General features: G+C 68.0%; 84 protein-coding genes, 1 pseudogene and 2 riboswitches (1 of these 87 running past the window's edge). Of the genes and pseudogenes, 47 read left to right on the forward strand and 38 right to left on the reverse strand.

From position 1 onward, the window contains the following. The first annotated feature begins 237 nt into the window (after positions 1–237). Together aceK and G4G00_RS14955 are read left to right on the forward strand one after the other, a co-directional pair. Positions 238–1968, forward strand: a complete 1731-nt coding sequence (gene aceK / locus G4G00_RS14950; protein ID WP_164274692.1) for a bifunctional isocitrate dehydrogenase kinase/phosphatase — start codon at positions 238–240, stop codon at positions 1966–1968. 62 nt (positions 1969–2030) lie between these two features. Further along, entirely contained in the window at positions 2031–2903 is an 873-nt protein-coding gene (locus G4G00_RS14955; RefSeq protein WP_240336167.1) for an energy transducer TonB, read from the forward strand. 24 nt (positions 2904–2927) lie between these two features. On the opposite strand, the gene G4G00_RS14960 is transcribed toward G4G00_RS14955, so the two are convergent. The 4 genes from G4G00_RS14960 to G4G00_RS14975 all read right to left on the reverse strand — a co-directional run bounded on the left by G4G00_RS14960 (position 2928) and on the right by G4G00_RS14975 (position 10251). Further along, positions 2928–4502: a sensor domain-containing diguanylate cyclase gene (locus tag G4G00_RS14960; RefSeq protein WP_108754363.1), complete on the reverse strand. Its 1575-nt coding sequence runs from the start codon at positions 4500–4502 to the stop codon at positions 2928–2930. A 106-nt stretch (positions 4503–4608) separates the two neighbouring features. Continuing rightward, positions 4609–5625 carry a cupin-like domain-containing protein gene (locus G4G00_RS14965; protein WP_164274698.1) on the reverse strand — a complete coding sequence of 339 codons (1017 nt, stop codon included), beginning with the start codon at positions 5623–5625 and terminating at the stop codon, positions 4609–4611. Positions 5626–5686: 61 nt separating this feature from the next. Continuing rightward, complete coding sequence (locus tag G4G00_RS14970) at positions 5687–8674, reverse strand: TonB-dependent receptor (RefSeq protein ID WP_164274701.1); 2988 nt, start codon at positions 8672–8674, stop codon at positions 5687–5689. Positions 8675–9243: 569 nt separating this feature from the next. Further along, complete coding sequence (locus tag G4G00_RS14975; protein WP_164274704.1) at positions 9244–10251, reverse strand: LacI family DNA-binding transcriptional regulator; 1008 nt, start codon at positions 10249–10251, stop codon at positions 9244–9246. Between the two features lie 341 nt (positions 10252–10592). Here G4G00_RS14975 and G4G00_RS14980 point away from each other — a divergent pair, with 341 nt between their 5' ends. Next, entirely contained in the window at positions 10593–13124 is a 2532-nt protein-coding gene (locus tag G4G00_RS14980) for a glycoside hydrolase family 3 protein (RefSeq protein WP_164274707.1), read from the forward strand. 138 nt (positions 13125–13262) lie between these two features. Continuing rightward, positions 13263–14330, forward strand: a complete 1068-nt coding sequence (locus G4G00_RS14985) for a hypothetical protein (protein ID WP_108754358.1) — start codon at positions 13263–13265, stop codon at positions 14328–14330. A gap of 104 nt (positions 14331–14434) precedes the next feature. Here G4G00_RS14985 and rho read toward each other — a convergent pair whose 3' ends face one another. Continuing rightward, positions 14435–16186, reverse strand: a complete 1752-nt coding sequence (rho, locus tag G4G00_RS14990) for a transcription termination factor Rho (RefSeq protein WP_164274710.1) — start codon at positions 16184–16186, stop codon at positions 14435–14437. Between the two features lie 227 nt (positions 16187–16413). Then, entirely contained in the window at positions 16414–16743 is a 330-nt protein-coding gene (gene trxA / locus G4G00_RS14995; protein WP_025878607.1) for a thioredoxin, read from the reverse strand. A 523-nt stretch (positions 16744–17266) separates the two neighbouring features. On the opposite strand from trxA, the gene rhlB reads away from it, so the two are divergent. The 5 genes from rhlB (at position 17267) to ung (ending at position 22342) form a co-directional block, all read left to right on the forward strand. Further along, positions 17267–18988, forward strand: a complete 1722-nt coding sequence (gene rhlB / locus G4G00_RS15000; RefSeq protein WP_108763058.1) for an ATP-dependent RNA helicase RhlB — start codon at positions 17267–17269, stop codon at positions 18986–18988. A 156-nt stretch (positions 18989–19144) separates the two neighbouring features. Then, complete coding sequence (gene ftsE / locus G4G00_RS15005; protein ID WP_108751049.1) at positions 19145–19831, forward strand: cell division ATP-binding protein FtsE; 687 nt, start codon at positions 19145–19147, stop codon at positions 19829–19831. Positions 19832–19834: 3 nt separating this feature from the next. Then, positions 19835–20782, forward strand: a complete 948-nt coding sequence (gene ftsX, locus G4G00_RS15010) for a permease-like cell division protein FtsX (protein WP_164274713.1) — start codon at positions 19835–19837, stop codon at positions 20780–20782. A gap of 7 nt (positions 20783–20789) precedes the next feature. Continuing rightward, entirely contained in the window at positions 20790–21632 is an 843-nt protein-coding gene (locus tag G4G00_RS15015; protein WP_108757344.1) for a response regulator, read from the forward strand. Further along, entirely contained in the window at positions 21629–22342 is a 714-nt protein-coding gene (gene ung, locus G4G00_RS15020; RefSeq protein WP_164274716.1) for a uracil-DNA glycosylase, read from the forward strand. Before G4G00_RS15015 ends, ung begins: the two co-directional genes overlap by 4 nt. A 21-nt stretch (positions 22343–22363) precedes the next feature. On the opposite strand, the gene G4G00_RS15025 is transcribed toward ung, so the two are convergent. After that, positions 22364–22714: a helix-turn-helix transcriptional regulator gene (locus G4G00_RS15025; RefSeq protein ID WP_240336168.1), complete on the reverse strand. Its 351-nt coding sequence runs from the start codon at positions 22712–22714 to the stop codon at positions 22364–22366. A 434-nt stretch (positions 22715–23148) separates the two neighbouring features. Here G4G00_RS15025 and G4G00_RS15030 point away from each other — a divergent pair, with 434 nt between their 5' ends. The 4 genes from G4G00_RS15030 (at position 23149) to rpoH (ending at position 41133) form a co-directional block, all read left to right on the forward strand. Further along, positions 23149–25233 (forward strand): DUF11 domain-containing protein, encoded by a 2085-nt coding sequence (locus G4G00_RS15030; RefSeq protein ID WP_205515563.1) that lies wholly within the window; start codon positions 23149–23151, stop codon positions 25231–25233. A 104-nt stretch (positions 25234–25337) separates the two neighbouring features. Next, positions 25338–36320 (forward strand): Ig-like domain-containing protein, encoded by a 10983-nt coding sequence (locus tag G4G00_RS15035; protein WP_164274726.1) that lies wholly within the window; start codon positions 25338–25340, stop codon positions 36318–36320. 10 nt (positions 36321–36330) lie between these two features. Further along, a complete protein-coding gene (locus G4G00_RS15040) occupies positions 36331–39939 on the forward strand; it encodes a hypothetical protein (RefSeq protein ID WP_164274728.1) in 3609 nt (1202 codons plus the stop codon). A 318-nt stretch (positions 39940–40257) separates the two neighbouring features. Further along, positions 40258–41133, forward strand: coding sequence for an RNA polymerase sigma factor RpoH (gene rpoH, locus G4G00_RS15045; protein ID WP_108751041.1), 876 nt, complete (start codon positions 40258–40260; stop codon positions 41131–41133). Positions 41134–41260: 127 nt separating this feature from the next. Here the strand turns inward: rpoH and purD are convergent, their stop codons facing one another. The 4 genes from purD to purH are packed head-to-tail and all read right to left on the reverse strand — an operon-like array spanning position 41261 to position 46110. Continuing rightward, the gene (gene purD, locus G4G00_RS15050) at positions 41261–42544 is read right to left on the reverse strand and encodes a phosphoribosylamine--glycine ligase (protein ID WP_164274731.1); all 1284 of its coding nucleotides are present in this window, start codon (positions 42542–42544) and stop codon (positions 41261–41263) included. Between the two features lie 47 nt (positions 42545–42591). Beyond that, positions 42592–43626 (reverse strand): virulence RhuM family protein, encoded by a 1035-nt coding sequence (locus G4G00_RS15055; protein ID WP_108754344.1) that lies wholly within the window; start codon positions 43624–43626, stop codon positions 42592–42594. A gap of 16 nt (positions 43627–43642) precedes the next feature. Further along, complete coding sequence (locus G4G00_RS15060) at positions 43643–44509, reverse strand: hypothetical protein (protein ID WP_108754343.1); 867 nt, start codon at positions 44507–44509, stop codon at positions 43643–43645. A gap of 17 nt (positions 44510–44526) precedes the next feature. Continuing rightward, positions 44527–46110, reverse strand: coding sequence for a bifunctional phosphoribosylaminoimidazolecarboxamide formyltransferase/IMP cyclohydrolase (purH, locus tag G4G00_RS15065; protein ID WP_108754342.1), 1584 nt, complete (start codon positions 46108–46110; stop codon positions 44527–44529). A gap of 181 nt (positions 46111–46291) precedes the next feature. Here purH and G4G00_RS15070 point away from each other — a divergent pair, with 181 nt between their 5' ends. The 6 genes from G4G00_RS15070 to G4G00_RS15095 are packed head-to-tail and all read left to right on the forward strand — an operon-like array spanning position 46292 to position 52082. Further along, positions 46292–46909 (forward strand): CDP-alcohol phosphatidyltransferase family protein, encoded by a 618-nt coding sequence (locus G4G00_RS15070; RefSeq protein ID WP_164274733.1) that lies wholly within the window; start codon positions 46292–46294, stop codon positions 46907–46909. A 24-nt stretch (positions 46910–46933) separates the two neighbouring features. Further along, positions 46934–48685 (forward strand): bifunctional alpha/beta hydrolase/class I SAM-dependent methyltransferase, encoded by a 1752-nt coding sequence (locus G4G00_RS15075; RefSeq protein WP_164274736.1) that lies wholly within the window; start codon positions 46934–46936, stop codon positions 48683–48685. 23 nt (positions 48686–48708) lie between these two features. After that, on the forward strand, positions 48709–50019 hold the full coding sequence (locus G4G00_RS15080) for a phosphatase PAP2/dual specificity phosphatase family protein (RefSeq protein ID WP_199911455.1): 1311 nt from the start codon (positions 48709–48711) through the stop codon (positions 50017–50019). After that, positions 50016–50453 (forward strand): hypothetical protein, encoded by a 438-nt coding sequence (locus tag G4G00_RS15085; protein WP_108754338.1) that lies wholly within the window; start codon positions 50016–50018, stop codon positions 50451–50453. The genes G4G00_RS15080 and G4G00_RS15085 overlap by 4 nt, the downstream gene beginning before the upstream one ends. A gap of 10 nt (positions 50454–50463) precedes the next feature. Then, positions 50464–51093, forward strand: coding sequence for a lysophospholipid acyltransferase family protein (locus G4G00_RS15090; RefSeq protein ID WP_108754337.1), 630 nt, complete (start codon positions 50464–50466; stop codon positions 51091–51093). Further along, on the forward strand, positions 51090–52082 hold the full coding sequence (locus tag G4G00_RS15095; RefSeq protein ID WP_164274739.1) for a phosphatidate cytidylyltransferase: 993 nt from the start codon (positions 51090–51092) through the stop codon (positions 52080–52082). Before G4G00_RS15090 ends, G4G00_RS15095 begins: the two co-directional genes overlap by 4 nt. A 120-nt stretch (positions 52083–52202) precedes the next feature. Here G4G00_RS15095 and fis read toward each other — a convergent pair whose 3' ends face one another. From fis to prmA, 3 genes are all read right to left on the reverse strand, one after another. Continuing rightward, positions 52203–52478, reverse strand: a complete 276-nt coding sequence (fis, locus tag G4G00_RS15100; RefSeq protein ID WP_108751030.1) for a DNA-binding transcriptional regulator Fis — start codon at positions 52476–52478, stop codon at positions 52203–52205. Between the two features lie 114 nt (positions 52479–52592). Beyond that, the gene (locus G4G00_RS15105) at positions 52593–53342 is read right to left on the reverse strand and encodes a DUF3426 domain-containing protein (protein ID WP_164274743.1); all 750 of its coding nucleotides are present in this window, start codon (positions 53340–53342) and stop codon (positions 52593–52595) included. Between the two features lie 42 nt (positions 53343–53384). Beyond that, positions 53385–54305, reverse strand: a complete 921-nt coding sequence (gene prmA / locus G4G00_RS15110; RefSeq protein WP_164274868.1) for a 50S ribosomal protein L11 methyltransferase — start codon at positions 54303–54305, stop codon at positions 53385–53387. A 150-nt stretch (positions 54306–54455) separates the two neighbouring features. On the opposite strand from prmA, the gene G4G00_RS15115 reads away from it, so the two are divergent. Both G4G00_RS15115 and G4G00_RS15120 read left to right on the forward strand, forming a co-directional pair. Continuing rightward, a complete protein-coding gene (locus G4G00_RS15115) occupies positions 54456–55421 on the forward strand; it encodes a hypothetical protein (protein ID WP_164274746.1) in 966 nt (321 codons plus the stop codon). Beyond that, positions 55418–55792 carry a hypothetical protein gene (locus G4G00_RS15120; protein ID WP_108754332.1) on the forward strand — a complete coding sequence of 125 codons (375 nt, stop codon included), beginning with the start codon at positions 55418–55420 and terminating at the stop codon, positions 55790–55792. Before G4G00_RS15115 ends, G4G00_RS15120 begins: the two co-directional genes overlap by 4 nt. 113 nt (positions 55793–55905) lie before the next feature. Here the strand turns inward: G4G00_RS15120 and accC are convergent, their stop codons facing one another. The 5 genes from accC to G4G00_RS15145 all read right to left on the reverse strand — a co-directional run bounded on the left by accC (position 55906) and on the right by G4G00_RS15145 (position 59226). Further along, entirely contained in the window at positions 55906–57273 is a 1368-nt protein-coding gene (gene accC / locus G4G00_RS15125; protein WP_010481079.1) for an acetyl-CoA carboxylase biotin carboxylase subunit, read from the reverse strand. 10 nt (positions 57274–57283) lie between these two features. Next, entirely contained in the window at positions 57284–57763 is a 480-nt protein-coding gene (gene accB / locus G4G00_RS15130; protein WP_108754331.1) for an acetyl-CoA carboxylase biotin carboxyl carrier protein, read from the reverse strand. Positions 57764–57822: 59 nt separating this feature from the next. Beyond that, complete coding sequence (aroQ, locus tag G4G00_RS15135) at positions 57823–58266, reverse strand: type II 3-dehydroquinate dehydratase (protein ID WP_108763040.1); 444 nt, start codon at positions 58264–58266, stop codon at positions 57823–57825. A gap of 78 nt (positions 58267–58344) precedes the next feature. After that, positions 58345–58482: a hypothetical protein gene (locus tag G4G00_RS15140; RefSeq protein ID WP_164274749.1), complete on the reverse strand. Its 138-nt coding sequence runs from the start codon at positions 58480–58482 to the stop codon at positions 58345–58347. A gap of 21 nt (positions 58483–58503) precedes the next feature. Beyond that, a complete protein-coding gene (locus G4G00_RS15145; protein WP_108754329.1) occupies positions 58504–59226 on the reverse strand; it encodes a DOPA 4,5-dioxygenase family protein in 723 nt (240 codons plus the stop codon). Between the two features lie 156 nt (positions 59227–59382). Here G4G00_RS15145 and G4G00_RS15150 point away from each other — a divergent pair, with 156 nt between their 5' ends. Beyond that, positions 59383–60213 (forward strand): isocitrate lyase/phosphoenolpyruvate mutase family protein, encoded by an 831-nt coding sequence (locus tag G4G00_RS15150; protein WP_108754328.1) that lies wholly within the window; start codon positions 59383–59385, stop codon positions 60211–60213. A gap of 143 nt (positions 60214–60356) precedes the next feature. Here the strand turns inward: G4G00_RS15150 and G4G00_RS15155 are convergent, their stop codons facing one another. Continuing rightward, positions 60357–62408, reverse strand: a complete 2052-nt coding sequence (locus G4G00_RS15155) for a TonB-dependent receptor (protein ID WP_164274752.1) — start codon at positions 62406–62408, stop codon at positions 60357–60359. A 241-nt stretch (positions 62409–62649) separates the two neighbouring features. Between G4G00_RS15155 and G4G00_RS15160 the strand changes: the two genes are divergently transcribed. From G4G00_RS15160 to G4G00_RS15170, 3 genes are all read left to right on the forward strand, one after another. After that, the gene (locus tag G4G00_RS15160) at positions 62650–63246 is read left to right on the forward strand and encodes an NAD(P)H-dependent oxidoreductase (RefSeq protein WP_164274755.1); all 597 of its coding nucleotides are present in this window, start codon (positions 62650–62652) and stop codon (positions 63244–63246) included. A gap of 47 nt (positions 63247–63293) precedes the next feature. Next, positions 63294–63857: a TetR/AcrR family transcriptional regulator gene (locus G4G00_RS15165; RefSeq protein ID WP_164274871.1), complete on the forward strand. Its 564-nt coding sequence runs from the start codon at positions 63294–63296 to the stop codon at positions 63855–63857. A 190-nt stretch (positions 63858–64047) separates the two neighbouring features. Further along, positions 64048–65595, forward strand: a complete 1548-nt coding sequence (locus tag G4G00_RS15170; RefSeq protein ID WP_164274758.1) for an alkaline phosphatase — start codon at positions 64048–64050, stop codon at positions 65593–65595. A gap of 238 nt (positions 65596–65833) precedes the next feature. Here G4G00_RS15170 and G4G00_RS15175 read toward each other — a convergent pair whose 3' ends face one another. Next, a complete protein-coding gene (locus G4G00_RS15175) occupies positions 65834–66769 on the reverse strand; it encodes an AEC family transporter (RefSeq protein ID WP_108754323.1) in 936 nt (311 codons plus the stop codon). Between the two features lie 92 nt (positions 66770–66861). Here G4G00_RS15175 and G4G00_RS15180 point away from each other — a divergent pair, with 92 nt between their 5' ends. Next, positions 66862–67737 carry a LysR substrate-binding domain-containing protein gene (locus tag G4G00_RS15180; RefSeq protein ID WP_108754322.1) on the forward strand — a complete coding sequence of 292 codons (876 nt, stop codon included), beginning with the start codon at positions 66862–66864 and terminating at the stop codon, positions 67735–67737. A gap of 153 nt (positions 67738–67890) precedes the next feature. On the opposite strand, the gene G4G00_RS15185 is transcribed toward G4G00_RS15180, so the two are convergent. Genes G4G00_RS15185 through G4G00_RS15195 form a run of 3 tightly spaced genes read right to left on the reverse strand, consistent with a single transcriptional unit; the run spans position 67891 to position 70633 of the window. Further along, positions 67891–68607: a transporter substrate-binding domain-containing protein gene (locus G4G00_RS15185; protein WP_108754887.1), complete on the reverse strand. Its 717-nt coding sequence runs from the start codon at positions 68605–68607 to the stop codon at positions 67891–67893. Between the two features lie 60 nt (positions 68608–68667). Further along, complete coding sequence (locus G4G00_RS15190; RefSeq protein WP_164274761.1) at positions 68668–70191, reverse strand: carotenoid oxygenase family protein; 1524 nt, start codon at positions 70189–70191, stop codon at positions 68668–68670. A gap of 19 nt (positions 70192–70210) precedes the next feature. Continuing rightward, a complete protein-coding gene (locus G4G00_RS15195) occupies positions 70211–70633 on the reverse strand; it encodes a DUF2141 domain-containing protein (protein WP_164274764.1) in 423 nt (140 codons plus the stop codon). Between the two features lie 149 nt (positions 70634–70782). On the opposite strand from G4G00_RS15195, the gene G4G00_RS15200 reads away from it, so the two are divergent. The 3 genes from G4G00_RS15200 to G4G00_RS15210 are packed head-to-tail and all read left to right on the forward strand — an operon-like array spanning position 70783 to position 72904. Then, positions 70783–71883, forward strand: coding sequence for a histidine kinase (locus G4G00_RS15200; protein WP_164274767.1), 1101 nt, complete (start codon positions 70783–70785; stop codon positions 71881–71883). Then, positions 71880–72518, forward strand: a complete 639-nt coding sequence (locus tag G4G00_RS15205; protein ID WP_108754318.1) for a response regulator transcription factor — start codon at positions 71880–71882, stop codon at positions 72516–72518. The genes G4G00_RS15200 and G4G00_RS15205 overlap by 4 nt, the downstream gene beginning before the upstream one ends. A gap of 17 nt (positions 72519–72535) precedes the next feature. Continuing rightward, complete coding sequence (locus G4G00_RS15210) at positions 72536–72904, forward strand: VOC family protein (RefSeq protein WP_164274770.1); 369 nt, start codon at positions 72536–72538, stop codon at positions 72902–72904. Positions 72905–72911: 7 nt separating this feature from the next. Here G4G00_RS15210 and G4G00_RS15215 read toward each other — a convergent pair whose 3' ends face one another. Then, positions 72912–73748 carry an arylamine N-acetyltransferase gene (locus tag G4G00_RS15215; protein ID WP_164274773.1) on the reverse strand — a complete coding sequence of 279 codons (837 nt, stop codon included), beginning with the start codon at positions 73746–73748 and terminating at the stop codon, positions 72912–72914. 201 nt (positions 73749–73949) lie between these two features. Here G4G00_RS15215 and G4G00_RS15220 point away from each other — a divergent pair, with 201 nt between their 5' ends. After that, positions 73950–76487: a methyl-accepting chemotaxis protein gene (locus tag G4G00_RS15220; protein ID WP_164274776.1), complete on the forward strand. Its 2538-nt coding sequence runs from the start codon at positions 73950–73952 to the stop codon at positions 76485–76487. A 63-nt stretch (positions 76488–76550) separates the two neighbouring features. On the opposite strand, the gene G4G00_RS15225 is transcribed toward G4G00_RS15220, so the two are convergent. The 5 genes from G4G00_RS15225 to G4G00_RS15245 all read right to left on the reverse strand — a co-directional run bounded on the left by G4G00_RS15225 (position 76551) and on the right by G4G00_RS15245 (position 84876). After that, entirely contained in the window at positions 76551–79082 is a 2532-nt protein-coding gene (locus tag G4G00_RS15225) for a sulfite reductase flavoprotein subunit alpha (RefSeq protein ID WP_108754314.1), read from the reverse strand. Positions 79083–79734: 652 nt separating this feature from the next. Next, positions 79735–80292, reverse strand: coding sequence for a TlpA disulfide reductase family protein (locus G4G00_RS15230; protein ID WP_164274779.1), 558 nt, complete (start codon positions 80290–80292; stop codon positions 79735–79737). Beyond that, a complete protein-coding gene (locus G4G00_RS15235) occupies positions 80289–82664 on the reverse strand; it encodes a protein-disulfide reductase DsbD domain-containing protein (protein ID WP_164274782.1) in 2376 nt (791 codons plus the stop codon). The genes G4G00_RS15230 and G4G00_RS15235 overlap by 4 nt, the downstream gene beginning before the upstream one ends. Continuing rightward, positions 82661–82999, reverse strand: coding sequence for a divalent-cation tolerance protein CutA (cutA, locus tag G4G00_RS15240; RefSeq protein ID WP_108754311.1), 339 nt, complete (start codon positions 82997–82999; stop codon positions 82661–82663). Before cutA ends, G4G00_RS15235 begins: the two co-directional genes overlap by 4 nt. A gap of 74 nt (positions 83000–83073) precedes the next feature. Beyond that, complete coding sequence (locus G4G00_RS15245) at positions 83074–84876, reverse strand: endonuclease (RefSeq protein WP_108757308.1); 1803 nt, start codon at positions 84874–84876, stop codon at positions 83074–83076. Between the two features lie 311 nt (positions 84877–85187). Here G4G00_RS15245 and G4G00_RS15250 point away from each other — a divergent pair, with 311 nt between their 5' ends. The 3 genes from G4G00_RS15250 (at position 85188) to G4G00_RS15260 (ending at position 87981) form a co-directional block, all read left to right on the forward strand. Beyond that, positions 85188–85475 carry a co-chaperone GroES gene (locus G4G00_RS15250; protein ID WP_005411227.1) on the forward strand — a complete coding sequence of 96 codons (288 nt, stop codon included), beginning with the start codon at positions 85188–85190 and terminating at the stop codon, positions 85473–85475. Between the two features lie 83 nt (positions 85476–85558). Then, the gene (gene groL, locus G4G00_RS15255) at positions 85559–87208 is read left to right on the forward strand and encodes a chaperonin GroEL (RefSeq protein ID WP_108750286.1); all 1650 of its coding nucleotides are present in this window, start codon (positions 85559–85561) and stop codon (positions 87206–87208) included. Positions 87209–87369: 161 nt separating this feature from the next. Beyond that, the gene (locus G4G00_RS15260) at positions 87370–87981 is read left to right on the forward strand and encodes a DUF6445 family protein (RefSeq protein WP_164274785.1); all 612 of its coding nucleotides are present in this window, start codon (positions 87370–87372) and stop codon (positions 87979–87981) included. A 16-nt stretch (positions 87982–87997) separates the two neighbouring features. Here the strand turns inward: G4G00_RS15260 and G4G00_RS15265 are convergent, their stop codons facing one another. Then, positions 87998–89164 (reverse strand): serine hydrolase domain-containing protein, encoded by a 1167-nt coding sequence (locus G4G00_RS15265; protein WP_164274788.1) that lies wholly within the window; start codon positions 89162–89164, stop codon positions 87998–88000. Between the two features lie 65 nt (positions 89165–89229). Further along, complete coding sequence (locus tag G4G00_RS15270; protein ID WP_164274791.1) at positions 89230–90159, reverse strand: pepsin/retropepsin-like aspartic protease family protein; 930 nt, start codon at positions 90157–90159, stop codon at positions 89230–89232. 103 nt (positions 90160–90262) lie between these two features. Between G4G00_RS15270 and G4G00_RS15275 the strand changes: the two genes are divergently transcribed. The 6 genes from G4G00_RS15275 (at position 90263) to G4G00_RS15300 (ending at position 95514) form a co-directional block, all read left to right on the forward strand. After that, a complete protein-coding gene (locus G4G00_RS15275; RefSeq protein WP_108754307.1) occupies positions 90263–90970 on the forward strand; it encodes a response regulator transcription factor in 708 nt (235 codons plus the stop codon). Between the two features lie 32 nt (positions 90971–91002). Then, positions 91003–92295 (forward strand): HAMP domain-containing sensor histidine kinase, encoded by a 1293-nt coding sequence (locus G4G00_RS15280; protein WP_108754886.1) that lies wholly within the window; start codon positions 91003–91005, stop codon positions 92293–92295. 192 nt (positions 92296–92487) lie between these two features. Continuing rightward, the gene (locus G4G00_RS15285) at positions 92488–92988 is read left to right on the forward strand and encodes a MarR family transcriptional regulator (RefSeq protein WP_164274794.1); all 501 of its coding nucleotides are present in this window, start codon (positions 92488–92490) and stop codon (positions 92986–92988) included. Then, entirely contained in the window at positions 92985–93728 is a 744-nt protein-coding gene (locus G4G00_RS15290) for a DNA alkylation repair protein (RefSeq protein ID WP_164274797.1), read from the forward strand. Before G4G00_RS15285 ends, G4G00_RS15290 begins: the two co-directional genes overlap by 4 nt. 192 nt (positions 93729–93920) lie before the next feature. Then, positions 93921–94181 (forward strand): hypothetical protein, encoded by a 261-nt coding sequence (locus tag G4G00_RS15295; protein WP_108754304.1) that lies wholly within the window; start codon positions 93921–93923, stop codon positions 94179–94181. 259 nt (positions 94182–94440) lie between these two features. Continuing rightward, entirely contained in the window at positions 94441–95514 is a 1074-nt protein-coding gene (locus tag G4G00_RS15300; protein WP_108754303.1) for a 3-deoxy-7-phosphoheptulonate synthase, read from the forward strand. A gap of 287 nt (positions 95515–95801) precedes the next feature. Here the strand turns inward: G4G00_RS15300 and G4G00_RS15305 are convergent, their stop codons facing one another. The 4 genes from G4G00_RS15305 to G4G00_RS15320 all read right to left on the reverse strand — a co-directional run bounded on the left by G4G00_RS15305 (position 95802) and on the right by G4G00_RS15320 (position 104327). Then, positions 95802–98861, reverse strand: a complete 3060-nt coding sequence (locus tag G4G00_RS15305) for an efflux RND transporter permease subunit (RefSeq protein ID WP_164274799.1) — start codon at positions 98859–98861, stop codon at positions 95802–95804. Beyond that, entirely contained in the window at positions 98858–102004 is a 3147-nt protein-coding gene (locus tag G4G00_RS15310) for a multidrug efflux RND transporter permease subunit (RefSeq protein ID WP_164274802.1), read from the reverse strand. The genes G4G00_RS15305 and G4G00_RS15310 overlap by 4 nt, the downstream gene beginning before the upstream one ends. Then, a complete protein-coding gene (locus G4G00_RS15315; RefSeq protein WP_164274805.1) occupies positions 102001–103188 on the reverse strand; it encodes an MdtA/MuxA family multidrug efflux RND transporter periplasmic adaptor subunit in 1188 nt (395 codons plus the stop codon). Before G4G00_RS15315 ends, G4G00_RS15310 begins: the two co-directional genes overlap by 4 nt. A 521-nt stretch (positions 103189–103709) precedes the next feature. Beyond that, on the reverse strand, positions 103710–104327 hold the full coding sequence (locus G4G00_RS15320) for a trimeric intracellular cation channel family protein (protein WP_108750299.1): 618 nt from the start codon (positions 104325–104327) through the stop codon (positions 103710–103712). A gap of 84 nt (positions 104328–104411) precedes the next feature. Next, positions 104412–104515: riboswitch (glycine riboswitch) on the reverse strand. A 13-nt stretch (positions 104516–104528) separates the two neighbouring features. Beyond that, positions 104529–104618: riboswitch (glycine riboswitch) on the reverse strand. Between the two features lie 41 nt (positions 104619–104659). On the opposite strand from G4G00_RS15320, the gene G4G00_RS15325 reads away from it, so the two are divergent. Together G4G00_RS15325 and G4G00_RS15330 are read left to right on the forward strand one after the other, a co-directional pair. Beyond that, entirely contained in the window at positions 104660–104926 is a 267-nt protein-coding gene (locus G4G00_RS15325) for a GIY-YIG nuclease family protein (RefSeq protein ID WP_108754298.1), read from the forward strand. A 71-nt stretch (positions 104927–104997) separates the two neighbouring features. Beyond that, positions 104998–105428: pseudogene (locus tag G4G00_RS15330) on the forward strand (nuclear transport factor 2 family protein). A gap of 71 nt (positions 105429–105499) precedes the next feature. Here G4G00_RS15330 and G4G00_RS15335 read toward each other — a convergent pair. Further along, a complete protein-coding gene (locus tag G4G00_RS15335; RefSeq protein WP_108754296.1) occupies positions 105500–106777 on the reverse strand; it encodes an NAD(P)/FAD-dependent oxidoreductase in 1278 nt (425 codons plus the stop codon). Positions 106778–106888: 111 nt separating this feature from the next. Between G4G00_RS15335 and G4G00_RS15340 the strand changes: the two genes are divergently transcribed. Further along, positions 106889–107668 (forward strand): NYN domain-containing protein, encoded by a 780-nt coding sequence (locus G4G00_RS15340; RefSeq protein WP_164274808.1) that lies wholly within the window; start codon positions 106889–106891, stop codon positions 107666–107668. Positions 107669–107748: 80 nt separating this feature from the next. After that, positions 107749–108369 carry a glutathione S-transferase gene (locus G4G00_RS15345; protein WP_108750303.1) on the forward strand — a complete coding sequence of 207 codons (621 nt, stop codon included), beginning with the start codon at positions 107749–107751 and terminating at the stop codon, positions 108367–108369. A gap of 227 nt (positions 108370–108596) precedes the next feature. Here the strand turns inward: G4G00_RS15345 and G4G00_RS15350 are convergent, their stop codons facing one another. Beyond that, on the reverse strand, positions 108597–110774 hold the full coding sequence (locus tag G4G00_RS15350) for a primosomal protein N' (protein ID WP_164274811.1): 2178 nt from the start codon (positions 110772–110774) through the stop codon (positions 108597–108599). A gap of 413 nt (positions 110775–111187) precedes the next feature. Between G4G00_RS15350 and G4G00_RS15355 the strand changes: the two genes are divergently transcribed. The 4 genes from G4G00_RS15355 to sppA all read left to right on the forward strand — a co-directional run. Continuing rightward, positions 111188–112189, forward strand: a complete 1002-nt coding sequence (locus tag G4G00_RS15355) for a hypothetical protein (protein ID WP_164274814.1) — start codon at positions 111188–111190, stop codon at positions 112187–112189. Then, positions 112182–112745: a DUF3106 domain-containing protein gene (locus G4G00_RS15360; RefSeq protein WP_108757287.1), complete on the forward strand. Its 564-nt coding sequence runs from the start codon at positions 112182–112184 to the stop codon at positions 112743–112745. Before G4G00_RS15355 ends, G4G00_RS15360 begins: the two co-directional genes overlap by 8 nt. A gap of 237 nt (positions 112746–112982) precedes the next feature. Then, a complete protein-coding gene (locus G4G00_RS15365) occupies positions 112983–114347 on the forward strand; it encodes an MATE family efflux transporter (protein WP_164274817.1) in 1365 nt (454 codons plus the stop codon). Between the two features lie 115 nt (positions 114348–114462). Further along, positions 114463–115343 carry the 5' end (the start) of a signal peptide peptidase SppA gene (sppA, locus tag G4G00_RS15370; protein ID WP_164274820.1) on the forward strand. The gene runs 1042 nt beyond the window's last position, so only the first 881 of its 1923 coding nucleotides appear in the window; it begins with the start codon at positions 114463–114465; its stop codon lies beyond the right edge, outside the window.

A 115343-nucleotide genomic window follows, 5' to 3' on the forward strand; every position in this document is an offset into this window, starting at 1 on the left:
CCTTCGTAGAGTCGAGCTTGCTCGACTGCTTTGCTCTGGCCCTTCGTAGAGTCGAGCTTGCTCGACTGCTTTGCTCTGGCCCTTCGTAGAGTCGAGCTTGCTCGACTGCTTCTACCCAAGGCAGTCGAGCAAGCTCGACTCTACGGAAAGGCAGTCGAGCAAGCTCGACTCTACGGAAAGGTAGTCGAGCAAGCTCGACTCTACACAAGCCACCCCACGGCGGCGTATGGTTTACCCATGGCCGCCCTCGACTTCCCGCCGGAACTGCCCCTGCGCCTTGCCCAGGCCATCGCGGCCGGTTTCGAGGATTACCACGCACGTTTCGCTGCCATCACGGCCCGTGCGCGTGGCCGCTTCGAGCAGCGCGACTGGGCCGGCGCACGCCAGGACGCGGTCGAGCGCATCGCCCTGTACGACCTGTGCATTGCCGAACGCATGGATGCCCTGCGGAGGTTGGCCGGCGACGCCGTAGGCGAGCGCGCGCTGTGGCTGCAGGTGCATGCGCACTTCACCACCCTGCTGCAGGGGCTGATCGACGCCGAGCTGTACAAGACCTTCTACAACACGCTGTCACGGCGTTTGTTCGGCACCCGCGGCGTGGATCCGGCGGTGGAATTCATCGCCTTCGACATCGAACCCTCCGATGCGATCACCCACCCGGTGGCCCGCCACACCTACTCGGTCTCGGCCACCCGGCCAGTGGAGGCCCTGCAGCGGGTGCTGGCCGACTATCGCTTCGATGTGCCGTATGCCCACCAGTTGCGCTGCGCTGCGGCCATCGCGGTGCGCCTGCAGGACGATCTTGCCCACTGGGGCGATACGCCGGTACGCAGCATCGAACTGCTCGATACGGTGTTCTACCGCGAGCGCCGCGCGTACCTGGTGGGGCGTGTATTTGGCGAACACCGTTTCTCGCCCTGCGTGATTGCCCTGGTGAACGATGCCGGCGGCCTGCGTGCCGACGCCGTGCTGACCCGCCGGCGCGATGTCGCCCACCTGTTCGGTGTATCGCGCAGCTACTTCCAGGCCGACCTGGCCACGGTGGGCGATGCGGTGGTGTTCCTGCGCAGCCTGCTGCCGGGCAAGCCCATCGATGAGCTGTACACCGTGCTGGGCCGCGCCAAGCAGGGCAAGACCGAGCGTTATCGCACGTTCTTCCGCCATTTCGGCGACCATCCCAACGAGCAACTGGTGCATGCCGAAGGCACGCCGGGCATGGTCATGGCGGTGTTCACCCTGCCCAGCTATCCGCTGGTGTTCAAGCTGATACGTGACCGTTTCGCCTGGCCCAAGGCCATGTCGCGGCAGCAGGTGGAAGAGAAATACGCGCTGGTGTTCAACCTGGACCGGGTGGGGCGCCTGCTGGACGCGCAGCCGTATCGGCACCTGCGATTCCCGCGCGCGCGCTTCGCCCCGGCGCTGCTGGACGAGCTGCTGCAGCAGTGCGCGCAGAGCGTGCGCGAAGATGGCGATGAGATCGAGATCGCGCTGTGCTACGTGCAGCGCCGTTTCCGGCCGTTGAATCTGTACCTGCGCGAACAGAGCGGCGACGCCGTGCGTGCAGCGGTGCTGGACTACGCGCAGGCGATCACCGACATGGCGCGCAACAACATCTTTCCGGGCGACATGCTGCCGAAGAACTTCGGTGTATCGCGGCACGGGCGCGCGGTGTTCTACGACTATGACGAACTGTGCCTGGTCAGCGAGTGCGTGTTCCGCGCCTGGCCGCAGCCGCGCTCACCGGAAGAGGCCATGGCCGACGAACCCTGGTTCCATGTCGGCCCGCGTGACGTTTTCCCCGAGCGCTTCGGCCCATTCATGGGGCTGCCCGCGCAGGAACTGGCGGCGGTGCGCGAGCACTATCGCCATCTGTTCGATCCGCTGTGGTGGCAGGGGCTGCAGGCCCGTTTCGCCGCCGGCGACTACCCCGATACGCCGCCTTACGCAGGGGCGCACCGGCTGGCCTGAGCCTTGGATGCCCTGGCCGTGATGGGGTAGCCTGTGGCCTTCATGCACAAGGAGTGGCTGTGATGCGTACATCTCTTTTCCTGGCCGTGGCCCTGGCAGTGGGTGCCGGCGCAGTGACCTTCGACAGCGCGCAGGCGCAGACCGCGCGGGAAGTGCGCAAGCAGGCCGAGGCCAGCCTGACCCTCACGGGCGTCATCGATATCGGCCGCGAAGGACAGGTGGAAGGCTTCCGTCTGGACAAGCGCGACAAGGTAGGCGAGGGCGTTGCCGCACTGGTGGAAAGCACCGTGGGCCAGTGGCGTTTTGAACCGGTGAAGGTGGACGGCACTGCCGTGCCGGCAAGCACGGCGGTGCGGCTGCGCCTGCTGGCTGACAACATGTCCGAGGAAAGCATGCAGGTGCGGGTGGCCGACGCCAACTTTGGCCCGGCCAATGCCAGCAAGGGGGCCAGTACCGATGAGGTGAAGGGCCTGCGCCTGACACGACCGGAATACCCGCAGCGTGCGTGGGCCATGCGCGGGCAGGGCATGGTGCTGCTGCTGGTGAAGGTCGCCCGGGACGGTACCGTGGCCGATGTCGTGGCCGAGCAGACCAACCTGACATCGGTGGGCCCGGCGCGCACCATGGACCTGCTGCGCAAGACCCTGGCAGATGCCAGCGTCAGGACCGCAAAGGGCTGGACCTTCACCCCGCCCACCACCGGCAAGTACAAGGACAGCGAGTTCTGGACCGTGCGCGTGCCCGTGCACTATGACATCGACAACCGCGACGAACGCTACGGCCGCTGGTCGGCCTATATTCCGGGCCCGCGCCAGAAGGCGCCGTGGATTACCGGTGAGGATGCGCAGGCCACCGGCACCGATCTGCTGCCCGCAGGTGGCGTGTACATGGTCGGCACGCAGGACGGCCCGCGCCTGTTGACCCCACTGGGCTGAGGCGGCGCTGCCATGCCCGCACGCTCAATCGGCGTGCGGGTACACCACCACCTGGTTGCGGCCCTGTTCCTTGGCCAGGTACAGGGCCTTGTCGGCCAGCCGCAGCGCCTGCTCCACGTCGGCATGGAAGCTGGGGAAGTGGGCGACGCCCAGCGACACGGTGATCGTGCCGACCGGGGCGAAGGCTTCGTCGGCGATGTGCCGGCGCAGCCGTTCGGCGGCCTGGCGTGCGGCATCGGTGCCGACGCCCGGCAACAGCAGCAGGAATTCCTCGCCGCCCGCGCGGCACAGCACGTCGGTTTCGCGCGAATGCCGGCGCATCTGCTCGGCAATATGCACGATGGCGGCATCGCCCACGTCATGGCCATGGGTGTCGTTGATCGACTTGAAGCGGTCGATGTCCAGCGCCACGATCGCGAACGGTACGCCCTGCGCCTGCAGCAGCTCCAGTGCGTGCTGCAGGCCACGGCGGTTCAGCAGCCCGGTCAGCGGGTCGGTGCGGCTGGCCCGGTTCAGCGAGCCGATGCGGTCCTGCAGGGCATTGAAGCTGTACAGCACTGCCTGCTTCAACTGCGCCACTTCGAAATACCAGGCGCGGATGCCGGTCACGTGGTTGATGGCGTTGCCGGTGTCTTCGCCTTCCTGCACGTTGCGCGCCAGCTGCCACAGCGGCAGCGAGATGCGCCGTGCGAACCACCAGGTGATCAGCAGCGACAGCACGCCCAGCGGAATGGCATTCCAGATGACCGAGCTCATCAGGCGCGACAGCGGCTGCAGGGTCGCTTCGGTGGGGCGCTGGGCGATGATGCCCCAGCCGGTGGCCGGCACCGGCGCGTAGCCGGACAGCTGGGCCACGCCATGGTTGTTGACCAGCTGCTGGCTGCCGGAACGGCCGCGCATCAGCGCCTTCACCGCCGGGTTGTCCAGCGCGTAGGTGCCCACTTCCTTCGCATCGTTGTGGTAGATGATGCGACCGTTGTGGTCCACCACGTACAGGTACGAGCCATCGCGGTAGTAGTGCTTGCCCAGCAGGGTGTGCAGGGCGCTGCGCTGGCGCAGGTACAGGGTGCCGCTGACGTAGCCCAGGTAGTTGCCCTGGCGGTCGAAGATGGGGTGCGACAGCGAGATCAGCAGTTTGCCGGTGGCCGACTGGTAGGGATCGCTGATCAATGGCTGGCGCCGTGCCAGGGCCAGCTGGCTGCCCACGCTCTTCAGCACTTCACCCTGCAGCTGCAGGGTCTGCGGTGAGGTCGCGATGACCAGGCCATCCACGTTCACCACCAGCGAGGAATTGAAGCTGCTGGACTGCAGCTGCAGGCGGCTGGCCTCGCGCTGCGCCTGTTCCGGTTCCAGGCCGGTTTCACCCAGCCGGGTCGCGGCGTAGGCCAGCTGCTGCTGCGCCGACAACAGGAAGTTCTGCGTGGTCTCGGCCAGTTTGCTGGCGTAGACCCGGTTGGCCTCCAGGGTATTGCCCACCAGCTGGTCGCGCTGCACGCGGTAGCTGGCCAGCAGGGTGTTGGCCAACGCAATGAGCGTACTCAGCAGGGCCAGCGCAAGAATCAGCTTGCCCAGGTTCAAGCGGTTGGAGATCGGTGGCATGCGGCAGCGGAGCGCGGCGCGAACAATCGCAGCCGGCGCAGACGGTGGGGGAACCGCCATTATGGGCACATTCGCGCGCGGCGGGGTTAACTCCGGTGCCCCGGTGTCATCGTTGCAGGCGGCGCCGCAGCGTATCGCGCACGCGTTCGGCACCGGCCGCCTCCAGCGGAGCAAGCACGCCACGCGCGTCCTGCGGCACATGCGCGGCCGTATGTTCGCCCGCCTCGAACACATAGTGGTCGAGCATCGTGCGCCAGTGTGCGCGTTGTTCCGGCGGCAGGTCGCGCAGTGCAAGGATGGCCAGCATCAGCGCGTTCATCGGTGAATCCATCCACGCCGGCACCGGTCGCCACCAGCTGTTGACCAGCACGTTGAACGCTTCCAGCCCTTCCATGTGGTGCCACCACAGCGACGGAATGAACACCGCATCGCCGGGCGCCAGCTCGGCCACCTGGGCCTGCGCCCACGCCTGCGCGAAGCGCGGGAAGCGCTGCAGGTCCGGGGCATGGAAATCGACCAGGCTGATTGCCTGCCCGGCCGGGGTGAAATCCAGCGGCCCCACGTACAGGTTGTCGATCTGCTCCGGTGCGAACAGGGTGACGCGGCGGCGGCCGGCCGCCACGCAGGCCAGGTTGTCCGGCACGTCCTGGTGGGCAGCGATGCGCGAGCGGTTGCCGATCCAGATGCTGGCCAGCGGGTCGGCCACGCCGAGGTGCAGCGGATTGGCCTGGCTGAAACCGGGCAGGAAGCTGTCCAGCGTGGTCGACGCCACATAGATGGACGGCGGCGCGGGATCACTGGCGTACTTCAGCAACGTGGCCAGCACCACCTTCAGCGGAATCTGTTCGCGGCGGAAATTGAAGCCGCTCATGTCTTCGTTGTAGAACAACCGGCCGCGGGTCTCGGGCGCGGCGGTGGTCGTCGTTACCGGCATCTGCCCATGGTCGAAGCCGGCCAGGTGGGCCACCGCTTCGGCCGCGGAGTGGCGCGCTGCAGCCACCAGTGGCCAGTGCGCCACCAGCCCACGGATCACCTTCGGCGTCGTCCAGGTGGGCAGCTGCACGTGCAGCTGTGCCGGGTCCAGGCCGTGGATCTCTTCGATGGGGCGGGGCTGGGGCAGCATGCGCGGGTATCCGGGGCAGTGTGGAGCCGGGCCGGGCTCGGCTCCACACTACTGCAGCCGATCAGAACTTGTAACGCACGCCGAACATGTAGCGCGGGCCGGTCTGGGTGGCGTAGCGCAGCATGTTGGTGTGGCGCGAGTAGGTGCGCATGGTCTCGTCGGTCAGGTTGATCGCTTCCAGGCTCAGGCTCAGCTGCTCGCTTACCGCGTAGCTGATGTTCAGATCGAGCTGGCCGTAGGCGGCAGTGTAGTTCGGGTTCGGGCCCTGGCCGCCGATGCCGTTGAGGAACTTGTCGCGCCAGTTGTAGGCCGCACGGATCTGCCACGAATTCTTGTCGTAGAACGCAACCAGGTTGGCCGAGTCGCTCAGGCCGATCATCGGGTACTGGTCACCCAGGCTGAGGTTGTTGAAGGTTAGCCCGGACTTCACCTTGGTGTAGTTGGCGGCCACGCCAAAACCGGACTGGCCGAACAGGTGCTGCACCGCCACTTCCCAGCCATCGAGGTGGTCCGAATGCTGGTTGGCCGGCACGGTGATGTCGAAGCCGGCAATCGGGTCGGTCGGCAGGCCTTCGATGGTGCCGGTCAGCTGGCCGGCCGAATTGACCCCGGTGAAGTTCACGCCCGGGTCGCCGGCGTGGTTGGTGAAGATGTAATCGCGGATGCACGGCATGTCGGTGCCGCCGCACGAGGCCAGCGCCTCGTTCCAGTACGCACCACCGACCGGCGTGTGCAGGCTGCCGGCGTTCTCGCGCACCACGGTGTCGCTGATGAAGTTCTTGATGTTCTTGCGGAAGAAACCGGCCGAGGCGTAGCTGCCTTCGCCGTAGTACCACTCCAGCGACAGATCGAAGTTGTCCGAGATCAGCGGCTCCAGCCCCGGGTTGCCGCGGCTGCCGCTGCCGCCCTGGGTGCGCACGATGTCGGCCAGTGACTGGCCGCTCTGGATCTGCGTCCAGCTCGGCCGGCCCAGCGTGCGGCTGTAGCTGCCGCGCAGTGCCAGCGTCTCGCTCAGATCCAGCTTCAGGTCGACATTGGGCAGCACATAGTCGTACTTGCCGCGGCCACCGACGAAGCTGCTTTCCGGTGCGTACACGATGTTCAGTTCATTGGCCGAGCCCCAGCTGATGCCCGTGGGCACGCGCACCATCGCGCTGGATTCCACTTCGGTCTGCTCGTAACGCACGCCGGCCGCCACGTGCAGCGGCATCGACCAGTCGAAGGTGGTGCGGTACTGCAGGAAGGCGCTGCGGGTCTTTTCGGTGGTGCGGATGTCTTCGGAGTACTCGGTGGGCGCGTAGTAGCAGGTCGGGCAGGCCGGATCGGCGTCGGTGCCGACCTGCGCGGCGCGGTCGATCAGGCGGTCGAAATCGAACACCAGGAACTGGCCGGTCAGGCGCGGATCGCTGTGCCCGGAGAAGGCCTTGAAGTACTTGGCCATGTTGTCCGCATACCAGATGTCATCGGCATAGTCGGACGGCGAACCCAGGCCGCCCCAGGTATTGCGCTGCATGATGGCCGAGGCCGAGCGGTTTTCCACCTGGGTGTGGCCGATGCCGAAATCCAGTGCCGAGTAGTCGGCGAAGCGGAACGTGCCGCGGCCCTGGTACTGCTGCACCTTGGATTTGTTGTAGCTGTTCTGGAACACCGAGCCGGTGACCAGTGCATCGGACGCCTGTACGCCCCCCGGCGGCAGGGCGATGTTGATGATCGGCAGGTCACCGCTGTAGTCGACGGTGGTCTTGCCGCGTACGAAGGCGGCCACGCCGAGCACGCCGGCCGAGCCGTAGGGGCTGTCCGGCTGCGATTCGGCCTGGGAACTGTGTGCGTCGAACGACAGGTCCAGCGCGTCGTTCACTTCCCAGTCCACGTTGAAGCCGAGCGAGTGCATGTCGGTCTTGGTCGCCAGGCGCGCACCGCCCATCGACACGTCCGAGTTGGTCATGTCCTCGCTGTAGATGATCGGCGCCGCCACCGGGCCATTGGTCCAGGTGCTGTCGCCCGGGCCGTAGTTGAACCACACCGACAGCTCGCTGCGCTGCTGCTGCACCTTGTTCTCGACATAGGTGTAGTCCAGCGTGGTCGTGACATTGTCGGCCGGCTTCCACTGGAAGGTGGCCTGCGCGTTGGTGCGCTGGCGCTGCACGCCGTTGACGTTGTACGCGGTGTTCTGCGGCCGCCCATACACATCGTTCGGGCCCGGCCGGTTGGTGATGCGGTCCGAGTAGCCCTGGCCCGGCTGCGGCAGGGCACGCCAGTCGGTGGTGTTGTTGCCGTAGAGCGTGGCCCAACCCTCGGCCACGGTGGCCTGGTTGAAGCCGGAATCACGCTCCTGGTGGCTGGCACTGAACGACACGCCGAAGCGGTCGTCGGCATAGCGCTGGCTGAAGATGCCCGACAGTTCGCCGGTCACGTTGGAACCCTGCAGCGTGCGCGGCAGGTTGTCGTTGGACGAATCGTTGACCGCCTTCAGGCCGAGGCTGATCACTGGTTCCGATTCGAGCGGGCGCAGCGTCTTGATGTTGATGGTGGCACCGATGCCGCCGGCCGGATTGTCGGCGCGGCTGGTCTTGTAGACCTCCACCGCCGAAATCGATTCCGAGGCGAGATTGGCGAAGTCGAACGAGCGCGACCCGTTCAGGCCACCACCGCCGTTGCCGAGATTGGACGCCGGCATCTGCCGGCCGTTCAACAGCACCAGGTTGTAGTCGGGGCCGATGCCGCGCACGGTCACCTTCGAGCCTTCGCCACTGGACGTGCGGTCGATCGATACACCGCTGATGCGCTGCAGTGATTCGGCCAGGTTGGTATCGGGGAACTTGCCGATGTCCTCGGCAACGATGCCATCAACCACACCCTGGCTGTCGCGCTTGAGGTTCATGGAAGACTGCAGGCTGCCGCGGATACCGGTGACCTGCACCGTATCGAGCGTGGCCGGGTCGGGAGCTTCGCCGGCAGGTGCGTCCTGCGCCCAGGCCGGTGCAGCGAGCGCTGCCAGCAGCGCGGAAGTGAGCATCGTCTTGCGAGGTACTGCCTTGTACGTCTTCATGGAAGCTCCCTCCCCAGGGAATTCGGTGGTGTCGTTGCGGCGTCTTCTCGATGGCGGGTTACTGCACGTGGCCGGATTGGAGCGACGGTTGACAGCGTTGTCAACAAACTGCCATCAAGTGCGCCTCGGCAACGTGCGCGCAGGCCGCGATGTAACCGTTGCCATGAACGCGCTCATGCTGATGAATTGCCTTTGGTTGCAGCATTTGCAGCGGTTTTCCAGCCATGACAGCGCTGCCAATGGATCGGTGGAATCGTGTTGTGCGGTGCAGAACGGAACTGCGCGGATGCAGGTGCAGCGAGCTGGGGGCGAGGTGTTGGTGCGATTGACAGCGCTGGACAAACGCAATGCCCGGAGAATGTCGTGCATGTCCTCTGGATGGCTTGAATCGATGGCCGATAGGACAGGTTCTGGACACGACAACGACAACGACGACAGACGGACAACGCCTGCAGCTCAGTGTGCGCGTGCAGGCTTGTCATCGCGCACGGCAAAGCCGCCGTCGCTCGCGTGCATGCGCATGCGTGGGAACCGGCAACGGACGCGCAGGTCCGCTGCGGCAGGGGGCGTCAGCGCCGGCGCGGTGCGGCGGTCGATTCGCGATCGAGCACCGCGTGTTCGACCGTGATCATGCGTCCGGCCGTCTCGGTGCGGATGTGCTCGATCAGCTGCTCGGTGGCCAGCCGGCCCATATGCGCGGTCGGCTGGCGCACCGTGGTCAACGCCGGGTAGATGTGGCCCGCGATGGGCGTGTCGTCGAAGCCGCACACCGACAGGTCGCGCGGCACGCGCAGGCCACGTTCGCCCGCCACGCGGTACACCGCGGCGGCCATGTCGTCGTTGGCGGCGAAGATCGCCGTCGGCGGATCATCCAGGTCAAGCAGGAGGTTGGCCGCGTCCACGCCGGACTCGAAAGAGAACTGGCCGCTGACCACCAGTGCCGGGTCGTAGGCGATGCCTGCCTCGCGCAGCGCTTGGCGGTAACCGGCGTGGCGCCACTGGCAGGCACCGTGCGCGCGCGGGCCCTTGATGTGGCCGATGCGGCGATGGCCCTGCGCGACCAGGTGGCCGATCAGTTCAACCACGGCGGTGGTTTCATCCATGCGCACGCCGATGCGGCCTTCCGGGTGGCGTGGCGCGATGCAGGCGAAGGGGATGTCCTGCTCTTCCAGGTAGGCCAGCACCACCTCATCGTCGGTCAGGGGCGGGATCAGCACCACGCCATCCGGGCGCGAGTTCTCGAACAGCGCGGCCAGGTCGGGCAGGGTGCGGCGGCCGATGCCGACCGGGCCCAGGATCAGGTTGTAGTGCTGGGCATGACACGCTTCCAGCATGCCGCTCTGGATTTCCATCAGGTAGTTGCGCGACGGATTGTTGTAGACCAGCGCCAGTGCATACGAGCGCTGGCCGGCCAGGCTGCGCGCCGACAGGTTCGGCTTGTAGCCCAGCCGCGCCACCGCCGCCAGCACGCGTTCGCGGGTCTGCTCGCGCACGTTCGGCTCATGGTTGAGCACGCGGGACACGGTCTTGATCGACACTCCGGCAACGGCGGCGACATCCTCGATTCGACTGCGCATGGTGCGATGGTTCCTCCTGGAAGGCGGCGGGCACGCGGCGATGGTAGTGCGTGCCGGCCCGGTCGATGTTGCCGAAGCAGGCGGATGTTGCCACGACACGAGGGGCGCTGGCACCTCCCGATTTCGTGTCGCGATGCAGCACCCGCGCAGGCCGCCAGCTTGCGATGGGCGCGGCGGAGCCCGCTGTTGCGGGACACGCGCCCGGTTGCACACGAACAACGATTGACAGCAGCGGGGACGCCTTATATGACAGCGCTGTCAGGAGCGGTGCGCAAGCGCCCATGCCGACGTGTTGCCGCAGCCGAACACGCCAGGAACTTCATCCACGGAGGTAGAGCCCAGTGAATCGCCCCACCCAGACCCTTCTTGCCAGCTGCCTGCTGGCTGCCCTTGCCGCGCCCGTGGGTGCCGCACCGGCCAGCGGCGAACGCCTGCAGGACTGGCCGCGCGTGCATAGCGCGATCGCCACCGATGCGCAGATCGAAAGCCGCGTGCAGCAGATCCTTTCGCAGATGACGCTGGCGCAGAAGATCGGGCAGATGACCCAGGCCGAGATCAAGACGATCACGCCTGAGCAGGTGCGCCGCTACTACATCGGTTCGGTGCTCAACGGCGGCGGCTCGTGGCCGGGCATGGACAAGCACGCCAGCGTGCAGGACTGGCTGAAACTGGCTGATGCCTACCACGCTGCCTCGCTGGCCACCGATGCGAAGACGCCGGTGCCGGTGATCTGGGGCACCGACGCAGTGCATGGCCACAACAACGTGCTGGGTGCCACCCTGTTCCCGCACAACATCGGCCTGGGCGCGGCCGGCGATCCGGAACTGATCGAGCGTATCGGCGAGGCAACCGCGCGGTCGGTGCGCGCCACCGGCATCGGCTGGGTGTTCGCGCCCACCCTGGCGGTGGCCCACGACCCGCGCTGGGGCCGCACCTACGAAAGCTATTCGTCCGACCCGGCGGTGATCCGCAGTTTCGCCCATGCCTACGTCAAGGGCGCGCAGGGCGCGTTCAAGGATGACGGCAACGTGGTCACCACCGCCAAGCACTACCTTGGCGATGGCGCCACCGACAGCGGCCGCGACCAGGGCGAGGCGCTGGTCGACAAGGCGACGATGATCAACGTGCATGCGCAGGGCTACTACGGCGCGCTGGCCGAAGGCGCGCAGACGGTGATGGCCTCGTTCAACAGCTGGAATGATCGTGCCGCCGGCGTCGACTACGGCAAGATGCACGGCAGCAAGGCGCTGCTGACCGACGCGCTGAAGGACAAGATGGGCTTCGACGGCTTCGTCGTCTCCGACTGGAACGGCATCGCCCAGGTGCCGGGCTGCCGCAACGACAGCTGCGCGCAGGCGATCAACGCTGGCATCGACATGGTGATGGTGCCCGACGACTGGAAGGCTTTCATCGACAACACCACCGCGCAGGTGCAGAAGGGCGAGATCCCGATGGCGCGCATCGACGATGCGGTGACGCGCATCCTGCGGGTGAAGCTGCGCGCAGGCCTGTTCGAGCACAAGCCGTCCGACAGCCGCTATGCCGGTGATGCCAGCGCCGTGCAGCACCGCGAGCTGGCGCGCCGTGCGGTGCGCGAATCGCTGGTGCTGCTGAAGAACGACGACAAGGTGCTGCCGTTGCGCCGCGATGCGCGCGTGCTGGTGGTCGGCAAGGGCGCCGACAACATCGGTGACCAGTCCGGTGGCTGGTCGCTGACCTGGCAGGGTGCCGAGAACAAGAACGCCGATTTCCCCAACGCCGATTCGGTGCTGGGCGCGCTGCGCGCCGAACTTGGCGCGGACAAGGTCAGCTTCAGTGCCGATGGCCAGGGCGTCGACCCGAAGGCCTTCGACGTGGTGCTGGCGGTGATCGGGGAGACGCCGTATGCGGAAACCAACGGCGACATCCTCGGCTCCGACACCGTGAGCCACAGCCGTGCCTACCCGCAGGACCTGGCCGCGCTGAAGGCCGCGGCTGCAACCGGCAAGCCGGTGGTGACGGTCTACCTGTCCGGTCGCCCGATGTACACCAATGACCTGCTCAACCTGTCCAGCGCCTTCGTCGCGGCCTGGCTGCCGGGCACCGAAGGCAAGGGCGTGACCGACGTGCTGGTGGCCGGCAAGGGCGGCAAGCCCGCGCACGACTTCCGCGGCCGCCTCAGCTTCCCGTGGCCGGGCGTGCCCTGCCCGGCACCGATCGACCAGCCCGATGCGAAGAAGCCGTCGCTGTTCGCGCTCGGCTATGGCCTCACCTACGCCAAGGGCGGCAGGGTTGCCCGGCTCGACGAAGCCGACCCGGACAGCTGCGGCGAAGTGACGGTGCTGCCGATCTTCAACCGCGCCGACACGCCGCCGTTCGCGCTGCACGTGGCGGCCGCAGGCGCGACCCAGCCGCTGGGCAATGATCTCAATGCCACCCTGCGCTGGCCGACCGCCACGCCGGTGGTGCAGGTGCGCACCGTGCAGGTGAACACCCAGCAGGATGCCAAGGAAGTGACCTGGTTGGCCCCCGCGCAGCTGATCGCACGCAGCACCTCGCGGCGCAACCTGGGCGCCCTGGCGCGCAGCAACGGCGCGTTGCAGTTCGACGTGCAGCTGGTGAAGCGCCCGGCCTCGCCGGTGAAGGTGACCATGCAGTGCGGCAGTGGCTGCGAGGGCGGGGTGGATATCGCCCCGCTGCTGGGCAGACTCTCGCCGGGCCAGAAGCAGACGGTGACCGTGCCGCTGGCGTGCTTCGCCAAGCAGGGTGTGGCACTGGGCGCGGTGGAGGCTCCTTTCGTGGTGACCGCGGACAAGCCGTTTGCGGCGGCATTCACCCAGGTCAAGCTTACCGCCAACACGGCAAACGCCGAGGGCGCGGTGGCCTGCCCGTAAGCCGCGCGCCCGTGCGGGCGCACGCCGGTCCGCGCGGCAAAACGGGATGCTGTTCCGTCCGTTGATCCTGGTGCGCCGTTACACTGGCGCGCCAGGAAACGATCCGCGCATGGCGTGGATTCACACACAAGGACGATCATGCGGCGTTTGTTCCAGAGCGTGCGGCTGCTGCCGTACGCCTCCACCGTGAATGTCAGGCTTGTCGGCGAAGCGCAGGCCCTGCTGCAGCAGGTGCGCGAGGGCGCCTACGCGTCTGCCTCGGCCACCATGGCCGGGGTACATGAAGGCGACCAGGTGAACTTCTATGCCTGTCTGGGTGAGCTGAAGGACGCCATGGCGATTGCTGCGCAGTGGCTCGCCGCCGAACCCGACTCCGCCGATGCTGCGTTGCTGCTGGCCTTCGCCGAACTGGGGGAAGCGTGGCGCGTACGCGGCGAGGACTACTATGACGACATTCCCGCTGCGCGCAGGCGCGCGTATCCGCTGAAGTTCCAGGCCGCGCAGACGCGGTTCAAGGAACTGGCCGCGCGCATCAATCCGCCGCCGTTGGCGTTCTATGGGCTGCTGCATTGCGATGTGGTGTGTGACATCGAACGTGATGCGCGCAGCCAGCGCTTCGCACAGGTAATGGCGATGGTCCCCTTCCACGCGCCGTCGGTGCACATGCTGGCCAAGGCCAGCATGGGCAAATGGGACGGCAGCGATGAGCAGATGTGGGCGTACCTGCGCTGGATCAGCGAGCACGCACCGCGTGGCCGCGATGCGCATGCGGTGATCGCCTGGCACGTGGTGGAATGGGCCGAGACGTGGGTGGACGAGTGCAATGCACCGCTGGAAATCGTCGGCGTGGTGCGCGCGGGCAGGGTGTCCGGGCTGGCGGATCTGGTGCGCAAGGCGCTGCTGGACTGGCTGGATGTGCAACCCGCCGGGCTGGCACACGCACTGGCCGGGCGTACGTCCCTGCGCGAACGCCGTCACCTGAGCCAGTTCGCATTGGCGCTGTACTTCAGCGGTGCGTGGGAAGAAGCGCGCGTGGTGATGCAGGCGCAGGGCGGCAAGGTGCCGGTGGAGCCGTGGTGCTATCTGGCCTACCGCGGCAGCAGCATCCTCAGTGAAATGCTGGGCGGCACCCTGCGCTGCGCCGGCCTGGCCCATGACCGCATCTGCCGTGACCTCGGCCTGGACCCGCGCGAGGTCTGCGCGTAAACCCATGCCGCCGGGCATGGCCCGGCGCTACCGGTAGATCCACGCCATGCGTGGATGCGGCGTTCCCAAGGCAAAAAAAAGCCCCGCAATGCGGGGCTTTCTTCTTATCGCTTCATGGAACCGAAGAACTCGTCGTTGGACTTGGTGTTCTTCATCTTGTCCAGCAGGAATTCCATCGCGGCCATTTCATCCATCGGATGCAGCAGCTTGCGCAGGATCCAGATCTTCTGCAGCAGTTCCGGTTCGATCAGCAGGTCTTCGCGGCGGGTGCCCGAACGGTTGATGTCGATGGCCGGGAACACACGCTTTTCAGCGATGCGACGGCTCAGGTGCACTTCGCTGTTGCCGGTGCCCTTGAACTCTTCGTAGATCACCTCGTCCATCTTCGAGCCGGTGTCGACCAGCGCGGTGGCGATGATGGTCAGGCTGCCGCCTTCTTCCACGTTGCGCGCAGCACCGAAGAAGCGCTTCGGGCGGTGCAGGGCGTTGGCGTCCACACCACCGGTCAGCACCTTGCCCGAGCTCGGCACCACGTTGTTGTAGGCGCGTGCCAGGCGGGTGATCGAGTCCAGCAGGATCACCACGTCCTTCTTGTGTTCGACCAGGCGCTTGGCGCGCTCGATCACCATTTCGGCCACCTGCACGTGGCGCGCGGCCGGTTCGTCGAAGGTCGAGCTGATGACTTCGCCGCGCACGGTGCGCTGCATTTCGGTCACTTCTTCCGGGCGCTCGTCGATCAGCAGCACGATCAGGTGCACGTCCGGGTGGTTGGTGGTGATGGCCGTGGCCACCTGCTGCATCATCATCGTCTTACCGGCCTTCGGCTGGGAAACGATGAGCGAGCGCTGGCCCTTGCCCTGCGGCGCCATCAGGTCGAGGATGCGGCCGGTGATGTCTTCCGACGAGCCGTTGCCGCGCTCCAGGGTGAAGCGGCGACGCGGGAACAGCGGGGTCAGGTTCTCGAACAGCACCTTGTTCTTCGACGCTTCGATCGGCTCACCATTGATGGTGTCGACGATGTTCAGTGCGAAGTAGCGCTCGCCGTCCTTCGGGAAGCGGATGCGGCCGGAGATGTGGTCGCCGGTGCGCAGGTTGAAGCGGCGGATCTGGCTGGGCGAGATGTAGGTGTCGTCCGGGCCGGCCAGGTAGCTGGCTTCGGCCGCGCGCAGGAAGCCGAAGCCGTCCGGCAGGATTTCCAGCACGCCGTCGGCGGCGACGCCGTCACCGTGGCGGGTCAGCACCTTCAGCAGGGCGAAGATCACGTCCTGCTTGCGGGCGCGGGCGACGCCTTCGGAGATCTGCAGCTGCTCGGCGATTTCCAGCAGCTTCTGCGCCGGCATGCGCTTGAGGTCGCTCAGCGAATAGACCGGGAAACCTTCCGGCACGTTGGCGTGCGGGCGCGGCACGAAGGGCTGCTGCTCGCCGCCGTCCTGCGGCATGCCGTCATCGCGGCCACCGCGGTTGCGGTCACGGTCGCGACGGTTGCGGAAGCGGTCGCGGCGGTTGCCCTGGCCCTGTTGGCCGTTCTGGTTGTACGGGTTGTTGTTCTGGCCCTGGTTCTGGCCGCCACCCTGACCACCCTGGTGGTTCTGCTGGCGCGGCTGGCCGGATTCGCGGCCTTCGCCGGCATCACCGCCGCCGGAGGCGGGGGCTTCAGCGGCGGGCGCGCTCGGCGCGGGGGCGGCTGCGGCCGGTGCCGGCGCTTCGGACGCGGCTGCCAGCGGCAGGGTCGGCTGCGCGGGGGCAGCGCTGGTTTCGGCGGCTGCCGGAGCGGCGGCCTTGCTCACGCGGGGCTTGCGCACGCGCTTTTCGGCGGGCGCATCGGCGCTGCCGGTTTCGGAAGTGTGATCGGACAAGAGCGTTATTCCTCGCTTGAAGGTGCGAGCGCCCGGCTGGGGCGGCGAACGTTGGGAATGGGTCTGGAAGAAACTGCGTCCAGAGGGTGCGGCACGCGAACGCGGCCGGATATGCCGACACTATCATCGGCCCGCGGCGCCTTGCAAGGGTCACCGGGAATGGCATTCATGCGGGCGCGGGGCGCCCAGCGGCAGCCGCGGTCAGCGGCTGCCGTGGAACAGCAGGATCAGGCCAGGGCCTTGTCCAGCAGGCCGGCCAGCTGGGCCTTGCCCACCGCACCGATCTGCTCGCCCACCTTTTCGCCGTCCTTGAAGACGACCAGGTAGGGAATGGAACGCACGTGGTACTTGGCGGCCAGCGCACGGTTGTTGTCGACATTGACCTTGGCGATCTTGGCGCGGCCCTGGTAGGCGTCGGCCAGTTCGTCCAGCGCCGGGGCGATCATCTTGCACGGGCCACACCACTCGGCCCAGAAATCGACCAGCACCGGTTCCTTGGAATTCAGCACTGCGCTATCGAAGTCGGCATCGCCGACGTGTACAACCTTGTCGCTCATCTTGGTTTCTCGTCTTGGATTGCACCCGGCCAGGCCGGAGGTGGGTGAACTGGGCCATGCCCGGTGGCGCGACCCTCGTCGTTGCCTCGCGGCGGTGTGCCACGGTGCGTTCGGCGGGATGCCTGGACGCTCACGGCCGGCAGTGTACCCCTATCGCAGCGCGGGGACAGAGGCTGGCTGGAACCCAGCGTATCGTGACCGTGTCCGACGACGGTATGTGTCGGATTTCACTGTCTTCCCCGGATATGGGGGCAAGCGGCGGCCGGCCCAGCCCCTGTCGGCGGGGGGCGTTCAAGTGCGGTGTGGCTGGGTGAAGAGGGGGTCGCAGGGCGCGTCTCCCAGTCGACTGAGACGGGTGCGCGGGATTGCCGGCCCGGTTGCGGTAAACTGAGGCATTGTGCGGCGTGCGGACCGGGTGGTCCCAGCCTGCCAACCCGCCGCAGGGGCCGCAGTTTGCGACGGTGCCCCTAGACGATGAAGTGCCAGCCGCCCCACGGGCCGGCGGCCATACCAAGACGGACTCATGAGCGACAAACCGCTGACCGATTTGACCTTCTCCTCCTTCGAGCTGCACCCGGCCCTGCAGGCGGGCCTTGAAGGAGCCGGATTCACCCGTTGCACCCCCATCCAGGCGCTGACCCTGCCGGTCGCGCTGCCCGGTGGCGATGTTGCCGGCCAGGCCCAGACCGGCACCGGCAAGACGCTGGCCTTCCTGGTAGCTGTCGTAAACCGCCTGCTGACGCGTCCGGCACTGGCCGACCGCAAGCCGGAAGATCCGCGCGCACTGATCCTGGCGCCGACCCGCGAACTGGCCATCCAGATCCACAAGGATGCGGTGAAGTTCGGTTCCGACCTGGGCCTGCGTTTCGCCCTGGTCTACGGCGGCGTGGATTACGACAAGCAGCGCGAGCTGCTGCAGCAGGGCGTGGACGTGATCATCGCCACCCCGGGCCGCCTGATCGACTACGTGAAGCAGCACAAGGTGGTTTCGCTGCACGCCTGCGAAATCTGCGTGCTGGACGAAGCCGACCGCATGTTCGACCTGGGCTTCATCAAGGACATCCGCTTCCTGCTGCGCCGCATGCCCGAGCGCACCACCCGGCAGACCCTGCTGTTCAGCGCCACCCTCAGCCACCGCGTGCTGGAGTTGGCCTACGAACACATGAACGAGCCGCAGAAGCTGGTGGTCGAAGCCGAGACCATTACCGCTGCGCGCGTGCGCCAGCGCATCTACTTCCCGGCCGACGACGAGAAGATCCCGCTGCTGCTGGGCCTGCTGTCGCGCAGCGAAGGCGCGCGCACCATGGTCTTCGTCAACACCAAGGTGTTCGTCGAGCGCGTGGCGCGTTCGCTGGAAAAGGCCGGCTACCGCGTGGGCGTGCTGTCCGGTGACGTGCCGCAGAAGAAGCGTGAGAGCCTGCTCAACCGCTTCCAGAAGGGCCAGCTGGAAATCCTGGTGGCCACCGACGTGGCCGCCCGCGGCCTGCACATCGACGGCATCAAGTACGTCTACAACTACGATCTGCCGTTCGATGCCGAAGACTACGTGCACCGCATCGGCCGTACCGCGCGCCTGGGCGAAGAGGGTGATGCGATCAGCTTCGCCTGCGAGCGCTACGCGATGGGCCTGCCGGACATCGAGGCCTACATCGAGCAGAAGATTCCGTCCGAGCCGGTCACCAAGGAACTGCTGACCCCGCTGCCGCGCCCGGAACGTCCGGCCCCGGCTGCGGGCGAGGAAGGCGAGGAGAACGAGAGCGTCGGCCAGATCTTCCGTGAAGCGCGCGAAGCCCGCGCTGCCGAGGAAGAGCGTCGTGGCGGTGGCCGCAGTGGTGGCCGCTCCGGCGGTGGCCGTGGCGAGCGCCGTGACGGTGAGCGCAGTGGCGAGCGTCGCCCGCGTGGCCCGCGCAAGCCGCGCGTGGAAGGCGAGCAGACGGCCGCCGCGCCGGTCGAGGGTGCCGAGGCCGCCGTGGCCCAGGCCCCGCGTCCGCCGCGCCCGCCGCGCGCCGAAGGTGCAGTGGAAGGCGCCGCCGAGGGCGAGCGCAAGCCGCGCAAGCGCCGTCGTCGTCGCCACGGCCGCCCGGTGGAAGGCGCCGAAGGCGTGCAGACCGCGTCGGGCAACGGCGCCAACCCGGTCACCCCGGTGCAGGTGGTGGCCAAGCCGGTGCGTACCGCCGCCGATACCGGTGATTCGTTCCTGACCCGCATCGGCCGCAAGATCCGCCGGATGCTGTCGGGCAGCTGATCGGCGCCCACCCAGCAGGACCGGTAGCACCCGACCGTTGGTCGGGTGGCTTTAGCGGCGTGCCGACCCACGGTCGGCACCCACCACCCACGGTCGGCACCCACAGGCATGGCCTGGCGCTACCAAGGCGTCGCGTCGGTCCTGCATAATCGGGGCATGAGTGTCCTGCGCTTTGACAATGTCAGCAAACAGTACGCCGGTGGCCATGAGGCGCTGATCGATGTCAGCTTCGAAGTGGCCCCCGGCGAAATGCTGTTCGTCACCGGCCATTCCGGGGCGGGCAAGAGCACCCTGCTGCGGCTTATCCACCTGGACGAACGACCGAGCCGCGGCGCGGTGGTGTTCGACGATCGCAACCTGCTGAAGGTGCGCGGTGGCGATGTGCCGCGCCACCGTCGCGCGGTCGGCGCGGTCTACCAGGACCATCGCCTGCTGATGGACCGGTCCATCGCCGAGAACGTGGCCCTGCCGCTGATCCTGCGCGGCACGCGCCGGGCCGATATCGGCAAGCGCGTGCGCTCGGTGCTGGAACGCATGGGCCTGGGCCACCGCGAAAAGGCACTGCCGTCGCAGCTGTCGGCCGGTGAGCAGCAGCGCGTCGGCATTGCCCGCGCCATCGTCGGCGAACCCAAGCTGCTGGTGGCCGACGAGCCGACCGGCAACCTCGACCCGACCCTGGCCGCCGAGATCATGGCCCTGTTCGCCGAACTGCCTTCGCGCGGCACCAGCGTGCTGGTGGTCAGCCACGACCTGCCGCTGCTGCGGCGCATGCGCAAGCGCGTATTGATCCTGGACCACGGCCGGCTGGTGGATGACATCTCGCCGCAGGATCTGGCGGAGTAACCGATGGCCAAGAACGAAAGCGCCGAAGCCGCCGCACCCTCGCGCCTGGGCGTGTGGATCCAGCACCACGTGCACAGCGTGGTGTTCAGCCTGGGCCGCGCCTGCCGCAAGCCGTGGGCCACCCTGCTGACCGTGATGGTCATGGCGCTGGCCCTGGCGCTGCCGCTGGGGCTGTCCATTGCGCTGGACAACCTGAAGCAGTTCGCCGGCAGCGTGCAGCAGTCGCGCGACATCAACGTGTTCCTGAAGGCCGATGTGGACGGTCCCGGCGCGCTGCGCCTGGCCGGCGAACTGCGCGACCGCCAGGACGTGGCCAACGTGGCCGTGCGCACGCCCGAACAGGGCCTGGAGGAACTGCGCCAGGCCGGCCTGGGCGAGGCCATCGACGCCCTCAACGACAACCCGCTGCCCTCGCTGCTGGTGGTGACCCCGGCGCAGGGCCAGGATGACGCGCGTCTGGCGCGCGCGCTGGAAAGCCTGACCGGTGCCGACCTGGTGCAGCACGATGCCTTGTGGCGCAAGCGACTGGATGCCTGGCTGGCGTTCGGCGCGCGGCTGGTGCAGGTGCTGTCGGCGCTGCTGGGCGTGGGCGCGGCGCTGGTGGTAGGCAACACCGTGCGCCTGGATATCCAGGCCCGCCGCGAGGAAATCGGCGTGCTGCAGCTGCTGGGCGCCAGCGATGGCTTCATCCGCCGCCCGTTCCTGTACCTGGGCGCGTGGTATGGCCTGGGCGCCGGTGCCGTGGCGCTCGCGCTGATCGGCGTGGCCGGTGCCGCGTTGCGCGCACCGCTGGCCGACCTTTCGCGCAGCTACGGCAGCCCGTTCGTACTGCACGGGCTGGACCTGCTGCACGGCAGCCTGGTGCTGCTGGGCACGCTGCTGCTGGGCTGGCTGGGGGCGTGGCTGGTCACCGGCCACTTCCTGCGCCAGACCCGCCCCACCGACACCTGAGACCTGCATGCAACCGCAAGCGCTGAAGCATATTGAAGGGCCCGCGACGCGGGTGATGGTGGTCGACGGTTCCAAGCTGGTCCGCAAGTTGATTGCCGACGTGCTGCAGCGCGACCTGCCCGGCGTGGAGGTGATCGGCTGCGACAGCATTGAAGAGGCGCAGCAGGTGCTGGCGCAGGGGCCGGTGGATCTGGTCACCACCTCGCTCACCCTGCGCGATGGCGACGGCCTGGACCTGGCCCGCAAGGTGCGCGAGGCCGCCGGCCAGGCCTACGTGCCGGTGATCGTGGTGTCTGGCGACGCGCAGCAGCACTTGGAGCAGCGCCGCTTCACCGAATTCGTTACCGACTATTTCGACAAGTCGCTGGGCCACGAAGCCCTGGCGACGTTCATCCGTGGCTACGTGCAGCCGCAGACCATTCCTGGCGCCACCATTCTGTACGTGGAAGACAGCCGGGTGGTGGCCGAGGCCACCAAGCGCATGCTGGAACGGCAGCAGTTGAACGTGCTGCACGTGGTCAGTGCCGAAGAAGCCTTCACCCTGCTCACCGCCGAATCGCTGGGCCGCAGCCGCCACCGCATCGACCTGGTGCTGACCGACGTGACCCTGAAGGGGGAACTGAGCGGGCGTGACGTGGTGCAGCGCGTGCGCGTGGATTTCGGTTACGGCAAGCGCCGCCTGCCGGTGCTGGTGATGACCGGCGACGGCAATCCGCACAACCAGACCGGCCTGCTGCAGGCCGGTGCCAACGATCTGGTGCTCAAGCCGATCGAAGAACGCCTGCTGGTGACCAAGGTGCTGTTCCAGTTGCGCCTGGCCCGCTTGAACGATGGACCCGTATTGAAATGATCGACGAAGTAGTGGAAACCCCGGCGATCCAGCTGGAGCCGAGCTGGAAGCGGCGCGTGGGCGATTACCTGCTGCAGCCGCAGATGCGCGAGCTGTCCGCGTTCCTGCGCCAGCGCAAGGCCAGCGGCGCGGCGGTGTTCCCGCCGGGGCCGCAGATCTTCGCCGCGTTCGACGCCACCCCGTTCGAGCAGGTGAAGGTGGTGGTGCTGGGGCAGGACCCCTACCACGGCCAGGGTCAGGCACATGGCCTGAGCTTCTCGGTGCCGCCCGGCGTGCCGGTGCCGCCTTCGCTGCTGAACATCTACAAAGAGATCGAAGGCGACCTGGGCATTGCCCGGCCCGACCACGGCTGCCTGCTGCCGTGGGCGCAGCGTGGCGTGCTGCTGTTGAACGCGGTGCTGACGGTGGAGGAGGGCAGTGCCGGCGCCCACCAGGGCCGCGGCTGGGAAGGCTTCACCGACCACGTGGTGGACGTGCTGAACCGCGAGCGCGACGGCCTGGTGTTCATGCTCTGGGGCGCGTACGCGCAGAAGAAGGGCAAGGTGATCGACACCGGCCGCCACCGCGTGCTGAAAGCGCCGCATCCCTCACCGTTGTCGGCACATCGCGGTTTCCTGGGCTGCCGCCATTTCTCGATGGCCAACGACTACCTGCAGCGCCAGGGCCAGGCGCCGATCGACTGGTCGCTGCCGCCGCGCGCCCGCCTGTAATCCGGCAGGCACGCCGCAGCGTCACACGCCCAGCATCTCGATGATGTCGTGCGCCACCTGGCGCTTGCGCGGCGGCAGCCGCCGTACCAGCGACAGGATGTTGCCCTCCAGGTCATTGCGCGCGTAGTCCGCGCTGGGCGGCGCCGCCCCCAGTTCCTCATCGCCCGGCTTGCCGCAGCCGCGGCCAGTGGCCAGCCATTCGAAACGGACCTGGGTCACCACCGCGATCCGGGCCAGATGCGACACGCTGGGATGGGTGCCGCCGCGCCGCTCCCATTGCGCGACCGCACTGCGCTTCACCCCGGTTTCCTCCGCCAGCTGTGTCTGTGAAAGTCCAGCCGCCGTGCGTGCACCGCGGATTCGATCAGCCATCGACAACATCGGTATTCCCCCTTTCCCTGTCCCTAGTTGATGGGTGGTTATCGATACTTACCGGGCAGCGATTCTTTTACGTGCCTGTACAGAATGACTGTCTGCCCTTGCCACACCTGGGTTTCCCATCGTCTCCTCCCTGGCGACAGTGCTGCTTACTACGGTCTTCACGCCGTCTTGTTTGACCCCTGCGCGCGCAAACGTAATTAATCGCTCAACCGGCCACGCAGCGCCGGAAAACATCAGAAACATCGAAGCCAGTGTGCGTCACATGCCTCATCACCGGCAATGTCCGGGCGGTGCTGGGCGCGTGCAGCCGCGGCGCAGGGGATGGGGCGATGGATAAGGCTTCAGTCGTGAAGCGGGTGTCAGTGTTACTCACCAAAGTAAATGTCCTGCTATTTAGTGTGATCCTGTGCACATTAATAATGGTCGTGCCGACGGCCCGCGCCCAGGATGCCTGTACCGCCAATGGCGCCTGTGTTTCGGCTGGGCCCCGCCTGGTGTCGGTCGATTCCACCCAGAGCCCGGTGTTGAATCTGTTGTTCAGCACGCTGCTGCCCGGCACCAGCGTCCAGCTCACCGCGTTGGACTGGAACAATCTGGCCGGCGCCGACATCAATCTCAACGCACTGCTGACCCAGCTCAACGGCGGCGTGGTGGTCAGTGATCCCAGCCAGGTGTTGAACGCCAACATCACCCTCGCCCAGCTGCAGGCGGCGATGGTGTCGGTGCTGCAGGCCGACGGCAAGACCGCCGCGGCCAGCGCGCTGGGTCTGCTCAGCCCGTCCATCGGCGGGCTGACCGGCAACATCCGCCTGGCCGATCTGCTGCAGGTCAGCCTGCCGCCGGGTTCGCTGGCCACGGTGAACCTGGACGTGCTGGACCTGATCACCGGCGGCGTGCAGCTGTACAACTTCCGCAACGTAGTCACCACGCCCACGCCGATCACCCTGACCACCGCCCAGTTGGCGCCGTTGGGTCTGGGCGGGCTGGCCAATGTGCGCGTGTGGGCGCAGGTGGTCGAACCGCCGGTGTTCAACTGCGGCCCGGTGGGTACCAGCTTCCACAGCGCGGCGATCCGCCTCAAGCTGGATTTCGACGTCGTGCAGGGCCTGAACGTGGCGCCGCTGATTTCGGCGGTGAACGGACTGAACGTGGGCGGGCTGGTCTCGCTGTCGGGCACCAGCATCAATGCCTCGCTGGTGCATCTGTCGGTCTACGCGGACGTGGCGCGCGCCGAAGGCACCATCAGCGCGGTCAGCCTGGCCAGCAACGCGGTCACCCTGCAGGCGCGGCCGGGCCTGGTGAACCTGTATGTGGGCACGATCAGCGACGCGGTGTTCTTCAACCGCAGCGCCGTGCTTACGCCGGCCAGCGTGACCCCGATCAACGCCACCACGTTGAACGTCACCGTGGCGGTCAGCTTGTTGGCCGGTGCCGTGAAAGTGGCCGACGTGGATGTTCCGCTGACCGTGTCGGTGCGCGCCGTCGCTACGGCCACGCCCGGCCTGCAGTCGGTGGTGGTACCCGGCGCATTTCCACAGACACGCACGCTCACCGCGGGCACGGTCAGCGCCAGCACCATGGTCACCTCGCTGATCAATTCGCTGGACGTGACCATCACCAGCGGTACGCCGGTTGTGCGTCTGGTCAACGCGCTGGTTACCCTGCCACTGCCGGTGAACACCATCGTCAACGCGCTGGTATCCACCCTGCTGCCACCGCTGCGCACCGTGGTGAATGCACTGGTGGGACCGGTGCTGACGGCGGTGCTGGGCGGGGTGGTCGACAACCTGCTGGCCTTGCTGGGCATCCGCATCGGCCAGGCGGTGTTCACGGTGGAAAGCATTTCGCAGAGCTGCGCGGCCACCGTGCAGCTGGTGAAGACGCTGGCGCCGACCACCGATACCGGTGTGTTCAACCTGAGCGTGGCACAGGGGGCCACGGTGCTGGCCAGCGTGGCCAACGTGGGTAACAACGGTGCCACCCCGGCAGTGGTTACGACACCGGGCACGGTCTACACGCTGGCCGAAACCGCAGGCACCGCCACGGTCCTGGCGCGCTACGCCAGCAGTTGGGAGTGCAAGGACCAGGGCGGCACCACGCTCAGCAGCGGCACCGGCCAGAGCTTCAACTTCACCGCGCCGGCGCTGGCGGCGCAGCCGCTCACCGTGGTCTGCCGCATCACCAACCGCACGCGCCAGGCCGATCTGTCGATCAGCAAGAGCGATGGCAGTGCCACTTATACACCCGGTGGCAGCGCCAGCTATGTGCTGACGGTCAGCAACGCCGGCCCCGATGCGGTGACCGCCGCGCAGGTCAGCGACACGCTGCCGGCGGGCGCCACCTTGAGCGCGCCGTGGACCTGCAGTGCCTCGGCCGGCAGCACCTGCAGCGCCGCCAGTGGCGGTGCGGCCGGCGGCACCAGCGTCAGCCTGGGGGTGAACCTGATCAATGGGGGGCAGGCCACGATCACCGTGCCTGTCAGCTTCAGCGCCGATCCGGGCGCGTACTAGCCGTATCCACCCGGGCCGCTGCGCTGTGCGCGGCCTGGCAGCGCTTCTTGTGACGCGCAGGTGGGGAACGCCAGAGCCTGCGCGGTGCTTTCGAGGATGACAGCATGCCCACCGCCCGCGCCCGTCGCTTGAACTGCCTGCCCGGCCACGCCTGCCTGCGCGCGCGCGCGCTGCAACTGGGCACCGCGCTGCTGGCCACGCTGGCCATGGCGGGCGCGCAGGCACAGGCGTACCGCAACCCGCTGGTGAACACCGCCACGGTGACCGCGCCGGCCGACGTATCCGATCCCACCCCGGGCAACAACAGCAGCAGCGACAGCAACGCACTGGCCGCCAGCGCGCAGTTGAGCATCGTCAAGACCATCACCACGCCGGTGCCGGTCGCGGCCGGTGGCGCGGTGCAGTACCGCATTGAAGTGCGCAACACGGGCCCGTCGCAGGCGGTGGGCGCTACCCTCACCGATTCGGTGCCTTCGCAGCTGAGCGGGGTCACCTGGACCTGCGCAACGGTGTCGGCGGCCACGTCCTGTTCGGCGGCCTCGGGCACCGGCAGCCTGAACGTTGGCGTCAACGTCGGCGTGGGCGACGTGCTGGTGGTGCTGGTGAACGGCACCGCGCCCACCGTCACCCCGGCGACCATTTCGGCCAACGCGGCCACCATCACGCCGCCGCCGGGTACCACCGATCCGACCCCGGGCGACAACACCGCCACCACGCCCACCATCGCCGTGCAGGCGGCCGCCATCGTCGCCAACAACGATGACTACAGTGTCACGCCATTCCCGCCCGGCGGCGGCGGCAGCACGCCGCGCGTGTTCGGCAACGACACCCTGGCCGGCGCGGCGTTCGCCGATGCCGCCGTGGTCGCCACGCTGACCAACGCGCCGTCCGGCTATGCCATCGCGGCCAACGGCACCATCAGCGTGCCGGCCACCGCAGCGGCCGGGCCGGTCAGCCTGACCTATCAGATCTGCGAAGCGGCTTCGCCCAGCAACTGCGCCAGCGCCACGGTCAGCCTGCTGGTCAGCCCCGATGCGCTGGATGACAGCGTGGCCGTGCAGGCAGGGCAGGCGGTGAACGGCAACGTTGCCAGCAACGACAACGTATTTACCGGCTCCACCTTCGTGCAGACCGGCGCGGCGCCCAGCCAGGGCAGCGTGGTGCTGCAGGCCAACGGCGCCTTCACCTACACCGCCAACGCGGGCGCCACCGGCACCGATACCTTCGGCTACCAGGTGTGCCTGCCGGCACCGAACGCGGCCGTGTGTGACACCGCAACGGTCACGGTGAACCTGACCGCCAACACCATCGATGCGGTGAACGATGATTTCAGCGCGGCGCCGATCGCCGCGGCCAGCGGCGGCACCACCGCCAGCGTGCTGGGCAATGACACCTTCAATGGCGCCGTGGTGGTGCCGGCCAACCTGACCACCACGCTCATCACCGCACCGGCGGGGTATCTGATCAACGCCGCGGGCGCCGTCACGGTGCCGGCCAACGCCGTGGCCGGTCCGGTCACCCTGGGCTACCGCATCTGCCTGACCGCCGCGCCAACGCTGTGCGATACGGCCAGCGTGCAGCTGGTCATCGCTCCCGACGCGGTGGACGATGCGATCGCCACGCCAGGCGCGGGGCAGCCGGTATCCGCCAACGTCGGCAGCAACGACAACATCCCGGCCGGCTCCACCTTCAGCCTCGGCACCGCCGCCAGCAAGGGCGTGGTGACCGTGAACAGCGACGGCAGCTACACCTACACGCCCAATGCCGGCGTCACCGGCAGCGATACGTTCGGCTACCAGGTCTGCCTGCCGGCGCCGAACGCTGCGGTGTGCGATACCGCGACCGTCACCGTCACCCTGGGCGCCAATGCGCTGGTGGCCAACGATGATCTGTTCGCCCCCCCGGTGCCCGGGCTTGCCGGCGGCACCACCCCCAGCGTGCTGGGCAACGACACCCTCAATGGCGTGGTAGTCACCGCCGGAGCGGTTACAGCAACGCTGCAGGCGCCGGTGGCGGGCCTCAGCCTGGATGCCAGCAGCGGCGTGATCACCGTGGCCGCAGGCACCACGCCGGGTGCCACGACGCTGGCCTACCAGTTGTGCGAAGTGGCAGCCCCGGCCAACTGCGATACCGCCAGCGTGCAGGTGCTGGTCGCGCCGACGGCCGTGGCCGACAGCGTGCCGGTGCAGTCGGGCCAGGCCGTGACCGGTTCGGTGGCCAGCAATGACAGCACCGGTACCGGCGCGGAATTCAGCGTGCTGGTCGCCCCCACCCAGGGCACGCTGGTGCTGGCTGCCGATGGCGGCTTCACCTACACCTCGGCGGCCGGCAGCAGTGGCACTGACAGCGCCAGCTACCAGGTCTGCCTGCCCGCGCCGAACAGTGCGGTGTGCTCGACGGCGACGGCCACCTTTGTCATCACCGCCAACACGGTCGATGCGGTGGACGATGCCTTCGGCACGCCGGCCATCTCGCCGGTGACCGGCGGCAGCACGCCCAGCGTGCTGGGCAACGATCTGTTCAACGGCGCGGCGGTGACGGCCGCGCAGGTGAGCGTGAGCCTGGTGAACGCACCGCCGCCGGGCTACACCTTCACCAGCGCCGGGGTGATCAACGTGCCGGCCGGCGCCGCCGCCGGTGCGCAGACCCTGACCTATGAACTGTGCGAGGCCGGTACCGCCAACTGCGACACCGCGCAGGTCGCGCTGGTGGTGGCGCCCGCTGCCACCGACGACAGCTACAGCACCTCGGCCGGGCAGCCCCTGGTGGGCGATGTCAGCTTGAACGACAACGCGCCCGCAGCGGCGACCTACAGCCTGGTCACGCCGCCGGCCGCGGGCACCTTCACCCTGCAGGGCAACGGCAGCTTCAGCTATGCACCGGCCGCGGCCGGGCCGCAGACCGCGCAGTACCAGGTCTGCCTGCCGGCGCCCGATACGGCCGTCTGTGCCACCGGCACGGTCACGATCACGGTGGTGGCCAACACCGTTGACGCGGTGGATGACAACTTCCGCAGCCCCGTGTTCGCGCCCGGTGCCGGCGGCACCACGCCCACGGTGTTTGCCAACGACAACTTCAACGGCGCACCGGTGAATCCGCTGCAGGTCACGGCCAATCTGGTGGCCGCGCCCACCGGTTTCAGCATCGATGCCAACGGCGTCATCACCGTGGCCAGCTACGCGCCGGCTGGTGCCACCACGCTCACCTATTCGCTGTGCGAGCAGGGCGGCAGCACCTGCGATACCGCCGCCGTGCAGGTGCTGGTTGCGCCCGATGCCGTCGATGACAGCGGCAGCGTGACCGGCACCCAGCCGGGCACCTTCAATCTTGCCGCCAACGACAACGTGCCTGCCGGTGCCACCTATACCGTGGTTACCCCGCCCACCCTGGGCAGCGCGGTGCTGTCGACCAGCGGCAGCCTGCAGTACACCGCCAACGCCGGCGCCAGCGGTGCCGACACCCTGACCTACCAGGTGTGCCTGCCGGCACCGGACGGCGCCGTCTGCGATACCGCCCAGGTGGCGCTGACCCTGGCGGCCGCTGCACTGGTGGCGGTGAATGATGATTTCAGCGCCAGCGCGGTCCCGCCCAGCGGTGGCAGTACCGCCAGCGTGCTGCTCAACGACACCTTCAATGGTGCGGCCATCGTGCCGGGGACCACGCCTGTCACGACCACCCTGACCACCCTGGTGTCCGGCTACAGCATGGCCGCAAATGGCGTCATCAGCGTCGCGGCCGGTACCTTGCCGGGCTCGGTGGCGCTGGGCTACCAGGTCTGCGAAACCGCTGCGCCGACCAACTGCGCCACCGCCACCGCGGTGGTGGTGATGAGCCCGGATGCGGTGAACGATGCACTGCCGGCCGCTGCCGGTGCGACCACCGTACTGAATGTACTGGCCAACGACGTGGCACCGGCCACGCCGGTGGTCACAGTCAGCGTGGCGCCGGTGAACGGCAGCGCCGTGGTCAATGCCGATGGCAGCATCAGCTACACCCCCTCCGGCCCGTTCGTCGGCCCGGATTCCTTCACCTATCAGCTGTGCCTGCCGGCACCGCACGGCAGCGTGTGTGATAGCGCCACGGTGGCGGTGACGGTCAGCACCACCTCGCTGGTCGCGGTGAATGACAGCTTCCTGGCCACGCCCATCGATCCGGCGGCCGGCGGCAGCACCACCAGCGTGCTGCTCAACGACACCTTCAGCGGCAGTGCGATCGTGCCGGGCACCACGCCGGTCACCGCATCGCTGGTCACGCCGGTGTCCGGCTACAGCCTGTCGGCCGACGGTGTGGTGAGTGTGGCCGCGGGTACGCGCCCGGCCGCGACCACCCTGAGCTACCAGGTGTGCGAGAACGCGGTGCCGACCAACTGCGCCGCCGCCACCGCACTGGTGGCGGTCAGCCCCGATGCCGTCGCCGACAGCCTGCCGGCCACCGCAGGCACCACCACGGTGTTGAACGTGCTGGCCAACGATGCTGCGCCGCTGAACCCGGTGGTCACCGTCAGTGCCGGCCCGAGCCAGGGCACGGCCGTGGCCAATGGCGATGGCACCATAAGCTACACGCCGACCGCCGGCTTCACCGGTACCGATACCTTCACCTACCAGCTGTGCCTGCCCGCGCCGGGCGGCACGGTCTGCGATTCGGCCACGGTGACGGTGACGGTCAGTGCCACCTCGCTGGTGGCCAGCAACGATGATTTCAGCGTCAGCCCGATTGCACCGGCCACCGGTGGCAGCACCAGCAGCGTGCTGTTGAACGACACCTTCAGCGGCGCGCCCATCGTGCCGGGCACCACGCCGGTCACCGCCACGCTGATTGCCGCGCCGGCCGGCTACACGATCTCGGCCAGCGGTGTGATCACCGTTGCTGCGGGAACCACGCCGGCCGCGGCGACCCTGAACTACCAGGTCTGCGAAAACGCGGTGCCGGGCAACTGTGCCGCGGCCACCGCGCTGGTGGCGGTCAGCCCGGACGCCGTGGCCGATGCACTGCCGGCGGCCGCCGGCGCCACCACCGTGCTGAACGTGCTGGCCAACGATGCCGCGCCGCTGAACCCGCTGGTGACCGTATCGGTAGCTGCGGGCAACGGCACCACCCTCGTCAATGGCGACGGCACGATCAGTTACACGCCCAGCGCTGGCTTCACCGGCACCGATACCTTCAACTATCAGGTCTGCCTGCCGGCGCCCGCCGCGGCGGTCTGCGATACCGCAGTGGTCACCGTCACCGTGGCGGCCACGACGTTGACCGCGGCCAACGACGATTTCAGCAGCAGTCCGATCGCTCCCGCGGCCGGCGGCAGCACCACCAGCGTGTTGTTGAACGACACCTTCAATGGCGTGGCCATCGTGCCGGGCACCACGGCGGTGACTGCTTCGCTGCTGACTACGGTGCCGGGCTACAGCATGGCGGCCGACGGCGTGATCACCGTGGCCGCAGGATCGCCGCCGGCGGCAACGACGCTGAACTACCAGGTCTGCGAAAACGCGGTGCCGGGCAACTGCGCATCGGCCTCGGCCGTGGTCGCGGTCAGCCCGGTGGCGGTGGCCGACACCCTGCCGGCCACCGCCGGTGCCGCGACCGTGCTGAACGTGCTGGCCAACGACACCGCACCGCAGGACCCGGTGGTGACCGTGTCGGTGGCGCCGGGCAACGGCACCACCACGGTGAATGCCGACGGCAGCATCAGCTACACGCCGACGGCCGGCTACACCGGTGCCGACAGCTTCACCTACCAGCTGTGCCTGCCCGCGCCGGCGGCAACGGTCTGCGCCACTGCAACCGTATCGCTTACGGTCAGCAACACGTCGCTGGTGGCGACCAACGATGACTTCACCGCAGCGCCTATCGCGCCGGCCACCGGCGGCAGCACGACCAGCGTGCTGCTCAACGATACGTTCAATGGCGCGGCCATCGTGCCGGGCACCACCGCCGTGACGGCGTCGCTGCTGGCGCCGCCCAGCGGCTACAGCATGTCGGCCAACGGGGTGATCAGTGTTGCGGCGGGTACCACGCCGGCGGCAACCACGCTGAACTACCAGGTCTGCGAGAACGCGGCGCCGACCAACTGTGCGGCAGCCACCGTCGTGGTCGCGGTCAGCCCGGAGGCGGTGGCCGACGCGCTGCCCGTCGCCGCTGGCGCCACCACCGTTCTGAACGTGCTGGCCAACGATCGCGCACCGGCCAACCCGACGGTGACGGTATCGGTTGCACCGACCAATGGCAGCACCACGGTGAATGCCGACGGCAGCATCAGCTACACCCCGACGGCGGGCTTCACCGGCACCGACAGCTTCACCTACCAGGTCTGCCTGCCGGCCCCCGGCGCCACGGTCTGCGATTCGGCGACGGTGACGGTCACCGTCAGCAACACCACGCTCAGCGCCCTGGGCGATGACTTCACTGCGGCGCCGATTGCCCCCGCGGCCGGTGGAACGACTGCCAGTGTGCTGCTGAACGACACGTTCAATGGCGCGGCCATCGTTCCGGGCACCACGCCGGTCAGCGCCTCGCTGGTGACGCCGGTGAACGGCTACAGCATGAACCCGGCCGGCGTGATCACGGTGGCGCCGGGTACCACTCCTGCCGCGGTGACGTTGACCTACCAGGTCTGCGAAAACGCGGTGCCGACCAACTGCGCGGTGGCCTCGGCCATCGTGGCGGTCAGCCCGGACGCGGTGGCGGACACCCTGGCCGCGACGGCGGGGACCACCACCTTGCTCAACGTGCTGGCCAACGACACTGCTCCGCTGAACCCGGTGGTGACCGTGTCGGCGGCACCGGCCAACGGGACTGCCACGGTCAATCCAGATGGCAGCATCAACTACACGCCGACGCCCGGCTTCACCGGCGCGGACAGCTTCACCTACCAGTTGTGCCTGCCGGCGCCGGGCAGTGCGGTCTGCGATACCGCCACGGTCAGCCTGACGGTGGGTGCCAATGGCATCAGCGCGCTCGCCGATGACTTCAGCGGCACGCCCATCGCACCCGCCACCGGTGGCAGCACCGCCAGCGTGCTGTTGAACGATACGTTCAACGGTGCGGCCATCGTGCCTGGCACCACTCCGGTCAGCGCCTCGCTGGTGACGCCGGTGGCCGGCTACAGCATGAGCGCAACGGGCGTCATCAGCGTTGCGGCGGGCACCACGCCCGCGGCGGTCACGCTGAACTACCAGGTCTGCGAAACCGCCGTGCCCACCAACTGCGCGCAGGCAACGGCGCTGGTGGCGGTCAGCCCGGACGCGGTGGCCGACAGCCTGCTGGCTGCCGCCGGTACCAGCACCATCCTGAACGTGCTGGCCAACGACACCGCGCCTTCGAACCCGGTGGTGACCGTGACGGTTGCGCCGACCAACGGCCTGGCCACGGTGCTGGCAGACGGCACGATCCGCTACTCGCCGTCGGAAGGCTTCACCGGCAGCGACAGCTTCACCTACCAGGTGTGCCTGCCGGCACCGGCCGCCGGCGTCTGCGACACCGCCACGGTCAGCCTCACCGTCGCGGCCACCACCCTGGTCGCCACCGCCGATGATTTCACCGCCGCGCCGATCGCACCGGCCAGCGGCGGTACCACGGCCAGCGTGCTGCTCAACGACACCTTCAACGGCGCTGCGATCGTGCCGGGCACCACGGCGGTCACCGCAACGCTGATCACCCCGCCTGCGGGCTACACGATGGCTGCCAACGGGCAGATCACGGTGGCACCGGGCACGCCGCCGGCTGCGGCAACGCTGACCTATCAGGTCTGCGAGAACGCGGTGCCGACCAACTGCGCGCAGTCCACCGCGGTGGTTGCGGTCAGTCCTGCTGCGGCCAACGACACGCTGACGGCAACGGCCGGCACCACCACGGTGCTCAATGTCACCGCCAACGACACCCTGCCGTCCAACCCCACGCTGACCGTGCTGGTGGCACCGGGCAATGGTGCCGCAGTCGTCAACGCCGACAACACCATCAGCTACACGCCTGCGGCGGGCTTCACCGGCGCTGACACCTTCACCTACCAGGTCTGCCTACCCGCGCCGGCAGCAGGGGTGTGCTCCACCGCCACCGTCACCGTCAACGTGGGCACGACCAGCGTGAGCGCGCTGAACGATGACTTCAGCGCGACGCCCATTGTGCCGGCCACAGGCGGCACCACCACCAGCGTGCTGCTGAATGACAGCTTCAACGGTGCCCTGATCGTGCCGGGTACCACGCCGGTAACCGCCACGCTGATCACGGCGCCCACCGGCTACAGCATGAGCCCGAGCGGCGTCATCACCGTCGCTGCGGGTCTGGTTCCGGTCGCCACCACGCTGAACTACCAGGTCTGCGAAAACGCGGTGCCGACCAACTGCGCACAGGCCACTGCACTGGTGGCGGTGCGCCCGAACGCGGCCGATGACACGCTGTCGGCCGGCACCGGCACCACCGTGCTGAACGTTGCTGCCAACGACACGCTGCCGTTGAACCCGGTGTTCACGGTGATCGTCGCGCCGCTGAACGGCACCGCCGTGGTGAACGGGGACAACACCATCAGCTATACCCCGAACCCGGGTTTCAGTGGCACCGATACCTTCACCTACCAGGTTTGCCTGCCGGCACCGAACCTCAATGTCTGCGACACCGGGTCGGTCAGCGTGACCGTGAGCGCCACGACCCTGCAGGCAGTGAGCGACAACTTCAGTGGCACGCCCACCCTGCCTGGCGCGGGCGGATCCACGCCGTCGGTGCTGGGCAATGACCTGATCAATGGCGTGCCGGTGCAGCCGGCGCAGGTCACTGTGTCGCTGATCGCACCGCCGGCAGGCGTCAGCATCGATGCCAACGGCATCATCAACATTGCCGGCAGTGCCGCGGCCGGTGCGCTCAACCTGACCTACCAGATCTGCGAAGCCAGCAACACGGGCAACTGCGCGCAGGCCACGGCGCTGGTGCTGGTGCGTCCGGATGCGGTGAACGATGTGGCCACCACACCGGCCGGGCAGGCGCTGAGCGGCAGCGTGGCTGGCAATGACAATGCCGGCGGCGGTTCGGTGTTCTCGCTGGTGACCGCACCGGCGCAGGGCACCGTGGTGCTCAATGCCAATGGCAGTTACACCTACACGCCCAACGCAGGCTATACCGGCAACGATTCCTTCATCTACCAGCTGTGCCTGCCCGCGCCGTATGCCGGCGTGTGCGATACCGCCACGCTGACCATCACGGTCAGCGCCGCGGGTGGCACCCTGGTCGCGGTGGATGATGCGATTGCCGATGTGCCGGCCACCGGCGCCACCGCAGTGTTGAACGTGCTGGTGAACGACACGTTCAACGGCGCCGCGCTGGACCCGACCACGGTGCAGCTGACCCCCACCAACACCACGGCCATCACCATCCAGGCCAATGGCAGCGTGGACGTGGCCGCCGGTGTGGCCGGTGCCACCTACACCACCACCTACCAGATCTGCCTGGTCAGCCAGCCCAGCGTCTGCGACATCGGTACGGTCACCGTGACCCTGGCCAACCCGCCGGCTGGCAGCCCCGTGCAGCCGGCCGACGATACCGCTACGACGCCGCAGGACAGCCCGGTGGTGGTGGCGGTGCTGGCCAACGATCTGGTTGCCGGCAGCCCGGTGGTGCCGGCGTCGGTGGCCGTGACCATCAGCACCGCGCCCACCTCGGGCAGCGCCGAGGTACTGGCCGATGGCAGCGTGCGCTACACGCCGGCGGCCACGTTCAGCGGCAGCGACACCTTCGCCTACACCGTCTGCACGCAGGCCGCGCCGGTGCAGTGCGGCACCGCCAGCGTGACCGTGCAGGTACAGGCCAACGCGGTTGAAGTGGTGGATGAGACCGTGACCACACCCGATGGTGAACCGGTCACGATCTCGCTGCTGGACAACATCAGCACCAGCGGCGCGCCGATCAACCCGCGTTCGCTGCGCGTGCTGGCCGCGCCGCGCTACGGCCGCCTGGGCTGCACCGACGGCGTCTGCATCTACACCGCCTTCGTCGGCTACAGCGGCCAGGATGCCTTCACCTACAACATCTGCGACGTGTCCATTCCCACCCCGGTGTGCGCCGATGGCCGGGTGAACATCACCGTGACCGCCAGCGGCGCCGTGCTGCGCCTGACCAAGCAGGCAGCGCAGCGCACGGTGAAGGTGGGCGAGCTGGTGCGCTACGTGGTGACCGTGGAAAACCTGGGCGAAGTGGATGCGCTGGGGGTGAACGTGGTCGATACGCTGCCGGTCGGCTTCACCTTCGTGCAGGAGGGCTTCGAGGCCCGCGACCTGGACAACGCCGCGTTCGTGAGCGCGCGTTCGCCGCTGCGGGTGGAACAGGTGGATATCGCCGCCGGCGGCCGCGCCACGCTGGTGTACTACCTGCGCGTGGGCGCCGGCGTGGGCCAGGGCATCCACACCAACCGGGTGACCGCGGTGGATGCGGTCAACGCCAGCATCGGCAACGTGGCATCTGCCGATGTAGAGGTGGTGGGCGATCCATTGCTGGACGAGAGCCTGATCCTGGGCAGCGTGTTCGAAGACCGCAACGGCAACGGTATCCAGGATGACGGTGAGCGCGGCATTCCCGGCGTGCGCGTGGCATCGGTGGAAGGCCTGGTGATGGAAACCGATGCGTTCGGCCGCTACCACCTGGTCGGCATCAACGGCGGCCAGGCACGTGGGCGCAACTTCATCCTGAAGGTGGACCCGACCACGCTGCCGGCCGACGCGCGCTTCACCACGCGCAACCCGCTGCTGCGGCGGATCACCCCGGGGCTGCCGGTGCGCTTCGACTTCGGCGTGCAGCTGCCCGATGCACGGTTCGACAGCGGTCGTCCGGCCCTGCGGCTGGAGTTCGGTCCTGCACTGTTCGTACCGGGCCGCGCCGAACTGGCACCTGGCAACGAGGCGGTACTGGTACAGGCGGCCAGCGCGTTGCAGGCACGCCAGGGTGGGGTGCTGCAGGTGCGTGCAGAGGCGGGCCAGGAAGCGTTGGCGGCAGACCGCGGCCGCGTGCTGCAGCAGGCCGTGCTGGCGCGGTTGCCAGATGGGTGGGCCGACCGGGTGCAGGTGCAGGTACTGCCTGCGCCGGCCACCGTTGACCGCGCGGACCGCTGAGGAGAGGGCCATGATCAAGACGACCGCACTCATCACCCTGGCCACCGCGCTGCTGCTGCCTTCGGCCTGGGCGCAGACCGCAGCGCCCGCGCCGGAAGTGCCGCAGACCCTGTGCGGTGCCGAAGGCTGCCGCCGCGGCAACGACCTGCTGCTGCAGGTGCACGGCGACCCGACCCCGCAGACCGTGCCAACGCCCGCCGACGCGCGCGCGGCCGCACCGGGTGGGCAGTTCGTGACCGAGCTGCCTGACGGCGCGGTGGTGTGGGCCACCGAAGATCCGTCGCTGTCGGCGCCGGTGCTGAACGTGCAGACCGGTTCCATGGCGCCGTTCGAGAACGGGCGCCTGACCAAGCCGCTGCGCTTCCATGGCTACAACAACTACGCCTCGTTCATCGAACGCATCGAGATCACGCTGTATCGCGGTTCCGATACCGATCTGGTCACGCCGCTGGCGCGCATTCCCATGCCGGTGGACTACGTGGGCAACACCGAATGGGATGGGCAGCTGCCGGCCGGGCTGAACCTGCGCGAGGGCGACGAACTGCAGTACATCGCCCGCGCCTACGGCCACGATGGCGCGTTCGACGAAACCAGCGCGCAGCGCTTCCAGCTGGTGCTGCCCACCGACTACGAACGGGGCACCCAGCAGGTGCGCGACAACGTGCAGAAGACCCTGGGCAAGGTGCTGAACGGCGAGGAGGCACGCGATCAGCAGCTGACCAATGACATCTATGGACAGAACGCGCTGCGCCAGCAGAACATCGCCATCTACGGCTCGCGCGTGCGCATCTACGGCCGCGGCCTGGCACCCAACGCGCGCGTGCTGATCAACGGGCAGAGCTTCCCGGTGGATCTGGAGCAGAAGTTCGCCGCCGAATTCCTGGAGCCGATCGGCCAGCACCGCTACCAGGTGGAAGTGGAAGCGCAGGACGCGCCGCCCCTGCAGCGCACGCTGGATGTGGAGGTGACCGGCAGCTACCGCTTCCTGGTGGCGCTGGCGGATGTAACCCTGTCCAAGAACAGCGCCAGTGGCAACCTGGACCCACTGGTGGCCGACCAGGACCGTGATGACAGCTTCCTCAGCGAAGGCCGCCTGGCGTTCTACCTGAAGAGCAAGCTGCGCGGGAAGTACCTGGTGACCGCGCAGGCCGACACCTACGACCGCGAGTTGAAGCGTCTGTTCAGCGGCTTCCTGGATGCCGATGCGCGCGATGTGTTCCGCCGTTTGGACCCGGACCAGTACTACCCGGTGTACGGCGATGATTCGACCACGTACCGGGACGTGGATACCCAGGGCAAGCTGTACGTGCGCGTGGACTGGGACCAGAACCAGGCGCTGTGGGGCAACTTCGCCACCGGTTTCACCGGCACCGAGTACGGCCAGTACGTGCGCTCGCTGTATGGCGCGGCCCTGAGCTGGCGATCGCGCGCGACCACCCCGCTGGGTGATCCGCGCTCCTACCTGAAAGCATTCGGCTCGGAGGCGCAGTCGGCGCTGGGCCACAGCGAATTCCTGGGCACCGGCGGCAGCCTGTACTACCTGCGCCACACCGATCTGCTGCCGGGCTCGGAACAGGTGGTGCTGGAAGTGCGCGACCGCACCACCGGCCGTACCGAAGTGCGCAGCACCCTGCAGCGCGGCGTGGACTACGAAGTGAACGAGATCCAGGGCCGCATCCTGCTGACCCGTGCGCTTTCGCAGATCACCCGCGAGAACGTGCGCACGCTCACCCGCGACACGCCGTTGGACGGCTACGACCAGGTGCTGCTGGTCGATTACGAGTACGTGCCGGTGGGCTTCAGCACCGACGATGTCAGTGCCGGCCTGCGTGGCAAGCAATGGTTCGGTGACCACGTGGCGGTGGGCGGCACCTACGTGGACGAAAACCGCAGCGGCGACGACTACAGCCTGATGGGTGCCGACCTGACCCTGCAGGCTGGGCGCGGTACCTACCTGAAGCTGGAACAGACCCGCAGCGAAGCCACCGCCGCGCCGATCTTCTATTCGGACAACGGCGGCCTGAGCTTCATCCAGCGCAACCCGGTGAACGCGGCGCGCAAGGGCGATGCGCGCGCGGTGGAAGCACGGGCCAACCTGCGTGAGCTGGGCTGGACCACGCAGGACTGGAGCTTCGGCGCCTGGTGGCGCGACGTGGATGCCGGCTTCTCGGTATCGCGCATGGACACCGGGGTGGCACTGGAAGAGTACGGCGCCGAGTTCCTCGGCTACTTCACCGACAACCTGAGCCTGTATGGCCGCCAGAGCCGCGCCGAACGCGGCGACGTGGCGCTGGAACAGTCGCAGCTGACGCTGGACTGGCGGCTGGGCAACAACGGCCAGCTGGGGGCGGAGCTGCGCCGGGTGCGCGAAGAGAATGCAGGCGTGGACGTGGATGGCACCCTGGCCGCATTGAGCTACCGGCAGCGCTTCGGCGCCAAGTGGGAGCTGTACGGCACCGGCCAGCTGACCGTGGATGATGATGGCGGCGCATACGAGGACAACAACCTGTTGACCCTGGGCACGCGCTATCTGTTCGGTGATCGTTCCAGCGTGGGCGCCGAAGTGAGCAGCGGCAGCCGCGGCGACGGCGCCAAGCTGGAAGCCGAGTACTGGATGACCCCCGAACACAGCTTCTACGGCAACTACAGCTACAGCACCGACCGCACCACCACCGACCCGCTGTACGACACCGGCCTGCAGTCGGGCTGGACGCTGGGCCAGCGTTGGCGCCTGAGCAACCAGGTGAATGTGTTCAACGAAAGCCAGTACCTGAAGGACCGGCGCGAGGACACCGCGGGCCTGGTCAACACCTTCGGCATGGATTTCTACCCGGCGCAGGGCTGGAACCTGGGCTTCAGCGTGATGGACGGCAAGCTGGACGCCACCACCGGCCGCGTCGATCGCCGCGCCTACAGTGTCAGCGGTGGCCGTACCGACGCCAACACGCAGTGGACCAGCAAGCTGGAATACCGCCGCGACCAGGGCGCCGAACAGCGCGAGCAGTGGGTGACCACCAACCGCCTGCTGTACAAGATCAACGAGGACTGGCGCATCGCGCTGCGCGCCAACTACGCCGATACCCAGGACAGGATCAATGCACTGGCCGATGCCAAGCTGGTGGAATCCAACCTGGGCTTCGCCTGGCGCCCGCACGACAACACGCGCTGGGCCGCGTTCGGCAAATACACCTATCTGTACGACGTGGCGTCGCTGGGCCAGGAAGGCGGCAACGTGTACGACCAGAAGTCGCAGATCATCTCGCTGGAGGGTGTGCGGCAGATCGGCGAGCGCTGGGAAGTGGCGGCCAAGCTGGCCGCGCGCTGGGGCGACTACCGCACCGGCCGCGGCGAAGGTCCCTGGCTGGACAGCCGGGTGAATTTCTCGGCGCTGCAGTTGCGCTACCGGCTGTGGTCGCAGTGGGAAGGCCTGGCCGAGTACCGCTGGCTGGATGTGCGCGACGGCGGCGACAAGAAGGGCTGGCTGCTGGGCGTGGACCGGCAGGTCGGGCAGAACTTCAAGATAGGTGCCGGCTACAACTTCACCGAGTTCAGCGACGACCTGACCGAGCTGCGCTACGAGAGCAAGGGCTTCTTCCTGAACCTGTCCGGCTACTATTGAGCGCTCTTGCCATCGCCTGGGTTGCCGGGCCTGGCCCGGCACACCGGGCTGGGGCCGTCTGGGCCTGAATGACCGGCAACATTGCCGGGCTGAATGGGGCGGGTTGGTGGGATTTTGCGGCCCAAAAGCACAATTCATCCACCGGTTTGTACGTAAGTGATTGTTTTGGAATGGTTTGATGCGTTCTGGGGCGTGCTCGCCATTGTCATCAATTCGCGATAGGGTAGGGATGTTGAACGGCCCATTGTTTCGCCTGCGGAACACTGGAACTTCCTACCGCTTTAGCAGTCCAAAACCCGGACTGCTAAGATGAGCCCTATGAGCCAGAACACCTCTACTGCCCTTGTGGCAAACAATCTCCCGATTCCCAGTGCGCTCGGTTCGCTGGACGCCTACATCGGTGCCGTGCACCAGATTCCGGTGCTGTCGGTCGATGACGAACAGGACCTGGCCCGTCGTTTCCGCGACGGTGACGATCTGGACGCTGCGCGCGAGCTGGTGCATTCGCACCTGCGCTTCGTGGTGCACGTGGCCCGCGGTTACAACGGCTACGGCCTTGCGCTGGGCGACCTGATCCAGGAAGGCAACATCGGCCTGATGAAGGCGGTCAAGCGCTTCGACCCGGATATGGGCGTGCGCCTGGTGTCCTTCGCAGTGCATTGGATCCGTGCCGAGATGCACGAGTTCATCCTGAAGAACTGGCGCATCGTGAAGGTCGCCACCACCAAGGCGCAGCGCAAGCTGTTCTTCAACCTGCGCAAGTCGAAGACGCGCCTGGGCTGGATGAACGCGGCCGAAGTGAGCGCGGTGGCCAAGGACCTGAACGTGTCCGAGCGCGAGGTGATGGAAATGGAATCGCGCCTGTCCGGTCGCGATATCGGTTTCGATGCGCCCAGCGATGAGGACAACGAACACGCCCCGCCGTCGCCGGCCGCGTTCCTGGTTGCCAACGACGAAGACCCGTCGATGGCCTACGAGCGTGCCGACAGCGAAGACAACCAGCTGCAGCTGCTGCGCGAAGGCCTGGCCGAGCTGGATGCCCGCTCGCGCGACATCATCCGCCGCCGCTGGCTGGACGCCGACAGCAAGGTGACGCTGCAGGAACTGGCCGATGAGTACGGCGTTTCCGCCGAGCGCATCCGCCAGGTCGAAGCGAACGCGCTGAAGAAGATGAAGGCGCTGTTCAACGCGTAACGCGGTGGAGCGTTGCAAACAGGAAAGGCCCGGCAATGCCGGGCCTTTTTCGTTTGGTGGGGTTCATCCGCGCCATGTGCGATCAACCTCCGGTAGAGCCACGCCATGCGTAGCTGCACCCCGCACCTCACCCCTCGCGTGCGATCGCGCGCCAGCCGATGTCGGTGCGGTGGAACTCGTTGGCCCAGCTCACCTTGGCCACGCCGGCATAGGCATTGGCCTGCGCGTCGCGCACGCTGTCGCCCAGCGCGGCCACGCACAGCACGCGGCCGCCAGAGCTCAGCACCTGGCCCTGCGCGTCCAGCGCGGTGCCGGCATGGAACACCTTGGCGCTGGCCGGCACATCGGCCAGGCCGGAAATCACATCACCGGTGATCGGCGATTCCGGGTACGGCCTGGCGGCCAGCACCACGCCCAGCGACGGGCGCGGGTCCCACTGCGCGTCCACCTGGTCCAGGCGACCGTCGATGGCCGCTTCCACCAGGTCGACCAGGTCGGACTGCAGGCGCAGCATCACCGGCTGGGTTTCCGGATCGCCGAAGCGCACGTTGAACTCGATCACCTTCGGTGCGCCGCTGGCATCGATCATCAGCCCGGCATACAGGAAGCCGGTGAACGGAATGCCGTCGGCAATCATGCCCTGCACGGTCGGGTTCACCACCTCGCGCATCACCCGCGCATGCACTTCGGCGGTGACCACCGGGGCCGGCGAATAGGCGCCCATGCCGCCGGTGTTCGGGCCGGTATCGCCGTCGCCCACGCGCTTGTGGTCCTGCGAGGTGGCCATCGGCAGCGCATGCACGCCATCGACCATGGAAATGAAGCTGGCTTCTTCGCCATCGAGGAACTCCTCGATCACCACGCGCGCACCGGCATCGCCGAAGGCATTGCCCGACAGCATGTCGCGCACGGCGTCTTCGGCCTCGGCCAGGGTCATCGCCACGATCACGCCCTTGCCGGCGGCCAGGCCGTCGGCCTTGACCACGATCGGGGCGCCCTTGTCGCGGATGTAAGCCAGCGCCGCGTCAACTTCGGTGTGCACGGCGTAGAACGCGGTGGGAATGTTGTGGCGGGCCAGGAAATCCTTGGCGTAGGCCTTGCTGCCTTCCAGCTGCGCAGCGGCGGCGGTCGGCCCGAAGATGCGCAGGCCGGCGGCGCGGAAGCGGTCGACGACGCCGGCCACCAGCGGCACTTCCGGGCCCACCACGGTCAGCGCCACGCCTTCGGCCTGGGCCAGCGCCAGCAGGCCGTCGATGTCGGTCACCTTCACCGCCACGTTGCGGCACTTGTCCTCGGTGGCGGTGCCGGCATTGCCGGGCGCCACGAGCACTTCACTGACCTGGGGGGATTGGGCCAGCTTCCATGCCAGGGCGTGTTCGCGGCCGCCAGAGCCGATGACGAGGATTTTCATTGAGGGGGGATCCTGGGGGCAGAAGTGAAAGGGATCGGGGGAATCAATCAGCTGTTTTTCTTGATCGAAGCCAGGCGTCTTGCCTCAGCCGTGAGGTCCGCAAGATCAAGCACGGCGTCGCGCTCGGACGCGATCATTGCGGAAGCGCGTCGTGCAGCGTCAAATTCGGCGTAGCGCTCTGTGATGATCGCTTCCATCTGTTGATTGGACACACGGCCGGGGCCATCGAGAATGGCGCGCTCGTTGAAATCAAGGAAGCGATCGGTCTGCTTGATCCAGTCCACCATACGGGTTTCGATTCGTCGCTCGGCGCGATCTTCAGCGAAATCAAGGAACATGGAGACCAGACGGTTGAGCTGTTCGAGCTCTTGCTGGAGCAGGTAATTCTTGGAAACCACTGCGTCGCACTTGCGGGGTCTGTCGCCGGTCCAGTTGGTCAGGCCCATGTGAGGGGCGTTGGAGTCGGCGCGTTCCACGATCAGCTGTGCGGCAGTGCGGCCCGTGACAGCGTAGACCAGCTTGTTCTGGATGGTGGCAAAGAAGGTTTTGGCGGTCGCTGCGCTACCGTCGTAGTCGCTGCTGCTGGCTTTGAACAGATCGCGTAGGGTCTGGTAGAAGCGCTTCTCCGAACTGCGGATATCGCGGATGCGACTCAGCAGTTCCTTGAAGTAATCCGCGCGCTCGGCATCCTTGAGTCGCTCGTCGTCCAGAAGGAAACCCTTGACCAGATACTCTGACAGGGTATCGCTGGCCCATCGACGGAACTGGCTTCCCCGGGGGGAGCGGACGCGGAACCCGACCGCCAGAATCATCTCCAATCGATAGAGCTGAACCGAGCGATTGACCGTGCGCGTGCCCTCGGTTTGAACTGTCAAGTAATCCTTGACGGTTCCCTCGGCCCTCAGCTCGTTGTCCTGCAGGATGTTACGGATGTGAAGGCTGACGTTCTGCTTGGTCGTGTCGAACAGCTCGGCCATCTCGCCCTGGGTCATCCACACCGTCCCTTCCGCAGCGCGCAGATGCACCTCCGTCCGGCCATCGTCGGTACGGTAGAGGATCAGTTCGCCGAGGGGGCTGTTCATGGCCGGTCGCGGTGCCTCACTCGCAGCCCTCGCGCAGCAGCGCGGCGGGGAAGGAATAGGTCCACGTCTTCGGGTCCAGGGTGAAGCGGTGCTGCTGGCGCACGGCGGTGCCACCGCAGGTGCTGCCGGTTTCCTCCACCAGCAGCGGCCAGACGCGCGCGCTGCGGTCGCTGTCGTCGAAGCGCTGGTTGAAGTCGATGTTGAATACCTTGCTGCGGCAGTCTTCGGCCGCATCGGCGTCGTCGCAATCGTAGGCGGCGCCATTGTCGATATGGCTGCGCATGCTGCCGGTGTCGACCAGGCCCTTCGGGCCAGGCAGCACCAGCGATTGAGAGATCAGCGAATAGCCCTGGCCGAACCAGCCGTCTTGCACGCGGAAGCCGTAGAAATCGCTGCCCGCGCGCACGATCTGTACCGTGCCGGGCTGGCCGCTGCTGCCGTAGGTGCCACCGGTGAGCTCGGCGGCCACGTCGAAGCCGCTGGCGGTGGGCCGCAGCACGTAGAAGTCGATGGTGCCCGGTTCCGGGTGGCCGGCTTCGACCAGCGCGCCGCAGACGGCCAGCAGCTGCTGCCAGCTATCGCCGCTCACCACCGGCTGCTCGGCGCAGACCTGCCAGCTGACCGGGCGTGTTTCGCCGTCCTGGCTCCAGCTGCCGCGCCAGTCACCCGACAGCGCGGCGCCCTGGCCGTAACGCTGGGCCAGGAAGGCCTGCAGGCGGGCGGTGCGGCTGAGCGTGGAAGCCGGTTCGGCGGCCGCCGTCGTGGCGGCCGGCGCTGCAGGGGCAGCGGCCGGCGCGGGATCGGCGGCCGGCGTGCAGCCGGCCAGCAGGGCCGTGCCGGCGAAGGCGAGCACGGTGAGCGGTTTCAAAGAGACTGCAGACATCCGTGTCGCTCCCTGTATCAGTGGCGGAAGTGGCGAACGCCGGTGAACACCATGGCCAGGCCATGTTCGTCGGCGGCGGCGATCACTTCCGCATCGCGCATCGAACCACCCGGCTGGATCACCGCCTTGATACCGGCAGCGGCCGCGGCATCGATACCGTCGCGGAACGGGAAGAACGCGTCGGATGCCATCACCGAACCTTCGACCACCAGGTTGGCGTCGGCGGCCTTGATGCCGGCGATGCGTGCCGAGTACACGCGGCTCATCTGCCCGGCGCCCACGCCAATGGTGCGGTTGTCCTTGGCGTAGACGATCGCGTTGGACTTCACGAACTTGGCCACCTTCCAGGCGAACAGCAGATCGGTGAACTGCTTGTCGGTCGGCGCCAGCTTGCTGACCACCTTCAGTTCGTCGCGGGTCATGCCGCGGTTGTCCGACGACTGCAGCAGCAGGCCCGAGCCCACGCGCTTGCTGTCGAAGTTGTTCAGGCCATCACCGTGCGGGATGCGCAGCACGCGCACGTTGGCCTTCTTCTGCGCGTATTCCAGCGCGGCCGGCTCGTAGTCGGGGGCGATCAGCACTTCCACGAACTGGCGGTCCAGGATCACCTTGGCGGTGGCGGCGTCCAGCGGCTTGTTGAAGGCGATGATGCCGCCGAAGGCGCTGGTCGGGTCGGTGGCGTAGGCCAGTTCATAGGCATCGCCGTTGCCGGCACCCACGGCCACGCCGCACGGGTTGGCGTGCTTGACGATCACGCAGGCCGGCGCGTCGAACTGGCGCACGCATTCCCACGCCGCATCGGCATCGGCCAGGTTGTTGTAGCTCAGTTCCTTGCCCTGCAGCTGCTGGAAGGTGGCCAGCGTGCCCGGCACCGGGTACAGGTCGCGGTAGAACGCGCCGCTCTGGTGCGGGTTTTCGCCATAGCGCAGGTCCATCACCTTCACGAAGGTGGAATTCATCTGCGCCGGGTATTCGGCACGCACCGGCACGGCGGCGTCGGTGGCGGTGACCGCCGACAGGTAGTTGCTGATGGCCGCATCGTACTGGGCCACGCGGTTGAACGCGGCCACCGAGAACGCGAAGCGGGTGGCGGCGCTCAGCTGGCCGTCGTTGGCATCCAGCGAGGCCAGCAGTTCGGCGTACTGCGACGGGTCGGTGGCCACCGCCACGCGGGCGAAGTTCTTGGCCGCCGAGCGCAGCATGGCCGGGCCGCCGATATCGATGTTTTCCACCGCGTCGGCCAGGCTGCAGTCGGCCTTGGCGGTGACCGCTTCGAACGGATACAGGTTCAGCACCAGCAGGTCGATGGCGCCGATGCCGTGCTCGGCCATCACCGCATCGTCCAGGCCCGAACGGCCCAGCAGGCCGCCATGCACCATCGGGTGCAGGGTCTTGACCCGGCCGTCCATCATTTCCGGGAAGCCGGTGACATCGGCCACGTCCTTCACGGCCAGGCCGGCATCGCGGATGGCCTTGGCGGTACCGCCGGTGGACAGCAGCTCCACGCCGCGCGCGGCCAGCGCAGTGGCCAGCTCGACCAGGCCGGTCTTGTCGGAAACGGAAAGGAGGGCCCGGCGGACGGGCAACAGATCAGCAGTCATGGGGACAGGGCAATCGGCAGCGGAGCGGGGCCGATATTGTAGTTCGTGGGGGCCGGTGGCGGGCGCTGCGCGGGGCGGTTTCCTGCCCCCGGTGCGTACAAACGCCCGTATCGGCATGCTGGGCCGGGCACGCCATGGGGTAGGCTATGCCGGAACTGCCAGGGATCAGCGGGTTCAGATCGTGTCGATCTATGCATTGAAAGGACGTTTCCAGGACCTGTTGCGTCCGGCCGTGCGCGGTCTGTACCGCCTCGGCATTACCGCCAACACGGTGACCGTGGCCGCCGCCGTGGTCTCGCTGCTGGTGGCCGCCGCCGTGTGGTGCTGCGCCCCGGCGCAATCGCTGCTGTACCTGCTGCTGCCGCTGTGGATGCTGCTGCGCATGGCGCTCAACGCCGTGGATGGCATGCTGGCCCGCGAGTTCGGCCAGCAGTCACGGCTGGGTGCCTATCTGAACGAATTGTGCGATGTGATTGCCGACGCCGCGCTGTACCTGAGCCTGCTCAGCGTGCCGGGCGTGAACCCGGTGGCGCTGTGGCTGCTGGCCTGGGCGGCGGCACTGAGCGAATACGCCGGCGTACTGGGCCTGATGGTCGGGGCCAGCCGGCGCTACGATGGGCCCATGGGCAAGAGCGACCGCGCCTTCGTGATCGGTGTGCTGGGCCTGCTGCTGGCCTTCGGCTGGGTGGGGGCCGCCACGGTGACGTGGGTGGCAGGCGTGGCCGCGCTGCTGTGCGCGGTGACGCTGTTCAACCGGGTGCGCCGGGGCCTGCAGGAATCGGCGGTCACACCGCAGTAAACACCACGACAATACGGAGATTGCATGCGTCAGGCGCAGGAACGGGAATTCCACAGCTTCGACCAGGTACCGCTGTTCTACCGGTACTGGGCGAGCACCACGGGCACCACGCCCAGCAAGGCCGTGGTGCTGCTGCATCGCGGCCACGAACATTCCGGCCGGGTCACCCACCTGGTCGATGAGCTGGACCTGCCCGATACCGCCTTCTTCGCGTGGGATGCGCGTGGCAATGGCCGTTCGCCCGGTGCGCGCGGCGATGCCCCCGGTTTCCCGGCGCTGGTCCGCGACCTGGACAGCTTCATTGGCCATATCGGCGCCGAGCACGGCATTGCGGTGGAAGACATCGTGGTGATCGCGCAGAGCGTGGGCGCGGTGGTGGCCGCCACCTGGGTGCACGACTACGCGCCGCGCCTGCGCGCGCTGGTGATGGCCTCGCCGGCGTTCAAGGTGAAGCTGTACGTGCCGTTCGCGCGGGCGGGGCTGGCGCTGATGCAGAAGCTGCGCGGCAACTTCTTCGTCAACAGCTACGTGAAGCCGCAGTGGCTGACCCACGACCCGGCGCGGGTGGAAAGCTACCGCACCGATCCGCTGATCACCCGGCCGATTTCGGTGCGCGTGCTGCTGGGCCTGTACGAGGCGGCCGACCGCATCGTGGCCGACGCGCAGGCGATCAGCGTGCCGGTGCAGCTGCTGGTCTCCGGTTCGGATTTCGTCGTGCACCGGGGCCCGCAGGACCGCTTCTACGAACGCCTGTCCAGCCCGATCAAGGAGCGCGTGCACCTGCCGGGCTTCTTCCACGACACCCTGGGCGAGCGCGACCGCGCGCCGGCGCTGGCACGCATCCGCAGCTTCGTCCAAGCGCGTTTCGCCGAACCACTGCGCGAACTGTCGCGCCGCGATGCACACCGCCACGGTCCGACCTTCGAAGAATCGGAGATTCTGTCGTGGCCGCCCGAACGCAACAGCCTGGCCGACCTGCGTTGGCGCTTCGTGCGTGGTGGCCTGCGTTTCGGCGGCACGCTGTCCGAGGGCATTGCCCTGGGCCTGCAGACCGGCTTCGATTCGGGCAGCACGCTCGATTACATCTACCGCGACCAAGCGCGGGGCAAGGGCCCGCTGGGGCGCATGGTCGACCGCAATTATCTGGATGCGATCGGCTGGCGCGGTATCCGCGTGCGCGGCCAGCACCTGCAGGAACTGCTGCGCGAGGCCGCCCAGCGCCTGCGCGGGCAGGGCACGCCGGTACGCGTGCTGGACGTGGCCGCAGGCCATGGGCGCTACGTGCTGGAAGCGCTGGGGCAGGGTGAACAGCGCGCTGAACGCATCGTGCTGCGCGATTTCAGCGAACTGAACGTGACCCAGGGCCAGGCCTTGATTGAACGCCTGGGGGCGGCCGATATCGCGCGCTTCGAACAGGGCGATGCGTTCGACCCGGCGCAGCTGGCGAAGGTGGACCCGGCGCCGACGCTGGCGGTGGTGTCGGGCCTGTACGAACTGTTCCCCGACAACGATGCGGTGCTGCGCTCGCTGCAGGGCATTGCCGCGGCCGTACCGGTGGGCGGTTACCTGGCCTATACCGGCCAGCCGTGGCATCCGCAGCTCGAGTTCATCGCGCGTGCGCTCACCAGCCACCGCGGTGGCGCGGCGTGGGTGATGCGCCGCCGCACCCAGCAGGAGATGGACGAGCTGGTGCGCCTGGCCGGGTTCCAGAAGGTGGCCCAGCGCATCGATGCGTTCGGCATCTTCACCGTGTCGCTGGCGCGCCGGGTCGGTTGATGTCTGCCGTCACTGCCGCCCCGGTGGCCCCTACGGCGCGCCCCTGGCGGCGCGCCCTGTTGTGGCTGGTGCTGCTGGGGCCGTTCTTCTTCGCCAGTTACGGCTTTGCGAACTGGATGGCCGGTCGCCAGACCGACGTGCCGGTGCTCGCCTTCGCCTGGGAAGCCCACGTTCCGTTCGTGGCCTGGACCATCGTGCCGTACTGGTCCATCGATCTGTTCTATGCCATTTCGCTGTTCCTGTGCCGGCAGCGGCTGGAACTGGACCGGCACGCGCTGCGCTTGTTCAGTGCGCAGCTGATCGCGGTGAGCTGCTTCCTGCTGTGGCCATTACGCTTCAGTTTCCAGCGGCCGGAGATCGACGGCGTCTTCGGCTGGCTGTTCGATGTGCTGCTGGGTTTCGACAAGCCGTTCAACCAGGCGCCATCGCTGCACATCGTGCTGCTGATCGTGCTGTGGGTGAAGTTCGCCCAGTACCTGCACGGCGCGTGGCGCTGGGTGCTGCATGGGTGGGCGCTGCTGATCGGCATTTCGGTGCTGACCACCTTCCAGCACCACTTCATCGATGTACCCACCGGGCTGCTGGTGGGCTGGCTGTGCGTGTGGCTGTGGCCCGACCAGGGTGTGCCACCGCTGCGCGCATGGCGCACCGCGCGCGACCCGAAGCGCTGGCGCCTGGCGCTGCTGTACCTGCTGGGGGCGGCCGTGGTGTTGCTGCCGGTGCTGCAGTGGCGCGGCACGGCGCTGTGGCTGCTGTGGCCGGTGCTGTCGCTGCTGCTGGTGGCGCTGGCGTATGCGGGGTTGGGCACGGCGGTGTTCCAGAAGCGCGCCGATGGCCGGCTGACCATGGCCGCACGCTGGCTGCTGGCGCCGTACCTGGCCGCTGCATGGATCAATTCGCGGCTGTGGACACGGCGTGCGCCGCAGCCGGTGCAGGTGGCCGACGGTGTATGGCTGGGGCGCCTGCCCAGCGGCCGCTTGCCGGCGCCGCTGCAGGGCGTGGTTGATACCTGTGCCGAGCTGTCCTGCCGCGCCCCGGGCGCGGTCTATGCCGGCGTGCCGATGCTGGACCTGGTGGTGCCCAGCGCTGCGCAGCTGCGCGCCGCCGCCGCCGCGATCGAGCGCCTGCACGCGCAGGGGCCGCTGCTGGTGTGCTGCGCGCTGGGTTATTCGCGCAGTGCCGCCAGCGTGGCGACCTGGCTGCTGTGCAGCGGCCGCGAGGCCGATGCCGCACAGGCAGTGGCGCGGGTGCGCCAGGCACGGCCGTCCATCGTGCTGCACGACGTTCACCTGTTGGCGATCGCGGCCGCTGCCGCACAGGAGACTACGGAATGAGCCAGGCCCCGGACCTGCCGATGATGCACCTGCTGCTGCGCCAGGGCCGCTGGCCCGCCGTGCTGTCGCTGGGACTGATGCTGGTGGGCCTGCTGCTGCTGGGTATCGAGCCGGGGCTGGCGATGATCGCCGCCGGCCTGGTGCTGCTGAGCGCGGCGCTGGGCCTGGTGCAGGCGTACTTCGCGGTGCGCGTGCAGTTGGATGCCAGCCTGCTGCAGTTGCTGCTGCAGGAAGGTCTCCAGGGCGAGGCGGCAGCACACCGGGTCGACCAGGCCCTGCACGTGGCCGGGCTGCGCCGGCTGCCGGCCGATGCGCCGCTGCGTGGCTGGGACGCGCGCTGGGCGGGCATGCGCGGCCTGCTGCTGCGCCAGTATCTGTTCACCGCGCTGCAGTTCGTGGCAGTGCTGCTGGCCGTGTTGTGGCCGCAGACCTGAGGGGAAGGTGATGTTCGCAAGAGTGATTGCCCGCGCCTGCAGTGGCGCCATCCATGTGCTGACCGGTGCGCGCGCGCTGTGGATCGGCTGCGCGCCCTCCAGCGACCACCGCGTGTACTACGGCAACCATGCCAGCCACGGCGACTTCGTGCTGATCTGGTCGTCGATGCCGCCGGCATTGCGCCGCCAGGTGCGGCCGGTGGCCGCAGCCGAGTACTGGCAGCGCGATGGCCTGCGCCGCTACCTGATCGATGCGGTGTTCAACGGCGTGCTGGTGGAACGCGAGGCGGCGCGCCGCCAGCAGGACCCCCTGCAGGTGCTGCGCGATGCGGTGGATGAAGGCTGTTCGCTGATCCTGTTCCCGGAAGGCACGCGCAACACCGGCGAGGAGCCGCTGCTGCCGTTCAAGAGTGGCATCTACCATCTGGCGCGGCAGCGCCCGGAACTGGAATTCGTACCGGTGTGGATCGACAACCTGAAGCGGGTGATGCCCAAGGGCCGCTTCCTGCCGCTGCCGTTGCTGTGCACGGCAACCTTCGGCGCACCGCTGCGGCTGCAGGCCGAGGAGGACAAGGCGGCGTTCCTGGCGCGCAGCCGGCAGGCGCTGCTTGACCTGGCACCGAACGGGGGCCGCGCATGAGCTTCTTGATCGATGTGTCCGGCGATCTGGCCACGCAGAGCGTGGGCCAGCAGACCGGTCTGCTGTTCGGCGGCATCGGCGCGGTACTGGTGCTGGCCACGGTGGTGGCCGAGACCCTGCGCTGGCGCCAGCGCGGCCAGCCCAGCGCGGTCATCGCCAACCTGGTCTCGCGCATCCGCGCGTGGTGGGTGATGGCGATCGTGGTGGGTGGCGCGCTGTTGTTCGGCCGCGCCGGGGTGATCGTGCTGTTCGCGATCATTTCGCTGTTCGCGCTGCGCGAATTCATCACCCTGGCGCCTACCCGGTCTGGCGATTACTACGCATTGCTGGCGGCGTTCTACATCGTGCTGCCGTGGCAGTACTACCTGGTGTGGATCGACTGGTACGGCATGTACACCCTGCTGATTCCGGTCTACGCGTTCCTGTTCCTGCCGATCCTGTCGACCATCGGCGGCGATACCACCCACTACCTCGAGCGCACGGCCAAGGTGCAGTGGGGGCTGATGATCTGCGTGTTCTGCATTTCGCACGTGCCGCTGCTGTTGAACCTGCAGGTGCCCGGCCATGACCCGGCGCGCAACGTGCTGCTGTTTGCCTTCCTGGTGATCGTGGTGCAGTCGTCCGATGTGCTGCAGTACATCTGGGGCAAGCTGCTGGGCCGGCACCTGATTGCCCCGAAGCTGTCGCCGTCGAAGACGGTGGAAGGGTTCGTGGGCGGGGTGCTGAGCGCCAGCGCGCTGGGTGCGGCGCTGTGGTGGATCACCCCGTTCACGCCGCTGCAGGCGTTCGGGCTGTCCCTGCTGATCAACCTGATGGGGTTCTGGGGCGGCCTGGTGATGTCGGCCATCAAGCGCGACCGCGGCATCAAGGACTGGGGGCACATGATCGAAGGCCATGGCGGCATGCTCGATCGGCTGGATTCAGTGTGCTTCGCCGCGCCGGTGTTCTTCCATGTGGTGCGGTATTACTGGAAGGCGGGCGGGGGCTGAGGGGTTCATCCACGCATGGCGTGGATCTACTGGGTAGAGTCGAGCCATGCTCGACTGCTCTTCGCGGATTGCCTCGCACAGGAGCAGTCGAGCATGGCTCGACTCTACACACCGGTGCGCTTACGCGCTGATGCCGTATTCCTTCAGCTTCTTGCGCAGGGTGGCGCGGTGGATGCCCAGCATGGCCGCGGCGCGGCTCTGGTTGCCTTCGCAGTGGTTGAGCACTTCCACGAACAGCGGAATCTCCATCTCGCGCAGCACGATCTCGTACACATCGTCCGCATCGCAGCCATCAAGGTCGCGCAGGTAGCGGCGCACGGACTGGGCTACGTGTTCGCGCAGCGGTGGCCGGGCAGCGCCACGACTGGTGTCAGGACGAGTGAGGACAGCGTTCAAGGGGGTTCCCGATCTGAAGGCCGGTGCGCGCGGTGCGCGCAGGCGGACGTGTGATTGGCCGTCAGTCTAGCGCGAGCGTGCCCGAGCTGCCACGGCCTGACGCCTCGACCTTGGTCAGAGGAACTCGAAGGTGAATGCGACGGTAGAGGCCGCCGGCTCCTGCACGCGGAACGCGACCCGCGCGCTCTGCCCGGGCTCCAGCGTGGCCGCCGGGGCCTCGCCCAGGTACTGCGCCGGGGTGAACACCCCGCTGCCGATCAGGCGGCCATCGGCATCGGACAACGACAGGCGAAGGTCCGGCCAGGCCTGTGCCCAGCGTGCGTCGTTGCGGATGCTGGCCTGCACCTGCAGCACGCCTGCCTGCCCCGGCAGGGGGCGGATCTCGCGGCTGGTCATGGTGAACGCCGTGGGTTCGCGCCAGGCCGGCAGGCTGCAGCGAAGCACGCCGCACAGTGCGCTGATCCAGGGCCGATGGCCGGCATCGGCGGCCAGGCGTGCGCGGTCGGCCAGCACGCTCTGCAGCACCAGCAGCAGGGCCAGGCCTGCAACCAGCGCCCAGTGCCAGCGCGGTGACGGTCGCGCGCGCGCGCGCGGACGCATGCCCAGGAAGCTGGGCGCCTCGCTGGCTACAGCCGCATCCACCGTGTCGCTTTCGGCACGGTCGGCATCGGCATCGGTACGTGCGATGGGTACCTCGATCGGGGCGAGCGACGGCGCGGTGTCCTGATCGTCGTCTGCTGCCTCGCCCTCCTGCAGCAGCTGCGGGGCGGCGTGGCCGGTGCCGTCGACAGGTGCGGCGTCGGCTCCCGGCGCAGTGCGCAGGAAGGTGGCCAGCGGGCGACGCGGCGGGTTCGGCTCGGACATCGTCAGGGCACCGGCTCGGATCCAGCGCTCATTCAACCACGATCAGGCGCGGCGTACGCCGGTGATGCGCATCCAATCGCCATCCTGGGTGGCCTGCAGTTCGTCGAACCAGACGGCATAGCGCTGCAGCAGTTCGCCTTCCTGGCCATGCAGGATGCCCGACAGGGCGATGCGGCCACCGGCAGCAACGCGTGCGGCCAGCAGTTCGGCCAGCGCATCCAGCGCCGAGGCGAGGATGTTGGCGACCACGATCGGGTAGGTGGCCACCGGTTCGTCCTGCGGCAGATAGACGTGCATGCGCGCCTGCTCGCCGTTGCGCTCGGCGTTGTCGGCGGTGGCCACGAGCGCCTGCGGGTCGTTGTCCACGCCGATCGCTTCGGCCGCGCCCAGCTTCAGTGCCGCCAGGGCCAAGATGCCCGAGCCACAGCCGAAGTCGAGCACGCGCTGGCCCTGCAGCTGGCCGTCCACGGCCAGCTGGTCCAGCCAGCGCAGGCACAGCGCGGTGGTCGGGTGGGTGCCCGAGCCGAAGGCCAGGCCCGGGTCCAGGCGCACGACGGCGGCATCGGCGGCCTGCGCGGCCTCCGGCAGGTCGTGGTTCCACGGCACGATCCAGGTGCGGCTGCCGAAATCCATCGGCTGGAACTGGTCCAGCCAGGCGCGTTCCCAGTCTTCGTCTTCCACGGCACGGAAGCTGCCGCCGCTCCAGTCCAGGTCCGGGTCGAACGCTTCCAGCGCCGCCAGCAGCAACAGCGCATTGCTGTCGGCCGGGAACAGCGCGCTCAGTACCAGGGTGTCCCACAGCGGGGTTTCGCCCACGCCCGGTTCGAGGATGGCCTGCTCGTTGCTGGTGTCGGCTTCGGCATCAAGCAGGGTGACGGCCAGCGCGCCCACGTCCTCCAGCGCGTTTTCATAGCGGGGCTGGGTGGCTTCGGTGCAGCGCAGGGTCAGTTCCAGGAACGGCATGGCGGTGGGGGCAATCGCGGGAAAGGGGGCCATGCTAGACCATCCGGCCGTCTCCGTATGCCCTGAGATGAACCGCAGCGGTTCAGACAGCGCTTCGGGGGCTTGCTAAAATGCCGGCTTTGCTGTGTCCCGCGTCCACTTCTGTCGCTCATGGCCTTCGCTCCCACCCTGAAAACCTGGTTGCTCGTGCTGCCCGCCGTGGCGGTGCTTGGCGTGGCCGGTTACCGGGCCAGCGGCCATGGCCACGCGCTGCAGGATGGCGTGGCGGTACCGATGGACGTGTCCGCATCGTCTGTGGGCGATGCGTTGGCGCCGGTGGTGCCCGAAGCGTTGGCCCGGCGTCTGTCGGGCGTCGAGCGCAGCACCGCGCTGCCGTCCGGTCTGCCGCTGGATATCCGCGCGGATATCGAAGGCGAGACCGATCTGTTCGCCTATGCGCAGCGCCTGCGCGTGCAGGCCGACAACGGCAACCATGAAGCGCGCTGGATGTTGAGCCGGGTCTACGACTACTGCGCGCAGTACGCGGTGGACCCGGGCGGCTACCGCCTGGACAACAACGTGCTGGCCGGGTTGGGGCTGAGCGCGGCGCCGGCCATGGTGCAGGCGCGCGAACGCGTGGCCCAGCGCTGCGGTGGCTTCGTGCCGGGCGACAAGCTGGGGCCGGCGCTGGTGATCGGCGAGCGCCGGCGCGCGGCGCAGGAAGGCAACCTGGCGGCGGAAGCATCGCTGCTGGCCGAAGGTGAGCCGCTGCAGGGCAGCGAGCAGTACCGCCGCGAGCTGGTGCAGCGCGTGCAGGCATCGCGCGATCCAGAGGCCTACATGGCGCTGGCACCGGCCATGGGCCTGCGTGCGGCCGGCGACAAGGCGATGACCGGCATGATTGCCGGCGAACAGTTGAGCGAGCTGGCCTGGCGCGTTGCCGCCTGCGAGCTGGGGCTGCCGTGCGGCGCCGACAGCGTGCTGGTGAACAGTTATTGCGCGAACGGAGGGATCTGTTCGCAGGGTGGAACGCAGGATTTCCGGGATTTCGTGTATGACGCCGCGGTTTCGCGGCAAGGTGCGGGGAAGATGAAAGAGTGGATCAAGCGATTGATTGGTACGGGAGCAGGGCGATGAACTACCGTCGTTTACTACATGGCGCCAAGTTCTGGTTCTGGGTGGTGTTGTTCGTGGCTTACTCGGCCGGTGCGGTCGGCTTGTTGATGATCGACACCTACGAAGATCGCTACCGGCACCTGTCGAAGGTGGAATTGACCACGGTGAAGGCGCAGGAAGCAGTGCGCCGCGCCGGTGCCAGCCAGGTCGCTGCGGTGTACCGCGCGCAGAGTGGGGTTCCGTTCGCTTCGTTGCCGGCCGGCAGCACCTTCCAGGTGGTCTGGCCCGATGGTTCCACCGAAACCATGGTGATCGTCGATCCGACCTCGCCCAATGGCGTGCGCCCGCTGGCCAATTCGCAGATTCCCGCCGAAGTGGCCGACAAGCGCTGACCCGCGCCCGGTAGCGCCGGGCCATGCCCGGCGGCGTTGCGCATCGTCGCCGCGCGCAACGGAAAAGGGCGGGGAAATCCCCGCCCTTCTCGTGTCCAGCGTTGGCTGCGCGATCAGGTCAATGCGATCGGCTTGTTCTTGCGTTCGGCCAGGCGCTTTTCCAGGTAGTGGATGTTCTGCCCACCGGCCTGGAAGCCCTTGTCACGCATGATGCGCTGCTGCAGCGCCACGTTGGTCTTGATGCCGTCCACCACCATTTCGCTCAGCGCCACCCGCATGCGGGCGATGGCGGTTTCGCGGTCCGGGCCGTGCACGATCAGCTTGCCGATCATCGAGTCGTAGTTCGACGGCACGCGGTAGCCACTGTAGATGTGGGTGTCCACGCGTACGCCGGGGCCGCCCGGCGGATGGAAGCCGGTGATGGTGCCCGGGCTCGGCACGAAGGTTTCAGCATCTTCGGCGTTGATGCGGCATTCGATGGCGTGGCCGGTCAGCACCACGTCGCTCTGCTTGATCGACAGCTTCTGGCCAGCGGCGATCTTCAGCTGCTCGGCCACCAGGTCGATGCCGGTCACCATTTCGGTCACCGGATGTTCCACCTGGATGCGGGTGTTCATTTCGATGAAGTAGAAGCGGCCGTCCTCGTACAGGAACTCGAACGTGCCGGCGCCGCGGTAGCCGATGCGGATGCAGGCTTCCACGCACACCTTGCCGATCTGCTCGCGCTGCTCGGCGGTGATGCCCGGTGCCGGGGCTTCTTCCACCACCTTCTGGTGGCGGCGCTGCATCGAGCAGTCGCGCTCACCCAGGTGGATGGCGTTGCCCTGGCCGTCGGCCAGTACCTGGATTTCCACGTGGCGCGGATTCTCCAGGAACTTCTCCATGTAGACCTCGCCATTGCCGAACGCGGCCTTGGCCTCGCTCTTGGTGGTTTCGATCGAAGTCTTCAGCGAGGCTTCGGCGTGCACCACGCGCATGCCGCGGCCACCGCCGCCACCGGCCGCCTTGATGATGACCGGGTAGCCGATCTCGCGGGCGATCTTGGTGTTGGCCACGATGTCTTCGCCAAGCGGGCCGCCCGAACCGGGCACGCACGGCACGCCGGCGGACTTCATCGCGCGGATGGCTTCGACCTTGTCGCCCATCATGCGGATGGTGTCGGCCTTGGGGCCGATGAAGATGAAGCCGGACTCCTCCACGCGCTCGGCGAAGTCGGCATTTTCCGACAGGAAGCCGTAGCCCGGGTGGATGGCCTGGGCGTCGGTGACTTCAGCGGCGGCGATCAGTGCCGGAATGTTGAGGTAGCTCTGCGGCGACGGCGCCGGGCCGATGCAGACCGACTCGTCGGCCATGGCCACGTGCTTGAGGTTGCGGTCGACCGTGGAATGCACGGCCACCGTGCGGATGCCCAGGGTGTGGCACGCGCGCAGGATGCGCAGCGCGATCTCCCCTCGGTTGGCAATGACGACTTTGTCGAGCATGGCGTGCCCCTCAGCCGATCACGAACAGCGGCTGGTCGAATTCCACCGGCTGGCCGTTCTCGCCCAGGATGGCGACGATGGTGCCGGACTTGTCGGCTTCAATCGGGTTGAACATCTTCATCGCTTCGATGATGGCCAGGGTTTCGCCTTCCTTGACCTGCTGGCCAACGGTGACGAAGGCCGGCTTGTCCGGAGCGGCCGAAGCATAGAAGGTGCCGACCATCGGCGAGCGCAGCACGTGGCCTTCCGGCAGGGCCGGGCCCGGCTTGGCGGTGCCGCCGGTGGAGGCTTCGGTGGGCGACTGCATCGGCATGGCCGGGGCCGCCGGGGCGGCCGGCGCGGCGTACACCGGGGCCGCGACCGGCGCGGCGTAGCCGGCCACCGGGGCGCGCGACAGGCGCACGGATTCTTCGCCTTCCTTGATTTCGATTTCAGCCAGGTTCGACTCTTCCAGCAGGTCGATCAGCTTCTTGATTTTGCGCAGATCCATGAGGGCCTCTTGGGTTTCTATCTAGGTGAGGAGGGCGCCATGGGCGCCCGGTTCGACAATCAGGTGGCCGACAGCCGCAGCAGGGCCGCGTCCATCGCGTAGCGGTAGCTGTCGGCGCCGAAGCCGCACACCACGCCCACCGCCTTGTCGCTGAAATAGCTGTGCTGGCGGAACGGTTCGCGGGTATGCGGGTTGGACAGGTGGATTTCGATGAACGGCACCGCCACCGCCGCCAGCGCGTCGCGCAGTGCGACCGAGGTGTGGGTGAAGGCGGCCGGGTTGATCAGGATGAAAGCGGTTCCGTCGGCGCGTGCGGCCTGTACGCGGTCCACCAGCACGTGCTCGGCGTTGGATTGCAGGCTGTCCACGGCGTGGCCGGCGGCGCCCGCCTGGGCAGCCAGGGCCTGGTCGATGTCGGCCAGCGTGGTGTGCCCGTAGACCTCCGGCTCGCGCGTGCCGAGCAGGTTGAGGTTGGGGCCGTGCAGGACCAGCAGCTTCGCCATGGAATCCGATCAACGGGAAAGGGCGGCAGTCTGGCGGAACCTGAGGATGGTGTCCAGTTCGGCGAAGTTTGCGGCGTTTCAATCGTTTGTTTGAAATTCGCCGAGGCCCTTGTGGCCGTATGCGGCAGGGCGGATCAAGGCTGGCTGAACGTTGTCATCGGCGGCGATGGCAGCACGTACGCCGACAATGGCCCCGGAGGGGTAGATCCGCGCCATGCGGGGATGAATGTACCGCGCTCAGGTCTCCAGCGGCACCGTGGGCACCACGTTGGGAAAGACTTCTTCCAGCGCTTCGGTTCCGCCCGGTGGTGGCGCGGGCCAGTTGTAGGCGTTCACCGGCTGCGCCCGGTTGACCCACAGCGCGTAGTGCAGATGGTCGGCACGGCCATCGCCGGTGTTGGGGTGGATGAGGATGGTCAGGCCCAGGCTGTTCAGCTGCAGCCACGGCACCAGCACCGGCAGCAGGTCGTTGCGGAAACCGAAGTAGAACGAGGGCGTTACGTGCGGGCCGCGCGGCTGCAGGTTCCAGTTGCCCAGTTCCACCGGAAAGCGCTCGACCACCCAGCGCCGCAGCAGTGCCGCCTTCTGGTAGCTGTCTTCGTCGAAATAGATATGCGCGTGGTAGCTCTTGATCTCGGTATAGGCGCGTGGCCGGTCGGGCAGTGGCGTTTCGCCCGGGCGGACGCTGGCCGGTCGCGGTGTGGCTTCGCTCACCGTGTCCTGGCCCCAGGGGCTGTGCCCCTGCGCGGGCGGCGGCACGATCGGGCGGAAGCCGGGGCGGCCCGGCTCGGTGGTGTTGGGCGCGGCGCTGGCAGCGCCGCCGGCACTGGCGCTGGCCAGCCCGCCCACCGCCACTCCGGCGGACGCCAGCAGGCGCCGGCGCACCGGTGAGCCCAGGTCAGCCCGCTGCGCATCGTGATCATCGCCAGTGGGCAGCTGCGTGCCAGCATCGATGGGCATGTCCGGACTCCTGAAGGGGGGGCTGCCACGGTTGCGCAGCGCCTGGCGCCGGTCCAATAAGCAGGCAGCATCACCTCATGAGAGCCACGCCATGTGGCGTTGAGTTGCGTGGGCCAGCGGGCTAGGGTGGCGCTGTCGCCACTCCGCCTGTCTGCCATGACCGCTACAGACGCCCAGACCCAGCGCAAGCGTGCCGCCTTCCGCCAGCTGCATGCGCAGGGTTGCTTCGTGCTGCCCAACCCGTGGGACGTGGGCAGTGCGCGCTATCTGCAGCGGCAGGGGTTCCAGGCCCTGGCCAGCACCAGTGCCGGCTGTGCGTGGAGCGAAGGCCGGCCCGACGGCGCGGTCTCGCTGCAGGCCACACTGGACCATCTGCGCTTGATGGCTGCGGCCACTGATCTGCCCTTGAACGCCGACTTCGGCGATGGTTTCGGCGCAACCCCCGATGACGTGGGCCAGGCGGTGACCGCAGCGCTGGACACCGGCATTGCCGCACTGTCGATCGAAGACGCCAGCGGTCTGGCCGATGCACCGTTGCGCCCGCTGGATGAGGCCGTGCAACGCCTGCGCGCCGCACGTGCGGCCATTGATCGCGCCGCCGCCGATGTGCTGCTGGTGGGGCGCGCAGAGAACTTCTTCGTGGGCGTGCCGGATCTGGACGATACGCTGCGGCGCCTGCGTGCCTACGCGGCCGCCGGTGCCGACGTGCTGTACGCACCGGGCATCACCACGGTCGAACAGATCCAGGCAGTGGTGGCCGCCGCGGACGGCACGCCGGTGAACCTGCTGGTGGGTGGGCCGACGGCGCTTACGTTGCGGGACATCGCGGCGCTGGGCGTGCGCCGGGTCAGCCTGGGCGGCGCGCTGGCCCGCGCGGCGTGGGGAGGATTGATGCAGGCCACCGACTCACTCGTGCGCGAGGGCCGCTTCGATGGGCTGCAGCAGGCCGCTGCCGGCGCCGCTCTGAACGACCTGTTCCGGTCGTAGCGGTCTATGCGAGGGACGCGGTAGATCCACGCCATGCGTCGATGGGGGCGCGCGCTGGGGTCGGAGCCCTTCGCTGCGCGAAGGAATCCGACCCCAGGGTCAGATCCCGTTGCCCCGCAACGGGCTCTGACCCCACGGTTTGATCAGAACCGCGCGGTGGCGCCGACGAAGAAGGTGCGTGCGCCGCCGTCGTAGTTGTTGCCTTCGTCGATGGTGGACACATCACCCACGTTCAGCACGCCGGCACGCAGGGTCAGGTTCTCGTTCACGTCGAAGCCGGTGACCAGGTCCCACGTGGTGTAGGCCTTGGCGAAGGTTGCGCTGGTGGCCGACACCAGCTGCTTGCCGATGTGCTGCGCACTGGCATTGAGCGACCAGGCATCGGTCACCTGCCACTCCAGCGAGGTGTTGGCGGTCAGTTCCGGTACCACCAGCAGGGTGGCGCCGGTGGTGCGGTTCTTCGATTCGAGCATGCGCGTGGCATTGGTGGTCCAGCTCAGGCGCTCATGCAGCGGCACGGTCACGCTGGCTTCCACGCCGCGGGTGCGCGCCTTCTGAATGTTCTGCGCCACCGTCCACCAGTAGCCGTTGACGAAGCTGGTGGTCTGGCCGGGAATCTGGCTCAGCGGCACCTGCTCGATCTTGTCGTCGAAGTTGGTCAGGAAGTAGGTGGCCGACGCCGACCAGCCACCCTGGTCGTAGCCCAGGCCCAGCTCGTAGTTGGTGCTGGTTTCCGGTTCCAGGTTCGGGTTGCCGGCCATGTAGCAGCCGCGCGTGCCATCGGCATTCACCGACGTGCTGCTCCAGCCTTCCACGGTCAACGCGCGGCAGCCGTTGCCACCGGACTGGGTGGCCGCGCCGGCGGTGCCCTGCTTCAGGTTGGGCGCGCGGAAGCCCTTGGAAATGCCACCACGTACGGTCCACGCATCGGCCGGGTGCCACACGCCGTAGATGCGCGGGCTCAGGTTGTCGTCGTAGTTTTCAGTGTTGTCCCAGCGCAGGCCCAAGGTCAGCACGAAGCGCTCGTGCAGGGTGATGTGGTCTTCGGCGAACAGCGCCCACGAATCGGCCTCGCTGGTGGGGCTGATGCGGCCGCTGCCGGTCCAGGTCACCGGCACGGTACCGATCGTGTCGCTGTTTTCCAGCTCCTCGCGCTTCCATTGCCCGCCCACGTTCAGGCTGTGCTCGAAGCCCCAGTGGAAGCCGGTGGTGAAGGCGGTATCGAAGACGGTTTCCTTCGAGTGGTTGCCCACCGTGCTGCCCTTGTCTTCGTAATCGTTCTGCACCAGCGTGGTCTTGGACGTGCTGGCATCGCCGTACTTGCCGTCATGGCTGAGCACGTAGCCGGTCTGCACCAGCTTGGACAGGCCCCAGCTGCTGACCGCGCCGGCGCCGCTGTTGCGCTGGGTGCCGCGCGAGGCTTCCACGCCCACGCTGTGGTTGTCGTTCACCCGCCAATGGAACTGCACGTTGGCATTTTCCGCCTTGTTGCCGGGCGTCTGCCGCGCGCCGCGGTCCGATTCGCGGTCGGTCACGTTGGCGCCCACGCGCACGCCCAGGTTCTGGGTGAGCGGGCCGCTGAACAGCGCGCCCATCTGCGTGGTGTTGCCGCGCGTATCCGAATCGGGCTTGCTGTAGTTGAAGGTGGCCGAGCCGCCCCAGTGGTCGGCGATCTTGCGGGTGATGATGTTGATCACACCGCCCATCGCGTCCGAACCGTACAGCGAGGACATCGGTCCGCGCACCACTTCGATGCGTTCGATCATGTCCGGCGACAGCCAGTTCAGATCCTGCGGGCCCAGGTCATCGCGGTAGTTCACGCCGGCCGAGCTGCCCTGGCGGCGGCCGTCGATCAGGATCAGCGTGTACTGCTCGGGCAGGCCGCGCAGGCGGATCTTCGACTGCGCACCGGACAGCGCATAGCCGCCGGTCACGCCGGGCACGGTGCTCAGCAGCTGGCCGATGCTGCTGACCGGCTTGCGCTCGATCTCCTCGCGGGTGATCACGCTGATGCTTGCAGGGGCATCCTTGATCCACTGCTGGGCACCGGTGGCGGTGACCACCACGGTGTCCAGCTGGCGCGCCGAGGAGGCATCGGCGCTGGCATCAGCATGGGCATGGGCGGCCAGCGCCAGACCGATCGCGGCGGTCAGGGTGGCAATGGAACGGCGGCAGTTCGGTGAGGCGTGCGACATCGCGCAGGTGCTCCTGTAAGAGGGTCCACTGGCGATGGCTGGGACGTCCGTGTGTGGGGGTTTCAGTATTCCTTAACAATCGTATCACGAATCATTCGCATTTGATGCGGGGCGATACACAAGGCCACGATCGGCCCTGTGGGGTGTCAATCCAGCTGAAATCAGCGTCCTGCCATGAGCACTGGTGGAAACATGGGCATTAGTTACTATTGGTAACTTATTCCATGTTCGAGTGTCTTTCATGCACAGCCTTATCGTCGTTGCTCACCCTGAGCCCCACTCGCTTACCCACGCGGTGGCCGCACGCATCAGCGATGCGATTGCGAGCACTGACGCCCGCAACAGCGTGACCGTGGCTGATCTTGCCAGCGAGGGATTTGATCCCCGTTTCAACGCCGATGACATGGCCCTGTTCCGGCAGAGTGGGGCAGTGCCCGCTGACGTCGCTGCCGAGCACGCACGACTGGATGCCGCCGATACGCTGGTGCTGGTCTACCCGCTGTACTGGTGGTCGTTCCCGGCCCTGCTGAAGGGTTGGATCGACCGTGTGTTCACCCAAGGCTGGGCGTATGCCGACGGTGCCGATGGCAAGGTGGAAAAGAAACTGCAGCGCCTGCAGGTGCATCTGGTCGGCCTGGGGGGCGCCGGCGCGGAGATGATCGAACGCCGCGGCTATGGGGCGGCCATGAAGACACAGATTGATATGGGCATCTTCGACTACTGCGGTGCCACGGTGCGTTCTTCCAACCTGCTGCTCGATGCTGACAGCGGCCAGGGCCAGGCACATCTGCAGACCGCTGCGGCCATCGGCCGTACCATAGGCACACCCACGCCGTGATGTAGAGCCGCTGCATGTCCACCGCCGCCACACCCACCCGCCGCCGGATGTCACGTGAACAGCGCGGCCGCCAGTTGCTGGATGTGGCCTGGGCATTGGTGGGCAGCGAGGGCACCGATGCACTCAGCCTGGGGCGGCTGGCCGAAGCGGCGGGCGTGACCAAGCCGGTGGCGTACGATCATTTCATCACCCGCAATGGCCTGCTGGCTGCACTGTATGCCGACTACGATCAGCGACAGACGGCGGTGTTCGAGGCGCGCATCGGCGCGGCGCCCGCGTGGCTGGCCGAGCGGGCGCGGGCCATTGCATCGGGCTACATCGACTGTGTGCTCTCGCAGGGCAGCGATATCCAGGCGATTCTTGCCGCGTTGGCTGGCTCGCCCGAACTGCGCGACGTTCGCCATCGTTACCAGCAGGACTTCGTCGACCAGTGCGCGCAGTGGTTGGGTCCGTTTGTAGTCGATGGCAAGGTGCCCGTGGCTGGGCGCTGGGCGATCCTGGGTGCTGCCGAGGCGCTGTCCGAGGCCGTGGCCGGCGCCGCACTGCCGCAAGCGGACGCAGAATCCGAACTGCAACGGCTGATCGTGGACATCGTCACGCGCGCATCGTAGCGCCGAGCCTGCGCCTCGCTCTTCGTAGAGTCGAGCTTGCTCGACTGCTCTCCTTCACCCGCAGTCGAGCAAGCTCGACTCTACCTGGCTTGCCGTCGAGCACGCTCGACGCTACCCAATCTGCAACATTGCACGGGTATAACGACCTGCTGTTGGCGGCATCGCCGCCGCTCGCACTGCAGGAACCCTCATGACCCAATCTCCCTCGCGACGTTGGCTGCGCCCGTCGCTGCTGGCCATGGTGGCCGCTCTGGCCGCATGCCAGCCCGTCGCGCGCGGCGACGCGCCGCTGGCCGGGACCACCCGGCCGCACAACGTGATCGTGATGATCAACGATGGCGCCGGCTGGGGCACCTGGGATGCTGCCGCTTACTGGCAGTACGGCAGTCGCGAGGGCGCGCCCTACGCGCAGTTCCCGCAGCGCCTGGGCGTGACCACGTTCCCGTTGAATGCCAGCAGCCAGCCCACCCGCGATGCCGCGCAGACCATCGGCTACGACCCATCGCGCGCCTGGAGTGCCACCGCCGTACCCGCCACCGACCTGCCGTTCGAGGGATACCAGTACCTGGCCGCCGTGGCCACCGACAGTGCAGCGGCAGGCACCGCATTGTCTTCCGGGGTGAAGACGTACAACAGCGCGATCAACTTCAGCAACGACGGCATGCCGGTGGACTTCAACACGCTGCGCGCCAAGCGCCTGGGCATGGCCACCGGCGTGGTCACTTCGGTGCCGTTCGCGCATGCCACGCCCGCGGCGTTCGCGGCGCAGAACGAATCGCGCAACAGCTACCACGCCATTGCCCACCAGATGCTGGCGCAGGGCCACATGGATCTGGTGATGGGCACCGGCGGCCCCGGCTACAGCGTGGACGGCAGGCCCTGCGTGGACGGCCTGGATGCGGTCGCCGCCGAGGGCTGCCAGAACCCCTGGGAATGGGTGTCGCAGCAGGATTGGCAGCAGCTGCAAGCGGGCACGCCGATTGCCGGCAATCCGGCGGGTGCGTGGCGACTGATCCGCAGCAAGGATGAATTCGCCGCCTTGGCCGCCGGCCGCCTGCCCAGTGATCGCCCGCTGATCGGCGTGCCGCAGGTCGCCAACACGCTGCAGCAGGCGCGGCAGCTGGCCGTGGTCGGGCGCGACGCGGCTACACCTTCCGGGGTGAAGAAGATCGACAGCGTGCCCGACCTGGCCACCATGACCCGGGGTGCGTTGCAGTTCCTGCAGCAGCGCTCGCCGAAGGGCCTGTTCCTGATGGTGGAAGGTGGGGCCACCGACTGGGCTGCGCACACCAGCGCGTGTGGTACCGAGTGGCACTACGGCGCCTGCACCGACCAGCCGCAGTTCGGCCGTCTGATCGAGGAAACGGTGGAGTTCAACGATGCGGTCGCCGCGGTGGTCGACTGGATCGAACGTAATGGCGGTTGGGAACGCAACCTGCTGATCATCACCACCGACCACGACAACAGCATGCCGATGGGCCCGGATGCGCAGCAGGTGGCGTTCCAGCCAGTACGCAACAACGGCCGCGGGCAGCTGCCGGGCATGAGTTTCCGCCCCACCGGCAACCATTCCAATGGGCTGGTGCCGCTGTGGGCCAAGGGCAACGGCGCCGAAGGCCTGGCCCGGCGCGTGCGCGGCGTCGATGCCGGCTACCGCCAGCACGTGGGCTGGAATCACGGCAGCTACATCGACAACACCGACGTAGCGTTGGCCGTGCAGGAAGCCCTGAGCCGCTGACTTCGCTCTTCGTAGAGTCGAGCTTGCTCGACTGCTTTTCGCTTCTTGTAGAGTCGAGCTTGCTCGACTGCTCTTCGCGCTTTGTAGAGTCGAGCTTGCTCGACTGCTCTTCGCGCTTTGTAGAGTCGAGCTTGCTCGACTGGACTGCCAAAAGCAGTCGAGCATGGCTCGACTCTACAAAGCACGGCAGTCGAGCAAGCTCGACTCTACGGAAGTCCTGCGCCCAGCAGGTGCGGCGCTACCGGATCAGCGCCAAGTACGCAGTCACGCTCAGCAGTGACAGCACGGTCGTCCCCAGCACCGTCGCCGCGGTCGTCGCGGCCTCGCGCCGATGGAACTCGGCCAGCATGAATGGCCCGGTGCCGGTGGGCAGCGCGGCCAGCAACACCGCTGCATGTACCAGCGGTGTGGGCAGCGCAAACACCTGGGTGGCCAGCAGCCACACCAGCAGCGGCTGCAGCAGCAACTTGGCAGCCCCCAGGCCCAGTGCGCTGTGTGCGGCCCCGGCGGCAACGTTGCGGCGCTCTCCCAGGAACAGGCCCAGTGCGATCAAGGCGCAGGGCGCTGCGGCGCTGCCCAGCAGCTTCAGGAAGGCGTCCACTGGCCCGGGCACGGCCAGACCAGTTGCCATCGGCACGATACCCAGCGCCGGTGCCAGCAGCAGCGGGTTGCGCGCCAGCGATCGACTGACCTTCCACAACAGATGGTGCAGGCGCTGTTCCCGCTGCAGGCCCGCTTCGATCAGGATGATGGCCACGGCGAACAGTACGCAGACCGTCAGCAGGGTGGCGACCAGGGTTGGTGCCAATGCGTCCGGTCCCAGCACCGCTGACGCCAGTGGAAAGCCCATGAAACCGGTGTTGGCGTAAGCGGCATTCAGGCCATCGATGCTGGCATCGGCCAGGGCATGGCCGCCGCGTCGGCGCAGCAGCACCGTGGCCGCGAACACCAGCGCCGTGCCGATGCCGAAGCTGAGTAGGAAGCCGGGGTGCCAGAGGTCGCGCCAGTGCGCGTGGGCCACCACGTCGAACAGCAGCGCAGGCAGGGCAAGGTAGACGACGAACCGGTTCAGTTCACTGGTGGAATGCGGGCCCAGGGCGCCGCTGCGGCGCGCCACCCAACCCGCGAACACCAGGGCGAAGATGGGAAGCACGATCGCCAGGACAGACCACATGGCGGCTTGAAAGAGGGGAGGGGCTACAAGGCTACGCAGCGCCATCCATACCTTCCAATGCTTTCTTTGGCATTCGGCGATACCCTTTGTGCATGATCGACATCCGCCCGTTGCGCTATTTCCTGGCCGTGGCCGATACCCTGCACTTTGGCCGTGCGGCCGAGCGCCTGCACGTCACACAGCCCCCGCTCAGCCGGCAGATCGCGGCGCTGGAACGCTCGCTGGGCGTGGCACTGTTCGAGCGCGATTCGCGCCATGTGCGGCTGACCCCGGCCGGCCAGCGCTTCCGCGATGATGCGCGTGCCGTGCTGGCGTCACTGCAGCAGGCCTGCCACACGGCGCGGCAGATCGACGCCGGTGAACAGGGCGAACTGCAGGTCGGTTTCATGATGCACGCCGCCCACAGTTCGGTGCCGCCCTTGGCGCGCCGGTTCATGGCAGCCTGCCCGCAGGTTCAGCTACGCCTGCGCGAGGCACTGCCGTTCCCGCTGCTGGACGGGGTGCTCAGTGGCGAGCTGGATGCAGGCATCGGGTTCGCGCCCGCAGCAATGCGCGGTCTGCAGATGCAGCCATTGCTGCAGGAGCCGTTGTGCGTGGTGGTGCCGCAGGACCACCGCTTGGCGCGGCGGCGTCAGGTGGCCGTGGCTGCGCTGGCCGATGAAGGCCTGATCACCGCGCCCGCCGAGGTGGTGCCGACGCTGCGCGAAGCGATCGACGCGTGCTTCCGCGCCGCAGGGCTGGAACCGCGGATACGTCTGGAAGTGCAGTTGCAGCAGAGCATCGTCAGCCTGGTGGCGGAAGGGTTGGGCATCGCGCTGGTGCCGGCGTCGCTGCGCCGGCTGGGGGTGCCTGGCGTTGCATTCGTGGGGCTGAAGGATGCCCCGCAGGTGCAGCAGGTCCTGTTCTGGCGTGATGGCAACCGCAATCCTGCATTGGCGCGTCTGCTGGCGTGCATCACCGCCACGTAGCGTCGAGCTTCGCTGTCTGTAGAGTCGAGCCATGCTCGACTGCTCTTCGCTCTATGTAGAGTCGAGCCATGCTCGACTGGACCGCCAGAAGCAGTCGAGCATGGCTCGACTCTACAACTCACGGCAGTCGAGCAAGCTCGACTCTACTGGTCCCTACCGCAGCAGGGTGACTTGCTGCCCGGCGCGGTCGAATGCTTCGACCAGCAGCGATGTCTGGCGGATCGCATCCACTTCGGCAAACAACGCCTGCAGCGCCGCTACCGGGCGCGCGGTCGGTGCCGCCACGGCCTGGGCGATGGAAGTGAACCGGTCAGCCAGCACGCGGTGGCCGGGATGCTGCGCTGCCCAGGCCTGCAATGGCTGGCGCACGCCTGCAGCCGCGTCCAGGCGCTGCTGGGCGAACAAGGCAATGGCGGCGGCGGATGTGTCGGCACGCTCGATGCGTGCATGCTGCAACGCACGGCTGAGAAACAGATCGTAGGCGGCGCCGCGGCCCACCGCGACGCGCATGCCATGGCGATCAAGATCGGCCACCTGCTGCGCGGGGCTGTCATCCCGCACCAGGTAGGTGCCTTCAATTTCCACATAGGGCGCGCTGAAGGCGATGCGATCGGCGCGCGCTGGATCGACCGCCAGGAAGGCCAGGTCCCAGTCATCAGCAGCAGCGGCCGCCACGACCGACGCGGCGGCGTCATGGCAAGTGAAATGCGGCGCGACCGCCAGCCGTTGCGCCAGCGCCGTGGCCAGTTCCACCGAGGGGCCACGCGGCGCCGATGCGTCGCCTTGGGCCAGCACCGGGTTGCCCAGGTTGATGGCGACTCGCAGATGGCCACGCGGTGCCAACGCTTCACGGTAGTCGATCAGGGGCATGGGCAGTTCCGCAGTGAATCGGAGTGCCAGCATGACAGCAAGGCCGTGCGTCCGGTGTGCTCAACCACGTGCAGCAAAGGTCCCGTGGAAGCCCAACGGCACCGCGTATGGCAGCCAGGCCTGCGCCAGTGGCCCATCGCCAACGTGGCGCGCATCCAGTACGGCAATGCCGCTGCGCTGCTGTACCGGGTCCAGCAGGGTGCCGACCAGCCAGCCATCATCGGCACTGCGGCTGCCCGGGCGCGGCACGAAGACGTGTTCTTCGGCCAGGATATCGGTGCCGTAGCGCCACAGTTGGCGCCGGCCACGGTCCACGTCGAACGCGGCCACCGCATTGAAGTACGGCGCGGTGGCTTCACCGGCAATGGTGGGTGCATACAGACGGGCGCCGCGGGTGCTGGGCGTACGCGCATCGAACAGCGGGAACTCTACCGTGCTGATGCCGGTGTCCTGCCAGCGCGCCTGCGTGCGGCGCAGGTCCAGGTGCAGCTCGACCAGGGTGGTATGGCCATTCACTGCGTGCGCGCCATCGCCGGCCATGGCTTCCTTCATGGGTGAACGCGCCTCGTTGATGTCGTCGCGGCGCACGGCGCGCACCACGATGCCGCCGTCACGGGCGTAGGCATCACCGAAGTGGTAGATGGCTGCGAACGGCGCCTCGAACCACTGCGCCTTGTCAGGGCTGTTCTTGTCCACCACGGCAATGCGCGCTGCACGCTGCGGGGCGAAGGCCATGCGCTCGAAGAAGCTGCCGCCGCTCTGCTTGAAGTCGAACGGGGCCAGTACGAACACCAGGTGCTGGTCGGTCATGGTGAACGCGTGCAGGTAGCCGTATTCGGGCGTCTGGATCACGTTGGCGCTGCACAGCTGGCCGTCCTTGCCCAGGTGCCACACCAGCAGTGCAGAACCGCCTACCAGACTGATCGAGCCGAAGTTCCACAGACTGCCGTCGCGGTCGGGCAGGGGGTGGGCCGAAAAAGGCATGGCTGCCAGATCGGGGCGCCAGGTGACCGGTCCGATCGTGTCCAGGGTGTCCGGGTGTACTTCGAAGGCCGAACCGGCCTCGCACAGCGCGAACAGCCGCCCGTTCAATGTCACCACCGAGGTGTTGGCGGTGTTGGCGTCATCGTTGTTGCGTACCGGCTGGGTGTCCGGAACGCTGGTGCCTGCGGCCGGGTACAGGAAGCGACCGGCCTTCTGTTCACGGGTGAACTTGGGCGTGGCCACCATCCGCGCGTGATGGGTCAGGCTGCCATCGCCATTGAAGCGCCAACCGTGCACCATGCCGTCGCCGTCGAACCAATGGTCGTAGCGCAGGCCATTGCGCTCGGTCCATGCCGGACCATTGCGGTACAGCGTGCCTGCCAGGCCTGCCGGCAGGCGGCCCTGCAGGTCGACCGTGGCCGGGCCCAGGGTTTCGCTGCTGACCCCCCGCCATCCAAGCAGCCAGGGGTGGTCATGCAGTCCCTGCGCGAACTGCGCCGGGTCGTTGGCGAAGGCCGGTGCGCTGCGCAGGGCGGTGGCACCCACGGCCAGGCCGGCAGCACTGCTGAGCAGGGTACGGAGGAAGCGACGACGGTCCATGGCGATTCTCGGGCGGGGGTCAGCGCAGGGTGATGTCGATCGCAGTGCCGGTGGCCGGCACCGTGAAGCGGGCCTCGTCGAAGGTCGGCTTGCGCATCACGTTGGGGTTGTTGCTGAAGCCGTAGCCTTCCACCGGCATGCCGACCAGGTTGGTGTCCAGCTTGCCGTTGTCGTTCTCGTCGTGGGTCAGCAACACGGCGTAGCTGCCCGCCGGCAGGTCCTTGAAGGTGAACTGCAGGTGGTCGCCGCTCGGCCTGGCCTGCGCCGCTTTCAGCGGGGCCGCCTTGCCGTCCCAACCGTCGGCACTGTTCACCAGGGCTGCCCGCACGGTGCCGGTCTGGGCGCGGATGCCCTGCACGTTCAAGGTCAGGTCGGCAGCCGATGCGCTGGCGGCCAGGGTCAGGCAGGCGAGGGTGGTGCTGAGCAGTGCGGTGCGGATCATGGCGGTAGGCTCCAGGGGCGGTAGGTCTGCAGTCTGGGCGCGGGCCGGGCCAGGGTTCAGGGCCAGTGGTCATCGATTCGACGTGCCAGAAGTCACTTTCTGCGCCTACCCCATTGCCGGCATACCCTGCCGACCGGCAGCATGCGGCCATGCCTGCATTCTTCCGCCACCTGTTGCGTCCCCTCAGCCTGGCGGGTCTGCTGACCATCGTCGTGGTCGGTCTGACCCTGGACATCCACGGTGCCGGTGCCGGCGCGCGCTGGTGCGCGCTGGGCCTGTTCCTGCTGCTGTTCGCGCTGCATTCGCAGCTGCCCACCCGGCATGGCGTGCGCCTGCTGGCGGCGGTGCTGCAGACCGGGCTGGCCGTGGCCATGGTGGCGCTGGAGCCGCGTACCGGCACCGCGCCCATTCTGCTGGTGGCGCTGGTGGCGCAACTGGGCGAACACTGGCCGCCGCGCGTGGTGCTTGCCCTGGCCCTGCCGGCCAACCTGGCCATGTATCTGGTGTTGAAGCACGTCGGGTTCTCGCAGCCGTTCATGGTGGTGCTGCTGTACAGCGGCTTCCAGGCCTTCGCCGCACTTACCGCCCACTACGCGCGCAGCAGTGCGCTGGCGCGCGACGCGCTGGCCCGGGTCAACGCAGACCTGTTGGCCACGCGCGCGCTGTTGGCCGACAGTGCGCGCGATGCCGAACGGCTGCGCCTGGCCCGCGAACTGCACGACGTGGCGGGGCACAAGCTGACGGCCATGCGCCTGAACCTGCGCGCGCTTGCCGCCGACGAACGGGTGGCGGGGCTGGAGGGGCTGCGCATGGCCGAGCAGTTGTCCGGCGAGCTGCTGGCTGACATCCGCCAGGTGGTGCAGTCCATGCGTGATGATCGCGGGCTGGACCTGGCCACGGCGTTGCATGCGCTGGCCGCACCGTTCCCGCGTCCGCGCCTTCAGGTGCAGATCGCCGAAGGCTTGCGCGTGACCGATCCGCAGGTGGCCGAAGCGGTGCTGCGGCTGGTGCAGGAAGCACTGACCAATGCCGCGCGCCATGGCGATGCAGCCACTGTCTGGTTGCAGGTGAGTGAGGAGGATGCGCAGTTGCAGATCGATATCCGTGATGATGGCCAGCGTGCCGAACGCATCCGCGAAGGCAACGGCATTGCCGGCATGCGCGAGCGCCTGGCCGAAGTTGGTGGGCGCCTGCAGCTGGCACGTACCGAGAGCGGCGGCATGCACCTGCTCGCGCGGTTGCCGGCATGACGGCTCTGGCGGTGCGGGTGGCGCTGGCCGACGATCAGGCGCTGGTACGTGCAGGTCTGCGGGCGCTGCTGCAGGGCTTGGGGGTGCAGGTGGTGCTGGAAGCAGAAGACGGCCAGGCGCTGCTGGATGCCTTGGCCGTGCAGCCGGTCGATGTGGTGCTGAGCGATATCCGCATGCCGGGCCTGGACGGGATTGAAGCCTTGCGGCAACTGCGCGCGCGTGGCGACGCAACCCCCTGCCTGCTGCTGACCACCTTCGATGAAAGCGATCTGCTGCTGCGTGCCAGCGAGGCGGGTGCGCAGGGCTTTCTGTTGAAGGATGCCGCTCCGGCCGATCTGCGCGATGCCATCGAGCGCGTCGCCGCAGGTGAGACCCTGCTGCTGCCGGTCAGTACCGAGCCGGTGCGGGCGCGCTACCGGTTCCATGACCAGGCACCGCCCAACGATACGTTCGGCGAGCGCGAGGTCGCGATCCTGCGCCTGCTGGCCGGTGGCTACAGCAACAAGGAAATCGCGCGCAGCCTGTTCCTGGCCGAAGGCACGGTGAAGAATTACGTGTCCACCATCCTGGACAAGCTGGGGACCCGCGACCGTACCCGCGCGGTGCTGAAGGCGATTACCCTGCGCATCATCTGAAGCGAACTGACGTAGCGATGAACCCTGTCATGCATGTCGAGATTCCGGTGGCCGACCTGGCCCGTGCCATCGCGTTCTACCAGCGCTGGCTGCAGGTGGTGATCGATGCCCCGGTGCCGGTGCATGACTGCATGATGGCCTACCTGCCGTTCGACGATGACGCCGGCGGCGCCAGCCTGGCCCTGGTGCAGGGAGCGGACTATCGGCCCTCGGAGCAGGGGGCGCGCATCTACATCGGTGCCGATGACCTGGACGCCAGCCTGGCCCGTGCGCTGCAGGCGGGCGCCACGCTACGGTTCGGCCCCGCCCAGACCGGTGGGTGGCACGTGGCGGAGATCGCCGACAGCGAAGGCAACCGTATTGCCGTGCAGGCCCCGGCAGCCTGACGCCCGGTTACGAGGCAGCGGACTGCCATCGCTGCAACCACCCTGCAATGGCGGGGTCCAGTCGCGCATCGTCGGGAAGCCGCACCCCGAAGCGATCCTGCAGGACCTGCCGCACATCGGCCACATCGCGCAGCGCCCGCTTCTGCGGCGTCTGGCCGTGGCGGTACTCGGTGTAGTTGCCGCTGCCGATGGTGCGGCGCCAGTTCGGGCCGGTCAGCGAAGCACGCAGCTCGCCCGGGAAACTGGAGTGCGGGTGCGTGCACACGTACCAGTTGCCCACTTCGTTGTCGGCCGCCGCCGGTGAGGCCAGGTCGAAGCGATACAGCGAACGCCAGTCATCGCCGCTGCTGGCGGCCAGCAGGAAATCGCCATTGTCCAGCCGCTGCAGCCGATAGCGCTCGTGCGGCGTGTCCTGCACGGCGCTCTCGCGCAGGCGCAGCGGTACGGTCGGGGTCAGGCTGCCAAAGCCGGTATCCACCAGCCAGTCCTCGTCATCCAGGCGTACCCGGATCAACAAATGGGTACGCGGGGTCAGTTCGCCGTCGCCGGCCGACAGCAGCACGCGCGCGCTCAGCGGGTGGGCATCGAAACCCAGCGCTTGCAGCAGCGCCAGGAAGGCGCCGTTGAGCTCGAAGCAGTAACCGCCGCGCTGGGCGTGCAGCAGCTTGCGCTGCACGCTGTCCAGATCGATCGGCACCGCATCGCGCAGCAGGCAGGTCAGCGTCTCGAAGGGTACGTGGGCGTTGTGGCGCTGCTGCAGCTCGGCCAGCCCAGCAAGGGTGGCCGACGGCGTGGCCTGCAGCTGCAGGCGTTGCAGGTAGTGGGGGACATCGAGCGTGGTCATCACGGCACCGGGTGGGGCACAGAACCCTACTGTGCAACCGCAACCGGGGTTGAGGTCAAGCGGCAGGGCCGTGTCATTCCCCCGTCGTCTGTGGCCGGTACAAAGACCGCGACCGCCGGTGCCGCGATGGCCGCCGAAACAAGGGCTAAAGTCCCGACGATCCGGGCCGATACAGGTGCGTCCTTCTGCCTGGAGTCTGTCATGTTGATCGCGGTGCCCCGCCTCCGATCCCTGCGCACCCGCCTGGATGGTCTGCGCTCGGCGTTTCCTGGCGTGCTGCGCTGGCTGCAGCCGCATCGGCTCAGCGTCGCCAACAAGCTGAAAGCCACCCTGTGGGTCTGCGGCCTGGGCCTGGTGGCCATCGCTGGGGTGTATGCCTGGACCGGCCACGCCAGCGCACAGGCCGCACGCACGCAGGCCAGCTACCAGCGTGGCAGCGACCTGGCCGCAGCGCTGGCCACCCGTGTGGCCGAGGCGCGTCGCCTGCAGACACAGTATGCACGCAGTTTCGACGATGCCGACCGCAGCCAATTGCTGGTCACGCAGCAGTCGCTGCAACGCGACCTGCAGGCGCTGCGTGCGCAACCCATGGACGCTGGCCGGCGCAAGGCACTGCAGTCTCTGGCGGAGGCCGTGGACGGCTTCTCCGACGGCATCACGGCGCTGTTCGCGCGTGTTGACGAGATGGGACGGGGCGAGGCGGGCTTGGCCGCGCAGCTGCAGCAGGCTGCCGATACGCTGCAGGCGGCGGTGGCGGCGCAGCAGCGTCCCGCGCTGGAGCTGCATGTCCAGAAGATGCGCCGGCAGGAGGCGCTGCTGCTGCTCGATGGCGACTCCACCCATGCAGACCGCGCAAGCGAAGAGAAACTACCTTTCGACCTCGCCTTGGTCGGGTTGCCGGCCGATGCCCAGGAACGTCTGCGCAGCGCCATGGATGCCTATCAGGCCACGTTGCTGGGCTATACCGCCGCGCGGGTCGGCCTGGACGTGGAAGCGCAGTCCCTGCTGGATACCGCCGCCGCCGTGGCGCCGGCAGTGGCCACGTTCCAGGAAGCACAGCGGGCCGCACTGGCGCAGGTACAGTCCCGCCAGCAACGGGGCGCACGCACCATGGGCGCGTTGTTCGCGTTCACCCTCGTGCTGGTTGCGGGCGTGCTGATCACCAGCCTGGTGCTGGTCCTGCGCGCCGTACGCCGCCCGATCCAGGACACGCTGCGCTTCGCCAGCGACATCGCCGACGACCGCCTGGATACCACGCTGCGCGTGCACAACGACAGCGATGAGATCGGCCAGCTGGCACAGCGGCTGATCCACATGCAGCAGCGGCTGCGCGCACGGATCGAAGACGAGCGTTCGGTCGCGCGTGGCAATACCCGGGTGCGCCAGGCGCTGGACAGTGCACAGACCGGTTTGATGGTGATCGACGCCGAGGGCCGCGTGGCCTACGCCAACCCGGCGCTGCTGCAGCTGCTGGCGCTGCAGATCGACACCCTGGTGGGCAGTGATGCCGCGCGCCTGCATCCGGCGATGGTCGGCCTGGCCGGCGCACGCCGCCGCGAGGAGCACGAGATCGCGCATGCGGGCGTGCGCTATCAGCTGATCGCCAACGCCATTGTCGACGACGGGCACTTCCTTGGGGTGGCGGTGGAATGGCGCAGCCGTGCGCTGGAAACTATGCTGGAAACCGAGGTGGCGGCACTGGTCGATGCCGCTGCGCACGGCGACCTGCACGGCCGCATTGCACTGGAAGGCAAGCAGGGTTTCGTACGGACCCTGTCCACCAGCATCAACCATCTTCTGGCCACCTTTGAGACCAACCTTGCCGACCTGCAGGCGCTGCTGGCGGCATTGGCGCGCGGCGACCTGAGCGTGCGCATGGAAGGCGAACTGCAAGGCGTTTTCGCACGCATGCGCGACGATGCCAATGCCACCGTTGGCCAGCTTGGGCGCATCGTCACCCGCATCCAGCAGGCCACCGCACAGCTGGATCTGGGCGTTGGCGAAATCGTCTCCGGCCACCACGATCTATCGCAACGGACTGAACAGCAGGCGGCCAACCTGGAAGAGACCGCCGCCTCCCTGCATGAGCTGACAGACACCGTTGGCCGCAACGCCGATGCCGCCGGCCGCGCCGACGCGCTGGTGCAGAGCGCGGCAGCCGTGGCGGCGCGCGGCGGCCAGGCAGTCGGTCAGGTGGTGGCAACCATGCACGGCATCAGCGCAGCCTCGCGCCGTATCGGCGACATCACCCAGTTGATCGACGGCATCGCCTTCCAGACCAACATCCTGGCACTGAACGCCGCAGTTGAAGCCGCGCGTGCTGGCGAGCAGGGCCGCAGCTTCGCAGTGGTGGCCTCGGAGGTGCGCCTGCTGGCCCAGCGCAGTGCCGAGGCGGCCAAGCAGATCAAAGCGCTAATCGAAGATTCGGTCACCCGCGTTGGCCGGGGCAATGCGTTGGCTGAGCAGGCCGGCACCACGATGGGCGATATCGTCGGCAGCGTGCAGCAGCTGGCTGAACTGCTCGCCGGCATCCGCAGCGCATCGCAGGAACAGCACGCCGGCATCGCGCAGGTGAACCAGACCATCGTGCAGATGGAATCGAGTACGCAGCGTAATGCCACTCTGGTGGAAGAGGCGGGCGCCTCCACGGCGCAGATGCAGGCACAGGTACAGGCCCTGGCCGAAGCGGTATCGGCGTTCCGCCTGCAGCCGCAGCGGCGCCCACGCGCGGCCGCTTGATCGCCTTCGCCGGGCAAGGCCCGGCGTTACCGGGAAGCGCCGGGCCATGCCCGGCCGATCGACTCAGTACACGTCGCGGCGGTAGCGCCCGTTCTCCAGCAGCGTTTCCACGGCATCGTCGCCCAGCGCGGCACGCAGCACCTGGTCCACGCCTTCGGCCATGCCCTGCAGCGAACCGCAGACGTGGATCACCGCACCGCGTGCCAGCCACGCTTGCAGTTCGCCGGTTGCCGCCTGCAGCCGGTGCTGCACGTAGCCGCCACCGTCGGCATCGCGCGAGAATGCCAAGTCTACCCGTGCAAGATGGCCGTCGGCCTGCCAGTGCGCAAGCTCGTCGGCGAACAGCAGGTCGTGCGCGCACTGGCGCTCGCCGAACAGCAGCCAGTGCCCGTGCTCGCCGTCGGCAGCGGCTTCGCGCAGCAGGCTGCGCAGGCCGGCGATGCCGGTACCGTTGCCGATCAGCACCATCGGGGTTCCGGCCACGCGCTGGAAACCGGGGTTGTGGTGTACGCGCGCGGCAATGCTTTCGCCGGGCGCCGCATGCACGGCCAGCCAGCCGGAGCCCAGACCGGGACGGCCGGCGCTGTCGTGGGTCAGGCGTACCACCAGTTCCACTGCGCCATCGGCGGCACAGGAGGCGATCGAGTACTCACGACCAGGCAGCAGCGGCAGCCCGGACAGCCACAGGCAGCCGTCCTGCACCGGCACGGCCGGCCGGCCATCGGGCAGCACGCGTTCGCTGGCCAGTTGCAGCAGGGTGCGGGTCTGTCCATCCACGCGGGTCGGCTGCAGCGGGTCCAGCCCGTGCGCCTGCAGCACGGCGCGCGCGTGCGCGGCGGCGTTGCGCGGTGCGATGTGCAGGATGTCGCCGGCCTTCCAGTGCTGGTTCGCCGGCGGGGCCAGGCGGATGCGCCAGATCTGCCCGCCCATGCTGCCGGGATTCAACAGCGTACGCTCCAGCAGCTGCCAGTCATGCAGCACGGTGGTCGGCGGCAGCACGCTGTCATCCGTGTGGATGCCGGTCAACGCACCCAGCTGCAGCTGCCATTGGCGCAGCGACGCCACCGCGGCCGCATCCACGTCGATGCGGTCGAACAACGGCTGCGCGCCGTTGCGTGCCAACCAGTCATCCACCTGCACGCCGAAGGCGCAGTAGTGCGGGTACTGGCGATCGCCCAGTGCCAGCAGGCCATAGCGCAGACCGGAAAGATCGGCCGACTGCGCGAGTAGCTGGCGGGCCGCGCGGCGCGTGTTGTCCGGGGGCTCGCCATCGCCGAAGGTGCTGAGCACGAACAGCACCTGTGGCGTGTCCTGCAGCTGTTGCAGGCTGAGCCGCGCAAGCGGCAGCACCTGCACCGGGTGCCCGGCCGCCTGCAGTTGGGCCGCTGCGCGCCAGGCCAGCTGTTCGGCCAGGCCGCTCTGGCTGGCGTGTACCACCCGCCACGGCGTGCCTTCCTGGGCGAGGCTGGTGCCGCTGTCCGGCAGCGACTTGCGCAACGCGCGCGCGGCGCGTTGGCTGCGGCGACGGTCCAGGTACAGCATCCAACCGGTGATGAAGAACAGGGTCATACACAGGCTGGACAGCATGACGATCACGCGACCGGGCAGGCCGAAGAAGCTGCCCGAGTGCAGCGCGAACATGCTGGTCATGACCTTGCCGCCCGCATCCAGCTGGCCGTAAGGGCGGTGTTCCAGCACGGCGCCGGTGCCCGGGTCGATCTGCAGGCTGTCCTGGGCACGGTCATGGCCGCCACCGCGCAGGGCGGGATCACCGGCCATCACCCGGGCGGTGATCGGCTGGCCCGGTTTGCCGGGCAGGCGCAGGTCGATGTAGCCGCTGCGCACGCCGGGCAGGGCGTACAGGCTTTCCTGCACCCGCGTCATGTCCAGCGGGCCGGGCTGCACGTGGGCACGGGTGGCACTGCGGCCATCGCCCAGCAGGCGGGTCACGCCATCGCGGTACCAGTCGAACGACCACCACAGGCCAGTCAGCACGATGACCAGGTAGACCAGCAGCACCCAGGTGCCGACCACCGAGTGCAGGCTCCACAGGAAGCTGCGGCCACTGCGCTTCCATTCCACGGCCAGCCAGGTGCGAGGGCGCCACCACTGTCGTGGCCAGCGCAGGTAGAGACCGGAAAGCACGAAGAACAACAGGATGATCGCGCAGCTGCCGGTCAGCAGCTTGCCGCGCTCGCCCGCGGCCAGGTGCCGGTGCAGGTCTTCGACGAAGTCGAAGAAGGCCTGGCCGCGCAGCGTGCTGAAGCGCTCACCGCTGTACGGGTCGAAGTAGACCCAGTGTTCCTTGCCGCCTTCGAAGCGCGCCACCGAAGGACGCTGGCCGGTGGCATCCACGCGCAGGCGTTGCAGGGGCCGGTCGCTGCCGGCCTGCAGCATCGGCACCAGTTCGTCCAGGCTCAGCGGCGGCTGGCCGTCGGCGTGATGTTCGGCAATCCCGGCCAGGCCGGGGTTGGCGGCGCGCAGCAGCTCGTCCTCGAACGACAGCGCCGCGCCACTCAGGCCCATGATGGCCAGGATGGTGCCGGCGGTGATGCCGAGGAACCAGTGCAGCTGGAACAGGACGTTCTTGAACATCGGGAAGGGGGCCGTAGGTCTGCCGCGGCATCCCTGCGCAACAGTAAATGAGAATTAATCTCGGAATTCTCCCGGTCACGACCGGCCCTGGTCAAGGAGGGTGTTCCGGCAGGGCTGCGCCCTGCACCCGCTACGAGCCAGAGCCGAAGCCGAAGCCGAAGCCGAAGCAACAGCGGGCTATCCGTGGGTTGGCGGGGTGGGTCCGGTCGAGGGGGACGCTGCAAGTACGTCCATGTAAGCTCGGTCGCCGCATCCATGCGGCTCACGCCCCCTCGACCGGACCCACCCCGCCTTCGACAGTTTTCCGCGCGCTGTTGGAACGGCACGGGGTCGGATCCCGTTGCTGCGCAACGGGCTCCGACCCCAGATCGTTCTGGATATCTGACAGATGTGTCGACCAAGGTCGACACCTACCAACAGCCGAGCGTTCGAACAGTTGCCGTTACCCACAGCCGCAGGAAACTGTCAGAGGCGGGGCGGTGTGGGTGGGCAGGACCGCAGGCGCCATGGATGGCGCCTACGAGCCTACAAGGACGTACTTGCGGCGTGTCCTGCCCACCCACACCGCCCCGCCATCCCACGGATAGCTCGCTTTTGGACGTTGACGTTGACGTTGCATTGAGCAGGTGCAGGGCGCAGCCCTGCAAAAAACCTACTTCACCCAGTCTGCAATCTCGCCGTGCGCGAATGGGCCCAGCTTGGCCTTGACCATGCGCCCGTCCGCATCGAACAGCACGCTGTAGGGCAGCAGGCCCTGTGCGTTGCCCAGCTGCACGCTGGCATCGCGTGGGCCTGGCGTGTCCAGCACGATGGGGTAGTGCACCGGCACCCGCTGCAGGAAATCGGCCACGCCCTCGGGGGTATCCAGGGCCAGCCCCAGCACCTGCACACCGGCGCTCCCCTGTGCCTGGGCGAAGTGTTGCAGCTCGGGCATTTCTTCCACGCAGGGGCCGCACCAGCTGGCCCAGACATTCACCAGCAATGGGCGACCGGCGAAGCGCTGGCGGATGTCCAGCGGCTGGCCCGATGGGTCGGGCAGTACCAGTGCGGGCAGGGCATCACCGGGTCGCAACGTGGGAGCGCTTGCCACAGCAGCATCGGAAGGCGCGCGCGGCGCCGTGGGTGCCGGTGTCAGCCGGTGCCCGGCCCACAGGCCCAGGCCGGCGGCCAGCACCGCTGTCCACAGCAGTGCGGGCCGCTGCCACTTCACCGCGCGGTGCGCAGCAGGGCTTCTTCCACCACTGCCTGGGTCAGCAGGGTGGGCAGCACGGTGGGCGGCGCGCCGGGGCCGTACACCACGTACAGCGGCACGCCCACGGCCTTGTGCTCTTCCAGGAAATCGGTGATCCGCGGATCGACGTTGGTGTAGTCACCGCGCATGTACACCGCATTGGTGCGGCGGAGCAGGTCCTTGAACTCCGGACGGGACAGCACCGCACGTTCGTTGGCCTTGCAGCTCACGCACCAGTCGGCGGTCATGTTCACGAACACCACGCGGTTGTCGGCGCGCAGGCGGTCCAGCAACTGCGGCGAATACTCCACCACGTTGTCGGTGCTGGCTTGGGCGGCGCGCGCCGGCAGTGCCAGCTGGGTCACGCCCCAGACCGGCACCAGCGCGGTCAGCACCAGCAGCACGCCCAGCAGGATGCCACCGCGCTTGCTGCGCCAGCGGCTGGTTTCGAACAGCCACAGGCCGCCGGTCAGCAGCAGCAGGCCACCCAGCGCCAACGCCATGCCATCCACGCCGCGCTGCTTGCCCAGCACCCACAGCAGCCACAACGCGGCGGCATACATCGGGAAGGCCAGCACGTGCTTCAGGGTTTCCATCCACGGGCCGGGCTTGGGCAGGCGCCGTGCCAGCGCCGGCACGAAGCCGATCAGCAGGAACGGCAGGGCCAGGCCCAGGCCCAGGAACAGGAACACCAGCATGGCCGCCACCGGCGGTGCCACGAAGGCGTAGGCCACGGCCGGGCCGAAGAACGGACCCACGCAGGCACTGCCGACCACGCAGGCCAGCACGCCGGTGAAGAAGTCGCCGGCCGGGCCACTGCGGCTGGCCAGCGACTGGCCGAAGTTGCCCACGCCACCGCCCATGGTGAACACCCCGGACAGGCTCAGGCCGACGGCGAACATCACGTAGGCCAGCGCGGCCACCACGGCCGGGTGCTGCAGCTGGAAGCCGATGCCCACCGCGTTGCCCAGCATGCGCAGGCCCACCATCGAGGCGCCGATCACCGCGAAGGCCACCAGCACGCCCAGCGTGTACCACATGGCATGGCTGCGGGCGCGCTCGGCGCTTTCACCGCTCTGCGCCAGGCTCAGGACCTTCAGCGACAGGATCGGCAGCACGCACGGCATCAGGTTCAGCACCAGGCCGCCGCCCAGCGCCAGCAGCAGCACCCACAACAGCGAACTGTCGGTCTTCGGCACGGTGCCTGGCGGCTTGGTGCGCAGCGCGTTGTCCGGGCGCGCATCGGCGGCGAACGCGGTCGTGCCGGGCGCGGTGTCTGCGGCGTTGGGCGCCGGATCGTTCGGCACGGTCGGCAGCAGGCGGCGCAGCGCGCCGTCGCCGCCTTCGCGTGCGGCATCGGCCGCAGAGCCGGGCAGCGGCTGGATCACTTCGCTGCGTGCAGCAGTGGCCGACGCACTGGCGTTGACCTTGCCGGCAGGAATCGCCAGCTTCACCCGGCGGGTCATCGGCGGGTAGCAGATGCCGTCGGTCTGGCAGCCCTGGAAGGTGACTACCAGGGTGCCGTCCACCGCATCGGCGCGACTGCGGCGCAGCGGCAGCGGCACTTCCACCTGGTTGAAGTACACCGAGACATCGCCGAAGTGCTCATCGCGGTGCGACTGCGCCTTCGGCCAGCGCGGGGTATCGGCCAGCACACCGCTGCTGCCTTCCAGCTTCAGCGACGTGCGGTCGCGGTACAGGTAATAGCCCGGCGCCGGGCTGAAGCGCAGCAGCAGGGTGTTGCCGTCGCTGGCGATGGCATCGAAGGCGAACGCCTGTTCCGACGGCAGCGGCAGGGCCTGGGCCGTGCTGGCGCCGGGCAGCTGCAGGCCGCGCGCGGTGCCGGCCCCGGCCAGCGGGTTGTTGAAGGCAGGCGTGGTGCCGCTGCGCGCGGCCGGCGCTGCCGCCGCATCGCCACCGGGCAGGGTGACCTGCACCACGCGCTTCTGCGGCGGATAACACACGCCGGCATCGGCGCAGCCCTGGTAGCGCACTTCCAGGCTGATCGTGCCGGCGCCATCGGTAGGCGCGCCGGGCAGGGTCGCCACCAGGCGCTGGCGGTAGGTTTCCACCTCACCGAAGAAATCGTCGTGGTGCTTGTCACCGGCCGGCATCTGCAGCGCGCCGGCATTGAAGGCGGTGTCGGCCTTCACGCTGGTGCGGTGGCGGTACAGGTAGTAGCCGGGGGCGATCTTGAACTGCAGTTGGATCTGCCCCCGTTCGGGCGCGGTGGCGGTCAGCGCGAACGCCTGGTCCACCGGCAGCAGGTCCTTCTCGTCCAGGGCGAAGGCCGGCAGGGAAAGCCACAACAGGGCGCACAGGGCGGCGCCACGCGCAAACAGAGTCTTCAAACGGTGTCCTCCCGGGTCTGCGCCCGGATCCAGTCCAGATACGCCGGCAAGCCGGCCCGGCTTTCGACCGCAATGCACTCCGGGAGTTCATACGGATGCAGGGCGACGATCCGGGCGATGGCGGCATCGACCCGGCTGGCCGTGGTCTTCACCAGCAGCTGCAGTTCGGTATCGGTGGTCACCTGGCCTTGCCAGCGGTAGGTCGAACGCGCGCCGTCCAGGCGGGTCACGCAGGCGGCCAGCTGTTCGCCCACCAGTGCGTGGGCGATGCGTTCGGCACTGTCCGCGTCGGGACAGGTGGTGAACAGCAGCAGGACGGGATCGGCGATCGACATGACCGCCGAGTATAGGGCCCCTGTCCGGCCGGGTCAGGGCCGGACAGGGGATTTGCAACTTTCTTCAACGCAGATCAGTTGGCCAGCTGGCAGGTGGCCGGCTTGGCCGAGGTGAACAGGGCCGGGGTGGCCCACTCGGGGTGGTCGATGAACGGGTTGCGGTTGCCCTGGAAGCTGTAGATCACGTCATTGCGGGCGCGCTCGGCGTCGCTCGGCGGATCGGCCAGGTGCCAGTCGATCAGGGTGGACAGCAGGCCCATGTAGGCCGGCGAGCTGCTGGTCTTGACGATCTTGCTGCGGTCGTCGGTCAGTTCCAGGTCCGGCTCGGACTGGCCGGTGGCCGCATCCTTGCCGCCCTCATAGCGGATCGCCATGTACATCACCGCACGCGCCATGTCGCCCTTGCGCTGGCCCCAGACCTCGAAGGTGCCGGTGTTGCCGTCCGGGGTGCGCACCCAGTTGGAATTGCCCGGGTAGCCGCCGCTGCCGCCGCCCTGGCCGTTGTTGGCCTCGGTGGCGCGTTCGCCGCAGTTGCTGTCGCACTTGCCGAAGGGCTTGTTGCCGCGGTCGGCGTTCCACTGTGCGTCGGTCAGGTACAGCATGTGGGTATCGGTGTACGGGGCGTACGGCAGGCCCTTGTCGCCGGTGGTGCTGGCAAAGCCCAGCGAATTCGGCCAGGTGTGCTCGCGGTTGTACTTCAGGCCGCTGCCACTGCCGGCACGGTCGGTCACCTTGGTGTAGCTGCGGTTGCGGTAGGCATCCAGGATCTTGCCGCTGTTGTTCGGGTCTTCGTCGGCGATTTCCAGGATGGTCCAGGTGCTGGTGCCCGAGCCGCTGTACGGGTAGGCGGTGTGGCCCTTGATGGTTTCATGCAGCGAGCAGCGCAGCTGGCTGGGGCTGCTGGTGTTCACCTTGGAGTAGTAGCCCTCCGGGGTGCCGGGATTGCCGGGGTTGCCCGGGTCCGGGTTGCCGGTGGTGCTGGCCACGGTGAAGGCGATGCGGCTGTCGGCGGCCGGGTGTGCGCCCTGGCTGTCGGTGATGCGCGCGGCGCGGATGTCGAAGCGGCAGGCTTCGCCGGCCACCAGGGCGGTGTTGGTGGACAGCTTCACGGTGCGGCCGCTGGTCGGCCAGGTCAGCGGCACGCTGCCCGAACTGCCGCAGCTCAGGCTGAAGGCGCCGCTGGCCAGGGTCACCGTTTCGCTGAACACCACTTCCAGATCGGCCGCGGCCGGGAAGGTGCTGCTGCCCTGCGCCGGGGTGGTGGTGCTGACCGACGGCGGGGTGTTCGGGCCCGGGGTGCCGCCACCGCCGGTGAAGGTCTGGCTGGTGTTGCAGCGGCCGAAGGTCTGGCCGGCCGATTCGGCCCAGGTGAAGTGCGCGTACTGGCTGCCGCTGCCGGTCAGCTGCAGCGAGGTGCCCGGTGCGGTGCTGTTGGTTTCGGCCACCGGAATGTTCTGGCTGGTCATGCCGGCCGCCGGGCCACCGGCCGCGGTGATCGCGCCCTCGTAGCTCAGGAACTGCACGACCTTGCCGCTGGCGTCGACCAGGGCGATGCCGTCGTTCGGCCCGTTCTGCAGGCCATTGGTCGGGTAGGTGACCACCGCGATGGTGGCGCTGCCGCAGCTGGCCGCGGTGCCGGCCGGCACCGGGTTGTTGGCGTAGACCGCCGCAGCCGATGGGTTGCTGCCGTTGTACAGGTACAGGCGGTAGCCGGACAGGTCCTCACCGGCGGTGGCGACCACTTCAATGGCCTCGCCCACGTCGCCGGCAGCGGTGCTGTCGTCATAGTGCAGTTCGTTGATGAAGACCTCGGCCTGGGCCGGCGCGGCGGCCAGCGCCAGCAGGCAGGCGGCGGCGAGCGGGGACAGCAATCGCATCGACTACTCCTTGTGATTGGGAATGCCGGGCGAGACTAAGGCCGATCAGGTGACACTTTGTCGTAACTGAACGCCAGATATCTGACACTGCGACGCCCGTCACCAAAAAACCGGGAACTTCGCCGGATCTGCGCCGCAGCGCACCGTCGAAAAATTTTGCCGCGATGGCCTTGAAAGGCCCCCGATGGGCTCCATCTCTGTCCTGCTCCCGACCTGTCGGGCTTTTTCACGCGCAATGCTGGCAGTCACCCTGGGTGAGTGCTAACATCGCCAGACTTTTTCAGACCAATCAATAACTTAAGAGGTCTCTCATGAGCATCAAGCCGCTGCACGACCGCGTTGTGGTCAAGCCGATCGAAGCCGACGAAATCTCCGCCGGCGGCATCGTCATTCCGGATTCGGCCAAGGAAAAGTCCACCAAGGGTGAAGTCGTGGCCGTCGGCCCGGGCAAGCCGCTGGACAACGGCAACGTGCGCGCGCCGTCGCTGAAGGTCGGCGACAAGGTCATCTACGGCCAGTACGCCGGCAGCTCGTACAAGAGCGAAGGCGTCGAATACAAGGTCCTGCGCGAAGACGACGTGCTCGCCGTCATCGGCTGAGCCCCGCCGCGACCTGCTGCATCCCCTGATTCCAAACACCCAGCCGCCGGGCATGGCCCGGCGCTACCAATGAGGTAACTGCAATGGCTGCCAAGGATATTCGTTTCGGTGAAGACGCCCGTTCGCGCATGGTGCGCGGCGTCAACGTTCTCGCCAATGCCGTCAAGGCCACCCTGGGCCCGAAGGGCCGCAACGTCGTGCTGGAAAAGAGCTTCGGCGCCCCGACCATCACCAAGGACGGCGTCTCCGTCGCCAAGGAAATCGAACTGGCTGACAAGTTCGAGAACATGGGCGCGCAGATGGTGAAGGAAGTCGCTTCGCGCACCAACGACGACGCCGGCGACGGCACCACCACCGCCACCGTGCTGGCCCAGGCCCTGATCCGCGAAGGCGCCAAGGCTGTTGCCGCCGGCATGAACCCGATGGACCTGAAGCGTGGTATCGACAAGGCCGTCGTGGCCGCCGTTGCCGAGCTGAAGAACATCTCCAAGCCCACCGCTGACGACAAGGCCATCGCCCAGGTCGGCACCATCTCGGCCAACTCGGACGAGTCGATCGGCCAGATCATCGCTGATGCGATGAAGGAAGTCGGCAAGGAAGGCGTGATCACCGTTGAAGAAGGCTCGGGCCTGGACAACGAGCTGGACGTGGTCAAGGGCATGCAGTTCGACCGCGGCTACCTGTCCCCGTACTTCATCAACAACCAGCAGTCGCAGACCGCTGACCTGGATGACCCGTTCATCCTGCTGCACGACAAGAAGATCTCCAACGTCCGTGACCTGCTGCCGGTGCTGGAAGGCGTCGCCAAGGCCGGCAAGCCGCTGCTGATCGTGGCCGAAGAAGTCGAAGGCGAAGCGCTGGCCACCCTGGTGGTCAACACCATCCGTGGCATCGTCAAGGTCGTGGCCGTGAAGGCCCCGGGCTTCGGCGACCGTCGCAAGGCGATGCTGGAAGACATGGCCGTGCTGACCGGCGGCACCGTGATTTCCGAAGAAGTGGGCCTGTCGCTGGAAAAGGCCACCATCAAGGACCTGGGCCGCGCCAAGAAGGTGCAGGTTTCCAAGGAAAACACCACCATCATCGACGGCGTGGGCGACAAGGCCAACGTTGATGCACGCGTGGGCCAGATCAAGACCCAGATCCAGGACACCTCCTCCGATTACGATCGCGAGAAGCTGCAGGAACGCGTGGCCAAGCTGGCCGGCGGCGTTGCCGTGATCAAGGTCGGTGCTTCGACCGAAATCGAAATGAAGGAAAAGAAGGATCGCGTCGACGACGCCCTGCACGCTACCCGTGCAGCCGTTGAAGAAGGCGTGGTTCCGGGCGGCGGCGTGGCCCTGGTCCGTGCGGTCACCGCGCTGGCTGGCCTGAAGGGTGCCAACGAAGACCAGAACCACGGCATCCAGATCGCCCTGCGCGCGATGGAAGCCCCGCTGCGCGAAATCGTCTCCAACGCCGGTGAAGAGCCGTCGGTCATCATCAACAAGGTGAAGGAAGGCAGCGGCAGCTTCGGCTACAACGCCGCCACCGGCGAGTTCGGCGACATGCTGCAGTTCGGCATCCTGGACCCGACCAAGGTGACCCGTTCGGCGCTGCAGAACGCTGCTTCGATCGCTGGCCTGATGATCACCACCGAAGCCATGGTTGCCGAAGCTCCGAAGAAGGACGAGCCGGCCATGGGCGGCGCCGGTGGCATGGGCGGCATGGGTGGCATGGGCGGCATGGACTTCTAAGTCCACGCCTTCCCGATGCAATGAAAAACCCCGCCGCAAGGCGGGGTTTTTTTGTGGGTCCACGGCCTGCGTGGATGCGCGCGCGCAAGCAGGTTCGCGCCGGCCGGTTTCATGCTGCACGCTGCCTTGCCGCCGCAATCTGCCGGCACTAGCCTCCGCGCATGCCTACTTCGTTCCTCGTCGTCGACGACTTTCTTTCCCCGGCCGATGCGCAGGGCCTGCGCCGTGCCGGCCTGGGCCTGGATTACCCCGAGCAGGATGGCGCATTCCCGGGCCGCAATTCGCTGCAGCGCCTGGAAATGCAGGGGCTGGCCGGTGCCGCCTCGCGCCTGTTGAACGAGCCGCTGCGGCCGGTGCAGCCACTGCAGTCGCATGGAAAATTCCGCCTGACCCTGGCCAACGACGTGGGTCGGGCGCGGGTGCATATCGACCATTCGCACTGGTCGGGCATCCTCTACCTGAGCGCGCCCGAACATTGCCAGGGGGGCACTGAATTCTTCCGCCACCGCCGCACCAACACCGACCGCCTGGCACTGAACCCGGGCGAGCTGGCCGCACTGGGCTACGCCGATGGCGCGGCCATGCACCGCGACATCATCGAACGCGACAGCAACGACGAAAGCGCCTGGGAACCGACCATGACCATTCCCATGCGTTTCAACCGTCTGGTGCTGCTGCGCCCGTGGTTCTGGCACACGGCTGGGCCTGCCTTCGGCGACTGCGCGGAGAACGGGCGTCTGGTCTACCTGATGTTCTTCGAACAGGCCGGTTGAGGCAGCGGGCGCCGATCTACTTCACGAACGCCTTCGACGCACCGTACTCCCACTGCCAGGGCACGCCGGTGTCGCCCAGTACGAATGTCACCAATGCAGGGAAGGTGGCTTCGGCACGTACATCGTTGCCCAGGATCACCACGCAGCGCTGGCGCTGTTCGAGGCAGACCAGCGTATTGCCGACGGCATCATCGTGGCCGCCCTTGTAGAAGCCCGGCCCCTGCGGGCCCCGGAAGGTCACCACGCCCAGGCCGGCCGCCAGATCGCTGCGCTGCTGCGCTGCGGGCAGCTCCGGCTGCAGAGTGGGGAACTGGCTGGCGGTGGTGATCGGCAGCTGCGGGCGCACCAGCTCCCTGCGCATCGCCGTCGACAGACCCTCGCCGCGCACGTAGCCGGCTGCGAAATGGGCCATGTCGTTGATGGTGGTGTCCATCGACCCGGCCGCACGCACGCGGCTGCGCTCATCGTGCGGTTCGGCGCTGCCCTGCTGGGTCCAGCCATCGGCCAGGTTGCCGGCAAAATCATTGCGCCACATCATGCTGGTGCGTGGCATGCCGAAGCGATCGAACACGCGCTGCTGCATCAGCGTGCCCACGTCCAGGCCCGGGCGCCCGCGCTCGAGCGCGAACTGCAGCAGGATCAACCCCTCGCCGGAATAGCCATAGCGGCTGCCGGGATCGAAGTGGAACTTCAAGCGGCCGTCAGGTTCAAGGAAAGCGAAGTTGGCAAATCCGCTGGCATGGTTCAGCAGCAGACGCGGTGTCAGCTGGCGCCAGCGGGGGTCGTCGGCCAACACGGTGTAGTCGGCGTACTTCCGTGGTTCGGCAGGGTAGTCCGGCAGCGGCTTGTCCAATGCCGTGGCAATGCTGGCATCCAGATCGATCACCTTCTGTTGCGCCAACTGAGCCACCAGATGGCCGAAGGCCATCTTGGTCAGCGATGCCGCATACATCACGGTGTCGGTGCGCAGCGGCTCTCCGGCGGCGTTGCGTTCGCCATAGGCGGCCACGTGCACCACCTTGCCGCCATCAATGACCGCCACGGCCATGCCGCGTGCATGCGCGGCCCGCATCAGGCGCTGGGCTTCGGCGTCGATGCGCTCCGGCGTTGGAACCGGCAGAGCGGGCGCGGCCAGTCCGGCCAGTGGCAGCAGCGTCAGCAACAGCAGGAAAACACGGCACATGCGCGGAACTCCTGATGGGACCGGGCGATCCTACCCCCGCCCGGCGCCGACGTCATCGCCAACGGTCATCCCTGCGGCGGCCGCCGCAGGCAGATCCGCTCGGCACCTGCGCTGATATCCACCTGGCCGCCCTGCATCACGTCCGCGCCCAGGATCACCGCCGGGCGCTGGTCCAGGCCGATGGCGCGGAACACGGGCAGTTCGCTGATGCGCACCTCCACCGCGGGGTGCTGCCAGCCTGCACTGGCCAGCGCAGGCAGGGTGTACAGCCACGTGGGCGTGGGCTTGCCGCCCAGCCCTTCGCTGCCCTTGCTGCGCGCCCGCACGCGCGCATCGCGGCCATCGGTGTGCAGGCCCAGGGCGCTGGCCGCCGCGTTGTTGAGGATGGTCTGCGCGGCACCGGTGTCGACCACGCCGATGGCCTCCACGCCATCATCGCCCAGGCGCAGGGTGACGAAGCCGAAGCCCTTCAGCACGCCGCTGCGGTCGGGCAGGGCGTTGTCCTGGCAGAACGCATCGGGAGTCGGCAGCGACCGGGCCGGCCACAGCAGCAGGCGCGACTGGGCGAAATCCCAACGCGTATCGAAGGCTGCAGTTATGTCCTGGCCGATGATGCCGTGCAGCGGCGCGCCGCCGGTAGGCGACAGACCGGCTAGCTCGGCCTGCAGTGCGGTCACCTGCAGCTGCAGGCTGCCCAGCGCCATCGCCACGCGGCGCGTGCTGCGCAGGGCCAGGCCGCCGGCACTGGCGCCCTGCGCATCATGTTCGCGCGCGTTCGCGTCCTGCAGCCCGAAGCGCTGCACCACGGCGGCATCCAGCAAGGTCGCGCTGGCGGCGCTGTCCACCACCAGGTGCAGCGGCTCGTCGCGGCCGTCCAGCGTGCCCAGCACGGTGGGGTGGCTGGCCTGCATCGTCATCGGCAGGCTGTGCAGGGCAGGGGGCTCGGCCAGGGCAGGCAGGGCGGTGAGCAGCAGTGGGAGCAGGGCCAGGCGCATCGGTGTATTCCTCGGGAACGAGTGGCCATTTCGCCGCAGGCGCGTGTTGCCGGTATGTCGCTGCTGATACCGGGCCGATACACAGCGCCGTCATACTGGCTGCATGAATGCTACCGCCACCCTTTTCGTCGTGGATGACGATGCCAGCATCCGCGATGCCATCGCCGACCATCTGCTGCTGCACGGTTACCGCGTGCGCGTGGCGGCCGATGCCGCGGCCATGGACGTGATGCTGCAGGTCGAGCGCCCCGACGCCATCATCCTGGACTGGATGATGCCCGGCGAAGACGGCCTGTCGGTGTGCCGCCGGCTGCAGTCGCGGGCCATTCCGATCCTGATGCTGTCGGCCATGGGCAGTGCGCCCGACCGCGTGATCGGGCTGGAAATGGGCGCCGATGATTACCTGGGCAAACCGTTCGACCCACGCGAACTGCTGGCGCGGGTGCGCGCACTGCTGCGCCGGCAGGAAAAACTGCACGCACAGACCCCCATCGAGCTGCGCTTTGCTGGCTGGCGCCTGCTGCCCGAGCAGCGCCGCCTGCTGGCACCAGACGGCGCCGAGGTCGTGCTCAGCCGCGGCGAATTTTCCTTGCTGCAGGCGCTGGCCGAGCGGCCCGGCCGGGTGCTGGACCGCGAGCAACTGATGCAGCTGACCCGTGGTGATGACAGCGACAGCGTTGACCGCGCCGTCGATCTGGCCATCAGCCGCCTGCGCCGCAAACTGGCCCAGGCCGCCGGCGATGCCGAAGGATTGGTGCAGACCCTGCGCGGTGAGGGCTATCGCTTCGGTGCGACGGTGCAACGGCTGTGAGGCCGCGATGGAGCACCGCGCGCTGGATCGCCCTGCTGGCGCTCAGCAGCCTGCTGCTGGCCACTGCAGTCAGCATGGCGGTGGTCGGCTGGTTGCCGCGCCCGGCGGCGCCACAGATGCGGCTGGACCAGGCCATGCAGGTGCTGCGCGGCGAGCGTGCGGCCGACAGCGTAGGCCTGCGCGTGGACGTGCGCGCGCAGGCCCCATCCGGTACCGGCCATGCGCGCCTGCAGGCGCTGGCAATGGACGGCCTGCAGCAGCCCGCGCAGCAGGTGCGCCTGGTCTGGGCGGGCAACAACCGGCCGCCGGATGTCCATGTGGTGGCCGCCGGCGGCGAGCAGGGGCGCGATGGCGATGCCGCCGTGCTGCGGGCCGCGCAGCAGGTGCTGGCCAGTCTGCCCTGGCCGCCGTTCGAACTGGCCGTGCAGCAGGCCGATGGGCGCTGGCGCGTGGTCAGCAGCGCCTACAGCGATCTGGCTGCGTGGCGCAGGCAGGTACTGCTGGCCCTGCTCGGCGGCACCGTGCTGCTGGCACCGCTGGCCGCCTGGGCGGCGGTGCGGCTGGGCCGTCCGCTGCGTCGGCTGGCCGAGGCCAGCGCCACGCTGGACCTGCACGCGCAGACGCCGCTGCCCGACGATGGGCCGCGCGAAGTGCAGATGCTGGCCATCGCGCTGGATGCAGGGCGCACCCGCCTGCGTGAGCAGGCGCAGCAGATGACCCGCATGCTGGCCGCCGTGGCACACGACCTGCGCACGCCGCTGACCGGCCTGCGCCTGCGCGCGGACTTCGCACCGCCCGCACAGGCCGAACGCATGGTGGCCGACATCGAGCGCATGAACGCCATGATCGAGCAGGTACTGGACTACGCCCGCGGCGAGTTGCAGCCATCGCAGCTGCAGCTGATGGACATCGCGCCGCTGCTGGACGACTGCGTGCAGGCGGCGCGGCTGCGCGGTGTCGACCTGACGGCAGTGCTGCCCGCGATCCTGCCGTGCCGTGCCGACGCCCTGCTGCTGCGGCGCGCGCTGGACAACCTGATCGACAATGCCAGCCGCTACGCGGGCGCGGTGGAACTGCGTGCCGTGCCGTGCGACCAAACGCTGCAACTGGACGTGATGGATCGCGGCCCCGGCATTCCCACCGCAGATCGTCAGCGCCTGCTGCAGCCCTTCCAGCGCAGCGAAACCTCGCGCAGCCGCGCCACCGGAGGCACCGGCCTGGGCCTGGCCGTGGCCGCCAATGCCGCCCGCCACCACGGCGGTTCCCTGCAGCTGCTGGACCGCGAAGGCGGCGGCCTGATTGCCCGCCTGCACCTGCCCCGGTAGCGTCGACTGCTTCTGCTCCTGCCGTTCGTAGAGTCGAGCTTGCTCGACTGCTGTTTGCTCCCGCTGTTCGTAGAGTCGAGCTTGCTCGACTGCTGTTTGCTTCAGTCGAGCAAGCTCGACTCTACCGCCAGGTCTTGCATCACCCGCTCTTTCATCAATATAATTAGCCGCCTAATCACATGGGCGAGCAGAGTGCTGGAAGCCAAACACATCGCGCTGATAGAAGAAGCCACCCGCCGCGGCCACGCCAACCTGGCCCAGCTGCGCCTGTGCTTCCAGCTGCTCTCCGTATCGGCCGCGATCGACCGCGACTGCGCCACGCGGCTGGCCCCGCATGGGCTCAGCGAAGGACGTTTCATCGTGCTGTTTCTGCTGCACGGCGCCGGCGGCACGTTGCCGCCGCATGAACTGGCCGAACGCGCCGGGGTCAGCCGCGCCACCATCAGTGGTCTGTTGGACGGGTTGCAGCGCGAGGGGCTGCTGCAGCGACGCAGCGACGCCGAAGACGGGCGCCGCCTGCAGATCGTGCTGACCGCGCGCGGCAAGCGCCTGGCCGACGATCTGTTCAACCAGCACACGCAATGGATAGGCGGTCTGTTCGATGGCCTGGATGGCGCGGAGCAGGTGCAGCTTTCGCGGTTGCTGGCCAAGGTCTGGCAGCACACCGACAGCGGCCGTTCGTCCCAGCCATGAGCACGGTGATCAGCCCCACGCGGCAACGTGAGCTGGATACCGGCGCCAGGGCCAGTACGCACCTGGCCGAATGCCTTGCGGTGGATTTCGCAGCACTGCTGCATGCCGTTGCGGATGTTCCCGAATACGCGCTGCAGCGCATGCACGATGCCGCCAGCAAGGGCATCACCCAGCGCATGGCGCTGGCCGCAGTGCTGCTGCGCGAAGCCGGGCAGGGCGCAGCCGCGCAATGGCAGTCGCATCCCTCGGACACCGTGCGTGGCTGGGCCTGCTACCTGATTGGCAGTGATCACACGCTCACCTTGCCCGACAAGCTGCAGGCCATGCGCCCGCTGGCCGACGACGCGCATTTTGGGGTGCGCGAATGGGCATGGCTGGCGGTGCGTGCCGATCTGGTCGCGGCCCCGCTGCAGGCGCTGCAGCTGTTGCTGCCCTGGACCCGGGAGGCCTCGCCCTACCTGCGCCGCTATGCCTGCGAAGCACTGCGCCCACGCGGGGTGTGGGCCACGCACATCGCCGTGTTCAAGCAACAGCCAGAGCACGCGCTGCCGTTGCTGGAAGCACTGGCCAACGACCCCGAACGCTACGTGCAGGACTCGGTAGGCAACTGGCTGAACGATGCCGGCAAGGCCCAGCCGCACTGGCTGCGCGAACTGTGCGACCGCTGGCAGCGCGAGCACGACAGTGCCGCCAACGCCTACATCCGCACCCGCGCCCAACGCTCCCTCACGAAGTTGTAGAGTCGAGCTTGCTCGACTGCTGTCCGCTTCTGCTTTTCGTAGAGTCGAGCTTGCTCGACTGCTGTCTGTGTCAGTCGAGCAAGCTCGACTCTACCCAGCCCCAACCCGCCCGGACCATCGCGGCACATGCGCATGTCATCGATTCCGGGTAAACATGGCGACTGCCCATGTCCACCCGCAGGGAAGTCGATCATGCAGAGCAAGCTCCAGGTCACGCTGTACGGAACCCTTGGCGACAGCCCGGCGTTGCAGTTGCCGGGCGTGGAGGGTCCGTCGGTGGCCATCCTGGAATCGACCCTGCGGCGGCTGGTGTCCGATCTCTACACCGCACGCTCCCTGCTCAACCCCGAACAACTGGACGAAGCCCGGTTGGAGCTGGACCGCGTGGTGGAGCGCTGGGTGGATATCCACGAAGGCCTGCTGCTGGACCTGGAAGTACACGGCAAGCGATAGTGCCAGCGCGGCTGAACCGCAGCCCCAGTTGCGAATGAAACAGTTGGCACCCGCCAAAACCCTGTGTTATCAATACATCCCATGAACGCAGCCCACGCCAACTTTTATTGGTATTACTTTCCGAAGCCCCCGGCGGAGGAAGGACTGCGCTCACCCTGAAGAAACCTTCAGACGCATTCCCGAAAGCCGCCAGCGAACCTGGCGGCTTTTTTCTTGTCGCCACGCTGCGGACCCCCACCTTCCGTAGAGACCCCCCGCCATGCCCCCGCACACCGACGACCTGCGTATCCGCACCATCGAACCGCTCACACCGCCTGCCCAGCTGCTGGCGATGCTGCCCTGCGACGATGAAGCGTCCGACACCGTCAGCGCCTCGCGCGCGGCCCTGCACCAGATCCTGCACGGCCGTGACGACCGCCTGGCCGTGGTGGTTGGCCCGTGCTCGATCCACGATCCGCACGCGGCAATCGAGTACGCCCAGCGCCTGAAGCCCCTGCGCGATGCGCTGGCCGGCGAACTGGAAATCGTCATGCGCGTGTACTTCGAGAAGCCGCGCACCACGGTGGGCTGGAAGGGCCTGATCAACGACCCGGACCTGGATGGCAGCTTCAAGATCGACAAGGGCCTGCGCATCGCCCGCGGCCTGCTGCGCGACATCAACAAGCTGGGCCTGCCGGCCGGCGTCGAGTTCCTCGATGTGATCTCGCCGCAGTACATCGCCGATCTGGTCGCCTGGGGCGCCATCGGCGCACGCACCACCGAAAGCCAGGTGCACCGCGAACTGGCCTCGGGGCTGTCGTGCCCGGTGGGCTTCAAGAACGGTACCGACGGCAACGTGAAGATTGCCGCCGATGCGGTGGGCGCGGCGTCGAATCCGCATCACTTCCTGTCGGTCACCAAGCAGGGCGGCACGGCCATCGTGTCCACCACCGGCAACCCGGATTGTCATGTGATCCTGCGTGGCGGCAAGCAGCCGAACTACGATGCGGCCAGCGTGGGCGAGGCCTGCCAGGCGCTGGCCAAGGCCAAACTGCCGACCCGTCTGATGATCGATGCCAGCCACGCCAACAGCCTGAAGAATCCGGACAACCAGCCGAAGGTGATCGAGGACATCGCCACCCAGCTGGAAGACGGCGAGCAGCGCATTGTCGGCGTGATGGTGGAAAGCCACCTGGTCGGCGGCCGCCAGGAACTGGTGGAAGGCCAGCCGCTGGTCTACGGCCAGAGCATCACCGATGGCTGTATTGATTGGGACACCACCGTGCAGGTGCTGGAGCGCTTGGCCGCTGCCGTGCGCGCCCGCCGTGAAGTGAAGGTGTCCGAAGCCGCTTGAGTGCGGCACGTGTGTGGATGGCGGCCAGCGCCTGCGGGGGTGCGGCCGCGATCAGGGTCGGTCGGAGTTGGAGACCGACCCGTCCGCACCGGCGATGCGCCTGGCGCTGCGTAAGTGCGACAGCGCCAGGTACATCGCCGGGGTGGTGATATCGCTCTTCTGTAGCGTCGAGCCATGCTCGACTGTCGTTGATCCATCGCGAAAGGCAGTCGAGCAAGCTCGACGCTACGCAGCCGGGCGGGCCGCGGTAGATCCACGCCATGCGTGGATGATTTGCCCGACCGCGTTCACCGCCCGCCGCGAATCCTCGCCAACGCCAGGTACATCGCCGGGGTGGTGTACAGGGTCAGCCACTGGCTGACCAGCAACCCGCCCACGATCGCGATGCCCAGCGGCTGCCGCAGTTCCCAGCCCTCGCCATTGGCCAGCATCAGCGGCAGCGTGCCCAGCAGTGCCGCCAGCGAGGTCATCAGGATGGGTCGCAGGCGCAGCCGTGCCGCCTCCATCACCGCATCCTGCGCGCTCAGGCCGCGCCGCTCGCCTGCAAGCGCGAAGTCCACCAGCAGGATCGTGTTCTTCATCACTACGCCCACCAGCAGGAACAACCCGAGCAAGGCGATCAGGTTCAGTTCGTTGCCGAACAGCCACAGCGCCAGCAGCGCACCGATACCTGCTGATGGCAGCGTGGACAGGATCACCAACGGTTGCAGGAAGCTCTCGTACAGCACGCCCAGCACCAGGTAGACCGCCAGCGTGGCGCCCAGCACCAGCCACAACTGGCGCGAACGCAGGCTGTCCAGGCCGCCGGCTTCGCCCGACAGCTTGGCCTGCACCGAACGCGGCAGCATCAGCTGTGCCATGGCGGTATTGATGGCCTGCGTGGCCTGTTCCAGGCCAACGCCCGGTGCCAGCGCGAACTCGATCCAGATCGAGGCGAACTGTTCGCTGTGGTAGATGCGGTCCGGCGCCATGCCGTAACGCCAGCTGGCGATGCTGGAAAGTGGAATGCGCTGGCCGCTGCCATCGATCACCTGCAGGCGCGCCAGCGTGCCCGGGTCCTGGGTGTGCTTCGGGTCCAGTTCCATCACCACCCGGTACTGGTTCAGGCTGTCATACAGGGTGGCGACCTGGCGCTGGCTGAAGGAGTTGTTGAGCATGTTGGCCACGGTGCGCAGGTCCACGCCGTGGCGTGCGGCCGCTTCCCGGTCGATATCCAGCACCACCTGGCGCATGCCGGCTTCGCCCTGCGCTTGCACGTCCACCAGCTCGGGCAGGGCGCGCAGTGCCGCGGCCACCTTCGGCGCCCACTCGCGCAGCGGCGCCATGTCGGCCGACAGCAGCTGGAATTCGTACTGGCCGCTGCTGCCGCCACCTTCCAGGCGGATGTCCTGGTCCACCCACAGGTACAGGTTGCCACCGGGAAGCTGCGGCAGGCGCGCACGCAGGCGGTCGATCACTTCCTGGCTGGACACCTTGCGCTCGGCCAGCGGCTTCATCTTGATCATGATGAAGGCGTTGTTGACCCCGTTGCTGCCACCGATGTAGCCGATGATGTCCTCGATGGCCGGGTCGGACAGCAGCAACGTGCGGTAGGCATCGATCTTCGGCTGCATGGCCTGGAACGAGAGGCCGTCATCGCCGCGCGCGAAGCCACGCAGCTGTGCGGTGTCCTGCTTGGGCACCACGCCCTTGGGCACCTGCTGGAACAGCCACGCGTTGAGCGCGATGACCGCCACGAAGGCCAACAAGGGCCAGCGCAGCTGCCGCAGGCTGGCCTGCAGGGTGCGCAGGTAGGCCGTGCGCACGCGTTCAAACAGCGCATTGCTGCCACGCTGCCAGCACGAGGTGTGCTGCGCATCGTCCACGAACAGGCGCGCGCACAGCATCGGTACCAGGCTCAGCGCCACTACCACCGACACGCCCATCGCCGCCACCAGGGTGAGCGAGAACTCGCGGAACAGGCGTTCCACGAAGTCATCCAGGAACAGGATGGAGACGAATACCACGGCCAGCGCCAGGTTCATCGACAGCAGGGTGGCACCCACTTCCGAGGCGCCGCGCACGGCGGCCTGCCAGCGGTCGGCGCCCAGCTCGCGGTGGCGGGCGATGTTTTCCAGCACCACGATGGCATCGTCCACCACCAGCACCGCGGCCACGATCAGCGCCATCAGCGAAAGCGTGTTGAGCGAGAAGCCCATCAACGCCACCAGCGCCAGCGTGCCGAACAGCACCACCGGGATGGCCACGCTGGGCACCAGCGCCGCGCGCCAGTGGCCGAGGAAGCCGAGCACCACCAGCACCACCAGGGCGATGGCCAGCACCAGGGTCAGTTCGGCTTCGTGCAGGGTCGCGCGGATGACCGGCGAGCGGTCCATCACCAGGCGCATGTCCACACTGGTGGGCAGCAGTGCATGCAGTTGCGGCAGCTGCGCCTGGATGGCATCGACGGTGGCGATGATGTTGGCGCCGGGCTGGCGGCTGACGATCAGCAGCACGGCCGGGCGTTCATTGTGGAAACCGCTGGCGTAGCGGTCTTCCACCCCATCGGCAACCAACGCCACGTCGCCCAGCCGCAGCGTGCGGTCATCGCTGACCTTCAGCGCCAGTTGCTGGTACTGCGCGGCCTGGCGCAGCTGCAGCGGCGCTTCCAGCTGCCACTGCTGGCGGTCATCGCCCACCGCGCCCAGCGGGCGCACGGCATTGGCACGGGCGATGGCCTGGGCCACGTCCTCCAGCGCCAGGCCGGCATGGTTCAGTGCGTTCGGGTCCAGCGATACGCGCACCGCGGGCAAGGCGCTGCCGCCCACCTGCACTTCGCCCACGCCCGGTACCTGGGACAGTTTCTGCGCCAGCACGGTGGAGGCCAGGTCGTAGAGCTGGCCCGGCGGCAGCGTGTCCGAGGTCAGCGCCAGCGCCAGGATCGGCGCCTGCGAGGGATTCACCTTGCGGTACTGCGGCATGCCCGGCATGCCACTGGGCAACTGCCCGCGCGCCAGGTTGATCGCCGCCTGCACTTCGCGCGCGGCTTCGTCGATATCGCGGCCGAGCACGAACTTCAGCTCCACCGAGGTCTGCCCCTGGGTGCTGGCCGAATCGATGCGCGAGATGCCGGGCAGGCTGCCCAGCGCACGTTCCAGTGGCGTGGCCACGGTGGCGGCCATCGATTCGGGCGAGGCGCCGGGCAGGCTGGCGCTCACTTCAATGGCCGGGTAATCCACCTGCGGCAGCGGCGCCACCGGCAGCAGGCGCAGCGCCAGCAGACCGGCCAGCACCAGCGCCACGGCCAGCAGGATCGTGGCCACCGGTCGTTGCACGCAGGCCTGGGCCAGGCGCGCGATGGGGCTCATGCGCGCGCCTCGGCAGCGCCGGCGGCGGTCGCCGAGCGACGGCGTTGCAGGCGGTCGAAGGCCAGGTAGATCACCGGCGTGGTGAACAGGGTCAGCACCTGGCTGACCAGCAGGCCGCCCACCATCACCCAGCCCAGCGGCTGCCGCAGTTCTGCGCCCGAACCGGTGGCCAGCATCAGCGGTACCGCACCGAACAGTGCCGCCAAGGTGGTCATCAGGATCGGACGGAAACGCAGCAGCGCGGCCTGGTGGATCGCCTCGCGCGGGGTCATGCCACGCGTGCGCTGCGCGTCCAGTGCGAAGTCGATCATCATGATCGCGTTCTTCTTCACCAGGCCGATCAGCAGCACGATGCCGATGACGGCGATCAGGTCCAGGCTGCGGCCGCTCACCCACAGCGCGGCCAACGCACCGACCGTGGCCGAGGGCAGGGTGGACAGGATGGTGATCGGGTGCACGAAGCTCTCGTAGAGCACGCCCAGCACGATGTACATCACCACCACGGCGGCCAGGATCAGCCACAGCGTGGACGACAGTGAACTGCTGAACGCCGCCGCAGCGCCCTGCAGGCGCAGTTCGATGCTGGCTGGCAGCGCGATGGCCGCACGCGCGGCCTGCACCGCGGCAACGCCTTCGCCCAGCGACGCGCCCGGCGCCAGATTGAACGACAGCGTGGCCGCCGGGAACTGGCCCACGTGGTTGCGCAGCAGGGCGGCCGGACCCAGTTCCACCCGAGCCACCGCCCCCAGCGGTACGGTCTGGCCGGCGCTGTTGCGCATGCGCAGGCCGCTGATCGCCTCGGGCCCGGGCTGTCGTGCCGGATCAGCTTCCAGCACCACGCGGTACTGGCTGGCCTGGGTGAAGATGGTGGAAATCTGTCGCTGCCCGTAGGCGTCGTACAGTGCATCGGCCACCGCTTCCACGCTTACGCCCAGGCGTGCGGCGGCATCGCGGTCGATGTTCACCCGCGCCTGCCGGCCCTGCATCTGCAGGTCGCTGGCCACATCGCGCAGCGCCGGCTGCTGGCGCAGGGCCTGCAGCAGCCGCGGCGTCCAGATTTCCAGCGTCTGCTGTTCCGGCGTGGTCAGGGTGAACTGGTACTGGGTGCGGCTGATGCGGTCTTCGATGCCCAGTTCCTGCACCGGTTGCAGGTACAGGGTGATGCCGGGAATCTTCGCCACGCGCTGCTGCAGGCGCGCCATCACCACGTCGGCGGCATCGCGGTCGCCGTGTGGCTTCAGTTCGATCAGCAGGCGGCCGGTGTTGAGCGTGGCATTGTTGCCGTCCACGCCGATGTACGAAGACAGGCTGGCCACCGCTGGATCGGCCTCGATGGCCTCGGCCAGTGCCAGTTGCCGCTCGCGCATGGCCTGGAACGAGATCGCCTGAGGCGCTTCGCTGATGCCCTGCACCAGGCCGGCGTCCTGCACCGGGAAGAAACCCTTGGGCACGGCGAAGTACAGCGCCACGGTCAGCGCCAGCGTGGCCACGGTGGCCAGCAGCATCAGCGGCTGGCGCTGCAGCACCCAATGCAGCTGGCGGTCGTAGATGGCGATGATGCGGTCGAACACATCGCGCTTCGGCGGGGATGGGGTCGGAGCCCCATGGGGATCCGACCCCTCAGCCACCGGGGTCAGATCCCCCTGGGGCTCTGACCCCTTCGCATGCGGCCTCAGGAACCGCGCACACAGCATCGGCGTCAGCGTCAGCGACACCAGCAGCGAAATGCCGATGGCCACCGCCAGCGTCACCGCGAACTCATGGAACAGCGCGCCCACCAGGTCGGCCATGAACAGCAGTGGGATCAGTACTGCGATCAGCGACACGGTCAGCGACACCAGGGTGAAGCCGATCTCGGCCGCGCCCTTCAGCGCCGCTTCCTGCGGGCTTTCACCTTCTTCCAGGTGGCGGGCGATGTTTTCCAGCATCACGATGGCATCGTCCACCACGAAGCCGGTGGCGATGGTCAGCGCCATCAGGGTCAGGTTGTTGAGCGAGTAGCCGGCCAGCAGCATCACCGCGAAGGTGCCGACCAGCGACAGTGGCACCGCTACGCTGGGAATGAGCGTGGCCGGGCCGTTGCGCAGGAACACCCAGGTGACCAGCACGACCAGGCCGATGGCCAGCACCAGTTCCTTCTGCACGCCGCGCACCGAGGCGCGGATCGATTCGGTGCGGTCGCTCAGCACCTTCATCTGCACACCCGCGGGCAGGGTCGCCTGCAACTGCGGCAGCATCGCGCGCACCTGTTCCACCACAGCGATCACATTGGCGCCGGGCTGGCGCTGCAGGTTCACCAGCACGGCGGGTTCGGTACCACTCCATGCCGCCAGCTGCCGGTTCTCGGCGCCATCGGTGATGGTGGCCACGTCGCCCAGGCGCAGCGGTGCGCCTTCGCGCCAGGCCAGTACCAGTGCCCGGTACTCGTCCGCGTTGCGCATCTGGTCGTTGGCATCGAGCATCACCGCACGGATCGGGCCGTCGAAGCTGCCCTTGGGCAGGTTCACATTGGCGGCAGCAATGGCCGTGCGGATGTGGTCCATGCCCAGCCCATTGGCCGCCAGCGCGGCGGCATTGACCTGGATGCGTACGGCAGGCCGCTGGCCACCGGCCAGGCTGACCAGGCCCACGCCGGGCAACTGGGCCAGGCGCTGGGCGATGCGCGTATCCACCAGATCGTGCACCTGCGGCAGCGACAGGCCCTGCGAGGTCACCGCCAGGGTGATGATGGGCGTGTCGGCCGGGTTCACCTTGCGGTACACCGGCGGCACCGGCAGATCGTCCGGCAGGAAGCTGCCGGCGGCGTTGATGGCCGCCTGCACGTCCTGCTCGGCCACCCCCAGCGACACGTCCAGGCCGAACTGCAGGGTGATGACCGAGGCCCCGCCGGAGCTGGTGGACGACAGCTGTTTCAGGCCGGGAATCTGCCCGAGCTGGCGCTCCAGCGGCGCGGTGATGGTGCGCGTGGTCAGCTCCGGGCTGGCGCCCGGATACAGCGTGGTGATCTGGATGATCGGGTAGTCCACCTGCGGCAACGCGGCCACCGGCAGCAGCCGGTAGGCCAGCACGCCGGACAGCAGCAGCGCCACCATCAGCAGCGTGGTGGCGACCGGGCGCAGGATGAAGGGGCGCGACAGGTTCATGCGCCGGCCTTGGCCGCCTTCGCCTGCGCGGCGGGTTCGGCCACGATCTCCACCGCGGTGCCATCTTCCAGGCCGTCGATGCCTTCGATCACCACCTGGTCGCCGGCCTGCAGCCCCGAGCGCACGGCCACGCGGCCATCATCGGCCGGGCCCAGCACCACGGTGCGGCGTTGCGCCTTGTTGTTCTTGTCGACGATGTGCACGTAGTTGCCCTGGCTGCCGAACTGCACGGCGGCATCGGGAATCAGCAGCGCCGGGTGTTCGCCCAGCTGCAGGCGCACGTTGACGAACTGGTTCGGGAACAGGGCCTGGTCTGCGTTGTCGAACTGCGCGCGCAGCTTCAACGTGCCGGTGGCGGTGTCGATGCGGTTGTCCACGCTGGACAGCGCGCCGTGCGCCAGCTGCGTGCGTTCTTCGCGGTTCCAGGCTTCCACGGCCAGCGCCGGCTGTGCCTGCACCGCATCCAGCAGCGCCGGCAGTTCCGGTTCGGGCACGGTGAACAGCACGCTGATTGGCGCGGTCTGGGCCAGGGTGACCAGGCCTTCGGCATCGCTGGCCTGCACCAGGTTGCCCACGTCCAGCCGGCGCAGGCCCACGCGGCCGCTTACCGGCGCGATGATGCGGGTGTACTGCAGCTGCAGGCGCGCTTCGTCCACGGCGGCCTGGTCGCTGATGCGACGGCCCTGCAGCTGGCGCACCTTGCTCTGCTGGTCGCTCAGTTCCTGTGCTGACACGAAGTGCTGACGCTGCAGTTCACGGTAGCGCTGCAACTGGCGTTCGGCATTTTCCAGCTCCGCCAGGTTCTGCTGCTGGGTGCCCTGTGCCTGCGCCAGCTTCACTTCGTACGGGCGCGGGTCGATCTGCGCCAGCAGATCGCCGGCCTTCACCTGCTGGCCTTCCTGGAAGTGCAGGCGCATCAGCTCGCCGTCCACGCGGCTGCGCACCACCACGCTGTGCAGCGGAGTGACCGTGCCCACTGCTTTCAGGCGCAGTACCAGCGGCTCGGCGCTGGCCCGGGCCACGCGCACCGGTACCGTCTTGCCCGGGCTGCTGGCGGCTGCACCTGCATCGGCCCGCGGCCAGGCCCACCAGGCCAGCACGGCGGCGGCCACGAGCACGGCGGCGATCAGCCACGCGCGACGGAAACGGGGCGGGGTGCTACGGGGCGACTCGACAGCGGACATGGGGCATCCTGCGCCCTGCGCACGCGCAGGAACATGTACGCCCGCGCGCGCATCGTGCGCCGCGGGCAGCGGGGGAGGGGAGTTGTCTGGCGGGGCCGCAGCGCGGCGTGGCTGGATGCCGTCGCGCGTGCGACGGGGCGCCCATGGTAGCCAATCAGCCTGCCGATTGCCGCATGACCAAGGTCATGGCGTGGGCGTGCGGGTGTGCGCCGCATGCGGTGATGCCTGGCGGGGCCTGGATGCGTGCGGTGTGCGGTGATGCCTGGCGGGGCCTGGATGCGTGGGGTGTGCGGTGATGCTTGACGTGGCCTGGATGCGTGGGGTGTGCGGTGATGCTTGGCGGGGCTTGGATGCGTGGGGTGTGCGGGGATGCTTGGCGGGGCCTGGATTCGTAGAGTCGAGCTTGCTCGACTGCTTTTGCCGGGAGCAGTCGAGCAAGCTCGACTCTACGAAGCATGGCAGTCGAGCAAGCTCGACTCTACGAAGCACGGCAGTCGAGCAAGCTCGACTCTACGAACTGCTCAATGCACTTCGTCGTGGTAGACGAACTTGGGCATTTCCCAGCGGTAATGGATCGCCAGCAGGCGCAGCGCGAAGCCACCGCCCAGGCAGCACAGGATCGCCGTGGCGTCGGCCACGCCCCAGTGCAGCAACAGCAGATACACCGCACCGGTCAGCAGCGAGATGATCGCGTACAGCTCCTTCTGGAAGATCAGCGGCACTTCGTTGCAGAGGATGTCGCGCAGCACGCCACCGAAGGCGCCGGTCAGCATGCCGGCAATCAGCACGATCGGCATCGCGTGGCCGGCCTCGCGCGCGATCGAGCAACCAATCAGGGTGAAGGCGATCAGACCCAGGCCATCAAGCACCAGGAAGGTGCGGCGGAAGTGGTGCATCCAGCGCGCCACCCAGGTGGCGATCAGCGCCGCACACACGGTGAAGGCCAGGTACTCCGGATGCTTCACCCAGCCCAGCGGGTAATGCCCCAGCAGGATGTCGCGCAGCGAACCGCCGCCGAGGGCAGTCACACAGGCAATCATGACCACGCCGAACAGATCCATGCGGCGGCGGCCTGCAGACAGGGCGCCGGTCATGGCTTCGGCGGAAATGGCGATCAGGTAGATGATGGACAGCAGCATGGGTCAGGCTCCGGGCGCGGTGGGGCCGGCCATGCGCGTATACCGCCACTGCCTGCGCAATGACGGAATGACGATGACCGGTGCCGCTCCCGCTGTCCTTTTGCCTGAGAGTTCAGCGGGATGAACCGCGTGCCCCTTCGGCGGATCGCGGCGGGCGTGCCCGGCGACCTCTCTCCAGCTCGGCGTGTCGAATGCATGGTTGGTGGGATTCCAGCCCACCGGCCTGAGCGATCATGGGAGCCTGCGCCTTCGGCGGGCGCCAGCGCGGCGCCTCTCTCCTGCATTCGGGCGCCAGTATATCCGCTGCAGTGCAGCACGGCATAATCGAGCCCATGGCCCCGTCCCCCCGCCCGTGGTTCCTGTACCTGCTTGAATGCCGCGACGGCAGTTACTACGCCGGCATCAGCACCGACGTGGCGGCCCGGTTCGCCGCCCACCAGGCCGGGAAGGGGGCGCGCTATACCCGGGCGCGTCCGCCGCTGCAGATCCTGGCCGTGCGCGAGTACCCCGACCGCGCGGCCGCCTCGCGCGCGGAATGGCAGCTCAAGCAGCAGCCGCGCGAACGGAAGCTGGCGTGGCTGCAGGCCGCGATCCTGTAGATCCACGCCAAGCGTGGATGGGGCGTCCCAACCATGCCACCATCGCCACACGCCCAGCGCTGGAGACACCCATGTCCACCGTTGCCCTGTTGTTCGCTGTCGCTGCACCACCAGCCCCACCGCCGACCCCGCCACCCTCGCGGCCATCGAAGCGACCTGCCATGACTACGTGGACGGGCAACTGGAGGGCGACCCGCAGCGTGTCGCCCGCGCGCTGCATCCGGACCTGGCCAAGCGCGCCGTGCTGGGCGATACGCCCGACGAACGCCTGGGCCTGCGCCGCATGTCGAAGGAAGAACTGGTTTCGCTGACCCGGCAGGGCGCACTGAAGACGCCGAAGGAGCAGTGGGACCGCCGCTGCACGGTGCTCGATGTGACCGGCAATGCGGCCGCGGTGCGGTTGGAAACCCCGTGGTTCGTCGACTACTTCCACATGGGCCGTTTCGACCAGCGCTGGGTCATCGTCAACGCGCTGTGGTATCCCAAGCCGAAGGCAGAGTAGATCCACGCCATGCGTGGATGGGGTCAGAGCCCTTTCCTGCGGACAGGGATCCGACCCCGCTTTCCTGCACGTTATTTCGGGCGCCGGTCGTCCTGATCATCACCGAAGATGATGCGCGCGCTGCGCTGGTAGCTCCAATACGCCACGGCCCAGTTCAACAGCACCACGATGCGGTTGCGGAAGCCGATCAGGAAGAACACGTGCGCGGCCAGCCAGAACCACCAGGCCAGGATGCCCGACAGCTGCAGCTTGCCCAGGTGCACGATCGCGGCCATGCGGCCGATGGTGGCCAGGTTGCCGTAGTCGGCGTACTTGAACGCTCCCGGCTCGGTCTTGCCGTGCAGGCGCGCGCGGATGGTTTCGGCCACGTGCTTGCCCATCTGCTTGGCGGCCGGTGCCACGCCGGGCACGGGACGGCCATCGGCCTGGCTGACGGCGGCCAGATCGCCGGCCACGAACAGCTCGGGGTGGCCGGGCAGGGTCAGGTCCGGCTGCACCTGCACCCGGCCGGCGCGATCCAGCGGTACGTCCAGGGTCTTTGCCAGCGGTGAGGCGGCCACGCCAGCGGCCCACACCACCGTGCGCGCGGGCACGAACTGGTCGCCCAGCTTGAACCCCTGGCTGTCGATATCACTGACCGGGGTGCCGGTCAGCACTTCCACGCCCAGCTTTTCCAGCTGCCGGCGTGCCTTCAGCGAAAGCACTTCCGGGAACGAGGACAGCACGCGCGGGCCGGCTTCCACCAGCCGCACCTTGGCGCTGGCCGGATCGATATGGCGGAACTCGTTTCGCAGGGTGTGGCGGGCGATCTCGGCCAGCGTACCGGCCAGTTCCACACCGGTGGGGCCACCACCCACCACGGCGAAGCTCAGCCAGGCGGCTTTTTTCTCCGGGTCTGGCTCGGCTTCGGCACGCTCGAACGCCAGCAGCAGCTTGCGGCGCAGGGCGATTGCATCGTCCAGCGTCTTCAGGCCCGGCGCATCGGCGGCCCACTGGTCATTGCCGAAGTAGGCATGGGTGGCGCCGGTGGCCAGCAACAGGCTGTCATAGCCCAGCGTGCTGCCATCGGCCAGGGTGATCTGGCGGGCCTGTTTTTCGATGCCCACCACTTCGCCCAGGCGCACTTCCACGTTGCGCTGGTGGCCCAGGATATGCCGCAGCGGCGCGGCGATATCGGGTGCGGACAGGCCTGCGGTGGCGACCTGGTACAGCAGGGGTTGGAACAGGTGGTGGTTGCGGCGGTCGACCAGGGTGATCCTGATCCGTTCGCGCGCCAGGGCACGGGTGGCCCAGAGGCCCGCGAAACCGCCGCCGATGATGACCAGGTGGGGGACTGGTTCGCGGCTCATCGACGTACTCCGGAGGGGATGGATGTCGCCCGGCATCATCGCACGTCACATGCCTGCGCAACGGGATCGGCGATACTCGGTTCAGGCCGCAGCCCCTTCGCCGAGGAACCCATGTCCGAACCGGAAAAGCGCATTGCCCTGCTGATCGACGCCGACAACGCGCCAGCATCGAAGATTGATGAAGTGCTGGCCGAAGTGGCCCGCCATGGCGTGGCCAACGTGCGCCGCGCCTACGGCAACTGGAAGAGCCCGCGCTTGAAGGGCTGGGAGGCGGTGCTGCACGAGTACGCCATCCGCCCCATCCAGCAGTTCGCCTACAGCAAGGGCAAGAACGCCTCGGACATGGCCATGGTGATCGATGCCATGGACCTGCTGTACGCACGCAACCTGGATGGCTTCGCCATCGTGTCCAGCGATGCCGACTTCACCCCCATGGTCATGCGCCTGCTGACCGACGGGGTGAAGGTCTATGGCTTCGGCGAAAAGAAGACGCCCGAGCCGTTCGTCAACGCCTGTTCCAAGTTCACCTATCTGGAAGCCCTGGGCCAGGCCCATGCCAGCGTGCCCGATGCCGACGCGCCCGACGTGGAGCGGGCCGCCAGCGAACAGGCCGCCAGCGATGAAGCCCGCCCGCGCAAGAGCGGCGCGGAAATGCGCAGTGATACCCGCCTGGTGAAAATGCTGCGCCGCCCGGTGTCGTCGGCCGAAGGCGAAGACGGCTGGTCGCACCTGGGGCCGGTCGGCAGCCAGATCGGCAACCAGGCTTCGTTCGATCCACGCAACTATGGCTATGGAAAGCTCAGCGATCTGCTGGCGGCGATCGGTCTGTTCGAGCTGAAGAAGGACGGCAAATCGTCCTACGTGCGCGCGTTGCCGAAGAAGAACCGGTAGCGCAGCAGGGCGCGTTTGATCGGCGTATCGTAGCGGCTCCGCGCCAGCGTGGCGCACCGCTGCAGGCAAGGAACAAACGCATGTTGAAGATCTGGGGCCGCCGCAATTCCAGCAACGTCCGCAAGGTGCTGTGGTGTGCCGAGGAAATCGGGCTGCCGTATGAATCCATCGAAGTGGGCGGCAGCCACGGCGGCACGCAGTCGGCCGAATACCTGGCAATGAACCCCAACAGCCTGGTGCCGGTGATCGAAGACCACGGCCTGCCGCTGTGGGAATCGAACACCATCGTGCGCTACCTGAGCGCGCGCTACGCGCTGGGCACGCTGTATGCCGAAGATGCGATGGAACGTGCCCAGGCCGAGAAGTGGATGGACTGGAGCACCTCGCGCATGGCGCCGCTGTACTCCGAACTGATCTGGGGCATCATGCGCACCGCCCCGGCCGACCGCGACGAAGCGCGCATCAATGCGGCCATCGTGCGTGCCGGCGAATACCTGGCCATGGCCGATGCCACCCTGGCCAAGCAGCCGTGGCTGTCCGGCGACCGCTTCGCGATGGGCGACATCCCGCTGGGATCTCTCGTCTATGCCTGGTTCGAACTGCCGATCCAGCGCCCGGACCTGCCGCACGTGGCGCAGTGGTACGCGCGACTGCGCGAGCGCCCGGCGTACCAGCGCGGCGTGATGTCGCCTCTGACCTGAGCGCGCGTTGCCCGGGGTCGGATCCCACCCGACGGGTGGGCTCCGACCCCCGCTGCGCGCGGGGGTAGAGTCGAGCTTGCTCGACTGCGCTTGGCGCTGGATCAGCAGCAGTCGAGCAAGCTCGACTCTACCAACGGCGGTAAGCGCGCGATGATTGGGCTCCGACCCTACACCGGCGGGCACCGCGGTAGCGCCGGGCCATGCCCGGCGGAGGCACCCCGCAACCCTCAATAAAGATCCGTCGGGTCCACATCCAGCGACCAGCGCACCTTACGTGCTTCCGGCAGCGCGTACAGCTGCGGCACCAGCTGCGCCAGCACCCCATGCAGGGGCGGCCGCTGCGGCGCCGACAGCAGCAGCTGCGTGCGCTGGTAACCGGCACGGCGCGGCATCGGCGCCGGCATCGGCCCATAGGCTTCCACCACGTTCTGTTCGCCCAGCAGGTGCCGCGCGGCCAGCAGGAAGGCGTTGGCATGCTCGACCTGCTGCGCTTCGGCACGCATCAGTGCCAGGTGCGCGAAGGGCGGGAAGCCGGCGGCCTGGCGCTGGTTCAGTTCGGCCTGCGCGAAGGGGTGGTAGCCACCGTTCACCAGGGTTTCCAGCAGCGGGTGGCCCGGGTGATGGGTCTGCAGCCAGACCTCGCCGGGATCGCGCGCGCGTCCGGCGCGCCCGGCCACCTGGATCAACTGCTGGGCCAGCTTCTCGCTGGCGCGGAAATCGGCGGAGAACAGCCCTTCGTCGATGCCCACCACCACCACCAGGGTCAGCTTGGGCAAGTCGTGGCCCTTGGCCAGGATCTGCGTGCCGACCAGGATGCCGGGCTGGTCCCCCAGTTTCGCCAACTGTTGTTCCAGCGCATCGCGGCGTGACGTGGTGCTGCGATCGATGCGCACCACGGGGTAGTCGGCGAAGGCGCTCACCAGATGTTCTTCCAGCCGCTCGGTACCAATACCCTGCGGCTGCAGGGCCAGGCTGGCACAGGCCGGGCAGGCCAGCGGCGCCGGCTGGCGTGCGCCGCAGTGGTGGCACTGCAGGCGGCGCCCGCCGCCATGCACGGTCATCGGCGCATCGCAGCGTTGGCACGGCGCGGTCCAGCCGCAGTCGTGGCACAGCAGCACCGGCGCGTAGCCGCGCCGGTTCTTGAACACCAGCACCTGCTGGCCGCGCTGCAGGTGTTCGCCGATGCCGGCCAGCACTTCGTCGCTCAAGCCATCGCGCAGCGGCCGCTTGCGCACATCCAGGATGCGCACCCGCGGTGGCCGTGCATCGCCGGCACGCTGCTTCAGGCGCAGGTGCGCGTAGCGGCCGGCGTAGGTGTTGTGCAGGGTTTCCAGTGACGGCGTGGCGCTGCCCAGCAGCACGGGAATGCCCAGGGCCTTGGCCCGCACCAGGGCGAAGTCGCGCGCGTGGTAGCGGATGCCGTCCTGCTGCTTGTAGCTGCCGTCGTGCTCCTCGTCCACGATCAACAGACCGGCCTGCGGCAGCGGCGTGAACACAGCCGAACGGGTGCCGACGATCACCCGTGCTTCGCCGCGCGATGCAGCCGCCCACACGCGTGCGCGTTCGTTGTCGTTCAGCCCCGAATGCAGCGCGTGCACCGGAATGCCCAGGCGGCCACGGAAGCGCGCCAGGGTCTGCGGGGTCAGGCCGATTTCCGGCACCAGTACCAGCGCCTGCCGGCCCTGCGCCAGGCAATGGATGATGGCCTGCAGGTAGACCTCGGTCTTGCCGCTGCCGGTCACCCCATCCAGCAGGAACGGCTGGAAGCCATCGGCTGCGGTGATCGCAGCCACGGCCTCGGCCTGGTCGGGGTTCAATGTCGGGCCTGGCAGCGGGTGCGCGTGGCGCGGGGCCACGGCCAGCGCCACCCGCTCGGCCAGGCCGCGCTTGGCCAGGCTGCGGGCCGCCGTGCGCCAATCGGGCATGCGGGCGCCCAGCACGTCTTCGTCCACCACGGCCTCGGCCAGGTGTTCGGCCAGTTGCCGCGGCCGGCTGCCGGCGCGAAGTTTGTCGCGCTGGGTGCGGCCGTCGTCGGTCAGCTGCCAGCCCCAGTGATGGGTGTCGGGCAGCGGCTCGCCGTGCCGCAGCGGGCCGGGCAGGGCGGTGCTGACCACTTCGCCCAAGGGGGCGTGGGTGTAGCGGGCCAGCCATTGCAGGCTGTGCCACAGCTCGCCCTGCAGCAGGGGTTGCGGGTCCACCCAGGCCAGCGCCTGGCGCAGCCCCTGCGTGTCCTCTGTCTGGCCCAGGCCAGCCACCATGCCCACCAGTTCACGGTTGCCGAAGGGCACCTTCAACCGGCAGCCCAGCGCATCGGCCGGCGCCTGGCCGTCAGGGGCCAGGTAGTCGAACAGGCGGGGCAGGGGAACGGGCAGCGCGACCTGCAGGGTCGGAATCAGTGCGGGCATGGGCGCAGTTTAACGGCCCATGCGCGCCCGCATGGCAGGTTGCTGTCCGGCCGCAACGCGTCGTGGCATTCATAAATGTCACCTAAATGCAGGCGGCTATTAGAGATTCAGTCTTATCCACATCTTCTGTGGATAAGTTTGTGCGTTACCCGTCGGCGATGACCCGGGAAGCCGATGGCGACGGCCTCACGGTTGCGTTGGTCAAAAAATAGCCACATAAAAAAGTTCTTGAATATCAACAACATCGATGTGAAACATTGCTGAAACACGCTGAATTCACGCCTCCATGCCGGTCGTCCCAAGTCAGGTCTTGATGCTGTGCACAACCTGCAGCACGAAGTGCCCACGGGCGCAAGCCCTGCCGGCGGCCAAGGGCCTGCCGCTATCATGCTGGCAGACCTTTGGAGTGACCGATGACGGCTGTGCCCGCCCCTGTTTCCTCGACCGCGGCCGGCGCGCTGTCGGCGTTCCTGCGTGGCGTCGAGCGCCGCGCGCTGGTGGTTGCCGAGCTGCAGTGCGGCGACCCCGCCCGTGCCGAGCAGACCCTGGTGGCGGTCATGCGTGCCTTCGCCGCCGTGGCCAGCGACCTGCCCATGGCGCAGTGGCCCACCCGATTCTGGACCCTGCTGGGCCAGCGCCAGGCCCTGCGTGAGCCGTCCGCCGGGCAGTGGCCGCCGTCGCTGGCCGCACTGGGCGACATGGCCCCCGTGCCGCGCCTGGCCCTGCTGCTGCGGGTGGGCGGCAGCCTGGACGAAGGCATTGCTACGCGGGTGCTGGACACCGACGAGAACGGCTACCAGCAACTGCTGGCCGCGGCCTGCCCCCGCGATGCCAACGGCCAGCCCGATGCCGCCGCCTGGCGCGGCCTGGCCGAGCAGGTGCAGCTGCGCATCCGCGACCTGCCGGCCAAGCGCCTGCAGCAGTTGCAGCAGCCGGCCGCACCGGGCAGCAGCACGCAGCCCCCCACCCCCGGCTGGCGCGCGCCCGAACGCAACGACCGCACGCCGGCGGCCGGCAAGCGCCGCCGCCCGAATGCGCGCCCGCGCTGGCGCGGCCCGCTGATCCTGCTGGCCACCGTTGCCGTGCTGTTGGCGGCCGCGCTGGGCTGGAGGCACTGGCAGGGCCTGCGCACGGCCAGCGATGCCCCGCTGCCGGAAGGCGTGGTGGGCGAAGCGGGGCCGGTGACGGTGGAATCGCTGCCGCCGACCGACGTTCAGGCATCGGCCGCGGTCGACAGCCATGCCGCCGAAGATGCCGCGATGCTGGCCGACCGTGACTACCCGCTGGTGGCCGACGCCGATCTGTATGCCTGGAGTGCCGCCGGTGGTCCGCTGCCGGTGGATGAATCCGAACCCAAACCGACCCACCCCGAGCCGGTGGGTGCCGCGCTGGAAACCTCTGCTGCCGATGAATAAGTTCCTGCTGGCCGGCCTGCTGCTGGCCCTGCCGCTGTGCGCCGCCGCCGCGCCGAATGCCCTGGACCTGCCGCCGCCCACCGCGGTGCCGGCCAGTGCGGTTGATGCCGCGTCGCCGGCCGGGTTCGCCCATCTGGATGTGGCCGCCCAGCGCCAACGGCGGGCCGATTACGCGGCCTGGCGCGCGCTGCCGGAAGGCGAGCGTGAGCGCATCCGCGTGGCTGCTTCGCGCTTTGCCGCCCTGCCGGCCGCCCAGCAACAGCAGCTGCGCGAACAGTTCCAGGCGCAGGACCAGGCCTTCCGCGAGGGCTGGCGGCTGGGCCCGCAGCTGGGCCAGCAGTTCCCCAAGCTGCACGGCCTGTTCGGCTTCGTGCCGCCGGAACAGCGTGAAGCTGCGCTGGCCGTGCTGCGCCAGCTCAGTCCTGCACAATTGTCGCAATTGACCTTGGTGGCGCAGCGCACGCCGCCGCAGGAACGCGATGCGGTGCGCAGCGCATTCCTGGCCCTGCCGGCGGCCGAGCGTGACGGTTGGCTGAAGCGCCAAGCCGGGCAGTAGCGCCGGGGGCTTCGCCTCGGAATCGGCGGGGATCTGATGGGGAATGGGCGGGGGTTTTCGCGCGGCCCGAATGAAGAGCAGTCGACCAACGGTCGACTCTACCCCGTCGCCCGCACCCGTTCGCCCGCACCCCGCCGACGGTCGCGCCCATGCCGGGTCGTTTGGCCGTAAGATGGCGGCCCGCAACCCGGTGCCTGTGCCCTTCGCGCGCAACCGTAGTTGGCGTTCTGTACTTCCATGTCTACCGCAACCTCCACGCCGCGCTTCAGCAAGGAAGTCGGCGCGACCGGTCTGCTTGCCCTGCCGTTGGTGCTGGGCCATGTCTCCACCGGCCTGATCTCCTTCGTCGACAACGTCATTGCCGGCCACCACGCCACCGCCACGCTGGCGGCGGTCACCATCGGCACCGCGCTGCTGTGGCTGCCCATGCTGATTCCGATCGGCACCCTGATCTCACTCACCGCCTCGGTGTCGCAGCTGCATGGCGCCGGCCGCGAGCGCGAGATCGGCCCGCTGTTCCGCCAGGCCCTGTGGCTGGCGCTGGGCCTGGGGCTGATCATGTTCGCCTTCCTGACGCTGGTGCCGCCGCTGCTGCCGGCCTTCGGCATCGCGCCGGACATCGTGCCGGGGGCCACCGCCTTCCTGCACGCGGTGCGCTGGGGCGGGCCCGCGCTCACCCTGTACTTCTGCATGCGCTATCTCAGCGAGGGCATGCACTGGACCCTGCCGACCATGCTGCTCGGCTTCGGTGGCCTGCTGGTGCTGGCGCCGATGGGCTACGTGTTGGCCAACGGCAAGCTGGGCTTCCCGGAAATGGGCGCCGAAGGGCTGGGCATCGCCTCGGCGGTGATGATGTGGCTGCAGGCCATCGCCTTTGCCACCTACCTGTGGCTCACCAAGCGCTTCGCCCACCTGCAGCTGTTCTCGCACTTCGAAGGCCCGCGCCCGGCGGCGATCTGGGACCTGCTGCGCACCGGCCTGCCGATCGGCATCACCGTGCTGATGGAAGGCGGTCTGTTCATCGTCACCGCCCTGCTGATCGGTCGCCTGGGCGCCAATGAGGCGGCCGCGCACCAGATCGCGATCAACGTGGCGCAGCTGTGTTTCATGATCCCGATGGGCGTGGCCGAAGCGACCACCGTGCGCGTCGGCCATGCGGTCGGCCGTGGCGATGGCTTCGGCGTGCGCCGCGCGGCCTGGGCCGGCTACGCGATCATCATGGGCACCCAGACCCTGTCGGCGGCGGTGCTGCTGTTCGGCCACGATGCCATCGTGGGGGTCTATACCAACGATCTGGCGGTGGCCGGGCTGGCGTCCACGCTGCTGTTGTACGCGGCCACCTTCCAGTTCCCCGATGGCATCCAGGTGCTGTCGGCCGGTGCGCTGCGCGGCCTGAAGGACACCCGCGTACCGATGTTCATCGCCATGTTCGCGTACTGGGGCCTGGGCATGCCGCTCGGCGCCGGGCTCGGCCTGGGCCTGGGCATGGGCCCGCAGGGCATGTGGATCGGCCTGATCGTCGGCCTGACCGCCGCGGCCATCCTGATGGGCTGGCGGCTGCGCCGCAGCAGCCTGCGCATTGGCCAGTCGGTCCTGGAATGATCCTCGCGCCCGTCACCGCAGACCGTGACGGGCGATCCCCTGACTTGTGTCCGATGCCGCCTCACACGGCACCGGCTATGCTGTTACCACGGCAAGAAGCCATCCGGAGCGCTCCATGAACCAAACCGTGCCCCCGCTGCCCCCGGCACGTCGCAACCCCGTCGCCAGTTTCTTCATCGGGCTGTGGGACGTGATGAATTTCACCCGCCGGCTGATCCTGAACCTGCTGTTCTTCGGCCTGTTGCTGCTGTTCGTGGTGATGTTCATCGTCGCCGCCGGCATGGGCGCCGGTGCCAGCAAATCGCTGCAGGACCGCACCACCCTGGTGATCGCGCCGGAAGGCCGGCTGGTCGAGCAGTTCAGCGCCGATCCGGTCAGCCGCGCGCTGGCAAAGGCCGTGGGCGACAACAGCGCCGAGGAAGTGCAGCTGCGCGACCTGATCCGGGCCATTGAAGCGGCCAAGGACGACAAGAAGATCGAACGCGTGGTGCTGGAACTGGACAAGCTGCAGCCGTCCGGCTTCGCCTCGCTGCGTGAAGTGGCCGCCGCGCTGCAGGACCTGCGCGCGTCGGGCAAGCAGGTGGTGGCCTTCAGCCAGAGCATGGGGCAGTCGCAGTACCTGCTGGCCGCGCAGGCCGACGAGGTCTACCTGGACCCGATGGGCTCGGTCGTGCTGGAAGGCCTGGGCCGCTACCGCCAGTATTTCCGCACCGGCCTGCAGGACAAGCTGGGCGTGGACGTGCACCTGTTCAAGGTGGGCGAATACAAGTCGGCCGCCGAACCCTACGTGCTGGATGCCGCATCGCCGGCGTCCAAGGAAGCCGACCTGTTCTGGATGAACGATGTCTGGCAGCGCTACCTGGGCGACATCGCCAAGGCACGCCGCCTGGACCCGGCGCAGCTGGCGGCCGGCATCGATACCCTGCCTGAAGGCGTGGCCGCCGCCGGTGGCGACCTGGCCAAGTTCGCCCTGCAGCAGAAGCTGGTGACCGCGCT

Origin of the sequence: Stenotrophomonas sp. B1-1, assembly GCF_010894375.1 — a bacterium.
Taxonomy (GTDB): Bacteria; Pseudomonadota; Gammaproteobacteria; order Xanthomonadales; family Xanthomonadaceae; genus Stenotrophomonas.

Excerpts from the sequence above, each read along its gene's own strand:
- aceK (WP_164274692.1), top strand. The coding sequence starts at position 238 with ATGGCCGCCCTCGACTTCCCGCCGGAACTGCCCCTGCGCCTTGCCCAG.
- G4G00_RS14955 (WP_240336167.1), top strand. The coding sequence starts at position 2,031 with ATGCGTACATCTCTTTTCCTGGCCGTGGCCCTGGCAGTGGGTGCCGGC.
- G4G00_RS14960 (WP_108754363.1), bottom strand. The coding sequence starts at position 4,502 with ATGCCACCGATCTCCAACCGCTTGAACCTGGGCAAGCTGATTCTTGCG.
- G4G00_RS14965 (WP_164274698.1), bottom strand. The coding sequence starts at position 5,625 with ATGCTGCCCCAGCCCCGCCCCATCGAAGAGATCCACGGCCTGGACCCG.
- G4G00_RS14970 (WP_164274701.1), bottom strand. The coding sequence starts at position 8,674 with ATGAAGACGTACAAGGCAGTACCTCGCAAGACGATGCTCACTTCCGCG.
- G4G00_RS14975 (WP_164274704.1), bottom strand. The coding sequence starts at position 10,251 with ATGCGCAGTCGAATCGAGGATGTCGCCGCCGTTGCCGGAGTGTCGATC.
- G4G00_RS14985 (WP_108754358.1), top strand. The coding sequence starts at position 13,263 with ATGCGGCGTTTGTTCCAGAGCGTGCGGCTGCTGCCGTACGCCTCCACC.
- trxA (WP_025878607.1), bottom strand. The coding sequence starts at position 16,743 with ATGAGCGACAAGGTTGTACACGTCGGCGATGCCGACTTCGATAGCGCA.
- rhlB (WP_108763058.1), top strand. The coding sequence starts at position 17,267 with ATGAGCGACAAACCGCTGACCGATTTGACCTTCTCCTCCTTCGAGCTG.
- ftsE (WP_108751049.1), top strand. The coding sequence starts at position 19,145 with ATGAGTGTCCTGCGCTTTGACAATGTCAGCAAACAGTACGCCGGTGGC.
- ftsX (WP_164274713.1), top strand. The coding sequence starts at position 19,835 with ATGGCCAAGAACGAAAGCGCCGAAGCCGCCGCACCCTCGCGCCTGGGC.
- G4G00_RS15015 (WP_108757344.1), top strand. The coding sequence starts at position 20,790 with ATGCAACCGCAAGCGCTGAAGCATATTGAAGGGCCCGCGACGCGGGTG.
- ung (WP_164274716.1), top strand. The coding sequence starts at position 21,629 with ATGATCGACGAAGTAGTGGAAACCCCGGCGATCCAGCTGGAGCCGAGC.
- G4G00_RS15025 (WP_240336168.1), bottom strand. The coding sequence starts at position 22,714 with ATGGCTGATCGAATCCGCGGTGCACGCACGGCGGCTGGACTTTCACAG.
- G4G00_RS15035 (WP_164274726.1), top strand. The coding sequence starts at position 25,338 with ATGCCCACCGCCCGCGCCCGTCGCTTGAACTGCCTGCCCGGCCACGCC.
- G4G00_RS15040 (WP_164274728.1), top strand. The coding sequence starts at position 36,331 with ATGATCAAGACGACCGCACTCATCACCCTGGCCACCGCGCTGCTGCTG.
- rpoH (WP_108751041.1), top strand. The coding sequence starts at position 40,258 with ATGAGCCAGAACACCTCTACTGCCCTTGTGGCAAACAATCTCCCGATT.
- purD (WP_164274731.1), bottom strand. The coding sequence starts at position 42,544 with ATGAAAATCCTCGTCATCGGCTCTGGCGGCCGCGAACACGCCCTGGCA.
- G4G00_RS15055 (WP_108754344.1), bottom strand. The coding sequence starts at position 43,626 with ATGAACAGCCCCCTCGGCGAACTGATCCTCTACCGTACCGACGATGGC.
- G4G00_RS15060 (WP_108754343.1), bottom strand. The coding sequence starts at position 44,509 with ATGTCTGCAGTCTCTTTGAAACCGCTCACCGTGCTCGCCTTCGCCGGC.
- purH (WP_108754342.1), bottom strand. The coding sequence starts at position 46,110 with ATGACTGCTGATCTGTTGCCCGTCCGCCGGGCCCTCCTTTCCGTTTCC.
- G4G00_RS15075 (WP_164274736.1), top strand. The coding sequence starts at position 46,934 with ATGCGTCAGGCGCAGGAACGGGAATTCCACAGCTTCGACCAGGTACCG.
- G4G00_RS15085 (WP_108754338.1), top strand. The coding sequence starts at position 50,016 with ATGAGCCAGGCCCCGGACCTGCCGATGATGCACCTGCTGCTGCGCCAG.
- G4G00_RS15090 (WP_108754337.1), top strand. The coding sequence starts at position 50,464 with ATGTTCGCAAGAGTGATTGCCCGCGCCTGCAGTGGCGCCATCCATGTG.
- G4G00_RS15095 (WP_164274739.1), top strand. The coding sequence starts at position 51,090 with ATGAGCTTCTTGATCGATGTGTCCGGCGATCTGGCCACGCAGAGCGTG.
- G4G00_RS15105 (WP_164274743.1), bottom strand. The coding sequence starts at position 53,342 with ATGTCCGAGCCGAACCCGCCGCGTCGCCCGCTGGCCACCTTCCTGCGC.
- prmA (WP_164274868.1), bottom strand. The coding sequence starts at position 54,305 with ATGCCGTTCCTGGAACTGACCCTGCGCTGCACCGAAGCCACCCAGCCC.
- G4G00_RS15115 (WP_164274746.1), top strand. The coding sequence starts at position 54,456 with ATGGCCTTCGCTCCCACCCTGAAAACCTGGTTGCTCGTGCTGCCCGCC.
- G4G00_RS15120 (WP_108754332.1), top strand. The coding sequence starts at position 55,418 with ATGAACTACCGTCGTTTACTACATGGCGCCAAGTTCTGGTTCTGGGTG.
- accC (WP_010481079.1), bottom strand. The coding sequence starts at position 57,273 with ATGCTCGACAAAGTCGTCATTGCCAACCGAGGGGAGATCGCGCTGCGC.
- accB (WP_108754331.1), bottom strand. The coding sequence starts at position 57,763 with ATGGATCTGCGCAAAATCAAGAAGCTGATCGACCTGCTGGAAGAGTCG.
- aroQ (WP_108763040.1), bottom strand. The coding sequence starts at position 58,266 with ATGGCGAAGCTGCTGGTCCTGCACGGCCCCAACCTCAACCTGCTCGGC.
- G4G00_RS15140 (WP_164274749.1), bottom strand. The coding sequence starts at position 58,482 with ATGGCGCGGATCTACCCCTCCGGGGCCATTGTCGGCGTACGTGCTGCC.
- G4G00_RS15145 (WP_108754329.1), bottom strand. The coding sequence starts at position 59,226 with ATGCCCATCGATGCTGGCACGCAGCTGCCCACTGGCGATGATCACGAT.
- G4G00_RS15150 (WP_108754328.1), top strand. The coding sequence starts at position 59,383 with ATGACCGCTACAGACGCCCAGACCCAGCGCAAGCGTGCCGCCTTCCGC.
- G4G00_RS15155 (WP_164274752.1), bottom strand. The coding sequence starts at position 62,408 with ATGTCGCACGCCTCACCGAACTGCCGCCGTTCCATTGCCACCCTGACC.
- G4G00_RS15160 (WP_164274755.1), top strand. The coding sequence starts at position 62,650 with ATGCACAGCCTTATCGTCGTTGCTCACCCTGAGCCCCACTCGCTTACC.
- G4G00_RS15165 (WP_164274871.1), top strand. The coding sequence starts at position 63,294 with ATGTCACGTGAACAGCGCGGCCGCCAGTTGCTGGATGTGGCCTGGGCA.
- G4G00_RS15170 (WP_164274758.1), top strand. The coding sequence starts at position 64,048 with ATGACCCAATCTCCCTCGCGACGTTGGCTGCGCCCGTCGCTGCTGGCC.
- G4G00_RS15175 (WP_108754323.1), bottom strand. The coding sequence starts at position 66,769 with ATGTGGTCTGTCCTGGCGATCGTGCTTCCCATCTTCGCCCTGGTGTTC.
- G4G00_RS15180 (WP_108754322.1), top strand. The coding sequence starts at position 66,862 with ATGATCGACATCCGCCCGTTGCGCTATTTCCTGGCCGTGGCCGATACC.
- G4G00_RS15185 (WP_108754887.1), bottom strand. The coding sequence starts at position 68,607 with ATGCCCCTGATCGACTACCGTGAAGCGTTGGCACCGCGTGGCCATCTG.
- G4G00_RS15190 (WP_164274761.1), bottom strand. The coding sequence starts at position 70,191 with ATGGACCGTCGTCGCTTCCTCCGTACCCTGCTCAGCAGTGCTGCCGGC.
- G4G00_RS15195 (WP_164274764.1), bottom strand. The coding sequence starts at position 70,633 with ATGATCCGCACCGCACTGCTCAGCACCACCCTCGCCTGCCTGACCCTG.
- G4G00_RS15200 (WP_164274767.1), top strand. The coding sequence starts at position 70,783 with ATGCCTGCATTCTTCCGCCACCTGTTGCGTCCCCTCAGCCTGGCGGGT.
- G4G00_RS15205 (WP_108754318.1), top strand. The coding sequence starts at position 71,880 with ATGACGGCTCTGGCGGTGCGGGTGGCGCTGGCCGACGATCAGGCGCTG.
- G4G00_RS15210 (WP_164274770.1), top strand. The coding sequence starts at position 72,536 with ATGAACCCTGTCATGCATGTCGAGATTCCGGTGGCCGACCTGGCCCGT.
- G4G00_RS15215 (WP_164274773.1), bottom strand. The coding sequence starts at position 73,748 with ATGACCACGCTCGATGTCCCCCACTACCTGCAACGCCTGCAGCTGCAG.
- G4G00_RS15220 (WP_164274776.1), top strand. The coding sequence starts at position 73,950 with ATGTTGATCGCGGTGCCCCGCCTCCGATCCCTGCGCACCCGCCTGGAT.
- G4G00_RS15225 (WP_108754314.1), bottom strand. The coding sequence starts at position 79,082 with ATGTTCAAGAACGTCCTGTTCCAGCTGCACTGGTTCCTCGGCATCACC.
- cutA (WP_108754311.1), bottom strand. The coding sequence starts at position 82,999 with ATGTCGATCGCCGATCCCGTCCTGCTGCTGTTCACCACCTGTCCCGAC.
- G4G00_RS15245 (WP_108757308.1), bottom strand. The coding sequence starts at position 84,876 with ATGCGATTGCTGTCCCCGCTCGCCGCCGCCTGCCTGCTGGCGCTGGCC.
- G4G00_RS15250 (WP_005411227.1), top strand. The coding sequence starts at position 85,188 with ATGAGCATCAAGCCGCTGCACGACCGCGTTGTGGTCAAGCCGATCGAA.
- groL (WP_108750286.1), top strand. The coding sequence starts at position 85,559 with ATGGCTGCCAAGGATATTCGTTTCGGTGAAGACGCCCGTTCGCGCATG.
- G4G00_RS15260 (WP_164274785.1), top strand. The coding sequence starts at position 87,370 with ATGCCTACTTCGTTCCTCGTCGTCGACGACTTTCTTTCCCCGGCCGAT.
- G4G00_RS15265 (WP_164274788.1), bottom strand. The coding sequence starts at position 89,164 with ATGTGCCGTGTTTTCCTGCTGTTGCTGACGCTGCTGCCACTGGCCGGA.
- G4G00_RS15270 (WP_164274791.1), bottom strand. The coding sequence starts at position 90,159 with ATGCGCCTGGCCCTGCTCCCACTGCTGCTCACCGCCCTGCCTGCCCTG.
- G4G00_RS15275 (WP_108754307.1), top strand. The coding sequence starts at position 90,263 with ATGAATGCTACCGCCACCCTTTTCGTCGTGGATGACGATGCCAGCATC.
- G4G00_RS15290 (WP_164274797.1), top strand. The coding sequence starts at position 92,985 with ATGAGCACGGTGATCAGCCCCACGCGGCAACGTGAGCTGGATACCGGC.
- G4G00_RS15295 (WP_108754304.1), top strand. The coding sequence starts at position 93,921 with ATGCAGAGCAAGCTCCAGGTCACGCTGTACGGAACCCTTGGCGACAGC.
- G4G00_RS15300 (WP_108754303.1), top strand. The coding sequence starts at position 94,441 with ATGCCCCCGCACACCGACGACCTGCGTATCCGCACCATCGAACCGCTC.
- G4G00_RS15305 (WP_164274799.1), bottom strand. The coding sequence starts at position 98,861 with ATGAGCCCCATCGCGCGCCTGGCCCAGGCCTGCGTGCAACGACCGGTG.
- G4G00_RS15310 (WP_164274802.1), bottom strand. The coding sequence starts at position 102,004 with ATGAACCTGTCGCGCCCCTTCATCCTGCGCCCGGTCGCCACCACGCTG.
- G4G00_RS15315 (WP_164274805.1), bottom strand. The coding sequence starts at position 103,188 with ATGTCCGCTGTCGAGTCGCCCCGTAGCACCCCGCCCCGTTTCCGTCGC.
- G4G00_RS15320 (WP_108750299.1), bottom strand. The coding sequence starts at position 104,327 with ATGCTGCTGTCCATCATCTACCTGATCGCCATTTCCGCCGAAGCCATG.
- G4G00_RS15325 (WP_108754298.1), top strand. The coding sequence starts at position 104,660 with ATGGCCCCGTCCCCCCGCCCGTGGTTCCTGTACCTGCTTGAATGCCGC.
- G4G00_RS15335 (WP_108754296.1), bottom strand. The coding sequence starts at position 106,777 with ATGAGCCGCGAACCAGTCCCCCACCTGGTCATCATCGGCGGCGGTTTC.
- G4G00_RS15340 (WP_164274808.1), top strand. The coding sequence starts at position 106,889 with ATGTCCGAACCGGAAAAGCGCATTGCCCTGCTGATCGACGCCGACAAC.
- G4G00_RS15345 (WP_108750303.1), top strand. The coding sequence starts at position 107,749 with ATGTTGAAGATCTGGGGCCGCCGCAATTCCAGCAACGTCCGCAAGGTG.
- G4G00_RS15350 (WP_164274811.1), bottom strand. The coding sequence starts at position 110,774 with ATGCCCGCACTGATTCCGACCCTGCAGGTCGCGCTGCCCGTTCCCCTG.
- G4G00_RS15355 (WP_164274814.1), top strand. The coding sequence starts at position 111,188 with ATGACGGCTGTGCCCGCCCCTGTTTCCTCGACCGCGGCCGGCGCGCTG.
- G4G00_RS15360 (WP_108757287.1), top strand. The coding sequence starts at position 112,182 with ATGAATAAGTTCCTGCTGGCCGGCCTGCTGCTGGCCCTGCCGCTGTGC.
- G4G00_RS15365 (WP_164274817.1), top strand. The coding sequence starts at position 112,983 with ATGTCTACCGCAACCTCCACGCCGCGCTTCAGCAAGGAAGTCGGCGCG.